This window comes from Capnocytophaga sp. G1920, from assembly GCF_051417515.1.
The window spans coordinates 55,132-170,474 of sequence record NZ_JBPRKH010000001.1 but is presented as its reverse complement, the minus strand read 5'-3'; the positions used below and the strand labels follow the sequence as shown (position 1 = coordinate 170,474).

The following is a 115,343-nucleotide window of genomic DNA, read 5'->3' as shown; positions in this document are numbered from 1 at the left end:
TATAGCACCTCTCTTTTGGAATTTAAAACGGATACAACAAAACTATATTACCGCATTAAAAGCAGAAGTATATGCAAACCAATAGATACATACATTTGTGGCTACCCATAATGGGACTACACGCTTTGCATCAAGTAGAAGAGAGTATTTCATTCTGGCAATGGTATATTGACTTTGTAGATAAGATACCCCAATGGTTGCAACTCCCTAGAATTGCTGAGAATGCTCATTTAGCCAATGAACACCCTGAATATTTTATAGGGGCTTCTATAGGACAACTCGTTTTGGTAGTGGTCATTGCTTTTTTATGTCGAAAGAACGAAAAAGCTACAAGAATTGCTCTTAGCTCATACCTCGTAGGATTGAGTTTCTTCTTGGTATGGCATATCTTAGTAAGCTATTTCACCCATTCCTATTCACCCGTAATGGTAACCTGCCTCATAGGCGTTTATCTCATTCCAAAATGGGGGTGCCAGTTGTTTAAAAGATAGAAGCCAATGACTATTTCAGAAATCATACAAACCTACAGAGCACTTGGTTTAGAATCCTCGTTGAATTATAATGAGTTCAACAAGATTCTTATTACCAGTCACTCTACCCGTATAGAAGGCTCTACTTTAACTTTAAACGAAACTCGCGTACTGATTGAAGAAGGCAACACTCCTAATGGTAAGCCTCTATTGTTTGCCAATCAAACTAAAGATCATTATGAGGCATTAAATTTTGTACTAAAAGAAGCTACACAACAACGTCTTCTATCAGTAGCTTTTATTCAGGAAATAGCTGCCAAAGTTATGAAAACTACAGGAGAAGTGCTTACTAATGCCTTAGGTACTGTAGATGCCAGCAAAGGCGAATTGCGTAAGGTGAGAGTAACCGCAGGAGGAGTATCGTTTATGAGTTTTGAAAAAGTACCAGCTGCGTTAGAGCAGTTAGTAAAAAAACTAAATGACCTACTCCCTGAGCAAACTACCGAAGAAACTCAATTAGCACTCTCATTTTATGCTCATTATGAGTTAGTGAACATTCACCCTTTTCTCGATGGCAATGGCAGAACCTCACGCCTGCTGATGAACTTTATTCAGCAGTGGTATGGTCTGCCTTTGGGTATTGTATTTGCAGAAGATAAAGCTGCTTATTACGAAGCTTTGAACTCTGTGCGAACAAACGAAAACTTTGAGACATATAATGCTTTTATGTTCAGTCAGTATACTAAACATTTACAAAATGAGATTGCTAAAGAGAAGGATTTTAGAGAAAAAGAAGACAAAACCATAAAGTGGAAATTTTAAAATAGAAATACAATGAAAAAATGGATTATAGGAGCGGTGATTGCCGTGATAGCCGTATTAGGCTTCTTTATTTATCGCGCTGTACTGGTGAGCAATACAGCTTTTCAAACCCAAGAAGAAATAGTATATATCCCTACAGGAGCCGATTTTAGCGATGTGTTGCACGTGATGAGTCCCTTGTTGAAAGACCGTACTTCTTTTATCCAAGTAGCCAAACGTATAGGCTATGCCGATAAAGTAAAAGCAGGTAAATACATCATCAAAAAAGGGGCTAACAATATAGATATCGTACGCACTCTTCGCAATCGCAATACCCCAGTAAAACTAAAATTCAATAATCAGGAGCGATTAGAAGACTTTGCAGGACGTATCGCTGCACAAATAGAGCCTGATAGCACTACTTTAATGCGTGCTTTTTTAGACACTAACTTCCTAAAAGAAAACGGTTTCACCGATGCTACTGCATTGGCAATGTATATCCCCAATACGTATGAGTTCTATTGGAATACCTCTGCCGAAGAATTTCGTGACCGTATGCTCAAAGAATATGAGCGTTTTTGGACACCTGAACGCAAAGCCCAAGCCCAAAAGCAAGGGCTTACGCCCATAGAAGTGAGTATATTGGCATCAATTGTACAGAAAGAAACGGCTAAGGTAGACGAGCGTCCGCGCATAGCAGGGGTTTACTTGAACCGCTTACATATCAATATGAAATTGCAGGCTGACCCTACTGCTATCTTTGCTATGAAAAACCATACGGGTGATTACAATATGGTAATAAAACGCGTTACCGAGGTGCATACAAGTTTGCAAAACCCCTATAATACTTATCGGAATTACGGTTTACCTGTGGGACTTATCACGATGCCCGATATATCGAGTATTGAAGCTGTGCTCAACCCCGAGCAACACGATTATCTCTTTTTTGTTGCTGATACTGAAAACTACGGTTATCACAAATTTTCGCGTACCTATATGCAGCACCTACAAGGGAAAAAGCAATATACAAGATGGGTTGATGACAAAGGAATTAAATAGAAGATGATTAATGGTTAATGGTTAGTAGTTAATGGAGAAATTGGGAGAGGATTATATAAAGCTTATAAGAAGCTTATAGGATAAACGAACAAGTGGGTCTACAGTGGGTCTACAGTGGGTCTACAGTGGGTCTACAGTGGGTCTACAGTGGCTCTACAACGAACAAAAGACGAACAAAAGACGAACAAAAGATGAACAAAAGATGAACAAAAGACGAACAAAAGACGAACAAAAGACGAACAAAAGACGAACAAAAGACGAACAAAAGATGAACAAAAGACGAACAAAAGACGAACAAAAGACGAACAAAAGACGAACAAAAGACGAACGATAAACGAAGGAACAACGAATGTAAAGTGGAAATAAAGTGAAGGAGAGATATATTAAAAAGGTTTTTTTATTCACTTATTTTCCAATTGCTGATACCTGCTAAGCGGGTATTGTAATGACAGCTATTATAGATGAATAATATATTTATTAGGCACTGATAAAAAATAAGTGTTAAAAATCTTGTGTTTTTATGGGTGAAGACGTAATTTTGTCTTGCAGAAAGAAGTTTTTTAAGGCTTAATAATGATGTGGGATTTTAAACGAACAGCAAATGTATTTACTCTAATACTACTACTTATACTCTTTTCTTCAACAGAGATTCTTAAGGCACAGCAACTAAAAACTGTAATTTCAGAGAATATAAAATTTACTACTTCTGGTTTTCAGGAAGGCACTTATATTTCCGTGAGAATTATTTTTCCTAAAGATAAAGAAAAGATAGATATACGATTCGCTTTTCCTGAAGGAATTGAATATGCGGGATATACTCTTGAAAAAAACAGTGCCATACGAAAAGTTACTCCCAAAGATATAAATTTACCTAATAATCCTGTGCTTACTGTACTAAGTAGACCAGGAAGTACAACACATCTTTTAGTGAAACGGAGAATTACTAAAAGAGGGTACAGCTATCTGAAAAAACATTTATCTCTTCAAGATGAAGTGGGGGTAATGATTGATGAGGTAACGGTTGCTACTAAAAAATCTAATGAATATTTTTTGAATACTCCTAATCTGCAAATTACGACACAAAAGGTGAAAGAGAATCCTATGGGGGATTATTCGAGAGTATTCAGTATTGAGAATAAAACCATAGAAGGGAAAAGAGTAGGTATCATAAACGATATTTATTTTTCGGTGAAACACCCATTAGGGGTTAAAACACGAAAAATGATTTACAATAAAAAAGTACTTACTCCCATAAGTAAAGTGCCACAGCATATAGGGCAAAATGGAGGAGAGGATTTGTATGTGATACGAATTTCGGAAGGATTAAAAGAGAAGGGAGGAGTCTGGATTACAGAAGAGTATACGGCGAAGGGGTGTAAAGCCAATGGAGAGGTGAGTTATGAGGCTTATTGGGGAGAAAATCCTTCGGAATTATATGAAGTGAGTAGTGCTGTTCAATCAATTACAATGCAAGTGGCAACTGATGAAAACCCTAATGTTATTTTAAATCCACAGAGTACAGCAACTTATTTTAAATGGAGTGATGGCTTCTGTGGAAATACTTTGGGAATGTTTACTGCACAATATATTAATAAAGGGAATGCAACGGCTTATGACCTTCAACTGACCCTTTATGAAGAAGAGGATGCGGTGAAATTTAAGGCTTATAAACCTACGAATTTCCGTATTATAGATAGTGAGAAAAAAGAAATCATTATCCCTGATAAAGCTATACAAATGCCTGATGGTGTGTTAGGAAAACGCATCATTAGCTTTGCTGAATTAGAAAGCTTTAAGGATTTAGCATTAGGACAACGCAATATAGGTCTTACTGATGAAGATGGTGATGGGGTAAGAGATGATTTGGCACCAGAAGAAAAGTTAGAGATACGGTTTGATTTAGTTAGAAATGATAATATTCTCTGCTTATCATCTACCGAAGGGATATTTAGTGTAAGTATTATTACTGAGCTTTCTTACCATAGCTTGTGTGGTATTTCTTTTCATAAACAAGAGTCATTAAGTGACCATACTTTTAAACGAAAAATAAAAGATGTGAAAGACACTTCAAGATTTCCTGCCTTATTAGCACTTAATCAACCTATACCGACTTCAATATCTTTTACAGCTTCTGTAACTTCACAAGACAATATTCAACAATTACAATCACATCACAAACAAATAGCAGAAAGGAAGTATCGTTATGAGCTGTTGTTACCCGAAGGAGTGGCAATGACGAATATAAAGTTTTATAAAGCCGATGCTTATGGGGGTTCGGTAGCACCTGCAATAACTCTACCTGATGTCCTTTCGGGAGGAACATTCAGTTATACCACAGCAGATGAGGTTTGGGGATATATCACTTTTGATATGATTTTAACAACCTGTAAGGCAAACAAGGTTTCTTTGCAATATTCAATTTGGCAAATGGATAAGAATAGGTATAATACTTATTGCAAAATACCCTATATCTGTACACAAAGGACGATAGTTGCCAAGTGTCCTGATGTGTGCTTTGAGAATGCCCCTAAAACACTTTCAACAACAATAGAAAGGGCTGAAAATTCGTATGGTTGGACAGATTATACAATGACCAAACGGCAAAAGCGCGCTAAACTGAGACTAGAAGACCGCAAACGAGCTCTTTACTTAGACGATATTGAAATAATATCGGAGGGAGTACAATTAGGGGGCTCTACTAAGAATCTTTATTATTATGTGCAGGTACCTAAAACAGTGGAACTATTGCCTAAACAAGTTAGTTTAAAGATAGGAGAACATCTCATAACATTAGTTGCCAAGCAGGGTGTCCTTCGTGAGACTACCGATAATGAAAATAATTATTTCTTGTGGAATTTAACAGAGGCATTACCTTCTCGAGGAGTTTTAGCAGATGAGAAATTTACTGCCGTTGCTACTTATCAAGTGGAGAGTTGTACTGCCGAAGATGTTACTTCAATCTCTCAATTAAAAGAAGAGATAGGTTCTTTTTTTTATAGAATTGATGGAACAAAAGAACAAAACATAAATGAAAAAGGTTATCATACGGAGGAATTATTACATTGTGGAGAAGAGAGTAAGAGTGTATTTTATATTGTAAATTTACCTGATGAAGATATTCATTCTTGCTATAAAATGAAAGATTGTGTGTTATTTCTTCTACGAAATAAGACAGAGGGTAGTGTTTTTCAGCAGACTACCGATAGAATATTTAAAGATGAATATCGCCCTAAGAGGCTTGTAAAGGTTATAGAGATAAAAGTGCCTAAAGGTTATGATTTGGTAAAGCCGGTGACGTATCATTATTTAGAAAACACGGCAACTAATGTAGTACATATTCCGTTAGATAGCTTTACAACGGATGAAGATAAGGATTTTAAAGTGTATACTTATACCAACCCTAAGAAAGGAACGGAGGGATATTTACCTCCAGAAATTATTTCAGGACAAAATGATGAGAATCAGTATATAGAAGTTTTTGTACAGCCTACTTGTAAAGCAAAAGTATGTACAAGCGAAGAAGAAGCCTTTAACCATAATCAATTAGTAAATATAAGGGTAACCTATGAAGGTTTCTATTATCATTATGCCAATAGTGGAGAGACAAAGATTATAAAACAGAACACATCGAATACTTTGCTTTATGGGGGACAGCGCTCTATTACTTTGCAGTCCATCACCCCTCAGAATATAAAAATACATAACACGACCTTTTTTATAGACTTTAGGTTACAAAATTTGAATAGGGAGCCCATAGATAATATTTGGCTTATGCTCCCCAATATACAAGGTATAGAAGTATTGAGATTGTTAGCAATAGACCCTATTAAACAGAAAGAGCAAATAGTTATCACGGCCCAAGATGTGCAAGACAAGAAGTATTATTCTTTAAGTGAGCTACGAGCCTATACAGATATAATTTATAGATTGGAATACCGAGTGACTAACTTCGATATGACACATTTTACCGTTGAGGTTTATGCAGGCAGGAATTGTAATGATAATTTAATGGAATGCAATATGCAACAACTTGTGTATAATGTAGAAAGTGAAAAAGGAGTAACACCTGATATTGTTGTTGTAACACAACCTGAGAGTCAAGTGTTATGCAATGGAGAAAGAGTTGTATTTACTTCTGAGGCTAAACTTATCTCAGCAAGTGCTACAGGAAAAAACATCGGCTATCAGTGGCAAGAATTAACTAATAAAAGCACCCAATGGAAGAATATAGATACAGAAAAGGGCTCTGTTAGAAGTGGAAATAAAGTAACCTTAGTTTTTGATGCTGTCAATGCTCACTTAAACGGGAATAAGTATAGGGTGAAATATAGTTATACAGACGTAAAAACTGCTACCGTTCAGTATTCTGAAGAGGCAATATTGAAGGTGAATTATTTAACTATCGAACAACAACCTACCTCAGGTGTTTATATTCAGAAAGCTTTACCATCGCCTTTATATGTAATAGTGAAGGGTACCACTACACCTGTGTATCAGTGGTATGAGAGTACTATGAATACAAATATAGGTGGTAAGGCAATAGATTCTCGCGCGAATAGTTATATACCTTCAACTGAAACAGTAGGGGAGAGGTATTATTATGTGACTATAACTGATAGATGTGGCACTGTAACGAGTTCAGTAGCCAAAATAGAGGTAAAAGCAGATACTTTTACAACAACAAGTGAATTGAAAAGAATTACTGTTTACAATGGCTTATCAGCAAACGGAGATGGAAAGAATGATTATTTCTATATCAGAGGGATAGAGCATTACCCCAATAATAGAGTTAAGGTATATAATCGGGTAGGTGAAAAAGTGTTTGATATAAAAGGATATAATAATACTTCTCGCGTATTAAAAGGAGATAAAATGCCCTTAGGAACTTACTACTATGTGTTAGAATATTACGATGCTCAACGAAAAGAAACACAAATAGGGTGGCTGTATATACAAAAATAATAAGGGTATAGATATAAAATATTGTGTAAAAAGTGGTAGAAATGTAAAAAAGTTGTACTTTTGCCGAAATAAAAGTTAGTTAGATTTACTATCTACCTGATTAACAGTAATGAAGAAAAATAGTTAAGTAATACACAGTTTAAAAATGATTAAAAAAGCGTTTATTTTAGTATTAACAATGTTTAGTGTAGGGATATATGGACAACAAGAGTCGCAATATACCCAGTATATGTACAACACTATGATGTTTAACCCAGCTTATACAGGCTCAAGAGAGGTAGGCAGTTTCTTTGGTATGTTTCGTACCCAATGGGTAGGTATCAAAGGAGCCCCCACTAATGGGAGCATTAGTTATCATCAACCAATGGAGAGCTTACGCAATGTAGGTTTGGGAGGAAGTATTTTTAGAGAGAGTATAGGACCTCAAAATCAAACCGATTTAACGATTGATTTTTCATATACTTTGAACTTTGAGAACTCCAAATTAGCTTTTGGCATCAATGGTTCGGGTAGCTTATTTCAAATAAATTATGATGAGCTAAACAAACAAGATCAAGCAGACCCTAACTTATCGGGCAGTGAGAGCGTTTTTTCACCTAATATAGGAGCGGGTATTTATTGGTATACTGATAAGTATTATTTAGGGTTTTCAGTGCCTAATATGTTGGAAACCACTCATTACAACAAGAGTTCAGTGTCTGTGTTGAAGAATACGCAGCATATGTATTTAATCGGAGGTTATGTGTTCAACTTGTCAGAGAACACAAAATTCAAACCCGCAGTGCTTTCTAAGATAGCTTTTGGAGCACCTTTACAATTGGACTTATCGGCAAACTTTATGTTTAATGAGAAGTTTGTGTTGGGGGCAGCTTACAGATGGTCGGCAGCAGTGAGTGTAATGGCAGGTTTTCAGATAAGTGAACGTTGGTTTGCGGGATATGCTTATGACTTTGAGACGACTGAATTATCAAAATATAACTCAGGTTCACACGAAATCTTTTTGCGTTATGAACTGCTCAAAACCTATAAGAAAATAGTGTCTCCTCGTTTCTTTTAGTTAGGAAGGAGAACAGAGAGTATAAGCCTTTATAAATTACTTAAAATTGAATTGTTGATGAGAAAATACACTTTTATAATAGCCTTATTTTGTGGAATATCTGTACTGTTTGCCCAGAATGAGAAAGAGTTGCAAAAGGCAAAGGAAATGTATAAAAACTTTGCTTATGTTGATGCTATAAAAATATATGAAAGCATTGCTAAGAAAGGATTTGTGAATCAAGATATATTAGAAAATCTTGGTAATTCATACTACTACAATGCCGAATACAAGAAAGCATTACCTTGGTACAAACAGCTATTTGAGAATAAGAAATATAAAATCAAACCTGAATATTACTATCGCTATGCACAAGTACTAAAATCAGTAGGGAAGTATGACGAAGCGAATAAGCTAATGTCTCAGTTTGCTGAGCTTACAGGTAATAATGATACGCGTGCTGTGCTTTATGAAGAGAATAAGGACTATCGGGAAGTGATAGAGAGTAACTCAGGACGTTTGCAATTACACCCAGTAGCTATTAACACCGAATATTCAGAATATGGGACAGCTTTTTATGGTGATAAAATAGTTTTTGCAGCAGCTAATAGCGGTAGAGCTTCTAAAGGAGGAATTTCACAATGGACAGGAGAGAGTTTTTATGACCTGTATATAGCAGACCGCAATAAGCAAGAATTAAGTAATAAGAAACCTTTTTCATCAGCTTTAAATACAAAGTTTAATGAATCTACGGCTGTATTTACAAAAGACGGAAAAACAGTGTATTTTACCCGTAATAACTATATAAATAAAAAGATAGGAACGAATGGAGAAAATACTATCTTACTAAAAATACTTAAAGCAACGAAAGATGAAAAAGGAGATTGGGGAAATGTGGTAGAAGTGCCATTTAATAGTAACCAATACAATGTAGCGCACCCAGCCTTGAGTCCTGATGAAAAATATCTTTATTTTGCTTCAGATATGAAAGGAACCTTAGGGAGTTCGGATATCTTTCGCGTAGAGATTTTAGGAAATAATAAATACGGTAGACCCGAAAATTTAGGAGATGTTATTAATACGTCGGGGCGTGAATCTTTCCCTTTTATCTCTAAGAATAATGTGTTATATTACTCATCAGATGGCTTTCCAGGGTTAGGAGGTTTGGATATCTTTGCGGTAAAGTTTTATGAAGACGGAACAGTATCAAAACCTATTAATATAGGTAAGCCAGGTAATAGTGCTGATGATGATTTTTGTTTTATAATGGATAGTGACAGCAAGATAGGATTTTTAAGTTCTAACAGAGCTGGAGGAAAGGGTAAAGATGATATTTACAGCTTTTATGAAGAGAAACCTTTATCCTTTGACTGTGAGAAAATGCTGAAAGGAGTACTGAAAGATGCTAATACAAAAAGCGTTATTGTAGATGCTCTTATAGTACTATCAGATAGAACAATGAAACAGATAGATACTCAAAGAACTAAAGAAGATGGTACTTTTGCATTCAAGAAAGTGGATTGTAAAGAATTATATTATTACCTAAGAGCTGAAAAAGATAAATATGAAACCACAGAAGTGAAAGTATTAACGGGTAAAGAAGGAGATATCTTCTACGAGTTCTTGTTAAAACCGAGAGAAATAGCTATCTCAAAGGATACTGATTTAGCTAAAGTATTTGAGATAAAAGAAATATACTTCGATTTAAACAAGTCGAACATCAGACCAGATGCAGCGGTAGAATTAGCTAAGATTGTGGAAGTGATGAAACAATATCCTAAGATGAAGATAGATATTCGTTCGCACACCGATAGCCGAGCTACAGATGCTTATAACTTAGCTTTATCTGACCGTCGGGCTAAATCAACTCTTGAATGGATAGTTAAGCAAGGTATTGACCGCAAGCGATTGAAAGCGAAAGGCTATGGAGAAACGCAATTAGTAAATGGTTGCTCAAATGGAGTGCCTTGCACTGAAGAACAACATCAAGCTAACCGTCGTAGCGAGTTTATTGTGGTAAGTATGGATTAATAGAAATATTGTAATGGAAGATTAGGAGTTATAAATTAACTCCTAATTTTCTATTTACCCGGTTGATATTACAAACCTTCTTTTTTATAATTTTTTCCTTTTATTGATTTATGAAGAAACAAATACCTTTCTATTTATTAGCCATTCTTGTAAGTACTTTCACCCAAACTATTTGTGGACAAAGTGAAAAAGAAGCTTTACAGAAAGCAGCTAACTATTACAAGAACTTGGATTATGTACAGGCTATTAATGCCTATGAAAGTATTGCACGTAAAGGAGTAGAACCCCAAGAGCTATTAGAAAATTTGGCTAATGCTTACTACTATAATGCCGATTACAAACAAGCGAATAAGTGGTATGCAAAACTCTTTGCAAATACTGATGCTAAGACAGGAAAACCTTATAATATTAATCCTGAATATTACTATCGTTATGCGCAAACTTTAAAATCAATGGAAGATTATGAAGCCTCTGACAAAATGATGGATAAGTTTGTGGCTCTTAAAGGAAATACTGATTCGCGTGCAGTACTCTTTCAAAAGAACAGAGATTATCAAGCAGAAATTAAGCGAAATTCTCATAGAATGGTATTACACCCTTTGCAGATTAATACTAATAAATCAGAGTATGGGACTGCTTTTTATGGTAATAATATAGTATATGCTACTAGCAAAGGTGGTATCTTAAAGAAGCGTGCAGATTGGACAGGTGATAATTTTTATAGTTTGTATGAGGCAACTACTGATAGCTTGCAAGTTTCTAAGAAAGGGAGGCTCAATGGTATCAATACTAAGTTTAACGAATCGACAGCTGCGTTTAGCAAAGATGGAAATACGGTTTATTTTACTCGTAATAACTTTATCCATAATGAAGTAAAGACTAATGGGGACGAAACAGTATTGTTGAAGATATTTAAAGCTACCAAAAATAAGAGCGGTAAGTGGGAAGATGTAAAAGAAATGCCTTTTAATAGTAATATTCATAGTGTAGCTCACCCTGCTTTAAGTCCTGATGGTAAATATATTTATTTTGCATCGGATATGAAAGGTACTATTGGAGCATCGGATATTTATCGTGCTAAAATACTGAAAAACGGTTATGGAAAGCCAGAGAATTTAGGAGCACTTATCAATACTCAAGGTAGAGAGTCTTTTCCATTTGTTTCAGATGATAACATATTGTATTATTCATCAGATGGTTTTCCAGGTTTAGGCGGATTAGATATTTATGCCGTAAAATTAGATGAGGGAGGTAATCCTATTTCTAAACCTGTGAATATAGGTCGCCCTGCCAATAGTGCTGAAGATGATTTCTGTTATGTAATTAACACTCATACTAAAATAGGTTATCTTACTTCAAACAGACCAGGAGGTAAAGGAAGTGATGATATTTATAGTTTTTATGAGGAAGCCCCAGTACAGTTCTCGTGTAAACAAGCCATTAATGGGGTTGTTAAAAATGCAAAAAGTTTAGAAGTAATATCAGATGCTAAAATTACTTTATTAGATAAGTCATTGAAGTTAATAGAAGAACAAATCTCGAATAAGGAGGGGACTTTTAGTTTTCTTTATACTTCCAATTGCAAAGATGAACAGCTAATAATTAAAACAATAAGGGAAGGTTTTTCTTCTGATGAGCAAAATATTACTTTAACAGGATTAAAAGACGCGTATGCAGAAGTCTTGTTATCTCCTATTGTTGAGAAGAAACCTATAAAAATAGGAGATGATTTATCAAAGGAATTAAAAATAGATAATATATACTTCGACTATGATAAAGCTAATATTCGTCCTGATGCAGCTGAACAGTTGGCTAAAATAGTAAAAGTAATGGAAGAGTACCCTACTATGAAAATAGATGTGCGCTTGCATACTGATAGTAGAGGTTCTGATAGCTATAACTTAGCTTTGTCACAAAGACGTGCAAAATCAACTATTAAGTGGCTTATAGCTCACGGTATTCACAAAGATAGGATTACGGGTAAGGGATATGGCGAAACGCAATTAGTAAATGGTTGCTCAAATGGGGTACCCTGTACTGAAGAACAGCATCAAGCAAACCGTCGTAGTGAATTTATTATTATATCAATGTAAGAAAAGAATATTTCTATAAAATAGGAGGAAGGTTATCATTTTGATACCTCCCTTTTTTATTCTTTATAATGTTGCTTCAAAGATTTCTTTAAAATGAGTTAGGATACGTTGTTTTACTTCTTGTAAATCCACCTTGTCTTTTGCTAATTCTACATTTAGGGATGTTACTGCTTTACCGCGAATACCACAAGGGATAATATTATCAAAATAGCCTAAATCAGTATTTACATTTAGGGCAAAACCGTGCATTGTTACCCAACGAGAACAACGGACTCCCATTGCGCAAATTTTACGAGCAAAAGGCGTTCCTACATCAAGCCAAACCCCTGTCTCACCTTCACTGCGTTCGCCTTTGAGACCATAATCGGAAAGAGTACGGATAATCACTTCTTCTAAAGAACGCAAATACTTGTGGATATCGGTGAAAAAGTTTTCTAAATCTAAGATAGGATAGCCCACAATCTGTCCAGGTCCGTGATAGGTGATATCTCCTCCACGATTGATTTTGTAAAAAGTAGCCCCTTTATTTTTTAGACCTTCTTCATCAATGAGCAGATTCTCTATATGACCGCTTTTGCCAAGTGTATATACGTGAGGATGTTCTACAAAAAGGAAATAATTAGTAGTAGGCAGGGTTGTGCCATTAGCTTTGTTATTTGTTTTTTGTGCGACTATTTCTTCAAACAGCGACTCTTGGTAGTCCCACGTTTCTTTGTAGTCTTTATTACCTAAATCCTTAACGATTACTTGTTTGTTCATAAATAGTTTGAATATTACCCTGACGGATATCTCCAGTATTGTACCCTTTGGTAAACCAGTATTTGCGTTGTTCAGAAGTACCGTGAGTGAAAGAATCGGGTACTACGTGTCCTTGCATACGTTTTTGTATAGCATCATCACCTACAGCGTTAGCCGCACTAAGAGCTTCGTCAATATCGTCGGCATCTAAATATTTTTGGTTGTGATGTGCCCATACTCCCGCATAGAAATCGGCTTGTAATTCTTGTGCTACCGACCATTTATTGGCAGCTGCTTTGGAGAGCCCTTGTTGTTTTTGGCGTACTTGTTGCGAAGTGCCTAAAAGCGTTTGGATATGATGCCCTACCTCGTGTGCCATTACGTAGGCAATAGCAAAATCGCCACCTTTAGCTCCGAAGCGTGTTTTGAGTTCTTCAAAGAAATCCATATCCATATAGAGTTTTTGGTCAGCAGGACAATAGAATGGACCTACTGCAGAAGAGGCAGTTCCACAGCCTGTATTTACATTAGCGGTAAAGAGTACCAAGGTAGGTTTCTTATAGGTTCCTAAGCCATTTTGAGCAAATACTTTATCCCATACATCTTCGGTATCGGCGAGTACTGTAGCGGTAAATTCACCTATTTTCTTTTGTTCGGCAGTAAGTTCTACGCGTTCTACCGCTTGTTGAGTTTGGTTACCACCTGCTACTTGACTTACTACAGAGGCTACTTGTTGTCCTGTTTCGCCTCCAAAGAGTTGTAACAATACTACGATGATACCTACGATACCACCGCCTGCTATAAGACCACCTTTAGCACTTATTCCGCGACGGTCGTCTACATTGCTACTTTGTCTTCTTCCTTCCCATTTCATAGTTTATCTTGTTATATTTTGGTGCAAAGATACATCTTTTCTCAATATGTACAATATCCGTTTACAATAAATGAATTCCGTTCTTATCGCATAACTGAACCATATCATCTGTCCATATTGATGCTTGTACTTCACCGATATGTGCTTTTTGCAAGAGTAGCATACAGATACGAGATTGACCGATACCTCCCCCAATAGTTAAGGGTAATTCACCGCGTAATAGCATTTGATGGTATTCTAACTTCTCGCGTTCTTCTGATTTTGAAGCTTTCAGTTGAGAATGTAGAGAGGCTTCGTTTACTCGAATACCCATTGAAGAAAGTTCTAAAGCGCTGTTTAGTACAGGATTCCAAATAATAAGGTCGCCATTGAGTTCCCAATCGTCATAATCGGGGGCTCTATTGTCGTGTTTTTTTCCTGAAAGAAGTGTTTTGCCTATTTGAGTAATAAAAATAGCTCCTTTTTCTTTGGTGAAATTATGTTCACGTTCAGAAGGTGATAAGTTAGGATACATATCTTCTAATTCTTGTGAACTTATGAATGTTACTTCACGAGGTAGAAAAACCTTACACTTGTTATATTCTTTTACTAATATCGCTTCTGTTTCAAGAAAGGCATTATATAGCTGTTTTACGGTTTGTTTGAGATAAGATAAAGTGCGCTGAGAGGGAGTTATCACTTTTTCCCAATCCCATTGGTCTACATAAATAGAATGGGTATTATCTAATTCTTCATCTCTACGGATAGCATTCATATCAGTATAAATGCCTTCGCCTGCTTTAATACCATAGCGTTTCAGGGCTAAACGTTTCCATTTAGCAAGAGAATGGATAATTTCTATCACTTCACCTTTGTAATCTTTCATTTCGAAGCTAACAGGGCGTTCTATTCCGTTGAGGTTATCATTAAGGCCTGTGGAACGCTTCACAAATAAAGGAGCCGAAATACGTGTGAGGTTTAAAGCGCGCGCCAAAGCCTGCTCAAAAGAGTCTTTGATTAGTTTTATAGCTCGCTCGGTATCCATTATTCCGTAGGGAGTTGAGTAGTTCTTAGGGATAATAATAGTCATAATCAGACGATAATAAGCTGTTTGTTAATTTAGTAGCTTGCTTTGAGTTAATAGCATTAGTTCTCGTACTGCTTTGGTAGTTATAGGGTGTTCATCGGCACGAACATCATAACCATTCATTTCGCCTATATTCCACAAACCTATACCATCAGGGAAGGCTTTAGAGTCTTTAATTTTGGAGGCAATCTTCTCAAACCATTTAGCTCTCTCAGCATCATTTCCTTTGTATTCTTTTCCTGTTTCCTCAATAACCAAAGGTTTACCAATGCTATGGCAAAAGGCAACTAATTGGGGAATACTATTAATAGCGTCGTCGTCGTATACGTGTATGGTGGGGATATCAATCTCGGGCAACGACCATATTTCTTTAAAACCTAAATCGGCATCGGTACCCCAGCCGTCTTTGCCTTGATGAAGAAACCCACCTGCTGAAATAGGGCGAGTTACTCCCATTTTCTTCAACTGAAGGGCTAACCGTTTATAGAAGGCAATGAGATTAGCTTTATTACCCGCTTTCTCTATTGGATTATCACTGTATTTACTAAAAGGCTCGCCTGCTATGGCTATGAAAGCAAGGTGAGGGTCGTTTTTATAAGTATATCCTTTTATGGGGGTTCTGTTTAAAACAACTTCTAAATACGGAGTCCAATCGGTAGAAGGTGAATAAGGGTTGATACCTTCTTTTATGAGTTGATTTCGTATGTAGGATAAATCTAAAACATAAGTCATACCGCTGGCGACTATTTTGGCTACTTTTTTATCCATTTCGTCAAACTTATGTTCAGGGTCACTGGTTAAATCTTGCAAATGACCTTTATCTTTTTGTATCATATCAGTCAATCGCATACAATTAATACCCATAGCTTTAGCATTAGCAATCCATTTATCGACATTAGGAGCTCCATAAGCAGTAGCAATTCTTAATCCTACTCCTGCTTTTGGTTCTTTGTTTTCAGGATTTGATTTTTCGTCTTTACAAGCGATTAGTAAGACAAAAAATAGGAGTAAATATTTTCCTTTCATATTGTGTAAGTTTTTTTAATTTTAGAATCAAAGAAACTACACTTTGCTAAACTTGCTGTTTAACAAAGTGTAGAAGCTATGAAAATTAATGAAAAAAGTATTTTATTTTTCGATAATAATAAATTCTACGCGTTTATTGGCTTGGTGTTCTTCTTCGCTACAAGGCACTCCGTTTTCGCAACCATTTACCAATTGCGTTTCGCCATAACCTTTGGCAGTTAATCGGTTAGGAGAAATGCCTTTGCTTACAAGCCATTGATAGATAGATTGTGCTTGAGTTTCGGTGAGGTTCATATTGTAACCGTCTTCTCCTCGGCTATCGGTGTGCACTTTAATTGCTATTTTTACAGTAGGATTGGCTTCCAAAAAAGCCACAATTTTAGCTAATTGCACAGAGGCGTCATATCGGATATTGGTTCTTCCGTAGTTAAAATGAATATTATCAATGGCAAAAACAGGGGCTAAATCATCGCCCTCGTTAAGGCTTATTGTGTGAGGGGATAATGATATTGTTTTTTTGAGAGTGTTATTGTTCTCAAAAACGATAGGAACATCGGCAATATCATAATCTTTTTTTACGATTTCCACAAAGCCATTTTGGAAGTTACAGTTCAGTTTTTTGGTAGTAAAAGAGCCTTTACTATCAGTTGTATTGCTGGAAAGAGCTCCCATAGCACTATCGAATATAAAAACTTGAGCACCAGAAATCTTGGCACCTGTTTCGGCATCGGTTACAGTGCCTATAATTTCACGAGAGCAATCTGGTGTAGGGTTAGTTTGAGGAGCGTCACCTTTTTTTGTGAGTACCTCAAATAGGTTAAATTGTTTTTTAGCTTCGTCTTTTTTACCTAAGGCTTGCAATACCACTGCATAGCGGTAACGGTTGATGGGTTGGGGAGAGTAGTTGCCGTCTTTCATCAGTTTTTCATACCAATGGAACGCTTTAGGATAATCTTTACTAGCATAGTAATAATCGCCCAATCGTTCTACAACTTCTTGTATTTCATATCCTCTATCTACTACTGTGTTATAAATTTCGACAGGAGATACTTTTATTTGTGAAAAACCTAAGAAGCAACCTCCTAAGAATAGGGCAAATAGAACTTTTATCTTCATATTTTTCATTTCAAATTAAGGCACAAATGTACAAAAACTTCTTAAAAGTTGTACAGTTTTCCTTTTTAATTTAACATTTTTAACAATTTCTCTCTTAGTTAGAGTTAGGTAACTTATACCTTATTTCTACCTTTACAAAATTAGTGCCAATCTTTTTGATTAGCAGATTAAGTGTAAGCTGTACGGGCAGTTGTGGTATAATGGACAGTGCGAGCTACGCAGGTGATTAAGTTAGCAAGCTGAGAGAGTTGGATTATCGAAAGATTTCGGAGAGGTTCGGAAGGAGTAAATTGGCTAAAAAGTGAAAAATGAGGGGTAAATGGGTATGCTTAGCTTATAGAGAGCTTATAGGAAGCTTATACGAATCTTGGAAGATTGGTATAGAAAGGCTATATAAGTAGTTGATAGTGAATGGTTAAAAGTGAAGGATGAAAAGAGGTTTTGGCGAAAGAAAAGTGATTAAAAACGAAAGCGACCTGCTTTCTGGGGGAGATTGTAGCAACGCAAAAGTGATTGAAAAGTACTACCTTGTTATATTGAACTGATGTAAAAATACAAAAGGTCTATACGATTCATTTTCTGTATTATTTTCTTACTTATCATTCATCATTTGTAATTCATAATTATTTCCTACCTTTGCACCCTCATAACATTACAATGGACATTCAATTCAATACAAACGAAGATTACAATAAATTAGCCCTTAGTCAGCTACGCAAACGCTTGAAAAAAGTAAAAGAAGGCGGGGGCAAAAAGAACCTCGAAAAGCTTCACAGTCAAGGTAAACTTTCGGCTCGTGAACGCATAGAGTATCTGTTAGACAACGATAAACCCCAAATAGAAATAGGCGCTTTTGCCGGTGAGGGAATGTACGAAGAACACGGCGGTTGCCCCTCGGCTGGTGTAGTGGTGGTGATAGGCTATGTAGCTGGTAAACAATGCGTAGTAGTAGCTAATGACGCTACTGTAAAGGCGGGAGCGTGGTTTCCTATTACTGCCAAAAAAAACCTACGCGCTCAAGAAATTGCGATGGAGAATCGATTACCTATCATCTATTTGGTGGATAGTGCAGGGGTGTACTTGCCTTTGCAGGACGAGATTTTCCCCGATAAGGAACACTTTGGTCGCATCTTTCGCAACAACGCCCTGATGAGTAGTATGGGCATCACTCAAATAGCCGTAGTAATGGGCAGTTGTGTGGCGGGTGGGGCTTACCTACCAATAATGAGCGATGAGGCACTGATAGTAGATAAAACGGGCAGTATTTTTTTGGCAGGTAGCTATTTAGTGAAGGCAGCGATAGGCGAAAACATCGACAATGAAACCTTAGGTGGGGCAACTACCCATTGCGAAATTAGCGGGGTAACCGACTACAAGGCAACCGATGATAAAGACGCTCTTGACCGTGTACGCCGTACAATGGCTAAACTCGCCGATGCCGAAAAAGCGGGCTTTAACCGCATTGAAGCTCATAAACCGCTGAAAGACCCTAACGAAATTTACGGTATCCTGCCTAAATTGCGTACAGAGCCTTATGATATGAAGGAAATTATCCTTCGATTAGTAGACAATTCAGAATTTGACGAATATAAAGAAGGGTACGGACAAACTATTCTCACGGGCTATGCGCGTATTGAGGGTTGGGCAGTAGGCATTGTTGCCAACCAGCGCAAAGTGGTAAAAACTAAGAAAGGGGAAATGCAGTTTGGAGGAGTAATCTACTCGGATAGTGCCGACAAGGCGACCCGCTTTATAGCCAATTGCAACCAAAAGAAAATTCCCTTGCTCTTCTTGCAAGATGTTACGGGCTTTATGGTAGGCTCCAAATCAGAGCACGGAGGGATTATCAAAGATGGGGCTAAACTTGTGAATGCTGTTGCTAATTCGGTAGTGCCTAAATTTACGATCGTGATAGGCAACTCGTATGGGGCTGGTAACTACGCAATGTGCGGTAAGGCTTACGACCCACGTCTTATCGTATCGTGGCACAGTGGAAACATTTCGGTAATGGGAGGTACGCAAGCTGCTAAAGTACTCTTGCAGATAGAAACTGCCAACCTAAGGAAAAAAGGAGAGGAACTTACCCCTGAAAAAGAAGCCGTGCTTTTTGCTCATATCAAAGAGCAATACGACGAGCAAATATCACCTTACTACGCCGCTGCTCGCCTTTGGACTGATGCTATTATCGACCCATTAGAAACCCGCCAATGGATAGCAATGGGTATAGAAGCTGCCAACAACGCCCCTATTGAAAGAGCGTTTAATTTGGGTGTGATACAAGTATAAAATAGATAAGCAATAAAAAATCCCTTAAAGTATGATGTTACTTTAAGGGATTTTTTCTATCTAATTGTTATTTGTTTAATCAAACAAAGTGCCTTGCCTTGCAGGATTCACTCTACCTAAGTGTTTATAAGCTAAATCGGTTACTTCGCGTCCGCGGGGAGTACGTACAATGAAGCCTTCTTGAATGAGGAAGGGTTCATACACCTCTTCAATAGTTTCAGCACTTTCGGATACGGCAGTTGCCAAAGTGGTAATTCCCACAGGTCCTCCTTTGAACTTATCAATAAGGGTTGAAAGAATTTTGTTGTCCATCTCGTCTAATCCGTGAGCATCTACATTTAAGGCTTTGAGTCCGAAACGGGTAATAGCAATATTTATTTCACCATTACCTTTTATCTGAGCAAAGTCACGAATACGGCGCAAAAGAGCATTGGCAATACGTGGGGTACCTCTACTTCTGCTCGCTAATTCTATAGCAGCTTCCATAGAAATCGGTACTTTAAGGATAGAAGCACTGCGCTGAACGATATCTGCCAAAAGTTCGGTAGAATAATACTGCAATCGACTTTGAATACCAAAACGTGCACGCATAGGAGCCGTAAGTAAACCTGAACGGGTAGTTGCCCCTATAAGCGTAAATGGATTGAGGTTAATTTGCACTGTGCGGGCGTTGGGGCCTGATTCTATCATTATATCAATCTTGTAGTCCTCCATAGCCGAGTAAAGATACTCTTCTACTACTGGACTCAAGCGGTGTATCTCATCGATGAAAAGTACATCACGCTCTTGCAAATTAGTGAGTAGTCCTGCTAGATCACCAGGTTTATCAAGCACGGGACCTGAAGTAATTTTGATACCTACACCCAATTCGTTAGCTAAAATATGAGCGAGGGTAGTCTTTCCAAGTCCAGGAGGTCCGTGAAAAAGGGTATGGTCGAGTGCTTCGTGACGCATATTAGCAGCTTTTACGAATACTTTTAGGTTTTCTAAAACTGCTTCTTGCCCTGCAAAATCATCAAACGACAAAGGGCGTAAGGCTCTTTCTATATCGAGTTCTTGCGCCGAATAATTTTCTTTATTTGGGTCTAAGTTTTTATTCAAGCTTTTAGGATTTAGGTAATATGAGTTAGGAGATTGAATCACTTCATATTGCGAAGGTTGATTACTTCTTGCTGAGTGAGACGACGCCAATGACCACGAGGTAAATCTTTTTTAGTAAGCCCAGCAAATACTACACGGTCGAGTTTTTCTACTTGATAGCCCAAGTGTTCAAAAATACGACGTACAATACGATTGCGACCACTGTGAATTTTGATGCCTATTTCATTCTTAGGTTTGTCGTTCACATAGCTGATTTCATCTACTTCAATAAGACCATCTTCTAACTCTAATCCGTCTTGTACCTTCATAAAGTCTTTGTAGTCGAGTTTGCGGTCGAGAATTACGTGGTATATTTTGCGCACACCGTGAGTGGGGTGAGTGAGTTTTTTGGTAAGCTCTCCATCATTGGTAAGCAATAACAAACCTGTAGTAGCTCTGTCTAAACGACCTACAGGCAAGATGCGTACATTGGTAGCATTTGCGACCAAATCCATTACAGTTTTGCGTCCTTTCTCATCGTTGGTAGTGGTGATAAAACCTTTGGGTTTGTTGAGCAAGATGTATTCTTTCTTTTCAGAAGAAAGGAGTTTTCCATCAAAACGCACTTCATCAGTAGGCTTTACGCGATAGCCAAGCGTGGTCATTACTTCACCATTCACCGTTACATTACCTGCCGAAATATACATATCGGCATTACGGCGTGAGCAGATACCAGCATCGGCAATATATTTGTTCAAACGCACTTCAGCTGGAGTGGTAGTAGGGTAGTCTATAGGAGCGTTGTTTTGAGGTTTGTAGGTATTGTTATAAGGTTTTTTGTTGAAAGGTTTTTTATAATTATCGTTTCGGTTATAACCTTCATTATGGTTGTAGTTGTTTGGTTTACTATATCCCTCGTTCTTTTTGAAGTTAGGATTGTAAGATTTTCTATTTTCGGAGTTGTAACCATTGTTACTATTGTTGTAACGATTGCCACCGTTATTTTCATAACGATTACCGCTATTATTTTCATAGCGGTTACCGCTGTTGTTATAACTGCGTCCTTCGTTCTGTCCGTAAGTTTTCTTTTTGAATGAACTATTGCCGTTGTTGTTGCGATTGTTACCGCTGTTGTAAGAAGAATTGTAAGGCTTTTTCTCTGAATTCCCATTAGAGGAATAGCTATTCTTCTTGTAGTTGTTAAATCTTTTGTTTTCCATATAAATTAAATCTCTCTATTATATATCCCGACGCATTACATTATGCTAAGGCTTCTGAACCTCCTACGATTTCTATAATCTCACCGGTAATAGTAGCCTGACGGGCTTTGTTGTAGGTGAGTATGAGTTCGTTCTTAAGGTCTTGAGCATTGTCGGTAGCTTTGTGCATAGCTGTCATACGAGCACCGTGCTCAGCAGCTACTGAGTCGCGTAAGGCTTTGAAAATTTCTGTTTTTAGCGAACGCGGAATGAGTTCTTCTACAATTTCTTGCTTAGAAGGCTCATAAATATAATTTGTGTTTAGTTCTTTGCCTTTTGCTTTAGTAGTTATAGGCTGAATAGGCAAAAATGTTTCTTCCGTAAGAATTTGAGTAGCTGCATTCTTAAAGCTGTTGTACACCAATACTATCTGGTCATATTTACCCGAAGTGTACAATTCCATTAGTTCTTCAGCCAAAGCAGCAGCTGTAGCAAAAGTGAGCTTATCGAAAATCTCGCTGTTATGAGCTATAATATTGTCGTATTTTTTCAACACATCATTGCCTTTTTTACCTATGGTGTAGAGTTGTACCTGCTTGTCTTTATAGGTAGTTTGTTCTAACTCTAACGCTTTTTTAATCACGCTGGCATTGAACGCCCCGCAGAGTCCTCTATTGGAGGTGATAAGTACCAAAAGTACTTTTTTTACTTCTCCTTTGCGCGGGTTATAAACATTCTCGTCACCCAAGGCAGCACTAAGATGTTCTAATAACTGCTTGAGTTTATAAGCATAAGGTTTCATCGCTACAATAGCATCTTGAGCCTTTTTCAGTTTGGCTGCCGATACCATTTTCATCGCTGCTGTGATTTGCATCGTTGAACTTACCGATGAAATTCTGCTTCGTATTTCTTTTAAATTCGCCATTTTATCAATTAACAGTTAGCAATTTTATCATTGCTGTTAAAAAGAATACCTCTGATAAACATCTATTCCTTCTATCTTCCTTAATGAAGGTGATTTGCTATGGAATAGCTGAGAGGTTAGAATAATAAGGTTTTCCAAATCAAAACCCTGAATAGTACGTCCTAAAAGGAAAGATATGGTATATTCTTGCCAATTCTTGCCTTGTTCTTTTGCTGTATCGGATACTTTTTGCAATATATCCCACATTTCAGTTTCAGTGATATATTGGCACCAATAACACCATTTAGCCAAAGAAGCTGCTCTACACAAATCCCACGCATAAGCCGATTTTACTGCCTCTACTTGTGCTAATTCTATTCCCAAACCTTTGGCTATTTGTTTCTGTATTTTGCTAAGCTCGGGTGAGGTTTGCGTTAGCAGATGTCGGAACTGTAACGAACGTTTCTCTGCCAATAAGTTACTTATAGTTTCTTTAGCAGATGCTGTATCTGTTATTTCCCATTGTCGACGTAATCCTTTCTGATATGTTTCTAATATTTCAGTAGGTATCAGGTTTAGTAGATTTTCACCACGGTAATACGTTAGTATCGCCCCAAAAGTAAGCAATCGTATCTGTTCCTCTGTTAAAGGGTTTTGATTGATGTGCCCTATTTGTTTTTGCAAATGTTTTTTTGTATAAACTTTGTTTACATAAATCTTTAGCGCAAATAAAAAGACGGCTCCAATAATTACCCATATAATAACACTCATAAGAATAAATGTTTAAAAAGATGTATTTACTATTTTGCGTATTTTTCACTCAAATCTTTCGCTACTTTTTCGAGAGTAGCTGTAATCTCATCGGTGAGTTTGCCAGCTTTTAGCTCGTCTAAAATATCACGGTGCGATACATTGAGGAACTCTAAATATTCTCTCTCAAACTCTTTTATCTTGTCCACAGGCACTTGTCTCAATAAGTTTTTAGAACCTGCATAGATAATCGCAATTTGGTTTTCTACGGGGTAAGGGTCGTTTTGTGGTTGTTTTAAGATTTCCACATTGCGTTTTCCTTTTTCGATAACCCCCATAGTAGCTGCATCGAGGTCAGAGCCGAATTTGGCGAAAGCTTCGAGTTCGCGGTATTGTGCTTGGTCTAACTTGAGGGTACCCGCTACTTTTTTCATCGATTTAATCTGTGCTGAACCTCCCACACGCGATACCGAAATACCAACGTTGATGGCTGGACGTACCCCTGAGTTGAACAAATCAGACTCCAAGAATATCTGTCCGTCAGTAATAGAAATCACGTTAGTAGGGATATAGGCTGATACGTCACCCGCTTGAGTTTCGATGATTGGCAAAGCAGTGAGAGAACCTCCCCCTTTTACGAGTGGTGCAATGCTTTCGGGTAGGTCGTTCATCTGGCGTGCGATAGTATCATCATTAATTACTTTGGCAGCGCGCTCTAATAAGCGAGAGTGCAAGTAGAACACATCACCAGGGTAAGCCTCACGTCCAGGTGGACGGCGTAATAGAAGTGATACTTCACGGTAAGCTACCGCTTGTTTAGAAAGGTCGTCGTAGATAATAAGAGCTGGGCGACCTGTATCACGGAAGTATTCCCCAATAGCAGCTCCTGCGAAAGGTGCATATACCTGCATAGGAGCAGGATCGGAAGCATTAGCCGCTACAATGGTAGTATAAGCCAAAGCACCTGCATCTTCTAAGGTTTTAGTGATACCTGCTACGGTAGAAGCTTTCTGACCAATAGCCACATAGATGCAATATACTGGTTTGTCCGCATCGTAGAACTCTTTTTGGTTGAGGATAGTGTCGATACACACGGTAGTTTTCCCCGTTTGTCGGTCACCAATCACTAACTCACGTTGTCCGCGACCGATAGGAATCATTGCGTCGATAGCCTTGATACCTGTTTGTAGAGGTTCGTTTACAGGCTGACGGAAGATTACCCCAGGGGCTTTGCGTTCCAACGGCATTTCGTATAGCTTGCCGGTAATAGGTCCTTTTCCATCAATAGGTTGTCCTAAGGTATTTACCACACGCCCTACAATGCCTTCACCTACATTGATAGAAGCAATAAGCCCTGTACGTTTTATGGTATCCCCTTCTTTAATATCGGTAGAGGGACCTAAGAGAGTAATCCCCACGTTGTCTTCTTCGAGGTTGAGGACAATCCCTTGTAGTCCGTTGTCAAATTTTACTAATTCACCGTATTGTGCATTCGATAGCCCGAAGATACGCGCAATACCGTCTCCCACTTGTAATACCGTTCCTACTTCTTCTAAAGAAGCATTGGCGTCGAAGTGAGCTAATTGTTCTTTTAAAATTGCTGAAATTTCAGCGGCTTTTATTTCTGCCATTTTTTCAGTTTTTATTTCTTAGTTGTTAGTTTTTAGTTGTCAGTCTTATTTATATCAATCTTTAAACAATTCTTTCTCCTTACCTTTTGTTTCTTACTTACAGAAACAGTTTCTCTTGAAACTCTTGTTGTAATCTGCTAAGTTTATGCGCTACACTGGCGTTGTATTGCACATCATCTACACGAAGAATAAAACCCCCAATAATATTTTTATCTACCTTGTTCTCAAGGGTAACATTTTTATTTTTAGTAAGCATCATTACCTTTTCGAGTATCTCTTTGCGGGTAGCTTCATTAAGCGGAGTTGCCGTAGTTACTACTGCTGTTTTGTTATGCTTATAATCGTTGTACAATACAACAAACTTCTCGGCTACTGCTCCGAGTATTGGCAAGCGTCGGTTCTGAATAAGCAAATCGAACAAACGTTGCGTTTCAGGAGTAACCATTGTAAATATTTCAGTAAGGACATTCTTCTTTACCGTTGTTTTCACAATAGGCGAAATGAGCATACGCTCCAAGTCCTTATTCATTTTTATCGTTTTATCTATCAAGGTCATATCAGCGAAAACCCCTTCTAATGCATTTTGTAGAAGAGCGTATTCCAAGAGTGCCTTGGCATATCTATTTGCTACTCTCAATCCGTACATAACCTATTTTAGTTTAACGTAACACCTTTTAGATAATCGTTGATGAGGGCAGTTTGTTTCTTCTCGTCTGAGAGTTCGCTCATCATCACTTTCTGAGCCATTTCAACAGAAAGAGCTGCCACTTGGTCTTTCAGCTGTGCCAAGGCTACTTTCTTCTCACTGTCAATCGCTTGTTGCGCTTGTTTGATAAGTTTTTCGCCTTCGCGTTGTGCTTCTTCTTTGGCTTCTGTTACGATTTTATCTTTAACATCTCTTGCCTCTTTCAAAATTACATCTCTCTCGGCACGTGCTTCAGCTAAAAGACGCTCATTATCGGCTTTGAGATTTGCCATTTGTTTTTGAGCTTCTTCAGCAGCTTCCAAAGCCTTATTGATAGAGTCTTCGCGTTGCTTTACCGCATTCATTATGGGCTTCCAAGCGTATTTTGCTAAGAGGAAAAGCAATATCAGAAATATGAGAGTATTCCAGAATAATAAACTTTCGGGGTGTGCTAAATTCATTTCTTTAGTTGTTATTTAGTCTTTAATAATATGATTATTTTATTCTCTTTTGTGTCCCTTTATGTAGGGATAAAAGGCTATTCACCATTAGTGGCATACGCCCTAATTTTATAAAACCGTTGTGCAACCAACCGTTGCACAACGGTTTTGTCGTCCTATTTTGCGATGAGTGCTACTACCACAGCAAAAAGGGCTACCCCTTCAATAAGTGCTGCTGCAATAATCATCACAGTTTGAATTTTTGAAGACACTTCGGGTTGGCGTGCTACTCCTTCAACAGCAGAAGCACCAATTTTACCAATACCGATTCCGGCTCCAATGGCTGCTAATCCAGCCCCAATTCCTGCTAAAACCATATATATAAAATTAATTAGTTACTTGTTAATTGTCAATTGTCAATTGTTAATTATCAATTGATTAGTGTTCTTCTTCCACTGCTTGTCCTATAAACAAAGCTGATAACAGTGTAAACACATAGGCTTGCAAAACAGCTACCAATAGCTCCAAGATACAGATAAACAAGGTAAAAACTATCGACACAGGCGATATATACACCGTTCCAAAGATGAAGATGAGTGAAATCAAGCTCAGTACAATGATGTGCCCTGCCGTCATATTGGCAAATAAACGTATCATCAAGGCAAAAGGCTTAGTAAAAACACTCAACATTTCAATAGGTATCATAATTGGTAATATCCAGGTAGGAACTCCTGGGGGAGCAAAAATATGCTTCCAATAGTGTTTGTTACTGCTAAATAAAGTGAGAATAAGGGTAAAGATAGCCAACATACCTGTGAAAAGAATATTGTTAGTTACCGTACCAGCAAAAGGGAAAAACGGAATTAATCCGAAGAGGTTTCCTATCCAAATCAAGAAAAACACAGTAAGCAAATAAGGCATATACCTATTGTAGTACTTTTCACCTATATTAGGAATCGCTATCTCATCGCGCACAAAGAGCACTATAGGTTCTAAAACTCCTGTTAAGCCTTTAGGAGCTTTGGGGTTCTTCTTGTAAGAACGTGCCATATAGGTGAAGATGAGCACCATCAATACCGATACTAAAAGCAATGAAAACACGTTCTTAGTAATAGAAAAGTTTAACGGACGTGTATTGGTTACTTCTCCTTTCTCGTTGAAAGAGAGAGGTGTATCAGCATTTGCGTAGTAAATATCTTCTTTGTAGCGCACAAATCGCTGTCCGTCTTTATCTACTACTACTGTACCTTTGTTGTCGTGATGGAAGGCACTCGATAGGAAAGTCACTAATCCTTTATCAGTATAAAGAATGATAGGCAAGGGTAACGAATAAGTGTGCCCTTTATAATCAAACAAGTGAAAATCGTGTGAATCGTTGATGTGTTCATCAATCAAATCGTTGATTTGAAAGGGTTCTCCTTCCTCATTTTCAGTTGCAAAACCTTGTAGAGGAATGAGTGAGGTTACAAATAAAGTGATATATAGAATGTAATTCTTTACTTTCATTACTTGTTTTGTTTTTATTCGTGCAAATGTAGGAGTTTTTATTTAAGTGGCGAAATTATTTAACACATTTTTTTACTTAATATAATATAACCTACTGAAATACAGAAGTTATATTTTAGCAGTTGAAATTTAGGTTTCGCTCTAATTATTAACTTCTAATTCTTATAAAATGCTATACACAGGGTGTCCTTTGAGTTTCTCCCTGCCGTTCAGAAAATGGAGTTCCATCAAGAAATCTAGTTGTACAATATCGCCACCGAGGCGTTCTACAAGTTTTACTACCGCTTCAGCAGTACCACCAGTAGCGAGGATATCGTCGTGAATAAGGATTTTTTCACCTTTTACAATAGCGTCTACGTGAATTTCCAATACGTCTTGCCCGTACTCCAAATCGTAGGTTTGTGAGAGGGTTTTGTAAGGTAATTTCCCTTTTTTGCGTACCGGTACAAAGCCAGCCCCCAATCGTTGAGCAAGCAACATTCCGAAGAAGAAACCTCTACTTTCCATACCCACTACTTTGTCTATTTTCTGTCCGTGCAGGTTCTCCACCAGCAAGTCGATTACATATTGCCCTGCTTTCACATCCATTAGCAATGGTGTAATATCTTTGAAGATAATTCCCTCTTTAGGAAAATCTTTAATATCTCTAATTTTACTTTTGATATATTCTTTTTTGTCCATTTTTTTACTTGTTACCTAATTACGTGGATTAAACACTTCTGCTAGCATACACCTCGCACTGCCTCCCCCACAAGTCTCAATGGTCTCTAAATTGCTGTGGAGTATCTGGGTATATTTCTCAATCGTCTGTATCTGTTGAGGGGTAAGGGCGTTATAAGCGGTATCACTCATCACCAAATAAGTACTGTTCTTACCCTGCACTTGTAGCATATTGCCTGCGTACTGGCACATCTGTTCAGGGGTGATGCTGATAATCTCCTTCTTATCTTCTTTTAGGTGATGCAAAAGGTTCTTGCGCTCACTCTTGTCGGTGATGGTATCTAAGCACACTATTGCAAAATCTTCGCCTAAAGCCATCATCACATTGGTGTGATAGATAGGCACTTGCTTACCATCTACCTTTTGGTAAGCCTTGAAAATTACAGGCGTATACTCAAAATCTTCACAGAACTCAATAAATAGTTCCTCATCAGCGCGGGGCGAAAGCGCACAATAAGCCTTGCGATGCACGCGGTCGAGCACCATAGCCCCCGTACCTTCCAAGAAGATGTTTTCTTGCTCAGCATCAGTATAGTCATACACATTTTCGATGAGAAAACCTTCTTCCTCTACCTTGTCCAAAATATCCTCACGACGCTCACGACGCCGATTTTCGGCAAACATAGGGTAAATTGCTACGTTGCCATTTTGGTGAAAGGTAATCCAATTGTTCGGAAATACCGAATCAGGAGTGTTTTGCTCGTAAATATCGTCTACGTCAATCACTTTTACTCCTACCTCACGTAGTTTATGCACAAAGGCATCAAACTCTTGTTGCGCTTGGCGATTGATTTCCTCGTTCTTCAAATCCATTTCCTCTTGGAAATAGTTGTTCACAACGGTTTCTTCGTTCATACGGAAGCGCACAGGGCGCACCATTAGTACAGTATTGGTAATTTGTTTTTTCATCAGTAAACAATGGTTAGCACTCAAAGCGACAAAGGTACAAAATAATCAGTAATTAACAATGAAGCAAGAAAAATTATTTTTTCAAAAACGCTACAATTCCGATTTTATCAAGCTCCATTTTAATTTCACCTTACCTCTATTTTATCTTCCTCTTATCTTCACCTTACCTTCGTTCATTGTTCGTCTTTTGTTCGTCTTTTGTTCGTTGTAGAGCCACTGTAGAGCCACTGTAGAGCCACTGTAGACCCACTGTAGAGCCACTGTAGACCCACTCATTGTTCGTTTATCGTTTAAGCCTTGTATAAGCAACCTCCTTAATTTACCCATCTACCCTTGCGATTTCCTCCCTTCATCATTTGTTCAAGTTTCAATTTATCTTTAATTTTTTATCTTTTACTTTTAAAAAATGCTATTACTTGGTATTGTAATATTGGTACTATACTACTGTTGAGAAACACTTTTTTATATACAAATTCCTTCTATCAGATATGGAGAAGAGACATAGTGCTATTAAAAATATTACTAAATACTTAGATGCTATAAAAGTAGCAAAAATAGTTTAACTTGTAGATAGTACTATAAAAAAAGCTGTATAGCGTTTCGCTATACAGCTTTTTTCTCTCTACACAGCATTACTATAATACAGCAATGCAAGAAATCTCTACTTCTACGGATTTAGGTAATTGTGCTACTTGTACGGTTTCGCGTGCAGGTGCTGTTGCTTCGTTGAAATAGCGCGCATATACGCCATTTACTTGTGCAAACTGCCCCATATCGGCTAAGAAAATAGTAGTTTTTACTACATTCTCAAAAGTAGCTCCTGCTTCGGTAAGGATAGCTTTGAGATTTTCCATTACTTGTTTGGTAGCGGCTTCTATGCCTTTCACTACTTCTCCTGTTGAAGGATTTACCGGTATTTGTCCTGATACGTAGAGTGTGTTGCCAGCTTTTACGGCTTGTGTGTAAGGACCAATAGGTGCTGGCGCTTTTTCTGTAAAAATGATATGTTTCATATAGCTATTAGTTATTAGTCGTTAATTGTTAGTCGTTAGTTTTGTAAAGTTAGCTTTCAGAGTTCCTACGTTGCCTACTCTGTCTTTGGCGTTTACAATGAGTTCGTATCTATTGGTTTGAGTAGTATCAATATCGCTGAAATGAAAGGTGAGGCATCGGTTTTTAGGTTCATATTCAAAGAGAATCCACTGCCCATTTAGGGTGGCAGAGCAAGATTCAAATCCGGTAAGATTATCGCTTACTAAAATTTTGAGGGTATTACCTTTCACAATGCCTCCGTTCCTAAAATTCACTGCCTTGAGAGTGGGCGGAATAGTATCCTTACGCAAATAAAACTTTCCTAAGTTACGCGATTTGGCTGTAAACACACCATCTTTATAGACCGTTGGTTCATAGCCCCCGTTCGAACGAGCTATAAATACCTTAGAAGTATCTTCATTGGCATAAGTATCACTTTTGATAGTTACAGTAAAGAACTTTTGAGCAGGAATGAATGAACTACCTACGGTTAAAGTATCCTTAGTGCTAGTAATATTCATCAAATAGTCTTTATAAAAAGTATCTTCGGGAAAGTATACACTTCCGTATTCCATTTCGTAATAATTATCACGAGTAGCAACTACCTGCTTATTGCCTTTAGGTTCTGGTCGAGCTGTTTTTAAGGGCTCTCGTTTGCCTTCTATAGGAATATTGATTTTAGTGGTATTCCCCTTAAAGTCTTCTGCAATAATAGATACGGTGTATTGTTTACCTTCTTCAATAGTAAGATAACCTTTATTAGGCTTTAAGGTAGGATATACTGATTCGAGTTTGTTGTTAGGCAATTTGTACAAAAGCTGTACAAACCCTTTGTGTTGTGCATATCGTTCGTAGTCTATAAGTGCATTAAGATAACGCGTTTCGTCATAGTTTACTTTATCAAAGACAGTTTCTAACTGGGTCTCTCCGTTGAGAAGTAAACTCACCTTGTAAATACCATTGCGATGCATTGTTTCATCTTGACGATCATAGCCCAAAATACCAAAACCTATAGTGCCAATCGCATTAACTTTCTCGGTGAGGTAAGTGCCGTCTATCTGTTTATTTTTATTGAGCTGACGTGGTAACTGAGTGTTATCTATTTGTGCGTCATCACTTAGTGAATAAGCATATACAAGCAATACATCAGGAGGAGTGGTGTCTTGTATTTCTTGAAAACCAAAAAGCAGAGGATTCCAACCGTTATTGTGAATATCGCGTACCTCAAAATGCAAGTGTGGCCCTCTACTTCCGCCCGTATTACCACTGAGAGCTATCCAATCGCCTTTTTTTACGACAAATTGTTTTTCGGGAAGAAGTATATCGATATCATAGCTTTGCTTTTCGTATTGTTTTTGCTTTACATAAGCTTCTATTTCAGGGGCGTACTTTTGTAAATGCCCATAAGTAGTTACATAACCATTGGGGTGAGTAATAAACAACATTTTGCCATAACTGTAAGGACTTACTTTGATACGAGACACATAGCCATCTTCGGCAGCAAACACCTGTAGTCCTTCACGACCTTCGGTTTTTAGGTCGATGCCACCGTGAAAGTGGTTGGGACGCAATTCAGCAAAATTACCTGCGAGCAAAGGTTTAGTGTTGAGAGGCATTGCGACCTGGAAAGACTGAGCTTCTAAGGTAAGAGGTAAGAGGTAAGAGGTAAAAAGTAAAAGATTGGATAATAAGCAGGCGATAAGTTTTTTCATTGTTTCCGTTTAAAATATTTTGCTTTTGTAAAAACGGCGCAAAAGTAAGAATAATTTGTCAATTAGCCAATTTGTAGATTAGTAAATTAGCAAATTTTTGTTAGTGATTAGATATTAGATATGAAAAAACTTTGCCAAAGCTATAGAACTTTGGCAAAGTTCGTGTGATAAGATTTCTTAAAGCGTGCTGATGTTCAAATCCTCTAAATTAAGAGTAGCACCTATTTCTAAGAGGTGTAAGCGACGGTGGTCGTCTTTGAATTTGCGTTTAGCCGCCTCTTTGTCGATTTTAATTACAGGGAAAGTGTCGTAATGCACACCTAATACATTGCCTACTTCTACAAAACCTGCAGCTGTAAGAGCATCGCGTACACCCATTGTATAGTTGTTTCCGATAGGGAAAATACCCAAGTTCACGCGATATTGATGAGGGATAATCTTCATATCGTAATGCAAGGCGGTATCTCCTGAAATGTATATAGTATCATCGTTGTAATCAATCAAGAAACCAGCAGGATTGCCTCCGTAAGAGCCATCAGGGAAGGAGGACGAGTGTTCTGCCTTAATCATCTTTATTTTTACCTTGCCATCTACAAAGCGGTGAGAACCTCCGAGATTCATTGCGTGTCCGCTAAGACCTAATTTCTCAAAATGAGCTAAAATCTCGGGATTAGTAATTAGCTGAGCTCCTGTGCGTTTGGCAATAGCTTCCACATCGGCAATATGGTCGCCGTGGGCGTGAGTGATGAGGATATAATCCGCTTTGATCGTATTGATATCGATATGCGAAGCCAAAGGGTTAGGTGTAATAAATGGGTCGACGAGGAAATGAGTGCCATCAATGTCTATATTCACGCAAGCGTGACCTAAGTAAGTTACTTTCATAGTGTTTTATTTATTTGTTGTTTAAGGCTACAAATGTATAGATAAAAAACGAATAAAGCAAATGAATTTCAGTTTTTATTTTAATGCCCATTCCACAACCAAGTAGAATTTTTAAAATTAGTAAATAATTTTTACTTTTGCATTTTAAACTGAAAAGAATGGAAAATACCTATATATTAGCTATAGAATCTTCTTGCGATGACACTTCTGCCTCAGTGCTTTGCAATGATAAAGTGCTTTCTAATGAGGTGGCAAATCAAGAGGTGCATAAACAATACGGCGGGGTAGTACCCGAATTGGCTTCACGTGCTCACTTGCAAAACATAGTGCCCGTAGTGGCTCAAGCGCTCAAAAAAGCAGGGATAACCAAAGAAGAGCTTTCGGCTATTGCCTTTACAAGAGGGCCTGGTTTAATGGGGTCGTTGCTCGTGGGGACTTCATTTGCTAAATCGATGGCAATGGGGCTAGGTATCCCACTCATTGAAGTGAACCATATGCAGGCACATATTTTGGCACATTTTATAGATGAAGGACAGCCTAAACCCGAGTTCCCTTTTCTCGCAATGACCATCAGCGGGGGGCATACCCAGATTGTGAAGGTAAACAGCTTTTTTGATATGGAAGTATTAGGTGAAACCCTTGACGATGCAGTAGGTGAGGCGTTCGACAAAACCGCTAAAATATTAGGACTTCCTTATCCTGGAGGGCCTCTCATCGATAAATATGCCCAAGAGGGTAACCCCAAAGCCTTTAGTTTTTCTAAACCTAAAATATCTGGTCTCAACTTCAGTTTTTCGGGACTTAAAACAGGTATTCTCTATTTTGTACAGAAAAACACTGAAGAAAATCCTAATTTCATAACTGAGCATTTAGCCGATATTTGTGCTTCAGTACAACACACTATTGTGGAAATACTGATGAGCAAACTCAAAAAAGCTGTAAAAGAAACAGGTATCAAGCAAGTGGCTATTGGGGGAGGGGTATCGGCTAATTCGGGTATTCGCAATGCCCTCACAGCTTTAGGACAGCAGTACGGTTGGCAAACCTTTCTACCTAAATTTCAGTATTGTACCGATAATGCAGCGATGATAGGTATCGTAGGGTATCACAAGTTTTTGGAAAGGAATTTTGTAGCACAAGAAGTAACTGCCCAAGCGCGACTTTCTTTGAGGTAATAGGTAACAAAAAAGCTCATATCTTTATAGGAATCCTCCTATAAAAATATGAGCTAAAAAAAGTAACAAATAAAAATAATTTTCTTCGCTTTAATGGTCTTTTACAATTACGAGTTGTGCTTTCGAGCCTGTTGCTAAATCCCAACGGTTGCGTATAATGGTGTTGCCTTTGTCGTCTAGCACCATAAACTCGGCAGTATTAGGTCCTGATTCTCCTTGGTTGAGCGCTAAAAACTCTACTTTGTTGAAGCCAGGTTTCAATTCTACTTTAAAACCTCTGAACTCTCCAAGGAGAAAAATATCGCGAACTTCTTCTACTCCATTCACATATAAACTCACTCGATCGCCATCAATAGCTGCGAAGTCGCGACAATATACATTTACAAACTTTCCATTATTGGTGAAGTCGCCAAAGAATTGGTCGCCTTTTGGGGCTTCGTAATCTTCCCGTTTATGCTCGTTGAGCACCTCATAATTAGGTTTGAACTCTATTTTACGCTGTACTAAATTACTCTTCCCCGTAAAATCAATGTTTTTTTCAGGCATCTTCATCCAGGGATTATTCTCTTTTTTAGGAGCTACCCGCAGATTGATGGGACTACCCTTGTACTCTATCTCAGGTGATTTTTCCAACGGAATGACTACCTTCTCATCTTTTTTACGTGTTTCAAAAGGTTGAGCTTGAGCTACTAATCCTCCTAACAAAAGTAATATGTACAAGTATAGATGTTTCATATTGTTTGAGCATTTCTTTTTTTATAGCGATAACTATGCCAAATTTGCTCTTTTGCCAATTGTTTTATACTTTTGCGCTTTATTATAAAGTATTTTTTATGAAAAACATTACATTATTTGTAGCGCTGTGTGCTTCTTTTGTGGCAACAGCACAAGACGACCTAATCAAATCGGTAGCAGGAAATCAATCAGCTAATGCTGGATTTCAGTTTACTACCGTTATTAACCTCGAACGCACCGACGTGAAAGACCAAGGTAGCAGTGGAACTTGCTGGAGCTATGCAGGAGCTTCGTTTATAGAAAGTGAGATGAAGCGTATGGGTAAAAAGCCTATTGATCTTGCCGAAATTTACACTGCTCGCAACTGTTATATCGAAAAAGCTAAACAATATGTGCGTATGCACGGCAATTTGGATTACGGACAAGGAGGTGAACTCCACGATGTAATCAATATGTACGCCAAATATGGTGCTGTACCTCAAAATGTTTATACAGGCTTGCACTATGGTACTACTCGCAATGATTTTGGTGAACTGCACGCTATCCTACAAGGCTTTTTAAAAGGAATGATAAGAAATGGTGAAAAGAAGAAAAAACTCACCCCTAACTGGCTACCTGCTTTCACAGCTACCATTGATACCTATTTAGGTGCAGTGCCTGAAAGTTTTATGTATGAAGGTAAAAAGTACACTCCTCAGAGCTTTGCTAAAGAGCGCGTAGGTATCAATCCTGCCGACTATATAGAAATGGTATCGTATGCCGACCAACCTAAATACCAAAACGTATTTATGGCAGTACCCGATAACTGGAGTTTTGATCACGCTTATAATATTGCAATGACTGACCTCACTAAAACTATAGACAACGCTCTTAAAAAAGGTTATACTGTAGCGTGGGCAGCCGATGTGAGTGAGCGTTATTTCAGTTGGAAAAACGGAGTGGCTTTTGTGCCCGAAAAAGAAGTGAGTGAGATGAGTAATGATGAAATATTGCATCTTTTTTCTAATCCACCTGCTGCCGAAAGAACTATTACCCCCGAGATGCGCCAGCGAGATTTTGATAACTATCAAACCACCGATGATCACGCAATGCACATCGTAGGGCTTGCCAAAGACCAAAACGGACGTGAGTACTACATCGTGAAAAACTCTTGGGGCTTGCGCAACGACTATGAGGGCTACTTGTATGTAACTAAAGCCTTTGTAGAGTTTAAAACTACTGCAATTATGCTTCATAAAGCAGGAGTACCGAAAGAGGTACTTTCAGGTAAGAAATAAGAAGTTAATACTAAAAAATGTTCATTATTTATTGCTAATTAATAAATTCTTTCGTATCTTTGCCGAATAGTTACCAAATCATTCTCGTATGAACTTACACGAATACCAAGGAAAGGAAATTCTTTCGAGTTTTGGGGTGCGCGTACAACGTGGCATCGTTGCTCACACTCCCACCGAAGCCGTAGAGGCAGCTAAACAGCTCACCGAAGCCACTAATACTCAGTGGTATGTGGTAAAAGCACAAGTGCACGCCGGAGGGCGCGGTAAAGGTGGCGGCATTAAGTTAGCCAAAGGTTTAGACCAAGTAGAGCCCATCGCTTCTCAAATTATAGGTATGCAACTCGTTACTCCTCAAACGCCTCCCTCAGGGAAAAAAGTACATCAAGTGCTCATCGCCGAAGACGTATATTATCCTGGAGAAAGCGAACCCAAAGAATTCTATATGTCGGTACTATTGAACCGTGCCAAAGGTAAGAATATGATTATGTATTCTACCGAAGGAGGAATGGATATTGAGGCAGTCGCCGAAAAAACACCGCACCTTATCTTTACTGAAGAAATTGACCCTGCCGTAGGGCTCTTACCTTTCCAAGCTCGCCAAATTGCCTTCAACTTAGGAGTTACTGGCGATGCTCAAAAAGAGATGGTGAAGTTCGTAACAGCTCTCTACAATGCTTATGTATCTTCTGATGCTAGTTTGTTTGAAATTAACCCTGTTCTAAAAACTTCTGACAATAAGATAATGGCAGTAGATGCCAAAGTAACTCTTGATGACAATGCGCTTTTCCGTCACCCTGAGTATGCGGCTTATCGTGACATACGTGAGGAAAACCCAGTAGAAGTAGAAGCTAAAGCCGTTGGGCTCAACTATGTTGCTCTCGATGGTAACGTGGGCTGTATGGTAAATGGTGCCGGACTCGCAATGGCTACGATGGATTTGATCAAACAAGCGGGTGGTTCACCTGCCAACTTCCTTGATGTAGGAGGTACCGCTGATGCCAAACGCGTAGAAGCTGCTTTCCGCATTATCCTCAAAGACCCTAATGTAAAGGCTATCCTTATCAATATCTTTGGTGGGATTGTGCGTTGCGACCGTGTAGCACAAGGGATAGTAGATGCCTACCAAAATATGGGCGACGCTATCAAAGTGCCTATTATCGTGCGCTTGCAGGGTACGAATGCCGAGCTTGCTAAAGAAATATTAGACAATTCAGGCTTAGCCGTTCACTCAGCAATCCTCTTCCAAGAAGCCGCCGATAAAGTAAAAGAAGTATTACAATAAACTACAGATAATCATTTTAGCTTTTCTGTTTTGAAGTTTATTTTTAGAAAAATATTCTAAATTCATATCGGTACACAATTTATATTATTAAAAATTTGTGTACCGATATTATTTTTCATATCTTTGCGCCCAATTAAAATTTCAATAAAAATATATGAAATCAAACGTATTAGGTTATCCTCGTATCGGTGAAAAACGAGAACTTAAAAAAGCCAATGAGTCTTTCTGGGCTGGTAAAATATCAGAAGAAGAACTCTTAGCTGTGGCTGAAAATATTCGTGTACATAACTGGACACTACAAAAAGAAGCAGGAGTAGATTTGATTCCTTCTAACGACTTCTCTCTTTATGACCAAATGCTTGACTTTTCGTTTACAGTAAGCGCTATTCCTGAGCGTTTTACACCAATTAAACATTTGCGTGATTTAGAACGTTATTACGCTTTGGCACGTGGCTATCAAAAAAATGGTATCGATATTACCGCTATGGAAATGACCAAATGGTTTGATACCAACTATCACTATATCGTACCCGAATTTACCAAAGACCAATCTTTCAAAATTCTTGTAAACAAACCTTTACAAGAGTACAACTTGGCTAAAAAACACGGTTTCGACACTAAACCTGTGCTTATCGGTTTGGTAACTTATTTGCTTCTCGGTAAAGAAAAAGAACAAGGATTCCACCGTTTAGACTTAGCTGAGCGTCTGTTGCCTGTGTATGTACAAATCGTACGAAGTTTAGTAGATGCAGGTGCTAAAACTATTCAAATAGATGAGCCTTACTTAGCTCTCGACCTTCCTGAAGGCGCTCCCGATGTATACAAAAAAGTATATACCGAACTAAGAAGCAAATTCCCTACTACCGAATTTATCCTCACTACCTACTTCGGAGCATTGGATAACAATACCGAATTAGCTGTTTCATTGCCTTTCAATGTATTGCACATCGATTTAGTGCGCGCAGCGGCTCAGCTTGACAAAGTGCTCAAAGCACTTCCTGCCGATAAAAAATTATCTCTTGGAGTAGTAGATGGACGTAATATTTGGAAAAACAACTTCGAACACTCATTAGCATTGATTGAGAAAGCTAAAGAAGCTATCGGGGCTGACCGCCTATTGATAGCTACTTCTTGCTCATTATTGCACTCTCCTTGCAACCTCGAACTCGAAAACAACGAGAAAGTGCTTACCCCTGAAATCAAACAATGGTTGGCTTTTGCTAAACAAAAAGTAAAAGAAGTAACTACTTTGCAAGCCCTTGCTACAGGTCACATAACACCTGAGGTAAAAGCCGTTTTTGAAGAAAACAAAAAAGCAGCTGAAACACGTAAAACTTCACCGCTTATCCACGACAACAAAGTGAAAGAGCGCGTGAACAACATCACAGCCAAAGACGATGTGCGCCACAGTCCGTTCAACGAGCGTAAAGTAGCGCAACACAAAGCGTTAAACTTACCTCTTTTCCCTACAACTACTATTGGCTCATTCCCTCAAACCGACGAGGTACGTAGCTGGCGTGCTCGTTTCAAAAAAGGAGAACTCACCCAAGCTGAATACGATAAGTTATTGGAAAAAGAAATTGAAGAGTCTATCCGTTTCCAAGAAGACACCAATATCGATGTACTCGTACACGGCGAGTTTGAGCGCAACGATATGGTGGAATACTTTGGCGAATTGCTCAAAGGTTATACCTTCACCAAATTCGGTTGGGTACAAAGTTACGGTTCACGCTGCGTAAAACCACCGATTATCTTTGGTGATATTTCACGTCCTGAACCAATGACCGTACGTTGGAGCAAATACGCACAATCACTTACCAAATTGCCAGTGAAAGGTATGCTTACAGGACCTGTAACTATCTTGCAATGGTCGTTTGTACGCGATGACCAACCGCGTTCTGAAACTTGTTTGCAGATAGCTTTAGCAATCCGTGATGAAGTAGTAGACCTCGAAAAAGCGGGCATCAAAGTCATTCAGATTGACGAGCCTGCTATCCGCGAAGGCTTACCTTTGCGCAAAAGCGAATGGAAAGCCTATTTCGATTGGGCTATCAAAGCGTTCCGCATATCAGCTTCAGGCGTGAAAGACGAAACCCAAATCCACACCCATATGTGCTATTCCGAGTTCAACGATATGATTGAAGCTATTGCCGATATGGACGCCGATGTGATTACCATAGAGTGTTCACGTTCACAAATGGAACTCCTCGATGTATTTGGTGACTTCAAATATCCTAACGAAATAGGACCTGGAGTATACGATATTCACTCACCACGCGTACCTTCACAACAAGAAATGACCAACTTGATGAAGAAAGCCATTTCGGTAGTGCCAAAAGAGCAACTTTGGGTAAACCCCGACTGCGGACTCAAAACACGTCACTGGCCAGAAACCAAAGCAGCTCTCCACGCAATGGTGGATACCGCCAAAGAACTTCGCAATCTTTACAAATAAGAGACAAGAAGTAATAAATAAAAAAAGCAATGTGCATTTTCTTGCACATTGCTTTTTTGTTGTTTCACATACTTTGCCAAAGTTTCAAGCTTTGCCAAAGTTGGTAACACAATATTTTTTGTCAAAAATATTCCTTTATTTTGTAGGAATGATATTTTTTTGTACATTTGCCTCATCAAACCAAAATAACTATTATAAGAGGTACTAACTCGTATAGTTTTTAAAATAGTATTATAAAATAACATATAGCGTTTCGCTTTACAGTTTCCTAATTTCTGAAAACGACCAATTTTTCAATAAGTACAGGAAAAGTAAATGTAGAAATGCCTGCGGTTACGTGGGCATTCCTTTTGCTTTGTACTTATGGCCTTTGGTCGGGCTTCAGAAATTGAGCAATAAGGAATGTTCCCACGTTTTTTATTGCTTTATTATAGCGAAACCTACCTAAAAGGCGGTAACCGAAAAGCCTGAACAGAGTAGGTATAAACTTAATTTTATGTAACAATAGCAATGAAAAGCAAAAACAAAAACGTAGCGTGGGCGACCTTTCGCACTGCTACACAGGTAGTAGCCATTATGGCAGTAATTTTAGTAACTCTTATCGCTTGTGGTAAAAGCGACAGTGGAGGAAGTGTAGACAACAAGAACTTAATTGGAACTTGGGTATGGGAAAGTGGTACAGTTGATGGCGTTCCTGAATCTTATGATGACCCTAAAAAAGGTTTAATAGATAAACGTTGTAATACTAAACCTTTTTTTGTTTTTACTGAAAAAGAGGTAAGTAGAACTTTTGTAGTGGAAAATATTTTCGATGATGTACTTAAATATTGTGATATTGAGACGAAAAAAGGAAGTTATTCGGTTTCAGGGAGTACCATCTCTATTATTTGGGAAGATAAAAGTGGAGGTTCTGCTACAATATCTATAGTAGGGAATAAACTTATTCTTAGTGTCTCAGGAGAAGATGATAAAGGTAAAAAGCATACTTTAGTAGAAACCTATATAAAGCAATAAACTTCCCATATCATTACTCCTAGAAACTTATTTAAGGAACAAAAAGAGCAAAGCGCGTTAAAGCGCTTTGCTCTTTCTAATTTATTGTAAAAGTTTAATATTTAACGTATTAACCCCTACATTGTAAGCATATATAGCAGAAGGAATAAAAGTAAGGTTTATTTCATCAATAGTTTTAATACCTATTATATCTTTAGTAGTGATAACAGCGACAGAAAGTTTATTAACCTTACAGAAATTGCTGAGACTTATCAAATCTTGTGGCATTTGGTAATACCTATTGCTCCATTTAATTTCTACCGCCCACTGTGGCTTAAAATGTTTGTCATCTATCTGTACTAAATCAACCTCTCCTTCTCTTCGTCCTTCTTTCCAGCGGGCATACGTAAGGTTCAATTTTTCTCGGTGCATCCACTGAGCTAAAATAGCTGTTTCTACTATATTTCCTATTTCTTCATCACCTTCTTTGATGGGTGAGAAAAGAGCAGTACGTAGGGAAGGATTGGTAAGATATACTTTAAAACTAGTAATTCTTTTAAGTTTTTTAGCATTGATATCTACTTTATTAAGTACTTTTATCAGAAAGGCTGCTTCTAAATATTCTAAATATTTTTTAAGCATTTCTTTATTAATGCCACTTTCCTTAGCCATTTTTTCATAAGAAAACTCATTTCCTGTATTATAAGCAATATAGCTAAAAAAACGATTTAATTCTTGTACATCTTTAATACCATATAAACTTGGCAAATCTCTCAAAAGTACTTTATCCACAATATCATTTTTGATATATCTCCCCATATCTTGTTGTATTTTCTCAGAGAATACTACTTCAGGATAACCTCCAAAGTTCAGATATTGTATAAATTCATTATTTAATTCGTTTATATGAGGACTTATCCAATAAGGAACTTCTTTACCATCATAAGTAATATTTTGTCTCTGCATCAAATTTTCTTTTCCCTTCAAATGTATAAACTCCTGAAAAGTAAGTGGGGGTAACATAAAATCAGTGAACCTACCCGCACCACTTTCTGTACTATGCCATTTAAGGGCAGCTGCCGCTGAACCTGATACTACAAACTTAGTGTCAGGATAACTATCTACTAACACTTTTAAGTGCCGTTCCCAATCTTTTAAATATTGTATTTCATCAAAGAATACATAAGTACCTTTTAGATCTGAATTACCAATGGCTTTCTGGCACATATCTAAAATATCTTGTAACCCCAAATTAATATAAATAGGATTATCTATTCCTATAAAGAATATTCTTTGAGTATTAACCCCTTCGTCTATGAGCTGTGCAATCGTGTGATACATCATCACAGTTTTACCTACCCTACGAGGCCCCATTAGTACTACTGCCCTGCGAATTTCTCGTTCGGCAACAAAAGGATAAAACAATTCAAAATATAGCCTGCGAGGCATACTCTCGTAAGTAGCAGGTATTTTATTATTTGTCCACCAAGGGTTCTCGTATTGTAAACGTTCTATTATCTTTTCTGTTGGAATAAGTCCTGAATGTTTCATTGTATTTATTTTTGGGCAAAAATAGTAAAAATAAACATAGTAACAACAGCTTATTTTTACATTTTTGTAGAAATAAGTGATTTTACAACATTTTAAAGGCTTATTTTTACATAGTAATTAGTCTGCTAATTCTAAGAAATCCTCAAAATATTCATCAAAAGAATTGAATAGAAGTGTAGGTTTGTTCATTTCAAAATTACCGTCTTTATTACAATGTATTTCAGCACCATATACTTTTGAATCGTTGAGGCGATCTGTTTTTGAGACTTTGTACAGAATAAGATACTCGTCAATTTCGTAATTGAGTACGATAAAATCATCGGGAAGGTTGAGTTCTTCTCTCAACTGTTTTGTGAGTTCTATTATTGGGTATGATAATGTTCCATCTTCTTTGTAAACTCCATTGATATAAGTATCCCCAAAGTTACAAGAGCCACATTCGCTCAAGAACTCTACATACACTTCAGGGAGTAATACCCCTAAAGATGTTTCTACAATTTGAATTTCTTCGGCGGTAGCGCCTTCACAGTATTCAAATTCATCACTCTGTTGTAGTTTTTTCAGGTAATTCATTATGTTCTTCTCTTTTAAATAAAAAAGTATCATAATAAGTATTGAAAAACTGTACAAACATAACCGCACCTTGTCGGTCTTTGTAGACTTCTACTAACAAATCCCCATCTTTATTAGGAGCTATACGTATTCTATCGATATCCACTCCTAAATAAATAGGAATAAACGGATAGATTCTAAACCTATTATAGCGTTGCCAAAAGTTCTTCTTCTGTTTGCCTTTAAAACCAGCTACCATTCTCACAGTAGTGGTGCTATCCTTTACTTTTTGGTAACTCACGTACAGCGAATCTGCTTTTACTTGCAGTTTAAACCTACTTAAAGGTAGCGCTGTTTCTTGGTATTCTTTGGGCAGTAGTGGAAAGAACAAGGGAGCTTGCTTTTCCATAGGATCAGAATACACATAATACGTTCCTTCATTAAGGGTCTTAATAGCAGCTTCATCCATAGAAGCTGTCATTTTAGGGCGTTGCACTGTTTTACACGAAAACAGCAATAACGATAGTAAAACAAAAGTAATGGTTCTCATATTAAATTATTATTAATCATTCACCATTAATCATCAGTTTCTCTCTTTTAGCATCGGTACAAACTGAAAAGTCCCGTGCGTAGTCTTGTGAAATTCTTTTTCCGAAATGCGCTCGTAAAGCGTCATTGTTTGAGTTTCTTCTCCTATCGGAATTACTAAACGTCCTCCTACCGCCAATTGTGCAAGCAACGCTTTCGGCACATAAGGAGCGCCTGCCGTTACCAAAATACGGTCAAAAGGCGCTTCGTTAGGAATTCCTTTATAACCGTCGCCAAAGTACATATGCACAGTACGATTCATTAGTTTGGGGAGTAGTTTTTGTGTTTGCTTAAAGAGTTTCTGTTGTCGCTCAATAGTGTAAAGCTGTACCCCTAAATATAGCAGTACACTAGCTTGATAGCCACTGCCTGTACCTATCTCCAATACTTTTTGTCGAGGTGATACTTGTAGCAATTCCGTTTGGAAAGCTACGGTATAGGGTTGAGAGATAGTTTGCCCTTCCTCTATCGGGAAAGCCTTATCTTGGTAAGCGTGGTCTTCAAAACTGCTGTCCATAAACAAATGGCGTGGTATCGTGCGAATAGCCTCCAATACACGCTTGTCCTTTATGCCTTTTTCTCTCAATAAATCAGCTAATTGATTGCGTAATCCTTTGTGTTTTAATGTGTCTTTCAGCGGTAGCATCTTCCTGTATTTTCGGGTACAAAATTCAACCTTTTTTTTCAACTAAAAAAGTATTTGTGTTATTTTTTTGCTAAAAAGTTGATTAGTTTAAAAATTATTTATACTTTTGTGGCGGAAAAAACTAAATTAGGAAAGAGATGAAGCGTTTAAAACGTAACTTGCATTTCATCTTTGTCTTCCTTTTAGCTACGGCTTGCAGAGTGAGCGATACCTCCTCTGAAGCCACTCAAGTAGTGAAAGTTGAAGATAGATATGAAATGACACTACCTAACTCTCTTACCAGCCAAAATAATCTTTATGAAGAAGCCTCTCTGCAATATGGCAACGGTAAGTCTGAGCTTTTTGTTGCAGTAATCGATGAAGACCGCAAGGAGCTTAATGAGGTACTTTACCAAGTGTTAAAGGACTCTTTGCATATTAAAAACAAAAAAGCCTTTGTTAAATCCTTCGGATTGAAGGACTATTTTAGCATCTGCAAAAAAGGTTGGGCAGAAGCCAAGATGATGCGCCCTACTGATAAACAAATTACCGAAACTACCATTAATAAATATCCTGCTGTAGTAGTTGAAACTACCGAAACCGTCAATGGTATCGGAGTCTTTTACGTGGTGGCTATTGTCGAAACTAAAAAGACCTACTACCAAGTTTTTACCTGGACGTTAGCTAGCAAAAAAGAAAAGAATTACCAGCAGATGAAGGACATTATCAATTCCCTAAAAGAATTATAAATACTTATCTAATGACTATTAATGTAGCCCTTGCCAGCTTTGGTATGAGCGGACGAGTATTTCACGCCCCTTTCATAGCACAACACCCACAGTATCACCTCTATGCGATAGTAGAACGCCATCGTTCCGATTCGCACGCTCTATATCCTGGTGCTAAACTTTATCGCTCAGTAAACGAAATGCTACAAGACCCTGCGGTAGATTTGGTAGTGGTCAATACCCCTGTGCAAACCCATTATGAGTACGCCAAAGAAGCGTTATTAGCAAATAAGAATGTATTGGTTGAAAAGCCTTTTACGGTTACTGTCGAGCAGGCTGAAGAACTCAATACATTAGCTACAAAACAAGGCAAGCTGCTTTCCGTTTACCAAAATAGGCGTTATGATGGCGATTATTTAAAGGTAAAAGAAATAGTAAACAGTGGTGTACTGGGCGAACTTAAAGAAGTAGAAATGCGCTTCGACCGTTTCCGAAGTGAAATTAGTGCCAAGGTTCATAAGGAAACTCACGAACGTGGGGGAGGGGCTCTCTACGATTTAGGAGCACATCTCATAGACCAAGCACTCCAGCTATTCGGTACTCCTAAAAACGTATATGCCGATTTGGGTTACCTTCGCAAAGATACTCAAACCGACGACTATTTTGAACTGATTCTCTTTTACGAAAACGAACTACGCGTCCGCCTTAAATCTACTACCTATGCTTTGGAACGCCAATGGGAGTACACCTTGCACGGCACTAAGGGTTCCTTCCTTCAACAGCGGTTCGACGGACAAGAAAATGCCTTAGTAGCGGGCACTATCCCTTCAGCCTCTCAGTGGTTGCCTTCTGTTACCGAACCTAATGGCATTCTCCACACACTTGAAAAGCGTTTGTTTACCACTGCCCAACACGGTAACTATTGGCTTTTTTATAACGACCTTTACCAAGCTTTAACAGGCAAAGGTGCCAATCCCGTCCCTGCCACTCAAGCCGTTGAAATTATCAAAATTATTAGTCAATTTAGCCAATAACACAATCTGCTAATTCTCTAATTTTTTAATTTGCAAATTATAACCTTCCTTGCAAGAATTTCTTTACTTTCTTCACGTCATACCCCTTCCTCGATTCTAAATCTTCACTTTTTTGAGTGAAAAGCACATCTCCTTTTTCATTGAGAATCAAAAAAGAGGGATAACCATATTTTGCGCCAGGGTTTCCGTACTTTTTAAAAGCCTTTTCATTCTTGTTTTCAGGTGAGAAGTTTAGGTGATAGAAAATATATTTCTTATCCAAAATACTTTTCAGTTCAGGCGTAGTAGTCACCAAATGGTTAAAGCGCAAGCACCACACACACCAATTCCCACCTATTTGCACCAACACTTTTTTGTGTTCTTTTTTAGCTTGTTTTAGCAGTTGTGTAATACGTGCATCACCGTCTTCCTCAGGGTGATAAGGTTGTTCATAACCAGCGCGTTCTTTACTTATTTCCTCGCTGTTTTGAGACCAAAGAGCAGTACCTCCCCAGCAGAGGAGTGCTATAAAAAAGTATTTCTTCATAAAAACCAAATCTTTTAGAAATATACAATTACAAAAAAAGTGCCAAGATACTTCAAGAGCTACATCGGGGCTGTTCCAAAAGTCTTAAATTGCATTTGCGTCGCTACACTTTGCCAAAGTTGCCTGTGCGACTTGCACCTTTGCCAAAGTTGATTACATTGATAATCAATTTCTTTTAGTTACATTGTAGAGGCGATAGGCAAATTGCCTTCACAAAACAAAACTTTTTGGATAAGCTCCATATCCCTACATTTTCAGAATAAACATTACTAAATTTCCTCTTTTCAATAGGTTTTATCTATCATAAATGGCTCTTATAAGCATCTAATATATAGGTTATTAATAGCGTTCCTTCGTCTTTTGTTCGTCTTTTGTTCGTCTTAGCTTCGCTTTAGCTTCGGTCTACCTTCGGTCAAACTCCCTCCAAAATGGCTCTTTTTTCCTCATTTCTCATAGATAATATCTATATAAAGAAAACTATCCCTCTAATGAGTTGATATTTTTTAAATATCATAACTATTTTATAGTTTCATTTTTTATTGATTTTTAAGATTTCCATAAGGTTAGATATTCCTTTTTAATTCTGAATTCTCATTTGCTAATTTTCTAATTGGCTAATTCCCAAATTACTAATACATTATCTTAAAAATATTTCATAAAAAGTATGGTTATTCCAAAACAAAACATTACCTTTGCCTATCATTAATGAAAAATAAAGGAAACAATTGCTTTTTATGGATAAGTATTCTTTTTTGAATGCCGCAAGTACGGCTTATTTTGGCGATTTATACGATAAATATCTCGAAAACCCCGATGCGGTAGAACCCAGTTGGCGCGCTTTCTTTCAAGGTTTCGATTTTGCTCAAGAGCAATACAGCACTCCGGTAGAAGAAGCAGTACCCGTAATGGTACAACAAGTGGTGGGTAACGAAAACCCTGCGCTTTCTGAAACTGTCAAGAAAGAGTTTGCCGTGCTTAACCTCATCAATGGTTATCGCACTTACGGTCACTTATTCGCACAAATTAATCCGCTACGTCCTCGTGAGCCATATACACCTACTTTGGCTATCGAAAACTACGGGCTTACGACGGCTGACCTCAATACTACCTTCGATGCTGCTCGTGAAATAGGCTTAGCTCCCTCGCCTTTAAGTGCAATTATTGAGGCGTTGAATACTACTTATTGTAAGTCGATAGGGGTAGAATATCAGTATATTCACAATCCCCAAGAACGCGATTGGTTCACCAAACGATTACAGCAAAATCACAATAAACCTCAGTTTTCTAAGGAAGAAAAACTGCAAATCCTTAACAAACTTAATGAAGCCACTTCTTTTGAGAACTTCCTTCATACTAAGTATGTAGGTCAAAAACGCTTTTCGCTTGAAGGCAACGATGCGCTCATCGCAGGTCTCGACTTTATGGTGGAAGCTGCTGCCGAGCAAGGCGTAAAACACGTAGTACTCGGTATGGCGCACCGTGGGCGATTAAATGTATTAGCCAATGTGTTCGGAAAGAATCCAAAGGATATCTTTTCCGAGTTCGACGGTAAGGATTACGAAATGGACGATTGGTTCGACGGTGATGTGAAATACCACTTGGGTATCACCACCCAACGCACTACTCGTGCCGGAGAAACCGTAGATATGAATTTGGTACCTAATCCTTCGCATCTCGAAGCTGTAGATGCCGTTGTAGGAGGTATTACTCGTGCGAAACAAGACCGTTATTGTCAAGAAAATTTCCGGCAAGCCTTGCCTATCATCATTCACGGTGATGCTGCTGTGTCAGGGCAGGGTATCGTCTACGAAACGGTGCAGATGTGTGGCTTGAGAGGCTTCACCAATGCGGGTACCGTGCATATAGTGATTAACAACCAAGTAGGATTCACTGCTAATTTTGCCGACTCGCGTTCGTCGTTGTACTGTACCGATATTGCAAAGATGAACGATTCGCCTGTGCTTCACGTAAATGCCGACGATGCCGAAGCCGTAGTGCGCACTTTTCTCTTGGCAATCGATTACCGCCAAGCCTTTGGCAAAGACGTGTATATCAATCTCTTTGGCTATCGTAAATACGGTCATAATGAAGGCGATGAACCGCGTTTTACACAACCTCTTTTGTACAAAATTATAAGTAAGCACGACAATCCCCGCAATATTTACGCACAGAAGCTAATCGAAGAAGGTCTCATACAGCAAAGTTATGTTGCCGAGATAGAGAATGCTTATAAAGCTACTCTTGATGCTGACCTCGAAGCATCTCGTCGTGAACCACTTACGATATTAAAGCCTTTTATGCAAACCGAATGGCAAGGCTTTGAAATAGCATCGCCAAAACAAATGTTACAAAAGGTCGATACGACTATTAGCAAAGGGAAACTCGACACAATAGCCAAGGCACTTACTGAATTGCCTGCCGATAAACCTTTTATCAGTAAGGTGAAAAAGATTGTAACCGACCGTAAAGAGGCGTATGCACACAACCATATCGATTGGGGAATGGCAGAGCTCTTGGCGTATGGTTCACTCCTTACTGAGGGCTACGATGTACGTATCACTGGGGAAGATGTGCAACGCGGTACATTCTCGCATCGTCACGCCGTGCTCAAAACGGAAGATACCGAAGAAGAAATATGCTTCTTGCAAGACCTCAAAGCCAAACAATTGGCAACAGGTACTTTCCATATCTACAATTCGCTGTTATCCGAATATGGAGTCTTGGGCTATGAGTACGGCTATGCAATGGCAAGTCCGCGCACGCTCACCATATGGGAAGCACAGTTCGGCGACTTCTCCAATGGCGCGCAAATAATGATTGACCAGTATATCTGTTGTGGTGAAGACAAATGGAAAGTGCAAGACGGATTGGTAATGTTACTCCCTCACGGTTATGAAGGACAAGGAGCTGAGCACTCTTCGGCACGTATAGAACGCTATTTGCAACTCTGTGCTGAGAACAATATGTATGTAGCCAATTGTACTACCCCCGCTAACTTTTTCCACCTACTACGCCGCCAAATGAAGACTACCTTCCGTAAGCCGTTGGTAATATTCACTCCTAAAAGCTTATTGCGTCACCCCCAAGTGATTTCAACTGTGGAAGACTTAGCTGGCGGACAGTTCCAAGAGGTGTTAGACGACCCTATCGCTAAAGCTCAAAAAGTAAAACGCGTAGTATTTTGCTCTGGTCGCTATTACTACGACCTCTATGCCGAACGCGAAAAGCTTGGCAGAGACGATATAGCCTTAGTGCGCATCGAACAGTTGTTCCCGCTACCGCTAACACAACTCAAAACCATTATAGCGAAGTACAAACACGCCACCGACTTTATTTGGGCGCAAGAAGAACCTAAAAATATGGGAGCTTATGGTTATATGTTAATGAATTTCGATTTGGTAAAATGGCGTTATGTAGGTACTCCCGCCTATGCAGCCCCTGCCTCTGGTAGCCATACCCGTGACCGCAAACGCCACAACGAAGCTATCGCAGCTGTATTTGAATAATAAAAAACTAAAAATACCAATTGATATGAAACGAATTATTACATTACTATTGTTGATAACCACTTATGCACTATCAGCCCAAAAAACAGTTATCAGGTGTGCATCACAAGAGCAATATTCACCCTTGCTCGTGGTGAATGGCGTTCTGATAGACGATAACAAGATATGTAGTATCTTTTTAAACGCAATTGATCCTAATGATATTGAGAATATCAACGTACTTAAAAGCGCACTTAAAGATCCTTCTGCTACTGTTTTATGTAGCAGTAAAGCCGAAAAAGGAGTGGTTATCATTACTTTGAAGAAAAGCAAAGACACTTCTAAGAAAGATAACCTATCAGGAATAGAAAATCCTAACAAAGATTTTCCTCTGGTTGTTGTCAATGATGTAGAGTTTTCAGATGCTGAAGTAGGAAAGCTTTTTATGAACAATATCAACCCTAAAAGAGTAGAGAGTATCGTAGTGCTAAAAGACAAAAAAGCTACTGAAAAATACGGTGAGAAAGCTAAAAACGGAGTGATTTTAGTTACTCTAAAAGGAAATCCTGAAAAGTTAGATATACCACCTTATGAACCTAAGTCGTAGTACGACGAGCAATTCGTCGCAAACTTTGGTAAAGTTCAACCCCTATGGGGAACGGAGCTTTCTAACACATAACACCTAAAAAAATGAGTCGAACTTTTTACATTAAAAACACACAAGCACCTGAAGAAATGACTCCTCAGCAATTACTCGACCTCCAGCGTGAGGGATTTGTACAATACTCTATTGATGATAACGACGAGCATTACTCTCAAGTGATGAATGCACCGCTCAGTGATTGGGGCTATATGCTGATGGGACAAGAAGGCATCAGTGGTCGCGGTTTTGAGGTCTCTTACGACACCGAAACCCAAGACTACGGTGTGCGCGTCTTTACTCCCAGTACCGAAGCCGATTGGTTAGGTGCGTACGAGTTTATTGGCAAAGTAGCCACCGCATTGGGTAGCAAAGTGGTTGATGAAGAAGGAGAAGTTTATGAGCCCAATGCCATTACGTACGATTATAGAAACGATATTAAATTTGGCATCAAATGTTATGAAGGTGAAAAAGGAGGATCTTATCTGTTCGGTGTCTACCGTCCTATATGTTTGTCAGACGAAATGATAAACGAGTTATTAGCTGCGGAAGATAAGGTAAAAGCCTTTAGTCAGCTCATAGAAAAACAACTATATGAGCACCCTGATGCGTATATCGCACGTCAGCAGTTTTTTAGAAATGACAGAGGAGAGGTGATGGGAGCTTATGCTCTTACAGAGGGCGTCCCTACTATCTTGCCATATGAATATCCGCCTTTTGTAGATTTCACCCAAGTAAACCTCAGTCAAGACGATGTAAAGTTGTGGCGCATTAGTTTGGTAGTCATCAACGACGATGAAAACGACCCTGATGCTTATGAGGTACTCGACGGACTCGATTACCAGACCTTTTTAGAGCGATTGCCTCAAGAGAAAATACAAAAACTCGATGGTCACTATATGCTTATAACACTCAACCGACAAGAACTCGAAACTCTCTTGCAAAATGATAAACAAGAACGCAAAGGATTCTTAGCAAAATTGAAAAACTTTTTAACGACGAAATAACTAATACCTAACACCTAAAACTAAACGATATGTTGGAAATGAAAGTCCCTTCACCTGGGGAATCTATCACCGAAGTAGAAATAGCCCGTTGGCTTGTAAAAACGGGTGATTATGTAACCAAAGACCAAGCTGTAGCCGAAGTGGATTCCGATAAGGCTACTCTCGAACTTCCCGCTGAAGCCAGTGGAGTCATTACACTGAAAGCCGAAGAAGGCGAAGCTGTAAAAGTAGGGCAAGTGGTATGCTTGATTGATACTAAAGCAAAAGCACCAGCAGGAGCTTCATCAGCAGGTACTTCACCATCACAACCAGTTAAACAGGAAGCTCCTGAGACACCCAAACCTACAGCTCCTGCACCTTCCACAGTTCCTATAACACCTGCATCTTCTGCAAAGCAAGTTCCAAGTCCTGCCGCTCGTAAAATATTAGCAGAACGTGAGATTCCTATATCAGCAGTAGTGGGTACAGGTAAAGGCGGTCGTATTACCAAAGATGATGCACTTAAAGCCTCTAAACCTTCGATGGGGACTCCTACGGGTGGTGTGCGCAAAGAAGTGCGTACTAAGATGAGTATGTTGCGCCGAAAAGTAGCCGAACGCTTGGTGAGTGCTAAGAATGAAACTGCTATGCTCACTACCTTCAATGAGGTGGATATGACGGCTATTTACGAGTTGCGTACACAGTATAAAGATACCTTCAAAGAGCGCCATAATGTGAGTCTCGGCTTTATGTCGTTCTTTACTTTAGCCGTCGTGCGTGCCCTTAAACTCTTCCCCGATGTCAATTCGATGATTGACGGACAAGACAAGGTAACTTACGATTTCTGCGACATCTCTATAGCCGTTTCAGGTCCTAAAGGCTTGATGGTTCCCGTGATTCGCAATGCCGAGAACCTTTCGTTTAGAGGTGTGGAAGCCGAAGTAAAACGCTTAGCTACCCGCGCTCGTGATGGACAAATTACGGTAGATGAAATGACTGGTGGTACTTTTACGATTACTAATGGGGGCGTGTTTGGCTCTATGCTTTCTACTCCTATCATCAATCCGCCACAATCAGGGATTTTGGGTATGCACAACATCGTCGACCGCCCTATCGTGCGCAACGGACAGATAGTGATTGCTCCTGTAATGTATGTCGCTCTTTCATACGACCACCGTATCATCGATGGGCGTGAATCAGTAGGATTTTTAGTAGCTGTAAAAGAAGCTCTCGAAAATCCTGTAGAAATTCTAATGAATGGCAATCCTAAACAAGCTCTTGAGCTCTAAGGAATTAGAGAAAAAGATATAGAAAACTCCCTGTAAAACTATTAGCTTTACAGGGAGTTTTAATAATTAGTAAATTATGAATCAGTTACTTCACAAAAGCAACGGCTTTCATTTCTTCAATAAAACGCAGAGCGAGTTCATCGGCTTCTGCTTGACTTTTAGCTTCAGTGTAAATGCGAATAATAGGTTCAGTATTAGATTTTCGCAAGTGTACCCAGCTTTGAGGAAAATCAATCTTTAAGCCATCGATAGTATTGATTTGCTCGTGTGCGTACTTCTTTTGCATTTCACGTAGGATATTATCGGGGTTAATGTCTTTGGTAAGTTGTATTTTGTTCTTGCTCATATAATAAGTAGGATAACTATTGCGCAAGGTCTTTACACTGCATTTTCTTTCAGCAAGTAAGGAAAGGAATAACGCTACACCTACCAAAGCGTCACGACCATAGTGTAGTTCAGGATAGATAATACCTCCATTGCCCTCACCACCTATGATTGCGTGCACTTCCTTCATTTTAGCGACTACGTTTACCTCACCTACAGCTCCTGCTGCATACTGTACTCCGTGCTTTTCGGCTATATCTCTCAATGCACGAGAAGAAGAGAGGTTAGAGACTACATTTCCTTTGGTTTTTCCTAAAATATAATCGGCGCAAGCAACCAAAGTATATTCTTCGCCGAACATTTCACCTTCTTCCGTAATAAAAGCTAATCTATCTACATCGGGGTCTACTACGATACCAAAATCGGCTTTTTCTTCAAGTACTTTTTTACAGATGTCTCCCAAATGTTCTTTTAAAGGTTCGGGGTTATGAGGAAAATGTCCGTTTGGTTCACAATACAAACGAACTACTTCTACGCCAAAACGTTCTAATAACTTTGGAATTGCAATACCTCCTGTGGAGTTCACCGCATCAACAACCACTTTGAATTTACAATTGCGTATGGCTTCGATAGTGGAAGATGTTAGCAACCCTAACACTGCCTCAATATGTTTTTGAATATAGGTATTATCGTGAGAAATACTTCCTAAATCTTCTACGTCAGCAAAAACCACTTTGTTCTCTTGAGCGATGGTCAGAATTCTTTCACCTTCTTTAGCACTGAGGAACTCTCCCTTATTATTGAGGAGTTTTAGGGCGTTCCACTGTTTAGGATTATGACTTGCAGTAAGAATAATGCCCCCATCGGCTTTTTCCATTGTAACAGCCACTTCGACGGTAGGAGTTGTACTTAGCCCGATATCCACTACATTAATGCCTAATCCTACAAGGGTGTATTGTACTAAGTTCTGTATCATTTCACCCGAAATACGTGCGTCTCTTCCTACAACTACCTTTATATTTGCTTTGTTGAGGTTTTCTTTGAGCCACGTACCGTAAGCGGCAGCGAATTTTACGGCATCGATAGGGGTTAGATTTTCATCGGGTACACCTCCAATAGTACCACGAATACCTGAGATTGATTTGATTAATGACATAATTTTAGTGATTATACTCTCTTCAAAAGATAATGATAACATAGAAGAGAGAGTGTTTTTTCGCGACAAAAATAGGATAAAAAAATGATATATAAAAATTTGAAATCATAAAGATTAATGGTTAGTGGTTAATGATTAATGGTTAATGATTAATGATTAATGATTAATGATTAATGGTGAAATTAGGAGTAACTTATATAGAGCTTATAGGATAAACGAATAATGAGTGGCTCTACAGTGGCTCTACAGTGGGTCTACAGTGGGTCTACAGTGGCTCTACAGTGGCTCTACAACGAACAAAAGACGAACAAAAGATGAACAAAAGACGAACAAAAGACGAACAATGAACGAAGGAAAAGTGAAGGTAAGTTAAAGCTAAGATAGAGATAAAAAGGAGGTTATTAGTGGATCTTAACTTTGCCAAAGTTTCAAACTTTGGCAAAGTTTATACAAATAACGGTGCGAGTCGCACGGGTGGGTAAAGAATAAAGGAACAAAAAGCGAATTTAAAGTAAATGAAATTGCGATTTTGTATAGCTTTATAGAAAAGAAATTTGCTTATACTGATTTGCGATAGGAGCGCCACCAACGTTCGGGGATAGTGCCACTAATGGCTTCTTCGTAGTCTTGAGGTAGACAAGGAATAAGTCCAGAGGGTATGTGGTTTTGAGGTCCGGAGTATTTATCGCCTCCAGGTTTCATCCACCAGCGTTCGGTTTGTGTACTTTTGAAGAACTCTATTTGGATATCTTCAATGGGTACGATGTATTTAGTGTAATTCTCGTCGTTTATCACAGGTAGTTCTTTGATACGGAAGTTAAATCCTTCGTAGAAATACCAAAGCATTTCGGCGAGTAGCTGACTTGCCAAATCGGTATTGGGGATATCGAAAATACCTGCCACTTGCACATTACTACTGATACCTGCATAACGCGTGATAGCACATATTTCCCTACTATTGAAGCCGTTTACATTACCTTCAGTTAACATATCTTTTGCCTGCACACAGGTCATATCGACGCTCACGATATCGGCATCACGCATTGCGGGCTCGATAATCTTCAAATCATTCACTATATTGCCCAAGCGGTGTACCTCAAAACACATTTTTTCGAGCAAATCGAGCTCTTCTTGAGCTACATAATAAGACTGATAGCCGAGATTGGTAAAATCGAGTAAATTCACGGGAGGTTCTGAAATGAGTTTACTCATATAGGAGCTCTCTACAAAGAGTTCTTCGGTATCGCCGAAATCGAACTTAGCATCTACACACACTACATTGACCATTTGTTCGAGACTATCAAAAGCGCGGTAGAGGGAATAAGTAAAGTCTTGCGAACCGCCGAGCACCACAGGGATAACGTCTTGCTTAATGAGTTCGGCTACAATTTCTTTGATAGCAAAATGAGTATCGTCGTCGGTTTCGCCTAAGGGCAAGTTACCCAAATCGGCAATGGCAAAATTCCAATTTCCCATAAAGAGAGAATACAGATGCTGACGGAAGCGATAGAATGACTGTCCTTCTGTTTCGATACAGAAAAAGGCAATTTTCACATCGGTAAGATCAGGTAAACCAAGGGAGGGGAGGTGTTTATGGAGTTGGAAACCCACTTGTTGTGGCTTGTAATCGTCTAAGGTGAAAGCTTCATCAACGGGTTGTAAATAGGATAGTGACATAATTTTTCTTATTAATAGACGGCAAAGGTAGGGGATAATTAGCAAATTAGCAAATTTGGGGATTAGCAAATTATTTGTGGTTCTTCATTCGTAGTTCGTAATTATTTATTATTTTTGCAAAAAATTACTATGTTCTTACGTCGTTACATACTCCTCCTTCTCACCTTGCTGAGTTTCACTCTGCAAGCTCAGCAGTACCCTGTGGACGTGCAAGTGTTTGTTACTCCGCCCTATCCACAGAGTCTGAGAGGGTATGCTGACACCTTTGAACAGAAGATACAAGCACACTTTCTGCTTAAAGACCTCTCTACTGGAGGACGCCCCTTTGTGCTTCGCTTCTCGTTAGAGGACTTCCAAGGACAAGTCATTGCCCAAACACCCGATTATATTACTCCCTATTTGGTAAACCTCTCCCCAGGTGTACGACGCACACTTACCAATATAGATTTCAAAACCCTACTGCGCTACGAGAATCTCTACGGTATTAATGAGGCGACTTACAACGGACTGCTTCCTGAGGGTACTTATTTTATTGGCTTGTCGCTTTACGACGTAGCTACTGGACGCCCTGTGTCCAACAAAGGACGCGCGATGATACAAGTGCGTCGCTACTCACCCCCTGTGCTTACAATGCCCCAAAAAGGAGAAGTGCTTACCAAAAAGAACGCTTTTCAGCATATTATTTTCCAATGGATGCCTCGCGATGTAGCCCCCTTTATGCAGTATGAGTTCACCCTCAAAGAAGTATGGGACTTGGCATTGGTGCCAGAAGAGGCGTTTATGACGGGACGATTGGTGTACCAAACTAAAACCTTTTCACCAGCTTTGGCATACACTAATATGATGCCAATCCTATTGGAAAACAAGCGCTACGTATGGCAGGTACGAGCTTTTACAAATAATCCCAATAACCCTAACGAACAGTCGTACTTTAAAAACAACGGCAACTCCGAGACTTTTTACTTTGATTTAGTCTCTCATTGTGAAGCGCCGAAATTTCTTACTGCGATAACTGAAAGCACCTCGGCACAACTGCGCTGGAGTGCTCAGGCGATGATGCCTAATCAGGAATACCCGTACAAGGTGATGTACCGCGAGAAAGGCAAGACGTGGAAATCGCAAAAGGTGAGTATGCCCTATGCCAGAGTTACAGGACTCAAACGGGGACGCACCTACATTTACAAAGTGGGCGTAGCCTGTGGCTTAGAAACAGCTTATAGTAGCTCGGTTTTTGGTGAAGAAAGCTATATGTATAGCACCGAACAGGAGTTTACTACCACCGAGGAGATAGACGAAAAGAGTCAAGTGCAATGTGGGGTAAAACCTGAGATACGCATCAAGAATACTAACCCACTACAGGACAACCTGTATCCTAACACCACCTTTACAGCAGGTGATTTCCCGGTAACGGTGCTCAATGCTACGGGTAGCAATGGCATATACTCAGGTGAAGGCTATGTGAAAGTACCTTATCTGCAAGATACCAAGATAAAGGTAGTGTTCAATGGCATCAAGCTCAACACCGAACGGCAACTCATAGAGGGGAAGTTAGTAACGACTTATGATGAGACGGAGAGAAATGTGGTGGAAATCAAAAGTCTGAGTGGTGTAATTAATGATGTTAAGAATATCTTTAAAAAGAAAAAGCTTACAGAAGAAGATGTAAAATCTCTTCAAGAATTAAAGAAACAATGGGATTTCTATTTAAGCAATGCTGATGAAATAGGTATTTCAGAAGAAGACAAAACGGCTTTTAAAGAAATAGGAGCTAAGATGTTTTCTACCTCTACTGGAAAATTGTCTAAAGAACAAAAAGAAACTCTTATAACAAATACAGAAAAGGCTGAAAAACTGTATGATAAGTACAAAAATAAATTTGAGGAATATACAACTAAAAAAGAAGAGGAAGCTAATAATGAATCTTCTATATTTCTTGATGTTTCTTTAGAGAAAGTTGATGTGACTGAAACTAATTTTACTTCAGATTCTCCACCACCTCCTATTGGGAATGGTGAATATATAGGACAAATAAAGTTAGGCTCTGGAGAAGACAAGGATAATTATGTATGGAATGGAGAAATATGGTCAAAAGTAATTGATAATAAAGATGGCAGTTACTCGGCTTTTATATATGGAAAGAATAATAGTAGATACTTTTTAGTTGCTACTTGGAAAAAGTCTGATAATTTTTCAACGATTGAGACTAAAGTTTTAAGAGCAAAAAACGGAGCGAATTTAGCGGGGGTATATATGGATAATTGGGATATAATGACTTTCCCATTAGAAGCTCCAGTAGCTATTTATCAATTTAATTACAATAACTTAGCAACAACTGCAAGGTATAAAAATATTCGTAGGTCTAATAATATTAATAAAAATATGCTTGCTACTGAAAGCAAACTTATCTATGCTGAAAATTATATAAAGGGGAATAAGTTTGTTGAAGGGGTAAGGAAAATTGACTTAATGGGAGGAAAAGTAAGTCAATTAGGTGATGATTTTGTGAATGTTGATATTATTGCTGAAAAAGGAATAAGAGGTTCTGCTACAGATTTAAGTAAATTTATAAGACCTAACTCTATAGATGAAATCGTATGCTCTAATCCATACAATCCGACTATAAAAGATCCTTTTAAACTCTATTTAAATAATGCTTATAAAGTGCTAAAAAAGGATGGTGTTTTGACAATAAACGGACAAATGAAAAATCCTTTATTTAAAAAAATAACAAAGGAGCAATGTCAAAAATTAGGTTTTGATGTAATTAAATTTAGGGAGCCTCTCCCTGAAAAGTATAGAAATATGTCTTTTGGGACAACAGGAATGAAGGAGAGTATTGATAAAAATAGTTTACAAACAATTATTTTAAAAAAGAAGTAGTATGATATTTGAAAATATAGATAAAGAAATGTCTGATTTCTATACCTTTGAAACTAGCTGGATAGGAACTGAAGTTTGTGATTTTCAAAATCATAAACTAAGAATACCAGTATTGAATTTGTATGTAGAAAATAAAGATGTTTTGAAATATCTAAATATAGAAGATAAAGAGGGGGTTTATATAAAAGAATCTTACTTTCTTTTTGAAGAGGTAAGTAAGTTAGAAAAAAAAATACATCTTCAAAAAAATCAAAGATTTGTAGCCTCTCTCTCCCAAACATTGAAATTAGAGAATATTTTTCAACATAATCTTCCTTTTGAATTTGGAGGTATGGGAATTTATAATAGATTAAAGTATGACGGATTACTTTTTATATATGCTTTTAAATGTAGTTATGTGATTAATAAAAATTCTCCTATCTCATTAGAGCATATAAGTATGAATGACTACAATCCTTTTTTAGAAGAATGGTTAAATACTGATAACTTTATATTTTAATGCAAGAAATTAAAGGATATTATAATGAAATAGGTTTATTTGAAACCTATGTAGGAGAGATATTTGTTTCTGGAAACAGACTAATGTTATCTATATATAATGCTATTTTAGGCATAAGCCTGATGAATTACGTAATTTTCTATTTACAGTAACAGAATATAATTATATCATTCCTATTATATCATTCCTATAGAAAGTGGTTATATTTTAATTACAGGGAAGAATTTTGAAGGAGAAGAAAGAAGTCGTCTTGTAGCGGGTACATCACTTGTAATTGAAGCTAGGCTAACGTTTACAGTAGTAGGTAAGGGCTTTTATAAGGCAGGGAAAGGAGTTTTAAAAGCGGGGAAAAATACAGCTTCTGCCATAGTGAAAAGCAAAAAGGTTTTAAAAGGATCGGCAAAAGAATTAGAAGTAGCTACTGAAGTTGTTGTTAAGAACGCTGGAGAAATTGAAAATCTTATAAATAAAGCACTTATACAAGAGCTAAAAGAAAAAGGAGTAAAATTCACAGAAGAAAATTTAAAATTTATTACAAAAAACGTAGATGGTATAATCATATTTTTAGAGGAAGGTAGTACAAAATCAGGATTAGAACATATTATAAAAGGGAAATGGAATGGAAAAATAGACTTTCAAGATTTATTTAATGGGAAAATAGAGGAGATGGTAGAAAATATGTATAAAGCCATAAAGAATGAAAAATATATCAAGAAAATCATAGATAGTAGTGGCAGAATTTCTTATATATATAAAATTCAAACTACAAAAGGATTAAGAGAATTTAAGATAGCTGTAGGATCAAATGGATATATAGTTACATTTTTTCCTAATTGGTAAATTATGACTATGATAGAAATATTTATAAAATCTGTTTCAGTCTTCGCAGAATATGAAGATAAAGTATATTCATATAAAGTTGTAGGAATTTTAAATAATGGATTAGAAATAACTTTTATAGATGAGATTCCTATAGATTTGACAAAATATATCTATAAGAAAATAAACATAACTTTATATTCTTATTTTATAAGTAAAAAAGGACCTTATGGACAATGTTTTATTGGAACCATAAAACGAAAGGGAGATATTTGTTGTTTTGAAAATAGCTTTATAAGAATAAATTTACCAACTGATGTTATAGAGGAGAAAAATATTCAGTTGAATAAAATAAACCAATATTTTTTTGATGAACTACTTCTAAAAGAAATAAAACCAAGGTAAAAGTAGAAGTGCAAAAAGCAGGATTAAAGAAAAGTGATTTTATAATTATAAAATATTAAGAGAATGGAAATAAAACTCAACAAAGATTTGCAGAAAAAGATGGATAATTTCTTGGAAACAAAAGATGCTAAAATGCAGGATTTTCATGAAATATTAAATCTAAAAGAATTTACTTTTTCTGAAGAAGAAATAAATCAAGTAGAAGAAGTCTATAAGAAAAACCAAGATCTATATGATTATGCATATGTATACATAGGAGAAGCTGTAATAAAAATCTTAGGAGGATTTTGGTCTATAGGGAAGTTTAAAAAAGACGAGGCTTATGGTTATCCTATTATTCTTGCTTGGGGAGGAAATGATTATAACCCTCGAATTTGTCCTGATATTTGGTTAAAAAGGATAGGCACTGATAGATTAAGAACTTCTCTAGGAAAAATGATATACTCTTAAGTTAATGGAAATAAAACTAAACAAAGAATTGCAGAAAAAACTAGATGATTTCTTGGAAAGAAAGGATACAAAATCACATAAGTTTCTTGAAATATTAAATGTAAAAGAATTAGATAATGTTGTAAGAGCGAAAAGCTACGTATTGCAAGGAGGTAAAAGAGTTTTACAAGTGAAGAGAGCTAGATTAGATATTGTTGTGCAAGAAGGTGTTGATATTTCAAAATTAGAAAGTTATTTAAATAGCAAGATTACTCAAGATCGATTAAATGTCATAGTAAATATAATTATTAAATAATTTCAAATGAATTACAAAGGTTTTTATTATGATGGTTTTTACCAAGAATTTAGTTTTAATAATGAAAGTGTTAATATTATACTTTTAGAATTGTTAAAACATAATATTACTTATCCTATAAATTGGGAGTTCGAAGAGCTTAAGATTTACGAAAATAATCATTTATCAAATGAATGGTATGATTATACCACAAGAATAGATTTTAATAATGAATCTTTTATTCTAAGAGATGATAATTACCAATCTTTTTCTATGAGTAGATATTTACGAAAATTTGACCTACTTAATTTTGAATTTTCAAAATTAGAAGCTTTCCCAAATTCAAGTATAATCATTAATAGTTCTCTAAAATCATCTTTTTTAAATCTTTCTAAATATAATTTTATGCAATCTACAGATAATCCACAGACTTATAATTTATATAAAATTAAATATGATAAATCAAAACTTTATTTTAATGAAAGTATTCAAATGGAATTATTAGATATTTCGGGAAATATAGGGAGGAAGAGAGACTTAGGAGTCTTTGATTTTTATCCTGCTTATAAGATTTGGTTTGGTGAAGAAGCACAAGAGCTTTTTGGTAAAGAAAAGATATTGCAATTTAAAGAAGCTATTTATATAAAAGAGCTTCCCTGTGGAGTTATAGAAATGCAATTAATGGATGATATAAACAAATGTCATCTTCCTTATAATCAAGAAAAACAAAAAGCAATAGTTGAATATTTAGAAATAGATAAATTGGAAATTCCTAAATATGAGTAATAAACTCATTATATTTATATTACGTTCTTTGACATATTAGATATAAAAAATAAATCAGCTTTGAACTGCGCATACATCCCGCCGACACTACCCAATACGATTTCTTCTTCCATACAGAAAATGGTGTAAAAGTAGATGCTGAAAGCAAAGGTGAAGGACTATACAAAATCACTCGTAAGGGAGCTTTCGACTTTGCGCAGGAAGAAGTATGGGTTGTTGCCAAAGAAAAGAAAGACAAAAAAGGCAAAAAAGAAGAACTCATTGGCAAATGTATTTTAGTACACCTCTCACCTAAAGAAGTAAATGTAGCTTTAGTGCCTACCCGAAGCGGACAAAACCTTCAAGAGGCAATCGCTCAAGTACAGCAGATTTATGAAAAAGTAGGGGTAACACTACATATCACCACTGAACCCCCTTTTGATATTAGCGACCAACTCAAAAACGGTACTTTGCCCACAGAAAACGAGTTTGGCGACCTTTCTACCTATAGCCCTGAACAAAATGCAGTCATCGCTAAATTTGCAACCAACAGAAAGCCAAAAGACAACACTTATTACATCTTTTTGGTAAACGACGGCACAGGCGATCACGGCTATATGCGATTAGGTGGGCAATACGGCTTTGTTTTCCTCTCCCCAACCCTCTCCCAAGGAGAGGGAGTAGCCCGCACCATAGCCCACGAACTCGGGCACGGCATCTTCAAACTCGAACACCCTTTCAAAGGTAAAAATGCCGACAAAGGTAAAACCTCTGCCCTAATGGATTACAATGAGGGGCAAGACTTCTTCTACCGCGACTGGAAGCAAATCAACGACCCTAAAGTGAAGTTATACGCTTTCCAAGGACAAGGGGAAGGAGAGTATAATGCAAATGCACATTTAGGATTGACTCCTGATGGTGTTATTTTTGATACATTCTTTTTAAATGGCAAAAAAATAAACACTACTATTGAAGTTGCACCAGATAAATATACTATACAAAAGATTAGTTATCAGGGGTATCAATATTATTGGGATAGACAATCTAAAGCTTTTGTGGGCATAGGAGGCATAGAAGGAGCAATAAAAGTAAAGAGAGAAGCTAAAAATATCAATAATAAAGTAAATATTTATCGCAGTCGTAAAGATGGGTGTACTTATGATTATTTGACGATTCCTTGGGAAACGAAAGATGAGCAATCAACAAATATTGTTCAAACCATAGAGAAATACATAGCTCAATACAATGAAAGCTATTGGAGAATCGCACCGTATACAGTTCGAGATGCTTTTTGTGGAAAGGAATTTTTCACTCATTTACGAGAGAGAGATTTGCAAGAATGTAGTACTACTGAAATAAATGAAGGAAGAAAAATATTGCAAGGACTTTTAGTGGAAGCTAATCCTGAAAGGGTAACCTCAATAGTAAACAGTTATTGTATGGCTGCTATATCAGGGTTAACCTATGATGAAATAGAAAAATTATTTGATATTATAGCCAGTCAGGAAAGAATTACAGAACATTCGGAAGTAGCGTTACTCCGTTTGATGTCTGGAATTAAGACGACAGATTACAAGCGTTTTTATGCCCATTTAGAAGCCAAAGGCAATAAACTATTGAAACATCTTATAGAGGAAATAGATGATGCATCTGTTAATTTCTTGACCGATAAGAAGAATTATACTAACTTTATAGGAGCTTTGGTGTGGATGTTTAACCATAATCCAGCTTCTATTGAAGATAGGTGGGGTAAAAATGAAGAAGATTTTGCCAAAAGAACACTTAACTTAAATCCTATTAGTTATAGTGAATATTCCTCTTTTATGTATTCCTCCTCTACATCAAAGAAAAATGAAGGAGAGTACGTTAGTGCTACAGGGAATATAAAACTTTACGATGTTTATACGATTAAATCTCCTAAAACAGTTCTTGTAAAAGGAGATGTTCCAATAGATGTAGTCGAACAAAGAGAACCTATTACTGAAGTTTCTCCATTAACGCCACTTATTATCGTTCCTGATAAGGATAAATTACCTTTGATGAAAACAGCATTAGAAGGGAATGATTTAGGGAATGAAGTATATATAGTGCCTGCTATTTTCTTAAAGTATGGCAATTGATAAAATAAGGAATGACTATATAGAAAAAGGTGTTATTACGACCTTAGATGTAGCAACAATAGCGCTTAGTGGAGGAACCGCTTTGGCAACCAAAGTGCATTGGGTACGTCGTGCTTGGGCATTGGTGGAAGTAGTAGGAACTGTGGGAAATATTGCTGTAAACACACAAGATATAGACCCTAATAGTCTTCTAGGGCAGGTTGTAAACAGTTACAACTTGGCAATGGGAGTTATAGGGATAAAGAATCTTGGACAAGTAGGCTATAAGTTTGTAAAGAACCTACCACAAGCTACAAAAGAGCTTTTGCAGAAGAATGGAAGCTTAAGAGCTAAACTTATTAGTTATTATCAAAAATGGCAAACAGAAGTAGCTCAATTAGACAATCCTTCTCAGGCTGAAAAGCAATTAGTGGAGAAGCAAGCGGAGGTTTCTTTGGGATAATATAATTGACGGTATTCCTTCTAATTTCTTTAGGAATACAAATGATTGAACAAGGCGCTCAGTTAGACCAATAAGAAAAAATAAATAAATAAATTAATTAATTAATAATGAAGATATTACATATAGACAGAAACCACCCCTTGATGCTTTCACAACTCGCAGCACAGGGTTTTGAAAATTACGAAGACTATACAAGCTCTAAAGAGTCTATTGAAGCTAAAATAGCTGATTACGACGGAATTATTATCCGCAGTCGTTTTACTATAGACAGGACATTTTTAGACAAGGCTACTCGATTGAAATTCATAGGCAGAGTAGGTGCAGGGCTTGAAAATATAGACGTAGCTTATGCCGAAAGTAAAGGTATAACGCTCATCGCAGCCCCTGAAGGCAATAGAAATGCAGTAGGCGAACACGCACTCGGTATGCTTCTGGCATTGCTGAACAAGTTTAAAAAAGCCAATAACGAAATTAAAAACGGCAAATGGTTGCGCGAGGAGAACAGAGGTTGGGAGCTCGACGGCAAGACAGTAGGTATCATAGGCTACGGCAATATGGGAAAGAGTTTTGCTAAGAAGTTGCGCGGTTTTGACTGTAGTGTGATTTGCTACGATATACTCCCCAACAAAGGTGACGAGAATGCCAAACAAGTAACCTTAGTAGACTTTTTTCGTCAGGCAGATGTAGTGAGCTTGCACACACCTCAAACTCCACAAACTATAGGTATGGTGAATGAAGTGTTTATCAATAGTTTTGCTAAGAGTTTTTGGTTTTTAAATACTGCACGTGGGAAGAGCGTAGTTACCGATGATTTGGTACGCGCCTTGCAAAGCGGGAAAGTATTAGGGGCAGGCTTAGACGTGTTAGAATATGAAAAGGCATCGTTTGAAGACTTCTTTAGCGACGAACAAATGCCCCAATCGTTTAAATACCTATTGGAAGCGGATAATGTGATTCTCACTCCTCATATTGCAGGCTGGACTTTAGAAAGTAAAGAAAAGCTTGCGCAGATAATAGTAGACAAGATAATCGACCAGTTTGCTTGGAAAATTGATTTATTAGCAGATTAGGACGACTTGTATAGACAATAAGATTATTAATAAATTAAATAGAAATGAAAAAGAATTATTTACTCATTGGAGTAGCAGCTTTATTGCTCGGCAGTTGCTGTCCTACTAAAAACATTACCACAACGCAAACTACTACGCAAGAAAGTGCCCTCATTGCTAACGGCAAATTGTGGTCGTCTTACTTTCAGCAAAACGCTGCTGAATACGAAGCTTTGTGTTTGCAAGCCTTCAACGTGGCACAATTGCGATTGGACGAAGCCCTTGCTAAAAAAGGCGATAAACCACTGGCAATTGTTACCGATATAGATGAAACCTTTTTGGACAATTCGCCCTTTGAAGCCTATTGTGCGAAACAGGGTATTAGTTATTCACAAAAAGCGTGGGAAGAATGGACAGTTTTAGGCGATGCCAAACCGCTAACAGGCGCGTTAGAGTTCTTTAAATATGCCGATAGCAAGGGTGTAGCTATTTTTTATGTGACTAATCGTCGTGACAACGAACGTGAAGGTACGACTAAGAACTTGCGCAAGTACAATTTTCCTTTGCCTTCGGACAATCGACTTATCTTACGTTCTGCTGAGAAGAGCAAAGAAAACCGTCGGTTACAAATTGCTAAAGATTACGACATCGTACTCTTGATGGGCGACAACCTTTCCGACTTTTCTAAAGATTTCGATGGTGGTACTCCAAAAGAACGTTCAGAGGCAGTACATAAGAACAAAACAGAGTTTGGTAAGCGTTTTATTGTGCTCCCTAACTATTCTTATGGCGATTGGGAAGGAGCTGCTTATGGTCATAAATACTCTATTCCAGAAGCCGAGAAGGAAGCGATTATTAAGAATAATACAAAGGCATTTAAATAGGTAAGAGGTAAAGCTAGGGTTGTGGAATTGGCGTGTATGTGAATAAGAGACAAAAATATTGTCAATTGAAAATTAATTTCTATCTTTGCAAAAAATTAAGCACTATATGCCTAAGAACACTGTTACGCCCTATCAAGATTCAGCACAGGGTAAAAAAGAACAAGTTACCCAAATGTTTAACACTATCTCAGATACTTATGATGGTTTGAACCGTTTGATTTCGTGGGGCTCAGATGTAAAATGGCGTAAATTTGTAGTACAAAAAGTGGCAGAGATACACCCTACTACGGTGCTTGATGTAGCTACAGGCACAGCCGATTTAGCAATTGCTCTTACTACTATTCCAAATGTGAGGATTACAGGATTAGATATCTCAGAAGGAATGTTGGAAGTAGGACGCGAAAAGATAGCTAAAAAAAAACTTACCGACTGCATTAATTTAGTACACGGAGAGAGTGAGCAACTACCTTTTGCTGATGCTACTTTCGACGCTGTAACGGTAGGCTTTGGAGTACGTAACTTTGAAGATTTAGAAAAGGGACTAAGTGAAATTCTCAGAGTGCTGAAACCAAAGGGGCGCTTGGTGGTATTAGAGACTTCTGTACCTAAAAAGTTCCCTTTCAAACAAGGGTATCATCTATATACAAATTATATGATGCCTCTCATTGGCAAACTCTTTTCCAAAGACAGGTCGGCTTATAGGTACTTATCTGATTCGGCTATCCATTTTCCTTACGGGAAGAAGTTTCAAGAGATATTAGATAAGGTAGGTTATCAGAAAACTGAATATTATCCTAAAACCTTAGGTGGAGTAGTTACCATTTACATAGCTAATAAATAGAACTTTAACAATAAAAAATGAATAAGAAAACATTTAAAAAGAGTCTTATAGGGTTGTTCTTATTTTTAGGAGCATTGAATTTGTATGGGCAAATCAAAGAGCCTATTATGAACTTAGAACATTTTGATGACAAACGCTTTCAATGGGGATACTATTTTGGTACCAATGTGTTTGACTTCAAAATAGATTACCGTGACTTAAATTATCGCACAGCTAATCTGCGAGAAATACAAACTGACCGTAAATTAGGTTTTAACGTAGGTCTTACAGGCTCTGTGCGCTTAGTGAAACATCTCGATTTGAGAATTGAGCCAGGTTTGGTGTACAATAAGCGTATTCTTATCTTCCCTGGATTCTCTGATTCGAGAGATTCGATGCGCGATGTTCCTTCTACTTATATTTATATTCCGTTATTGCTAAAATATAGTGCTAAGCGCTGGTATAACGTAAAACCTTACGTAACGGCAGGAGCTTCGATGGTGTTTAACTTGAGTAGTAATGCGAATCTAAATGTCGATAACTCCGAAAAGACTTTCCGTGCTACAAGAAATGTTTTCTTCTATGAATTAGGTTTAGGTATTGACTTCTACACTCCTTACTTTAGAGTCTCTCCTTCTCTGAGAGCCTTATTTTCAGTTAATAATGAGTTGATACCCGATAATAATCCCAATAGCCCTTGGACAAGTAACCTTAATGGTTTAAAGAGTCGTGGGTTCTTATTAAATCTAAACTTCGAATAATATGAAGAAACTAATCCTTATAGTAGTTTTTTTGATAAGTCTTGCGTCTTATGCGCAGAACTTTAGCTACCCTATGGCAAGTCCACGTCAGGTAATCACACAACAGTTTTCTGTGAGTCAAATTACAGTAGATTACGGTCGCCCAAGTGTGCGCGGGCGTAAAATATTTGGCGAATTAGTTCCCTATGGGAAGATTTGGCGTTTAGGAGCTAATCAAGCTACGAGTATTAGTTTTCTTCAGCCTGTAAAATTTGGAGGTAAATCGGTAAAGAAGGGCGATTATGCTATTTTTGTAACTCCTGAAGCTCACCAGTGGACGGTAGTTCTCAATTACGATGCCGATGCGTGGGGAGCTTATAGCTATGACCCTAATGAGAATGCTATTGAATTTACAGTGCCTGTTACTCAAACCAAAGATTTACAAGAAGCTTTAGAGTTCTCATTCGAGAATATTTCTAATGAAAAAGTAAATTTAGTAATTCGTTGGGAGTACACTAAAGTGGAAATTCCTATTGAAATAGACAAAAAAGAAACTATTGATAAGATTATAGAGCAACTCAAAGAAGTAAAACAATTTGAGAGAGACTTGGAAGGTAAAGACGATAAGAAATAATGGAAAGGAAACAAGTATGGAAATATAGTGTTTTTGCTATTTACATAGTTATTTGGCTTGTTTTTCGTACTTTTCCTACCGTTACAGAACATATTTATAGTAAAGGTATCTACCCGTATATAGCTAAAGTGTTGCACTTTTTATTCGGGTGGATACCTTTTTCTATGGGCGATATTCTATACACGTTGCTCATTATAGGTATATTTTTAGCCGTAGTAAAACACTTCAAAGAGTTATGGCAAGCCCCCTTAAAAATCTTAGATAAGATATTTTCAAAAATAATACGTATTACTTTTGCCTTTTTCTTCCTCTGGGGGTTCAACTATTTCAGGGTACCTTTATCGGAATCTTTGCACATTTCTAAAGAATATACCCAAGCCCAACTGCTGAAAGCTACACAAACGTGTATTGACAGAGCCAACACAATCCATTCCCGATTAGCAACCAATGATACTACTAAAGTAGACTTTTGGCTTTCACAAAAAGAAATATATCGCATTGCTTATAACGGCTATCCTTTCGAGAAACAAGGTGTTACAGACTTTAAAGCAATGAAAAGCGTCAAACCTTCTCTTTACAGTAAATTGCTTACCTATATGGGATATAGTGGGTATTTGAATCCGTTTACTAATGAAGCCCAAGTAAACAGAAAGATGATAGGTTATAGTGTGCCTATTACTGTTTGCCACGAGATAGCACATCAAATGGGGTATGCTGCCGAAGAAGAAGCAAATTATTTAGGGTATTTGGCAGCTCTAAAAACTGATAATCCTTATTTTAAATACAGTGCAGAACTCTTTGCCTTGCGCTATTTTCTCAATGAAGTAGCTCAGGTAGCCCCTACTGAATATGAAAGCCTTCACTCTCAAATTCACAAAGGTATCTTTGAAAACTATAAAGAAGTGCGTTTGTTTTGGCAACAATATGAGAACAAAGCTGAGCCTGTTTTTAAAGCAAGCTACGATGCATTCTTGAAAGCAAACAAACAATCACAAGGTATCAATAGTTACGATTTAGTGGTAGGATTACTAATTCCTCATTATGTTAGAAATTAGGAATTAGAACTAACCATTAATTATTGACCTTTAATCATTAATTACAGAAATTTGTTAAGTTCCATTAGTAAAACTTCACTGTCTTGAAAGCCTTCTCCGCGCCAAATAAGATTCATATTATTAAAGATGATAACAGTAGGCAAGGCACTTATCTTCAATGCCTTACTTAATTCTTTATTCTTGTTAATGTCTACTTTCACAACCTTTACTCTATCCTTCAAAATAGTAACTACTTCGCGTAATACAGCATTCATATGTAGTGAAACTTCAATACCTTCAGAATAAAAACAAATGAGCACAGGTGTATTTACATTGATGATATCACCAAATTTCTCCATAATTTTATGTTTAAAATAATGGCACAAAAATACAAAGTTTTTTTTAATTACAAATAGAAATAAGCAAAATATATTATTTTTTATTTTTAAAAAGCTATTAACGCTATCTTATTTTCCTCTTTCCTTTAGCATTTCTTTGTTCATTGTTCGTCTTTTGTTCGTTGTAGAGCCACTGTAGAGCCACTGTAGAGCCACTGTAGAGCCACTGTAGCCCCACTCATTGTTCGTTCTTCCTATAAGATTCGTATAAGCTAAGTATAAGATTGCTTCAAACAAAAACTGTCTTTCTTTGTTGTTTATAAATTTGTTTTTCTATCGTCGGTAAAGTTTCTATTTTTTGGAATTTGTGGGAGATTAAAAAAACAGCGAGACTACCTATTTGTAATTGCTTGTCGTACTAAGAATTTCTGTAGTGTAAGTCATACTATCTCTTATGTCGAACTCATATTAAAATTAAAAAATATCTAAAAAAATTTGGTAGTAACAAATATTCTTTCTACTTTTGCCATTATTACTCCGCAAAGGGGTAAGTTTTGTCATTTAAAATATATAAAAATATGAAGTTTATAGTATCAAGTTCTTACTTATTAAAGAAGTTACAAGTATTTGGCGGTGTAATCAATAACAACAATACAATGCCTATACTCGATAACTTTTTGTTTGAACTGTCTACCAATTCTTTAACTATCTCTGCTTCCGATTTGGAAACTACTGTAAGAGGTACTTTGGAAGTAGAATCAGATTCAGAAGGGAGCATAGCAGTATCGGCTAAATTATTGACAGATATTCTTAAAACCTTTTCAGAACAACCCCTTACCTTTTTGGTAAAAGAGAATAATGTAATAGAAATTAGCTCTACTACCGGTAATTATACCTTAGCTTATTTAGATGGAGAGGAGTTTCCTCGTCCTGTAGCTTTGCCTGAAGCAAGCAAAGTAACGATGATAGGCGATGTATTAGCAACTGCCGTGCAAAAGACTATCTTCGCAGCAGGAAATGACGATTTACGTCCTACAATGAGCGGTATTTTATTCCAATTCAGTGAAAACGGACTTACCTTTGTAGGTACTGATGCTCATAAATTAGTGAAATACGAACGCTTAGACATCAAAGCTAATGAAGCTGCTGATTTCATTATGCCTAAAAAACCGTTGAACATTCTCAAAGGTATTTTAGCAGGAAGTGAAACTGAAGTAACTGTGGAATACAACGAGAGCAATGCAAAATTCTCTTTTGACGATATGGAATTTATCTGCCGCCTTATAGATGGTAAATATCCTAACTACGATGCGGTAATTCCTAAAGAAAATCCTAACAAACTTATCTTAAATCGTTCGCAATTCTATAGTTCTATTAACCGTTTGTCGTTGTTTTCAAATAAAACCACTCACCAAGTGCGCTTGAAAATAGCTGGTTCTAACTTGGTAATTTCAGCTGAGGACGTAGATTATAGCAATAAAGGTGAGGAACGTTTTACTTGTAACTATCAGGGAGACGATTTAGAAATAGGCTTCAACTCTAAGTTCTTGAAAGAGATGATTAATAACTTAGACTCTGATGAAATCTTGATAGAAATGTCGTTGCCAAATCGCGCCGGACTTATCACGCCTGTTGATGGACTTGATGAGGGTGAGAAAGTGCTAATGTTGGCAATGCCAATTATGCTTAACACAAATCAATAAATAAAGAATTTTTCATTTTTAAAATGAAACGCCTTATGAGTCTTTTTAAGGCGTTTCTTTTTTTAAGAGAGAAATCACAATGTTTATCATTTAAAAATAACTATCTATGAAGTCTATTTTAGAAAGAATAAAGCCTTTTACTTATATAGCTGCCTTATACCTTATCGTATCGTTTGTGATGCGCATCGTTTTTATGGTGCACCCTATCACTGCTACCACATTTTCGGTGTGGAGTGTGTTTAAGATGCTTTTCATAGGCATACTATCCGACGCTTTTGTGATAGTATTGGCAAGTAGTATTTTAATGCTTTATTTCCTCTTTATCGCCAATGTAAAGTACAAAAAACCTTACGGAGGCATTATTTTAGGAGTGTTTATTCTCATACTACTCTATATACAGTTTTATCCTAACAATATATTTGCACAATATGGGGGCGTAATTCCCGAAATCGCATTAGCTTTCTTCGGCTTTAAAACGTTGTGTTTTGCCTTATTACTCTTTTTACCTAAGTACAGAGCCCAACTGCGCAATGCATTGTATTTTATTACGTTGGCTATCTATGTATTTGCCATAGTGATGAATGCAGTAAGCGAATATTTCTTTTGGAATGAGTTCGGGATTCGTTATAACTTTATTGCGGTAGATTACCTTATCTATACCAATGAGGTAATAGGCAATATAATGGAAAGCTACCCCGTTGTGCCTTTGTTTTCAGGAGTGTTTGTAGTAGTATTGGCAATTACGATATATTTATTTCACAAGACTAAGAGTGTGCTAAAAACAATACCCACCCTCTTTGAAAAAACGATTATAGTAGTGCCCTATTTACTGTTAGTACTTATAGGAATGTGGAGATTACCCCAGCTTGATGCTATGACTGCCGAAAATACTTTTGCTCAAGAAATACAAAGTAATGGTGTTTACAAGTTTTATTATGCTTTTACCCATAGTGAGTTAGACTTTTTTCAGTTTTATCCTACCTTGCCAGAAAAAGAAGCTGAAAGCATTGTGCTCAAACAACTCAATGCGCCTGCCCTCGAACGAAAAATTGTAAGCGATACTACCGAAGTACACCGCAATGTGCTCCTCATTTCAGTAGAGAGTCTTTCGGCAGAATACCTCACAATGTATGGCAATGCCGATAACCGTACACCTTTCTTAGATAGCTTAGCTAATAACAGCTTGTTTTTTACTAATTTGTATGCTACAGGTAACCGTACTGTGAGAGGATTGGAAGCCCTAACCCTTTGCATACCACCTACTCCAGGGGAAAGCGTGGTGAAGCGCAAAGACAATAAAAATAAGTTTACCACAGGTAGTGTGTTCAAAAGCAAAGGGTATGATGTGAAATATCTCTATGGAGGTGATAGTTATTTTGATAATATGAAAGACTTCTTTGTGGGTAATGGCTACGATATTGTAGATAGCAAGAGCTTTACTCCAGAAGAAGTAACTTTTTCCAATATATGGGGTGTTTGCGATGAAGATATGGCAAACAAAGCTATAAAAGTGATGAACGAACAAGCTAAAGCTGGCAAACCGTTCTTCAATCACTGGATGACCGTGAGCAATCACCGTCCGTTTACTTATCCTGAAGGTAAAATTGATATTCCTCCTACCGAAAAACGACGTGCAGGTGGAGTAAAATATACCGATTATGCGCTCAAGCGATTCTTTGAGATGGCAAAACAACAAGAGTGGTATAAAAATACTCTTTTTGTGATTGTGGCCGATCACTGTGCATCGAGTGCAGGTAGTACCGAATTGCCCTTAGATGGTTATCGCATTCCTTGTTTTATTGTTGCCGATTTTATCACTCCTAAGAAAATAGATATAATGGTATCACAAATAGATGTGATGCCTACCGTTTTTGGTTTGCTAAATTTCAATTATATCTCTAAGTTCATAGGGCAAGATGTACTAAAAGAAGGTTATCAGCCACGCGCTTATATTGCTACTTATCAGGATTTAGGTTACTTAACCCCTGATAAACTCACTATTATATCACCTTTGAGAAAAACCACTCAATACAGTTTGCACAAAGAAACAGAACAACCCTCACAAGAGTATCCCTTGTTTTATGAGCAAATAAAAGAAAATAATGTGAATAAGGAACAAGCCGATGCTTGTATTGGTACTTATCAAGCTACTGCCGAGTGGTTAAAAAACAAACAGTTCAATGCGGTCAAGAAATAAGCTAAAAATTATCAACGACCCTATTTATGGGTTTATCCATATCCCCAGCACTTTGGTGTTCGACATTATTGAGCACCCCTATTTTCAGCGGCTCAGGCGTATCAATCAAATGGGACTTTCGTATTTGGTATTTCCAGGGGCTAAACACACTCGTTTTGAGCACGTATTGGGGTGTGTGTTCTTAATGCAGAAAACAGTAGAGATGCTCCGTTTCAAGGGAGTACAAATCTCTGAAAAAGAGGCTGAAGGGCTCTATATTGCCATATTGTTGCACGACATAGGTCACGGGCCTTTTTCTCACGCAATGGAACACAGCATTGTCGAAGGTATTTCTCACGAGGAAATCTCGCTGCGCTTTATGCAAGAGCTTAACAAGGTATTTAATGGCAAATTAGATACCGCTATAGCAATATTTCAAGGTACTTACCCACGTAAGTTTATGCATCAACTTATCTCGGGGCAGTTGGATATGGACAGAGCCGATTACCTCAAACGCGATAGTTTTTATACAGGAGTCGCTGAGGGGAATATAAATTCTGAACGCCTTATTTCAATGCTTAACGTACGCAACGACGAATTAGTAGTCGAAGAAAAAGGCTTATACTCGGTAGAGAAATTCCTAATAGCCCGCCGATTGATGTATTGGCAAGTGTACTTGCACAAAACTAGCGTAGTAGCCGAGCAGATACTCATCAGGTTGCTTAAACGCGCTAAAGAGTTGGTGCAACAAGGGCAAGAGCTGACTATGTCTACCGCCTTAGCTTTTTTTGTAAAAAACAAGATATCCAAAGATAATTTCTCACAAGAAGTGCTTGAGATGTTTGCTCGTTTAGACGATACAGATATTATTTCAGCAATGAAAGAATGGCAGTTCCACCCTGATGTAGTCCTTTCTAAACTCAGCAAAATGTTGCTCAACCGCGATTTGCTAAAAATAAAAGTCAGATTGAACGATTTTGAAGAACAGAAGATAAAGAGACTGCAGAAACTATCAATTGCCAAAGGAGTAGGCGAAAAAGATATGAAGTACTTTGTCTTTACAGGAGTGATGACTAACAGAGCGTATAATCCAGGAAAGGAAATAATTAAGATTCTTACCAAAAATGGAAGAGTAGTAGATCTTACTAAAACCTCTGAAGCCATCAATTTAGAACCTCTTTCACAAGTAACCGAACGATACTATATTTGCTATCCAAAGTAAGGTAGAAAAGGAGGGAGTAAAATTACCCGATAGAGAAAAAAAATAGTAAAAAGAGTGCTATATGAAATAATTTTTATATTTTTGTTGCGAAAAACAACCTTTTTTTAAGACAAAAACATATAAATATTGCTTTATATCGTTTTGATTATAAACTAATTAAATGAAATTTACAGCATTACAAATAGCCAATGTACTCGGCGGTGAAGTAGAAGGAAATCCCCAAATTGAAGTCTATAAACTTTCAAAAATTGAAGAGGGAAGTGAAGGGAGTATATCTTTTTTGGCAAACCCTAAATACAAACATTTTATCTATACTACTCAAGCATCTATAGTGATTGTAAATAAGGACTTTGAGGCTGAAGATAAAATATCAGCAACTTTAGTGAGAGTAGACGATGCTTATGCAGCTTTTACTAAACTCTTAGAGTTCTACAATCAAGTGAAGATGAATAAAGTAGGCATAGAACAACCTTCGTTTGTCGCTTCGTCTGCTAAAATAGGACAAAATGTATATATAGGAGCTTTTGTGTATATTGGCGAAAATGTAGTGATAAGCGATAATGTGAAAATCTATCCTAACACTTACATAGGTGATAACTCATCAGTAGGTGAGGGGACTACTATTTTTGCAGGCTGTAAAATATATTCCGAAACTGTCATAGGCAAAGATTGTATGCTCCACAGTGGAGTAGTATTAGGTGCTGACGGATTTGGCTTCCAGCCCAATGAAAAAGGAGAGTTCAGCAGAGTGCCACAGATAGGTAATGTCGTTATTGAAGATTCTGTAGATATAGGTGCAGAAACAGCTATAGATCGTGCAACTTTAGGTTCTACTATCATTCGTAAGGGAGTAAAGTTAGACAATCAAATACATATTGCCCACAATGTAGAAATAGGTAAAAATACAGTGATTGCTGCCCAAACAGGTATCGCTGGCTCAACTAAAGTAGGCGAAAATTGTATGATAGGTGGTCAAGTGGGAATCGTAGGTCACTTAGTAATAGGCAATCGCGTGAAAATACAAGCCCAAACAGGGGTAGGTCGCAACCTTAAAGACGACGAAGCGATACAAGGCTCTCCCGCTTTGGGGCACGCCGAATACAACAAAGCTTATGTCATTTTTAGAAAATTACCTAACTTGCTTAAACGCTTAGAAGAATTAGAAAAAAAATTAAAATAAATACACTATGGTAAAGCAAAATACTTTATCCAAAGAAATTACCTTAGAAGGTATTGGGTTACATACTGGTAAACAAGTAAAAATGGTGCTCAAACCTGCACCAGTAGGCAATGGTTTTACCTTTGTACGTACCGATTTAGAAGGAAACCCCGTTGTCGAAGCTGATGCTACCTATGTAGCAAGTACAGAACGTGGCACTGTTTTAGAGAAAAAGGGGGTGAAAATCCAAACCTGTGAGCACATCTTAGCAGCGCTCGTCGGTATGGATTTGGATAATGTGATTATTGAGCTCAACTCCTCCGAACCTCCCATTATGGATGGTTCTTCTAAATATTTTGTAGAAGCTATAGAAAAAGCGGGTATCACTCCTCAAGATGCAGAGCGTGATGAGTATATAGTAAAACAAGTAATTACTTACGTAAATGAAGAAACAGGCAGTGAGATTACTCTCATTCCTGCCGAGGAATACCAAGTGACTACAATGGTAGATTTTGGTACTAAGATTTTGGGCACTCAAAATGCTTATCTCAATAAACTTTCCGAATTTAAAACCGAAATAGCTGATGCTCGTACTTTTAGTTTCTTGCACGAGCTCGAAGCTTTACTCGATCACGGTTTGATTAAAGGAGGAGATTTGAATAATGCTATCGTATATGTAGATAAAGAAATTTCTGATAGTACGATGCAGAAACTTAAAAAGATTTTCAACAAAGATAATATTTCAGTGAAACCTAATGGAGTGCTTGATAATCTTACTTTGCATTACCCTAACGAAGCTGCTCGTCATAAACTATTGGATGTAATAGGCGATTTGGCATTGGTAGGTACACGCATTCGTGGTAAAGTAATTGCTACCAAACCTGGGCATTTCACCAATACTCAATTTGCTAAAAAACTTTCTAAGATTATAAAAAATGAACGTCGTAACAACGTTCCTTCTATAGATATCAATCAACCGCCGTTACTCAATACTGTTGATATAATGAAGTTGTTACCTCACCGTCCGCCATTCTTGTTGGTAGATAAAATCTTTGAACTTTCCGATAAACACGTTGTAGGTTTGAAGAATGTAACAATGGATGAACCTTTCTTCGTAGGACACTTCCCTGGAGCTCCTGTAATGCCTGGAGTGCTCCAAATAGAGGCAATGGCACAAACAGGAGGTGTATTGATACTTAGTACCGTACCTGACCCCGAAAATTATCTCACTTACTTTATGAAAATAGACAATGTGAAGTTCAAGGTACAAGTAGTGCCAGGAGATACCCTTATATTCAAGTTAGAATTGCTAACGCCTATTCGCCGTGGCATTTGCCACATGCAAGCCTACGCTTATGTGAATGGCAAGTTAGCTACCGAAGCTGAGCTAATGGCTCAAATTGTTAAAGTAAAATAAAAGTATATGATTCAACCTTTGGCTTATGTCCACCCCGATGCCAAAATCGCTAAAAATGTAGTGATAGAGCCTTTTACTACTATCAGTAAAAATGTAGAAATAGGTGAGGGCACTTGGATAGGACCTAACGTAACCATTATGGAGGGAGCGCGTATTGGGAAAAACTGCAAAATTTTTCCTGGAGCTGTAATTTCAGCCATTCCACAAGACCTCAAGTATAAAGGTGAAGAAACCACTACTCACATAGGTGATAATACTACTATCAGAGAGTGTGTAACCATCAATAAAGGTACCGTCGACCGTATGAGAACTGTAGTAGGCAACAATTGCTTGATAATGGCTTACTCTCATATCGCTCACGATTGTATTGTGGGGGACAACTGTATTTTCTCTAATGGTACTACTCTTGCAGGACACGTAACTGTAGGTGATTGTGCTGTGATGGCAGGAATGACTGCGGTCTATCAGTTTTGTTCTATAGGGAGTTATGCTTTTGTAACAGGAGGTTCGCTCGTAGGTAAAGATGTTCCTCCTTATGTAAAGGCCGCACGCAATCCACTTTCTTATGTAGGAGTGAATTCTATAGGGTTACATCGTCGTGGATTTACTACTGAGAAAATACGTGAGATACAAGATATTTATCGTGTACTTTTCCAAAAGAAGCTTAGTACTTCTCACGCTTTGGACTATATAGAAGCTGAAATGGAAGCCACTGTAGAACGCGATGAGATATTGCAATTCGTGCGTCGCTCACAGCACGGTATTATGAAAGGTTATCACGGTGAATTAATAAAAGAGTAAGAATTTAAAACAAAAAACAAATAACTTAAAATAGAATAAATGGCAACAACCGCAGACATTAAAAAAGGATTGTGCATTCGCTTCAATCACGATATCTACAAAATCATTGAATTCCTACACGTAAAACCAGGTAAAGGTCCTGCTTTTGTGCGTACCAAACTCAAAAGTGTTACCACAGGTAAAATTCTTGACAACACTTTCTCTGCTGGTCACAAAATTGAAGATGTACGTGTCGAAACTCGTTCTTTCCAATATTTGTATGCCGAAGGTGATGAGTTTGTATTTATGAACAACGACGACTTCAACCAAGTGCATATTCGCAAAGATATGCTCGATTACCCCGATTTACTTAAAGAAGGTGAAACCGTGATGGTAATCTTCAATGCCGAAGACGAAACACCGCTTTCAGTTGAAATGCCTGCTAACGTTATTCTTACTGTTACGCACGTAGAACCAGGAGTAAAAGGTAATACAGCTACTAATGCTACCAAACCTGCTACTGTTGAAACAGGAGCTATTGTGAATGTACCTCTTTTCATCAACGAAGGTGACCGCATTAAGGTAGAAACTGAAAAAGGTACTTACGTCGAAAGAATGAAAGACTAATTATGCGTTTCTCACAGCCTTATACCCTTAAGCAAATAGCTACTATCATCAATGCGAAATACGTAGGTGCAGAAGATTTTCCCGTACTTGGAATGAACGAAATTCACGTGGTACAAGCAGGTGATATAGTCTTTGTAGACCATCCTAAGTATTACGAGAAGGCTTTGCATTCTAAGGCTACTATTGTACTTATCAACAAAGAAGTAGAATGCCCTGAAGGGAAAGCCCTTTTAATATCCGGTGACCCTTTTCGCGATTTTAATAAACTCACCGACTTTTTTAAACCTTTTCAAAAAGCAACTGCACTTATAGCCCCTTCAGCTCGTATAGGTGAAAACACAGTAGTGCAACCAGGTACTTTTTTGGGTAACAATGTAGTAATAGGCAACAACTGTCGTATTCATTCTAATGTGAGTATCTACGACGATTGTGTGATAGGTGATAATGTAACTATTCACGCCGGTACAGTGCTCGGAGCAGATGCTTTTTATTACAAAAAACGCCCCGAAGGTTTTGATAAACTCAAGTCTGGAGGTCGTGTAGTAATTGAAGATAATGTTGATTTAGGTGCTCTTTGTACCATTGATAGAGGAGTAACAGGTGATACCACTATCAAAAAAGGAACAAAGATAGATAATCAAGTGCATATAGGTCACGATACGGTAGTAGGAGAGAAGTGTCTCATTGCTTCACAAACAGGAATTGCTGGTTGTGTAGTGATAGAAAACGAAGTTACTATTTGGGGACAAGTAGGAATGACCAGCGGTATCACCATAGGTGAAAAAGCGGTGATTTTAGCTCAAAGCGGTATTTCTAAATCGTTGGAGGGCGGACAAACTTACTTTGGTTATCCTGCTGGAGAAGCCCGTGAGAAATATAAAGAAATGAGTGCACTCAAACAGCTTATCAATTGTAAATAAGTAATTTTATAGTTATACAATTAAGGAACTGCCTTTTTAGGTAGTTCCTTTCGTTTTTTATCACTTTACCTTCGCTCAAAACTCTTTTTTCTCTTAATTCTTAACTATTAATTCTCAACTCTTTATATAGCTATTGTATACCAATCGTCCAAGATTCGTTCAAGCTTCCTATAAGCTTTGTATAAGCTAACTATATTCCTCCAGAAGCTATTTTTTAATTTTGGACTAAAAAACATCTTCCGAAATTTTTTGTTTTCTTCCGGATTCTCAGCTCTCTTCATTAGTTAATTCAAGAATTTGCTAATTTGTTAATTACTCACTACCTTTGCCCCCAATTATGAAATTACGCAGATTCATCTCTTTCCTCTATTCCACCAAGCTGATGGCAATTCTCTTCATTGCTTTTGCTATAGCTATGGCAGTAGGAACTTTTGTAGAAAACGACTACGATACCGATACCGCCCGCATTTGGGTGTATAACACTTGGTGGTTTGAGGCGATAATGGGGCTTTTTGTCCTGAATTTTATAGGGAATATCTCCCGCTATCGATTGCTAAAAAAAGAAAACTGGGCAGTGCTGGTGTTGCACCTCTCGTGGGTGTTTATCATCGTAGGGTCTGGGGTTACGCGCTACTTTGGTGATGAAGGTATGATTTCTCTACGCGAAGGAGAAACTACAAATACTTACCTCTCCGATCGCACTTATATCACTGCAATGGTAGACGGCAATTATCAAGGAGCTCCCTTGCGCAAAAAGAAACAAAAGGAGGTGCTTTTCTCCCCTTATACCTCTAATCATTACAAGTGGTCGTCTGACTTTAAAGGCAAACCTTTTAGCATTACCTATAAATCGTTTAAACGCATAGGCAAGGAGATGAATGCCTTGGTATTGGAAGTTGTTTCAGGTAATCAGCGCAAAGAAGTAACAGTAATGGGCAAACGCGGTGTGCAACACCCTCCTACCACAATCACTTTGAACGGCTTGCAGTTTCATCTAAGCTATGGAGCACGTGAAGAGAAGTTGCCTTTTAGTCTTACCCTCAACGATTTTATAGCCGAAAAATACCCTGGTACCGAGAATAGTTATGCTTCCTTTAAAAGCAAAGTAACCGTGAATGGGGGAGGGGAGAGCTTTCCTTATGATATTGAGATGAATCACATTCTCAATTATCAAGGTTATCGCTTGTTTCAATCTTCTTTTCACCCCGATGAACAAGGTACTATACTCTCGGTAAACCACGACTTTTGGGGTACCCTCATCACTTACGTAGGTTATATACTGCTCTTCGGCAGTCTGCTAGCATTTATGTTTGTAGGCAAATCCCGATTTAGGAAACTCAATCAGCAACTCAAAGACCTACAAGCTAAAAGAATTGCAATCGTTTTGGCATTATGTTTTGGCTCTTTGGCTACTGCCCAAACTCCTATGGTAGTACCCAACAAAGCGCACGCTGAAAAGTTTGGTGCAATGCTCATTCAAGATGATGGGCGCTTTAAGCCCGTGAATACCTTCTCTTCAGAACTCTTACGAAAACTTAGCAAACACGATACTTATAAAGGTTTAACTTCCGATCAAGTTTTGCTTTCTATGCTCCTCAGTCCGCAAGCGTGGTATGAGTCGGATATTATCTATGTGAAAAAAGCTAATGACAGTTTACATCGTTTTTTGGGAGTCCCCGAAGGAACCAAATGGGTAAAACCCAAAGTTTTTTTTGATGCAAATGGACAGTATAAGCTCGCCCCTTTATTGAAAGATATTTACAACACAAATACTCCTAACCAATTTCAAAAAGATTTTAAGGAAGTAGACCAACGTATTGGCTTGCTCAACAGAGCGCTACAAGGTGATATTTTTAAGGTCTTCCCTGTGCCTAATGACCCTAATCATAAGTGGATTTCGCACTTAGATTACGTAAACGACACCCTCCAAATCACCGACCCACTGTATAAACAATTTGTAAAAAACGCACTGCCTGCTTACCTTATTTTGCTACAACAAGCCACTGAAACAGACGATTATAGCAAAGCCAATAAGGTGCTCAACAATATCAAGCTACAACAAGAGTTTTACTCGGATGAGGTATTGCCCTCACCTGCCAAAGTACAAACTGAATTGTGGTACAATCGCATCAATATTTTTGAACAACTCTTTCAAGCATATTTGTATCTTGGTACAGTGCTATTTATAGTGCTATTATGGCATATTTTTATACCAAAACAAATTTTTAGAAAACTTACCCAAATAGGTATAGCCTTGCTGTGGCTCTGTTTTATCCTGCATACTGTAGGACTTGTTGTACGTTGGTATCTTTCAGGTCACGCACCTTTTAGCGATGCTTATGAGAGTATGATATATGTAGGATGGTCGGCTATTGGGGTAGGACTTTTCTTTTCTCGACGTTCCCCCCTCACGGTTGCTGCTACCGCTTTTGTAACCGCTATGATACTGATGATCGCCCACTGGAATTGGATGGATCCTGCTATTGGTACCCTCCAACCCGTACTCAATAGCTATTGGCTGATGTTACACGTTGCCGTGATTGTAGGTAGTTATGGACCTTTTGCCTTAGGAATGCTCTTAGGAGTTATCAACCTCCTATTGATGATAGTTACTACTCCAAAGAATACTCATAAAATCAATCTTATACAACAAGAACTCACTATCGTAAACGAATTAGCTCTTACAGTGGGGCTCGTAATGCTCACCATAGGCAACTTTTTGGGTGGTATGTGGGCAAACGAAAGCTGGGGACGTTATTGGGGATGGGATCCAAAAGAAACTTGGGCATTGATTAGCATTATGGTTTACGCCTTGGTGATACACCTGCGCTTGATACCCCATTGGCGCGGACGATGGGCGTTCAACTTTATGAGCATTGTTGCCTTTGGCAGTATCCTAATGACTTATTTTGGTGTGAATTTCTACCTTACAGGTATGCACAGCTATGCCACAGGCGATAAAATTATTACCCCTGCTTTTGTGTATTATGCTGTGGGTATAGTGCTGTTGTTAGGACTGGTATCGTATTTGAGAGTGAGAAAAGCATCACAAGTTTTGCCGAACTCTAATACTAATTCCTAATCCCTAATTTCTAACTCCTAAATTGTTAATTATTAATTGTTAATTGAATGAAGTCTTATATCAATGGAATAGCCTGTATCTCGGCTCAACCTACTTTCTTAACTCCTCATTTCCTCGATGAAGCCATAAAGGTTACTTCAGAGGAAGTGTGTTACGCTCAAGAACCTTCTTATAAAGAATATATTGCCCCTAATGCCAGTCGTCGTATGGCTAAAGGAGTAAAAATGGGTATAGTCACTGCTACCGAAGCCTTAAAAGAAGCGCATATCACTACCCCTGATGCTATTTTGGTGGGTACGGGTATGGGATGCCTGCAAGATTCTGAAAAATTCCTCACAGCGCTTATTAATGATAACGAGGAGCACCTCACTCCCACGGCTTTTATACAATCTACTCATAATACTGTTGCAGGGCAGATAGCTCTTTTGTTGCAGTGCAAAGGAGAAAACTTTACCTATGTAAATGGGGCAATATCATTTGAATCAGCTTTGTTAGATGCTAAAATGCAAATGGAACAAGATACTATCAATACGGCTTTGGTAGGAGGTGTAGATGAACACAGTCCGCACACTTTGTATTTATATGATTTGGTAGGGCTTGACCAAAAGGGAGAAGGAGCAAGTTTCTTTGCATTATCAGCAGAGGCTACTCCCAATACCTATGGAGAACTTGTGGATGTGGCTTTGTACAATGAACTCACTCCTGAGCAACAACAAACAGCTCTTAACAACTTTCTTTCTCGCCACCATCTTACTCTCTCTAATATAGATTTGATACTTACTGGTGAAGCAGAAAACCGTTCTTGGCAATGCCCTACCTTGCACTACAAAACCCTGAGCAGTGAGTATTACACAGCCTCAGCTTTCGGACTTTGGTTTGCTTGCCAAGTACTACAAAAGCAAACCCTTCCCGCCATTTGTGAACTTACTCTCTCCTCTCCCATACAATATATTTTATTAGTAAATTCGTATAGAGGCAAAGATTTTAGTTTTGTACTGCTGAAGAAATAAAAAAAAAGCGACTTTTAGGGTCGCTATATTTTGCTAAAGTTGAAAAATGCTATTAGTGCTACAACCTTGGGTAAAGTAGATTTCCTTAATAAAAACAGTATTCTTACGTTTCAAGAAAAAAGTAATTCAAATTATTTGTAAGAAAGTAAAATGTATGTTATTTTTGCCACGCTAAAAGTAATTCAAAGCAAATGAAATATACTTTTATTTTACAATTGTATTCGTATTACAGTCTGTGTAAATCCAGCAACGAAGTTGTTAATCTGTGCACATTATATTTATCAATCAATAATTAAAAAGAAAAAAACTGTGAAATCTGTGCGAGATTTTCCTTGACAAAGTATCAACATTTTATTATTTAAACATTGAACAAACATCTTTTTATAATTGCAATATTTGTAGCTACTCTTGTAACAGCGTTTATACAAAATGCCCCTTGGTGGGTATATGTGTTATTAATAGTTTTGTTTTTAGGCATTACCTCTTGGGGCGTATTCGATATTCGCCTCTCTTATTTTGTTAAAACACAATACTTCTTAAAGGGGCGTCCAGCAAAAACAGTAGCACTAACTTTTGATGATGGTCCCTCAGAACTTACACCACAATTTTTAGACCTTTTACAGAAATACAACGCCAAAGCAGTCTTTTTTTGTGTAGGCGAACAAATACAAAAGTATCCAGAGGTCATTAAGCGTATGCAAGCTGAAGGTCATTTAGTGGCAAACCATACTTTTACACATCAGCCTAAAAATATTCTGCACGCAAAAGCCCTTGCCAACGAAATTCGTCATACCGATGAAGCATTGGCCCACTTGGATATCTTTACCCCATATTTCCGACCTCCATACGGAATCACCTCACCACCCGTTGCTAGAGCGATTCGGGCAACAGCTAAGAAAGCCATAGGTTGGGATGTACGTTCATTAGACACCGTAATACATAATGAGGACAAACTTTTTCAACGTATTGTTCGCAAACTTTCGAATGGCAATATCATTTTAATGCATGACCGCCTGCCTCATACTCTCACCGTTTTGGAACGCTTATTGCAGTACCTAAAAGAAAATAACTATACAATTACAAACAATTTAGAATGAAAAAACTCTTAATATTTCTTATTTGTGTTGCACCTTTAACAATTAGTGCCCAAGCCCTTACCGAAGTGCAAATACGCAACTTCAAAACGCAAACTATTGCTAAAAACAAGGCAATTCAAACAATGCAAGCCGATTTTACTCAGAAAAAACACTTGGATTTTATGAGTAAAGATATTGAGACTTTTGGAAAAATGGCATTCGCTAAACCCGATAAACTGAATTGGCAATACACGAAGCCTTATCAGTATCGCATTATTTTTCAGAGAGATAAAATCACGGTGAATGATGCAGGTAATGTCTCACAGATGAAAGCTGATAATAAAGTCTTCAAAAAAATAAATAACCTCATTGTGAATTCTATCAGTGGTGATATGTTCAACGAGAAAGAATTTGCTATGACCTTTGCCAAATCGGGCAAAAGTACATTGGTAAAACTATTGGCCAAGGATAAGACTCTCTTAAAATATGTGAGTGAAATTCATCTGTATTTTGATGTCGATAGTGTCGTGGAACGTGTAAAACTCATTGAGCCTTCTAAAGACTACACCGAAATCTTATTCAGCAATAAAAAACTAAATACAAAAATTGATGAAGCAAATTTTAAAATGTAGTTTGTTTGCTATATTGCTTAGCCTTAGCAGTTGCTCACCTTCTTATAAGCTCCCTACTGAATACCAATCAGTGGCTACAACGCCAACAACGATGGTCAATTCTCACATAAGGGTAGGGGAGGAGTACCTCTATCGTGCTACCATTACCGCTTATGGACATACTTTTAGCGGACTCTTAGCAACTAAAATTACTGCAGATAATATGTGGCGAGTAGCCCTTACTACCGATTTTGGCAATACGCTTTTCGATTTTGAAAACCAAAGCGGAAAGATAAAGACTAACTATATAACCCCCGACCTCAATAAGAAAATAATCATCCGCACCCTCACCACCGACTTTAAGCACCTTCTTAAAACCCATTGGCAGGTTACTCAAAAATACACCAATGGCACTATCGAAGTGCAACAGAGCAAAGATGGAAATGATACTGTTTATTTGTTTATCTCAGGAACCGACCTCTTCAAACAGCTCAATATGCAAGGTAAGAAGTTATACACTACTTTTACCTATAATACCAACAACATAACCATAGAACATCACACTTTTACTATTAAAATAGTTTTAGACCCCTTAATTATAAATCATTAATTGCTTATTTTCAAAGATGTTAAAAGAATTTTATACCCTCAATAGCTTAGAAAAGCAAGACGCAGAAAACTATCTTTGCACCCTTACCCTCAACCCTCAACACGCTATCTTCAAAGGGCACTTTCCTGGTAATCCTATTACACCAGGGGTGTGTATGATGCAAATAATCAAGAACCTTACTGAGCAAATTACAGGGTACAAACTCTTTTTAGCCAAAACTACCAATGTGAAGTTTATGGCGCTTATTAACCCTGTTACTCACCCTATTTTGCAACTTACACTCGCCATTCAGCATAAAGATGCCGATATACAAGTGAAAAATACCACTTCCTTTGATGAAACGGTAGCACTAAAACTTACGAATTTGTATAAAATAGTATCTTAAAAAGTTCGTTTCTTTATTCATTATCTGAAATGAAAAAAAATAGCTCAAAAATTACGCTATGTAAAATAAAATAGTTACTTTTGCAAACATTTTGAAAAAATCATTAAAAGCAAATAGAACTAAAACATCAATATTTTATAGTGGAAAAGGAACTAAAAAACTTTACAGAGAAGAGTTACGAGAAGTTGAAAAATGCAATTCAAGAAATTGCAAATGAAGAGGATAAAAAAGAAGTCTACGTACTGTCTTTTTGTTGTACGTGTGACGATGATGACTTGCGATTTCCTAAAATTACACTGGGCTATAATACCCTTTCAAATGTAAAAGAAGAGAGTTACAACGCCACTTCGAAAGAAGATGCCAAGTGGAATTTTGATTATTGGTTACAAACAGAAGTGGAAACCGTAGGAGGTAAAAAAGACAAATTGTTGAAACAGTGGTTTGCTAAAACTCCTTATTTCTATTCTGATGAGGAAAACGATCGCGCCATAGAAGAAGACGAAGACCTTTACGATAAGCTCCTCAAAAAAGGTGATAAGTTTGGTAAAGACTTTATCAAAGAGGTGATAGCCCTCGCCAAACGATTGTTGGACGACGGAGAGGTAGAAAAGGTATTTGGGCGTAATATTCCTATCATTATTCACCAGCGAGATTTTGAAGATACACCTATTTCTTGGACAAAGAAAGCCAATCCTGCCAAGCTCATAAAGGAGTTTTTGGAATACTGGGATGGAGAAGAGGAAGATTAAGATTAGCTTATATATTATTATAATAAAAATATAAGGGCTGTTCAATGTACATTGAACAGCCCTTTGTTGTTTATGAATTACAAAAAACTTTAAGAAGTATATTGGTGTCTGTTGGCTATCAGTTGTAAGCTGATGCGGTTAAACCTATACAAGAGGCAGACAGCAGCGACGGTGAGACCGGTGAGCAAGCCAATCCAAATACCCATAGTACCTAAATTGGTATGAACGCCTAACACATAAAGAATAGGGAAAGCAATCAGCCAATAGGCTACAAAAGTGATGTACATAGGCACTTTAGCATCTTGTACTCCACGCAAGGCACCAAGAGCTGTTACTTGCATTCCATCGGATATTTGGAAAATAGCTGCAATGAGCAAGAGATTGGCAGCTTCGCCTATTACTAGAGTATTATTAGCTAATTTTTCTATGTTATCCATCTCTAAGTACAATGACGGTAACCAAGTGCGAAATACCGCTAAAAGAAGGGCAAAAAATACTTGTGTGCAGAGTACTAACAGAAATACCGAAATAGCTACTCTGCGCAAATTAGCATAGTTTCTCGCTCCTAATTGATTCCCTACACGTATCATAGCGGTAATTCCTAAGCCATTAGCAACCATAAAAGTCATACTCGATAAGTTGAGCGCAATTTGGTTTGCTGATAAATGATTTTCTCCCAACATACCGCTTATCCAAATAGCTGCGGTAAATATACCTGTTTCAAAAATCATTTGCATAGCGGTAGGGAGTCCGAGAGCGGTTATTTTTTTGTACATTGCTTGTTGCATATTCTTAAAACTGATACTCATAACGTATTCACGCGACTTCTCTAAGTTTTTCAGCATAAAGAAAAGCATTATAGGCATTACAATTCGTGATACTAAGGTGCCAATACCAGCACCTAACACTCCTAATTTCGGGCAACCCCAATTACCATAAATAAAAAGATAGTTTAGAAAGACGTTTAGCAAGTTTGCTAAGATAGTAACATACATAGCATATTTGGTCATTGATAAGCCATCAGCAAACTGCTTGAAGGTAGTGAAAACACCCAACGGAATAAGCGAAAAAGCTACCAAATGGGTGTAGGGTACTGCCAACTCTATTACTTTCTCGCTTTGTCCTGTATAGCGCATCACAGGTTCTACAAAAAACAATAAAAGGAAGAGTACTACTCCTAATATTACATTGAGTACCATTCCGTGATTGAGAATAGACTGAGCAGTTGGTTTATCACCTGCTTCATCAGCCATTGCTACTAAGGAAGTACTAGCAATAGAAAAACCAATGGCAAACGACATTGCAATGAATATAGCGGTATTACCCAGAGCAGCTGCTCCGAGTTCGGTAATACCTACTTTACCTACCATTACATTATCTACGAACCCAACAAGGGTGTGCCCGAGCATTCCTAATATGACGGGGTAAGCAATTTTAAAGTTGTATTTGAATTCTTTTGTATAACTTGATAGGCTCATTCTATTTTAGAAGTTAGGAATTAGCTTATATGCTAACTCCTAACTCTTTTATCTACTGTACTGTTTCTATTTCATTTATAATGTTCTTGGCTCCGGCATAAATATCGATTACCCAGAGGACGTAGCGGATATCTACGTTGATAGTGCGTTGTAGTTGTTTGTCGAAGATTACATCGCCTGCCATTGCTTCGATATTGCCGTCGAAAGCAAGCCCTATGAGTTCTCCTTTACCATTCATTACAGGCGAACCTGAGTTACCGCCTGTGATATCGTTATTAGTAAGGAAGTTTACGTGCATAGAACCGTCTTTGTCTATATACCTTCCAAACTCTTTCTTCTTATAAAGGTCGAGCATACGCTGTGGCATATCAAATTCGGCATCGCCTTTTTTGTACTTTGCCATTAGGGTATTGAAGGTAGTATAGTAGTTCTTTTTTACATCGGGGTTGCGTTTATCGGCAGCCAATGGAATGACCGTACCATAGGTAAGGCGTAGAGTAGAATTGGCATCGGGATACAAGATAGTACTGATTTTAGAATCGCGCATACCTTTTACGAACTTGCGGAAGGCTTTGGCATAGCTGTCTTCTAAGCTAAGTTGTTCTTCTGAAGGGTTGCGATAGTTAGCAAAAAGTGCTATAGAAAGTGCTAAAATAGGGTCGCTTGCTAAAGCCATATTTATCTGCTCTTCATTTTGAAAGACTTTGTTTTTAGGAAAAACACCTTCTTTAGCAGTTTCTTTGCTACGGTAGATACTCTTAGCCAAAAGCTCTTCTACGTATTTGTTAAAATCACCTTTGTACTGTGTTTTAATAGTTTTGAGTTCAGAGGGGACATCAGTACCTTTGTTAGTGTATAATTTCAGCATATCGGCAAGGATAGCCTTTTCTACGTCTAAGTTTACTTTATCGTACTCAGTGAGTAGGTCGTCCACTCTTTTCTCCAATTCGTCGGTAGGCATACCGCCTTTTTTAGCATTACTTACCAAGCTAATGTAACGTGTAGGAATCTTTACGAAGAAAGAAGCACGCCATAGCATACCCAAATAATTCTCATCGGCTGATTTAGCATTGGTTTTTTCAAAGAAATTAGATAAAGTGTTCAGTACGTCGCCATATTCAGCCTTATTTTCAGCTTTATTAGCCCATTTGGCGAAAATAGCTTCGGTTTTGCGCTTAGTAGCTGCTGTTTTATGAGCCGTAAGTGCATCAATCATACCTTGGCGGTTTTTCCAATAATTGGCAATGCTTGAATATTGTGAAGCGTATTGCAAGCGTACGGCATCGTCTTTATCCATAAAGCGCTTCATTGCGTCCATAGCTGTTTTAGAGGCTTCTACCCACGCAGGATAGGCATATTTTACGTTTTGGTCTACCCAATAAGAGCTTTCCCAGCGGTTGGTACGTCCTGGGTATCCCATAATCATTGCAAAATCTTTATCTTGCACGCCTTTAAGGCTCACTTTAAGATAGCGTTTTGCTTTAAGAGGTACGTTATTAGGTGAATAGTCGGCGGCATTACCGTCTTTATCAGTATAAACGCGGAAAAGCGAGAAGTCGCCTGTTTGGCGAGGCCATTCCCAATTATCGGTATCGCCACCGAATTTTCCAATGCTTTCAGGAGGCGTACCTACAAGTCGTACATCTTTAAAATCTTGGTATACGAAGTAATAATATTCATTACCTTGGAAGAACGGACGTACTGAAACTACATATTTACCCCCTTCACTGTTCTCTTTTTGTATTTTAGCCATTTCTTGGTTGAGAGCAGCTTCGCGTTCTTTTTCGTTCATTGAAGGTTTTACCACTGATAGCATACGGTCGGTTACATTGTCCATACGCACAAAGAAACGCACGAATGATTGCTTAGGTGAAAGTTCTTCGGCGTGAGAGCGTGCCCAGAATCCGTTTTTTAGATGGTTGTTTTCAGGTGTGGAGAGCTGAGCGATATTGCCATAGCCACAATGGTGGTTAGTGAGCACTAAGCCATCTTTGGAGATGATACTCGCAGTACAACCTCCATTAAATTGTACGATAGCATCTTTGAGACTGTTATTATTGATGCTATAAATTTCTTGAGCAGTGAGTTGTAAGCCTAACTTCTGCATATCTCTTTGGTTGAGACGTTCGATGAACATCAAAAACCACATTCCTTCGTCGGCTTTTGCTATGGGAGTGAGCAATAAAAAAGCCAACAGTATAAGACTGATTTTCTTCATAAAAAATGATATAATGATTTATTAGGGTGCAAAGATACGAGATAATTGGCAAATTAGCAAATGTGTGAGGTGTGAGCCACACAGGCAGGTGCGAGCCACACAAGCAGATAGAGAAAAGACGAACAAAATATCCTCTCCCCATCCCTCTCACAAGGAGAGGGAGTGTAGTAACGGAAAAGTGAGACGAACAAAGAACAAAGAAAAGACGAACAATGGACGAAGAAAAGACGAACAAAAGACGAACAAACAACGAACAAATAACGAACAAAAGACGAATAAAGAACGAACAATGGACGAAGAAAAGACGAACAAACAACGAACAAATAACGACGATAAGGCGGAACTAAAGAAGGGATAAGATGAAGGTAAAGCAAATGTAGGGCAAATTTGCAATATGATTTTTTTTTGTACTTTTGCACCCAAAATGAATTTATTATGACCGAACACGAGCTACTAAAAGCCCGTTGGGAAGAGGTGGTACAACGTCTTTCCGATACTTTTACCGAAGGAGAAACATTGGGGATAGATGGAATTATCTACCTCATCGGGGTACAAGAATTGGGACAATTGGGACGCACTTATGTCAAAGATGAGAAAGTAGACTTGATGCACATTGGCATTTGTAAGCTCTTAGAACCCTTTGGCTATTACCAATACGAATTTACAGACCCTGACGGCTGGCCTCATTACCGTTTGGTACAAAACCTCCCTGACTTAAAGCCTGGGGAACAAACCATACTGATGAAAAAAGCAATTGTACAGTATTTTTTAGAGAGAGAATTTTTTAACAATTAACAATTGACAATTGATAATTGACAATTAATAATGAAGAAAGTAGCATTTTATACTTTGGGTTGCAAACTCAACTTCTCGGAGACTTCAACTATTGCGCGAAGCTTTGAAGAAGAAGGCTACCAGCGCGTAGATTTTGACGAACCCGCTGATATATATGTAATCAATACTTGTTCGGTAACTGAAAATGCTGACAAGCAATTCAAACAAATCGTACGTAAAGCACTGAAAACAAACCCTAAGGCATTCTTGGCGGCAGTGGGTTGTTATGCCCAGCTGAAACCCGAAGAACTCGCCTCGGTAGATGGGGTAGATTTGGTGTTGGGAGCAAAAGAAAAGTTCAACATTACCCAATATATCGACGACCTTACCAAAAACAATGAGGGTGTGGTACACTCCTGTGAGATTTCGGAAACTGATTTCTATGTGGGGAGCTACTCTATTGGAGACCGTACGAGGGCTTTCCTAAAAGTGCAGGACGGTTGCGACTACAAGTGCACTTACTGTACCATACCGATGGCACGTGGTATTTCGCGCAGTGATACTATTGAAAATATCATTGCTAATGCTAAGAAAATCTCGGATAAAGGTATCAAAGAAATTGTGCTTACGGGCGTGAACATAGGCGATTACGGCAAGGGAGAATTTGGCAACAAAAAGCACGAGCATACCTTTTTGGAACTTGTGCAAGCCCTTGATAAGGTTGAAGGCATAGAACGCCTGCGCATCTCATCGATTGAGCCGAATCTCATTAAGGACGAAACAATCGACTTTATAGCGCAATCTAAGAGCTTTGTGCCTCACTTTCACATTCCGTTACAAAGTGGAAGTAATGAAATTCTCAAAAAGATGAAACGCCGCTACCTGCGTGAACTTTATGTGAGTAGAGTAGCCAAAATACGCGAAGTGATGCCCGATGCTTGCATAGGGGTAGATGTGATTGTAGGCTTTCCGGGGGAGACTGATGAGCACTTCTTGGAAACGTATTACTTCCTGAATGATTTGGACATCTCGTATCTGCACGTATTTACTTATTCCGAGCGCGACAATACTGAGGCGGTGCTAATGGACGGGGTAGTGCCCGATGCCGTACGCGCTAAACGCAGTAAGATGTTACGTGGACTCTCGGCAAAGAAACGCAATGCCTTTTATACGAGTCAGCTGGGAAAAGAGAAGACTGTGCTTTTTGAGAGCGACAACAAACAGGGTTACATTCACGGATTTACTGAGAATTATGTAAAGGTAAAAGCTCCTTGGGATCCTGCTTTAGTGAATACCCTCCACAAAGTAAAACTTACCAAAATAGATGTAGACGGAATGGTGCGCTTTGAGTTTGTATAAGTAGAACAAAGAAATTTAAAAATAATAAAACAACAATGGTACACTATAAAACAGAATTGATGTTAGAATTCCCTGGGTTTGTACTCTTTGACCCTGTAGTACTACAAGAATTTGTGCTTGAAAAAGGAATAGAAGATGATGATTTATTGAAGTATTTCATCAAAAACCCTGCAATAGGTGAGGAAAGTATCCAACGAGGAATATTACTACCTATCTATAATATAGAACCTTTTGATTATGAAATACTCATAAATACAACTACTAAAAGTGAAATCCCTACCGATTGGGTAGTTTTTAAAAATGAAGTCTCATTACCTCTACAAGTAAAAAGCGGAAGATTAGCTGTGGAAGATATCTTTATGATAATGAATTGGGATTATGAAAGTAATTATTCCGATTTTGCTACAGAAAAAAGTCTAAATCCTCAACCTAATGTAGAAGGAGGAGAACTAAATGGAGATACAGGAGATAGATTTGATATTCCAGCAGGTAATTACGGGGTAAAAGTATTAGGCTTTTTAGATGTAAATGAGCCTGATATTTTTGAGAGTAAGAGTGGCTATGAATTGTTTTTTGAAAAGATGGATACTTTGCCTATAATTCCTGAAAACATAAATGTAGATAAGTTGGATTATAAAGTAAAAGTAATATCTGAAAGATGAAAATCCTTTTAACAATTACCCTATCTCTACTGCTTTTTTCCTGCGATAACTCCGTTATAGGCTTCAAAAAATCTTGCAATGCCGATACTGCAAAGCAAACAGTTGCCGAATTAGCAGAAGTAAAAGCTAAAATAAAGCAATTAGAAACCCTTGCAGGGAATAATCCCACTTATTGGGTGCAAGATAGCTTGCAACAAGATAGTAAAACGTATTACCGTTATCAGTTGCTGAGCCAATTGCCTTATACCGATATACATTTGTACACCTTTTGTGTAGCTAAAGATGATTGCAAACAGGTATTCTTACAGCAAAAGGACGGTAGCTTATTACCTTATGCCGAAATGGAAAAGCAAACTAAACAGCTGCTAGACCAGCAGAAGCAGTTCCCCGCTTTCTTCAAGCAATTCACTACTGATATGGCGTTTAGGCAACAGCATTTGGCAGAACCTTTAATGCGCTTGTTGGTACAGAAAGACGGCAGTGTACTTCTTACCGAAGAAGAGTTACTCACCGATGATATCAACGCTCTGCAAACCTATACTTTTAGTTATTATCCCGATGGTGTATGTTGTAAAAATACGGAAAAAGCTATTGCGTTTGTGTTTGTACCAGTAGGGGACACTTGGCGACTTTTGGAGATTTGGCATTAATGCTAAGAGAAGTGTGGCAAGTCACAGAAATTAAAATAAAACTTAGAATGGAAGATTTTATCAATGTACTATCGCAGATAGACCAGATTTATCTCTGGGACTTAATAGGAACGGCTGTATTTGGTATTTCGGGCGTGTTAGTGGGGTTAGAACGACGTATGGACATATTTGGAATGCTTATTTTAGCCTTTGTAACAGGAGTAGGAGGGGGGACGCTCCGCGATATTATGATAGGCAGTGTACCGGTATTCTGGATGAACAATCTTACGTATATATTGATGATAGTCATTAGTGTAGTGATTACCGTTGTTTTCAAAAAGCAATTCTCTGAGCATTGGAGCAAATCGCTGATGGTGTTTGATACTATTGGGCTGGGGGTGTTCACTATCATCGGGATAGAAAAAGCATTGCGTTTTGGCTTGTCGCCTACTATTGCTATTATCTTAGGTACGATGACAGGTAGCTTCGGAGGAGTTATTCGGGATATATTAGCCAACAAACTACCTGCTGTCTTCCACAAAGAGATTTACGCAACGGCTTGCATAGCAGGAGGTACTGTTTATTTCCTTATTGATAACTTTGTAAATCACAACTTAGTAGTATTCATTACCATAATGGTAGTTATAGCTGTGCGATTGCTATCGGTAAAATACCATTGGGAGTTACCGAAGTTTTAATAGTTGAGTTTCTATTGTTATTTGCTCATTATTTATTACTTTTGCACTCTGATTGAGAATTTAAGCCAATGGCACATCTGAGACATATACGTAAATATTTTTATAAATATAAATACCACTTACTACTTGGGATACTTATTACCATAGTGTCGCGAGTGTTTTCACTCTTTATGCCGCGATATGTAAAAAACTCTATCGCAGCCATTGAGGACTTTGCTAAATCGGCTAACAAAGATGCCTCACAAATGACTTCCTTACTTATAGAATACGCGCTTATTATCATCGGTACAACTATCATATCGGCAGTGCTGATGTTCTTTATGCGTCAGCTTATCATCAATGTATCTCGTTACATCGAATACGATATGAAAAACGAGATATTTAAAAAATACGAACAGTTATCGCTTAGCTTCTACAAACGCAACCGAGTAGGTGACCTGATGAACCGTATCAGCGAGGACGTATCGAAAGTACGTATGTACGCAGGTCCTGCTATTATGTACAGTGTGCAAACTATTACACTTTTTGCTTGCGTAATTCCGCTAATGTTTATCATCTCTCCCAAACTTACTATCTACACCCTTATCCCATTGCCTATTCTCTCTTTGCTTATCTACAAAATGAGCAAAAAGATTAATATCGAAACGATGAAGGTACAAGCCTACCTATCTGATCTTTCTACTTTCTCGCAAGAAACTTTCTCGGGTATCGGGGTGATAAAATCGTATAATAACGAGGTGGCTACCGATGCACAATTAGCAGTACTTGCCGAAGATGGTCGTCAGAAAAATATCAAGCTCGCTAAGATACAGGCTTTTTTTATCCCTACAATGATACTGATGATAGGATTGAGCCTTATCTTTGTAATCTTTATTGGGGGAAAGCTCTATTATACCGGTGAAATACAATCTATTGGAGTAATTGTAGAGTTCAGTATTTACGTGATGATGCTCACTTGGCCTGTGGCTACCGTAGGTTGGGTAAGTTCTATTGTACAACAAGCAGAAGCCTCACAAAAGCGCATCAACGAGTTTCTTTCCGAAGTACCTCAGATACGCAATCAGGTAGGGGAGCTTACGCCTATTAAAGGAGATATTACATTTGATAAAGTATCTTTCCGTTATGAAGATACGGGAATAGAAGCTCTTAAAGACGTATCTTTCCACATAGAAGCAGGACAAACAGTAGCCGTTATAGGCAAAACCGGTAGTGGTAAGACTACATTGTTAGACCTCATTGCACGTATGTACGATGCAAATCAGGGTGAAGTACTGATAGGAGGCAAACCCATAAGAGAATTGAATCTACACAGCTTGCGCAGAGCTATTTCGGTAGTGCCACAAGAGAACTTTTTGTTTTCGGACACTATTCGCAACAATCTGCGCTTTGGCAATAAAAATGCTACCGAAGAACAGATAATAGAAGCCTGCCAAAAAGCAGTGGTACACAACAATATTACAGAGTTCACCCATCAATACGACTCGGTGCTTGGAGAGCGCGGGGTATCACTCAGTGGCGGGCAACGCCAACGAGTAGCTATCGCAAGAGCCTTGCTCAAAGAAGCCGAAATTTATTTGTTAGACGATTGTTTATCAGCCGTAGATACCGATACCGAAGAGAAAATTTTAACTAATTTGCGCGATACCTTAAAAGGCAAAACCGTAATTATAGTGAGTCATCGTGTGTCTATCACTAAATACGCCGATAAAATACTGATGCTCGACAAAGGAAAATTAGTAGAGCAAGGTACCAAAGATGAGCTATTGGTACAAAATGGTGCTTTTAAAGCTTTTTATGATTCGCAAACGATATAAGCCGTAGTACGGCAAGCATTTTACTTATATGAAGATTAAAACCGAAGATTATATTTCATTTGAAGAACTTTTAAAACAAGCACAGCACAAATATGCTGAATACTTACCTTTTGTGTGCTACAAACCCCCTCATCACACTTCAGTAATATTGTTGGAACAAGAAGATGATACACTTCATTTTTTTAACACTGGTAAAGAAGAACAAGAGGGATTTGTTTTCGCTCCTTTCGATGCTAACGAACCTGCTGTTATCATCACTCCTAACAAAGTTACCGTAAGCCATTTGCCTACACAATCGATTGTAGAAAATACTAATATTGATATTTTAGAAGATACCGAAGCCGAAAAACAAAAGCACATAGGTTTAGTAACCAAAGCTATTGATGAGATACACAGAGGTCATTTTGAGAAAGTGGTTCTTTCGCGCAAGATAACTATCAAAGAAGTGGTAAATCCGTTTAAGAGCTTTGCCAATATGGTAACACGATACCCTTCGGCATTTTGCTATTTGTTTTATCACCCTAAAGTAGGAACTTGGCTGGCTGCTACGCCCGAAACGCTCTTCCGCAGTAATGGCGAAGATTTTTGCACAATGGCATTGGCAGGTACACAACCTTTTAAAGAAGGTGAGATACATTGGCATACTAAGGAAAAAGAAGAACAGCAAATAGTTACTGATACCATCGTGCAGCAGTTACAAGAGTATGTTAATGAACTTGAAGTTTCAGCAGTTAAAACTGTGCGAGCAGGTAGTCTGATGCATTTATGTACTAAAATAAAAGGGAAGATAGCTCCTGATAAAGTATATGAGTTAATAAAACGTCTGCACCCTACACCAGCCGTCTGTGGTTATCCTACTGAGGAAGCACGTACTTTTATTATAGAAAACGAACTTTATAAAAGGCAATATTATACAGGCTATTGTGGCTGGGTGTCCAACAATAACCAAGCATTCTATGTGAATTTGCGTTGTATGCAAATCACTGATAACGAAGCCTATTTGTATGTAGGTGGAGGTATTACCAAAGACTCCATTCCTGAAAAAGAATACGAAGAAACACAAAATAAAGCAATGACAATGATGACAATCATATAAACTTTGGCAAAATTGTCTCTCTTTTTAATAACTAAAAACTAAACAATAATGAAAAGAATAGTAATGGTAGTCTCAGCACTATTAATGATAGTAGCTTGCAAGAAGGACGACAAAAACACAATGATTGTGGAAGGAAATATCGACGGATTGAAAGTAGGTACTATCTACCTACAACAATTCGTAAACGATAAGCTCACCAATATCGATTCGGTAGTGGCAAATGGCAATGGTAAGTTTACCTTCAAACGACATTTAGAGAGTCCTGAAGTGTTTTTTATTTACCTCGATTTAAAAAAACAAGCAGGTACTGACCTCGGTGACCGCCTAATGTTCTTTGGTGAACCTAAGCAGATTACTATCAACAGTTCTTATGATATGTTTGAAGTGAAAGCCAATATCAGTGGTTCACAATCGCAAAAGGATTATGGAGAGTATGCCCACACTATGCGACAGTTCGGAATGCGCAATGCTGAACTCCTCGAACAGCAAGTGAACGCTTTTAAGGCAGGTAATACAACCTTAGCTGACTCGCTGAATGCAGCATCGGAGAAGAATAACTTCCGTCGTCACCTCTTTGTGCTGAACTATGCCCTCACGCACCCCGATTCGTATATCACCCCTTATGTGGTATTGGTTGATGCCCCCAATACTCGCGTAAAATACTTAGATTCTATTTATGGAAAACTCAATAAAGAGGTTGCCAATTCTAAATACGGCAAAGAGTTCAAAAACTATATAGAAGAAGCTCGTAAGGCAGAAAAAGAAATGGAGAAGTAAAAAATTAAGAGTTTTTCACCTATTTAAAATCTACCGTATAGTATTCTTCTTAGCCATTTTACGCGCTGTACCAATCGTTGTATTATATCGCAAGCGATGATGGCTAAAACGGTAAATATAGCTACGTTCAAATAGAAATTATCGCTTATATATTCTTTGATATAAACTACTAAGAAGCGCATATAATAGTGGGTGACGTATATTTCTAAAGAAATGCTTCCTAAATACTTCAAACATTGTGTTGCCTTATTTTCTGAACGGCAGAACCATTCCCATAAAACATAAGAAGCAGCGATACCCGTAAGTGCCAAAGCGTACAAACGGAGAGAATGGAGTATGTAATGAGCTTTATCGACAGGGAAGAGCAATAGGAGTGGAAAAACAATAAGGCTCACCCAACCCATAGGGCGCAGAATTTTCAGCGCTTGAGGTTTGTACTTGTGTGTGGCATAACCCAATGAAAAATAGATGAAATACCAACACAATTCGGGCAATCCATAAAAGATAGGTTGTGCTCCTGTAACTCGGTGCAAGAAGATGAGAATGCTCCAGAGACCTATCATCACCCATATTTCACGATGTTTATTAATCTTCAAAGCTAGGTAGAGCAAGGCACACTCCCAAAACAGCAACCACAAGAACCACATTCCTTGTGTGGGTTTATAAATGAGCACGCAAAGATGTTCCCATACTTTTTCTATATCGAGGATATAACCGTGATAGGTGGCGGAAACTAAAAACCAAACGAAGAAAGGAATCACCAATACCTGAAAGCGTTTGCTGAGATTCAGTTCGCCACGAATATTGAAGTTTACATAGCCTGAAAGAAACATAAAAAGGGGCATATGGAAAGCGTAAATGGTTACATACAGCGGGTTGGTGCGGTCATCACCCGAAAACCATTGCGAAGCGTGCCCTATCACTACCAAGATGATAGCAAAACCTTTCAGCACATCGATAAGAGGGTTGCGTTCTTTCATAGTTACTTCTTTATGAGGCAAAAATACATTCTTTTTTTGATACTACAAAATAATTGATTCATACCAGAAATGCCAATAATGCCAATAAAGCTAGAAATACCTGAGGCAATAAAAAACTTTAACAAAGTGTGTACTGCAAAAGTGGCATATTAGGGCTTTTCGGAAGGAAACGAAGGGTATCGTAGCAGGTGTGAAAATGCTTTTAAGATGGGATTAGCTTATAGAAAGCTTATAGGAAGCTTATAGGAATCTTGGAAGATTGGTATAGAAAGGGTATTTAAGTAGTTGGGAATGAATGATTAAGAGTGTGTGGTAGAAAATGTTAAAACGAAAGAAAAAGGAAGGAATGACGAATGATGGGAGACGAATGACAAAGGTAATGTAGCGATGGGAACTTGTATAGAGCAAGAAAAGTATTAGATTTTGAAAAACTAAAAGGTTTATTCTATCAGAAGCTAATAAAAAAAATTGCACTTGATGGTGGAATTGGCGGGACAATAAAAAAAAGAAAATAATTTGCTAATTGCTAAATGTTTTATATCTTTGCACCCGATTTCAGTACCTCTGATTAAAAAATACTTTCAATAATATCCCATCTTAATTATATAAAAAGAGGAATTTCACTTATCTTGACTACTGAAAAAAATCACTTACTTTAATAATAACTATTTAAAATGCTTAACATTGTAGAGTTAAAATCTAAAAAGCTAACTGAGTTACAGGAAATAGCAAAACATTTGGATATACCTAAATTTCGGTATGTAAATAAGCCTGAACTCATAGACCTAATTCTAAAAAATCAAAAAAAAGAACTCCCCAACAAAAAAGAAGAAGTTCAAAAAGACAATTCTCCTATTATTACAACTGAGAACACAACTGAACCCAAAAAAAACAGTCGTAAAAAGAAAATAGAAATACCTCAAAAAGTAGGCAGTTCTAAACAAGAAAAGACTTCAAAAACACCTGCTGTTAAAAAGGCTTCTTCGGCAGATGAATCTAAAACGTATCAGAAGAAAAACACTACTTCTGTCGTTTCTAACAATCATCAGAATAATGCTACCCCAACAAAAAACTACAGTTCCCCTGTACAAAATGGCAATGGTAATAATGGTAATTACAATCAAAATGTGAACAATGGTAATACTATTGTTAATAATGAGAATTTTGATAAAGAAAAGAAAAACCGTTATCGCGCCCCCGATTTTGAATTTGACAGCGTGGTAGACTGCGAAGGGGTTTTAGAAATCACTTCTGACGGTTATGGTTTCTTGCGTTCTTCGGACTATAACTATTTGGCTTCACCTGATGATATTTACGTATCTTCTTCACAAATCCGACTTTTTGGCTTGCAAACAGGAGATACTGTATATGGAGAAGTGCGTCCGCCTAAAGATGGCGAAAAGTATTATCCGCTACTAAAAGTTATAAAGATAAACGGACTTGACCCCCAAGTGGTGCGCGACCGAGTACTATTTGAACACCTTACACCTCTTTTCCCTGATGTAAAATTTGAGTTGGCAGGCAAAGGCTCTACTGTTTCTACTCGCTTGATAGACCTTTTTGCTCCTATTGGGAAAGGACAACGCGGTATGATAGTGGCACAACCTAAGACGGGTAAAACAATGCTTTTAAAAGATATTGCGAATGCCATTAGCAAAAATCACCCCGAAGTGTACCTAATGGTACTCTTGATTGATGAGCGACCTGAGGAGGTAACTGATATGCAACGCAGTGTGCGAGGAGAGATTATCTCTTCGACTTTTGATAAGGAAGCTTCCGAACACGTGAAAATAGCTAATATCGTACTTGAAAAAGCAAAACGATTGGTAGAATGTGGTCACGATGTGGTTATATTGTTGGATTCTATCACCCGTTTGGCTCGCGCTTATAACACAGTGCAACCAGCTTCGGGGAAAGTGCTTACTGGTGGGGTAGATGCTAACGCTTTACATAAGCCTAAACGCTTTTTCGGAGCAGCTCGTAATATTGAAAATGGAGGCTCTCTTTCTATCATCGCTACGGCTCTTACCGAGACAGGTTCAAAGATGGACGAGGTAATTTTTGAGGAATTTAAAGGAACGGGTAATATGGAGTTACAATTGGATAGACGTATTTCAAACCGTCGTATTTTCCCAGCTATTGACCTAATAGCTTCGTCTACTCGTAGAGATGACTTGTTGCTTGATGAAAACACGCTTAATCGCACTTGGGTATTGCGCAAGTATTTGGCAGAAATGAACCCGATAGAGGCGATGGAATTTATGGAAAAGCAAATTAAGCTAACGCGCAATAACGAAGAGTTTTTGGCAACGATGAACAATTAGTTTTTTACAAAGGCAATATAGTTCATATCTGTAAAACAATAAATTATAGAAAGGATAGAAAAAATATCTAATTTTTTGCCTTTAAAATTTGCAGATAATAAAAATAGTTGTACCTTTGCACCCGCATAATTGAGAAAACAATTGTGATTGTGCACTTGGAGAGATGGCAGAGCGGTTGAATGCGGCGGTCTTGAAAACCGTTGAGGGTAACACCTCCGGGGGTTCGAATCCCTCTCTCTCCGCCAAAGTCAGAATGTTGATAAAATTATTTTTAAGGCTAAAATAGAACGTTTGTTTCTGTTTTAGCCTTTTCTCATATAAGAAAAAAATAGGCTTTTACCTTAGTAAAACTTGGGTTAGATATAAGAAATAGCTTTTTGTGCTTCACTTATAATCAGTACTTCCGATAGGGGATAGATATTTTTTCGGTCTAAAAACTTTTGTAATCATCAATTTTGTAGTATCTTTGTAAAAAATTATATAGAACATTAAAAAATAATGAATGCAGAAACACTTGCTGTAGATGAAATAGAAACCACTACCACTACTACCTTAAAGAGCAATAAACCAGAGTGGATACGGGTAAAATTGCCCACTGGTAAAAAGTATACTGAACTGAGGAGTGTGGTGGACAGATATAACCTTCACACAATTTGTACTTCGGGCAGTTGCCCCAATATGGGAGAATGTTGGGGAGAAGGCACTGCTACTTTTATGATATTGGGGAATATCTGTACGCGTTCGTGTGGCTTTTGTGGCGTAAAAACAGGACGACCTGAAAGTTTGGATTGGGAAGAACCTGAAAAAGTGGCTCGTTCTATTAAGCTGATGAACATTAGGCACGCAGTACTAACCTCGGTAGACCGAGATGATTTAAAGGATATGGGAAGCATTATATGGGCTGAGACGGTGAGAGCCGTGCGCCGAATGAACCCTAATACCACAATGGAGACCTTGATTCCTGATTTTCAGGGAGTGGAACGCAACTTAAACCGTATACTGAAAGCTGCACCTGAAATCATTTCGCACAATATGGAGACGGTACGCCGATTGACTCGTGAAGTGCGTATACAAGCTAAATACGACCGAAGTTTGGGTGTGTTGCGTTACTTAAAGGAAAACGGTGCGAACCGTACTAAATCGGGGATTATGTTAGGACTTGGAGAAACTGAGGAAGAGGTGATAGAAACCTTGCACGACCTTAAAGAGGCAAAAGTAGATATTGTAACTATCGGTCAGTATTTGCAACCTTCGAAACAGCACCTTCCTGTAAAGAATTTTGTCACTCCTGAGCAGTTTGCCAAGTACAAAGAAATAGGCTTATCATTAGGTTTTCGTCACGTGGAAAGTGGAGCGTTAGTACGTTCATCTTACCGCGCTCATAAGCATTTGTTATAAACCGTGTGGATTGTAATTCGTGAAAATATAAAAATAGCTCTTGACAGTATCAGAGGGCAACTATTGCGCACAATTCTCACCGTGCTCATCATCGCTATTGGCATTACGGCATTGGTAGGAATCCTGAGCGTAATTACTGCTTTGCGCAATACGCTTGAAGGTAATTTCTCGAGTATGGGAGCTAATACTTTTTCGATTACAAGGTATCAATACAGTCAGCGAGCTGAGGGGAGTGGTACCACCCAAAAGCCACACCCTTTAATTACTTATCAAGAAGCAGTAGCGTTTAAACAACAGTTAGATAATCCGTTTGCAAAAACGAGTATTTCTATGAATGTTGCCACCTCAGCTGAGGTGAAGTACGAGAACAAAAAAACTGACCCATTAGCCGTAGTGATAGGCGTAGATGAGTACTACGTTGGCAATTCGGGGTTAGAAGTGGAAGAGGGGCACAATTTTAGCGATTTCGATATACAGAACAATAGCTATGTGTGCGTGATAGGTCCGGATTTTAAGAAAACACTACTCAAAGATGTAAATCCACTAGGAAAGAGTATTTCGGTACGTGGTTATAAGTTCAAAGTCATAGGTATACTTAAAGAACAAAGTTCCTCCTTTGGCAATTACGAAAACTTTCAAGTGTTGATTCCCTTAGGTATTGCACGCAGTATTTTCCCCATAGATAATCCTAATTTTCAACTCAAAATAAGCGCTCAAAGCAAAGACCAGTTGGACGGACTTATAGATGATGCTACCGTAGTGATGCGTAACCTTAGAGGCTTAGCACCTTTACAAGAAAATAATTTTGGGATAGAACGCAGTGACGACCTATTACAACGCATAGGCAGTATTACGGGTACCCTTTCTGTTGCTGGTTTTGTGATTGGGCTTATTACCATCTTGGGGTCTTCAATCGCCCTATTGAACATTATGCTCGTTTCGGTAACCGAGCGCACTAAGGAGATAGGCATTCGCAAAGCGTTGGGAGCTAAACGCAAATCGATTACCTTACAGTTCTTTACCGAGACCCTAATAATAGCTCAATTGGGAGCACTTACGGGTATTGTATTAGGTATCAGTTTAGGATATTTGATATCTAAAGCCGTTAAGTTTGATTTTACCATTCCGTGGGGTGTTATTATTATTGCTATATGTATAGCTCTTGTAGTAGCGGTAATATCAGGATTGTATCCAGCAGTAAAAGCCTCGAAGTTAGATCCTGTAGAAGCGTTGAGATATGAATAACTATGCAACCTTTATTATTCAATAACTTACATATAGAAAACGAACCCGTAAATATCCCGTTGCCTGATGGGATTACTCTTACAATAAAGCGAGAGGACAAAAATCACCCTTTTGTATCAGGGAATAAGCTCAGAAAGCTCAAGTACAACATAGCCCAAGCCCAACAGGAAGGCAAGGATACGATTCTCACTTTTGGAGGGGCTTATTCCAATCATATTGCTGCGACAGCAGCTGCGGGACAAATAGTAGGTTTGAAAACCATAGGCGTGATTCGTGGCGATGAGTTAGGTTCTAAAATAGATGTTAATCCTACGTTAAAGTTTGCTAAATCTTGTGGTATGGATTTTTATTTTGTTACAAGAGAGGCTTACCGACAAAAACACACGCCAGAGTTCTTGGAAAATCTTAGGAAACGCTATGGACAAAACATCTATATAGCCCCTGAAGGAGGTACTAATGAGCTGGCAGTGAAGGGTTGTGAAGAAATCCTTACTCCTGAGGACAACGCTTTTGATGTGATATGCAGTGCCGTAGGAACAGGAGGAACGATTTCAGGACTCATCAATACAAGTGCTAATCATCAGAAAGTCATTGGTTTTCCAGCTTTGAGAGGAGCGTTTTTAAGTGAGGTAATCAAACAATATACAACCAAAAACAATTGGGAATTAGTGCACGATTATCACTTTGGTGGTTATGCTAAAGTAACCGATGAATTAGTAGATTTTTTAAATGATTTTAACAGTCAGACGAAAATTTTATTAGACCCGATATATGTAGGTAAGATGATTTTTGCTATCTTTGCCCTCACAAAGCAAGGATATTTTGCACCCAATACCCGTATATTAGCCATTCATACTGGTGGTTTGCAAGGGATTAAAGGTTTTAACAACGAACGAATTAAAAAACATAAAAGTATATTGAATTATGATGAAAAGATTTAGTTTGCTATTGCTAATTCTCTTTATAATATCATCGTGCTCTGATCAGCCTTACAGGAAAGGGAGAAATTCTCATTCGGTAATCTATCGAGGACAAAAGCCGACACCGAGAGTGGAGATGAAAAAGCCTACACATTCGGAGATAGACCAAAGAAGTAAGGCTTTAGCTGATTCAAAACACAATCGTAGAGATATCTCAGAAGACAGCTTTCACGAGATAACTCCTGCGGTACAAGTTACGACAGCCGTTACTCAAAAGTATATTCAGGATTATAAGGATATTGCAATGGTAGAGATGCAACGTTACAATATTCCTGCGAGTATTACTTTGGCACAAGGCATTTTAGAAAGTGGCTCGGGGCAAGGACGCTTGGCACGTTATGGCAATAACCACTTTGGAATTAAATGTCACGCTACTTGGGACGGCAAGACTATTACCCACGACGACGATGAGAAGAGCGAATGTTTTCGCAAATATAGATATGCATACGAATCGTTTGAAGACCATTCACAATTTCTTGTAAATCGCAATCGTTATAAAGTACTGTTTGACCTTAGTCCTACAGATTATGAAGGTTGGGCACACGGGCTCAGAAAAGCAGGCTATGCTACTGACCCTACTTATGCAAAGAAATTGATAGCTCTTATCAAAAAGTTTGAATTACATCAGTATGACAATCAAGTAATAGCAGCTAAAGGAGGAGATATAACTTCTTCTAATACCCAAGTAGCAACTGTTTCAACCCCTAAAAAAGAAGTATCTAAACCAGCTACAGCTATTAAATCGGTGTCTAAACCCACTGTAACAAAAACAATCGTTAAACCTACTAATACTATTGATACCACGACCATTGAAAAAGAGGCTATTGCTGAAGTCTATTATCAAGTACAAACAGGTGATACTCTTTATAAAATAGCACGGGAGCAACAAGTACCTGTACAACAATTGATGAAGCTTAATAATTTTGATGATGTGACTAGTAGTAATCTAAAAGTAGGACAACAAATTCGTGTGAACTAATGACTTTTAGTGAGCTAAGAGAGTATATACATCATAAATTAGAAATACTTTATCCTAAGAGTGAAATAAAAGCGTTTTACTTTATTCTTTTGGAGCATTATGGGAAGTACAGTAAAGCTACAATATTAGCAAATTCTGATACTTTACTTACTGAAGATATAGCACAACCTATTTTGCAAGCGATTAGAGAATTACAGACAGCTAAACCCATACAGTATATTTTGGGTGAAACTGAGTTCTTCTCTAATCGTTTTTTCGTAAATGAAAATGTATTGATACCTCGACCAGAAACAGAAGAGCTAGTGGATTGGGTACTTCAAGAATATCCTGACAAAAGCGAGAAAATCAAAATATTAGATGTAGGGACAGGCAGTGGCTGTATTGCTATTTCACTTGCTAAAGCTCTTCCTAATGCCGTAGTAACAGCTATAGATGTCTCGGAAGGAGCTTTGAAAGTAGCTAAGCGTAATGCTGAATTAAATAGTGTAGTTACTTATTTTTTACAACAAGATATCTTGCGAATAGAAACTCTTCCTGATAAATATGATATTATTATCTCTAATCCGCCCTACGTACGTGAGTTAGAAAAGAAAGAGATACGCCATAATGTTTTAGAATATGAGCCTCATTTAGCACTCTTCGTCCCTGATAATAAACCGTTATTATTTTATGATAAAATAGCTACTCTTGCCCAGCAGAGTTTAAACACTAATGGGAGTCTTTTCTTTGAAATTAATCAGTATTTAGGGCAAGAAATGCAGACATTATTAGAACAAAAGCATTTTACTGAGATAACTTTACGTCAAGATCTTTTTGGAAAAGACCGTATGATAAAAGCTAAGCAACTGTAAAAGTATTTTTTATTTTATAAAGCTGATATATAAAAGAAATGTTGTAATAAGCTATAGTTTCTCTTTAACTAAAATATTAGATTTGAATAACTTTCGGGAGTTGTTTATGAAGATATTCATACTATCCTTAACGCTCTCAGTAAGGTCTTTGTAGTGAGTAGTTTCGTATTCTTTGCAAGGTAGTATTTCAAAAAGATATTTCTTATTAGTTTTTGGAGTCCGATTTACCCAAACTAAATAATATCCTTTATCAAGGATACGAGTGCCATAAGCATCCTTGAAGAGGGTCAGCTCTACCATCGCACCTCCATCTGTTGAGCTTTTGCGTTGGTTAGATACAAAATTACCCAGTGAATAAACTACCATCTGTTCCTTATGAAGTCCCGTTTGCGGATAGTAATACATAGGTTGTAAGACGTGTGGGTGACCTCCTATAATAATGTCTACTCCGTTGTCAAAAAGAAATTGTGCTACTTCTTCCTGTTTTTTGTTTTGCTTTTGCTGGTATTCTATCCCCCAGTGTATCACTACTATCAGTTTATCAAGATTTACTTTTTTAGCTTTCTCAATATCCTGCTTCATTAGGTTGAGATTTATTTTATTTACGATGGTAGGTTCAGGAACGGGTAAACCATTAGTACCATAAGTATAGTTGAGTATTCCCACTGAAATCCCATTTTTGGAAAGCACCAATAAATTATGTTTCTCAAAGTCTGCTTTGTTGCGAAAGGTTCCTGTATGAGCTATTTTCAGAGAGTCGAGTACGTCTAAAGTACGAATAATTCCCTTTTTGCCTCTATCGCAAGTGTGATTATTGGCAGTTACCAATACATCTATTCCGCTATCTCTACAAGCAACTGCTAAAGCATCGGGCGACGAAAACTGAGGGTAACCTGTATAAGGTTCTCCTGCCAAAGTTACTTCCAAATTAGCAATAGCAAAATCTACTTGCGCAAACTTATGCTTGATTTTGTCAAATACAGGCATATAATTGTATTGCTTCGTTTCAATATCGTAAGCTCCTTCTATTTGTGGCACGTGCCCCATTATATCCCCCATAAAAAGCAATGACATTCGGTTACCTGTTTCTTGGGCAAAAGTTATCGAGAAGAAGAGAAAAGTCAGAAATACACGTATCATTTATTTGAAACCTATTTTAGTTTGCTTGTCTTGTTCTTTGAGTTCCTTTATGTCTATATTGGTCAGTTCTGCTAATGAGTAAGGCTTATCTACTCTAAAATCTCTATCGGTAGATTGCAAATACTTATTGCACTTCTCAACAGTTAGCTCTTTAAACTTATACTCGGCTATCAATCTGCCTTTGCGCAATAATGCCGAGTCTATCTTAGAAATATCGGAGTTAAACGTGCATATCAGCTGGCATTCTAATACATCAGAAAGCATACCGTCAGCTATATTGAGAATAGACGATACTACATCGGTATTACTGTTGAAGGCAGTGCGTTCAGCTATGTAGTTCTCACAATCTTCGAGTACCAATACAGAGTTCTTATTGCCTATGAGCAGACTAATAAAAGCAGGATCGGTGAGCGACCCTATCATTGTAGTAGGTACAAAAATAAATTTTTTATTTGGGATTTGACTCGTAAGCCATTTGATGTAGTTTGTCTTCCCCGAACCAGCAATCCCGTGAAATAGTACCACGCCCTTGTTGTCATTCGTTAGCGCATTTTTCACTCGAGTATGTACTTCGAAGAAATCATTGTTGTACATCGTTTCAAAATCTATGCGGTAAGGCTTGATGCTATGGGTTTTGATTTCTAATCCTATTTGCGTTTTTAGTAGTATAGAAACCTTAGATTCTTTAGAGATATACTTTTCTATATATTCTGAAAACAAGGTGTTGAGGTGTTCCTTAGCCTTTGGATTGTCGTTTTGGTAGTATACTGAGTTTACTTTGTATAATCCGTCTTCAAAAATCTGGTTATCGTACTCATTCGAGAGATTTTTGTCTATTACCAAAAAGATTTCGAGCTCTGGGTGAAAATAGCATTCTTCCGATTCGTATAGCTCATTTTGTTTGGAGGCGTATTCTATGGTGTAATAGTCAGTACATTTCACAAAGTGTTTCAGTTTGTCTCGTTGGATAACCAAATCCTCTCCTCCTATATAAATTCTTGCCATCAAGTCGTCTAACAAACAACGGTACGGGTTGCTGAAAGTCAGAAGTTTGTATTTATCATACACCTCTACGTGGTCATCGGAGTCTATCTGCAAGAGGTTTACAGGGTGATAATATTTAGATTCTTTTATTTTCATCGATACCATTTATAAGCTAATAACGTATTTTTCAAGAGCATTGCTATGGTCATAGGACCTACACCTCCTGGTACAGGTGTAATGTAACTCGCTTTTTCTTTTACTTCATCGAAAGCTACATCGCCTACAATGCGATAACCTTTATGGGTACTATCGTCTTTTAGGCGTGTAATTCCTACGTCTATCACGGTTACGCCTTCTTTTACCATATTGCCTTTTAGAAATTCTGGAATACCTAATGCCATTACCACAATATCTGCCTGACGTGTAAGCTCAGCGAGGTTAGGGGTATGACTGTGAGTAAGTGTAACGGTAGCGTTGCCTTGTGCTCCCTTTTGGCTGAGCAATATGCTGATGGGGCGACCTACGATGTGTGAACGTCCTACTACTACCACGTGTTTGCCTTTGGTAGGCACTTCATAGCGTTTCAGCAACTCCATAATACCGAAAGGTGTAGCAGGAATAAAAGCCTCCATATCCAGTGCCATTCTACCGAAGTTAGCAGGGTGAAAGCCGTCTACATCTTTTGTAGGGTCTATGGCTAAAAGTATTTTCTGCTCGTCGATGTGTTTAGGTAGTGGTAATTGTACTATATAGCCGTCAATTTCAGGATTAGCGTTTAACTTTTCAATTTCTCGCAGTAACGCCTCTTCACTGATGTTAGCAGGGAGTTTTACTAAAGTAGACTCAAAGCCTACTTGTTCGCAAGCTTTCACCTTACTCCCCACGTAGGTAAGACTTGCCCCATCGTCGCCTACCAATACGGCAGCCAAATGTGGTACTTTCTTTCCCTCAGCTTTTAGTTGCTTTACTTCCTTAGCAATTTCTTGTTTGAGGGCTTCTGATGTCTTTTTTCCGTCTAAGATAGTCATTACTGATTGTGTTTTTAGTGGTTAAAGGGCTTCTTCATCGGTGATGTCAAGCTCTATTTGGTTCAAAAGTTGTTTTACTTGGGCTAATGATTCAAACGAGTCACTAAAAGTAACCGCAGTTTTCGTTCTGTCAATTTCTTTTATCAATGCTTTTATCAAATCAACAGGTACGAGTTCTTCTCCTCCTGATAGGTCAGCGTTGAACCCAATACCCACTGCCATTGTTTCTACTTGCATTCCAAAGCAAATCTCAATAAACTCTTCTAAGGTAGCCGATTTTACAATTCCTTTAGCCCATTCATCGGCTTTACAAGCTACTGCTTTATCTTCGTCTTCCCAAAAGAGGGCTACAGGAATAGCTTCTTTGGTTTCCTCAATGTAGAAGGCTTGCGAACCACACATAGCAAACGATTCGTCTACTTCTAGGTAAAACACTTCTTTGTTCTTTACTACAGTTTCAATGAATTCTTGTAACATATTTGTATTTTTTACCTTTTACCTTTTATCTAACCTCTCATTCCCTGCATCATCTGCATCATCTTTCTGCCACCGCCACCTTGCATCATTTTCATCATCTTGCTCATTTGCTCGAACTGTTTCATTAGTTGGTTTACCTCTTGAATATCGCGACCGCTACCTTTGGCAATTCGTTTTTTGCGGTTTAAATCTATGATAGCAGGCGTATTGCGCTCTTTTGGAGTCATCGAATGGATAATTGCTTCGATGTGCTTGAAAGCGTCGTCTTTGATATCGAGGTCTTTCACTGCTTTGCCTACACCGGGGAGCATACCAAGGAGGTCTTTCATACTACCCATACGCTTAATTTGCTGTATTTGTTCAAGAAAGTCGTCAAACCCAAATTGGTTTTTTGCAATTTTCTTTTGCAGTTTACGCGCTTGCTCTTCGTCAAACTGCTCTTGAGCGCGTTCTACTAATGATACCACGTCGCCCATACCGAGGATACGGTCAGCCATACGGTCAGGATAGAACACATCAATAGCGTCCATTTTCTCGCCGGTACCTACGAATTTGATAGGTTTATTCACTACCGATTTAATAGTGATAGCCGCCCCACCACGGGTGTCTCCATCGAGTTTGGTAAGGATAACCCCATCGAAGTTGAGCACATCGTTAAAGGCTTTAGCCGTGTTTACAGCATCTTGCCCCGTCATCGCATCTACTACAAAAAGGGTTTCTTGTGGGTTCAGTGCTTTGTGGATATTCGATATTTCGGTCATCATTTGCTCGTCTACTGCCAACCGACCTGCGGTATCCACAATCACCACGTTCAAGTGGTTTTCTTTGGCGTATTGCACCCCTTTTTTGGCAATATCCACAGGGTTATTGTTCCCTTTATCCGAAAAAACAGGTACCCCCACCTGCTCTCCTACAATATGTAATTGGTCTATCGCAGCAGGACGATACACGTCGCACGCTACGAGCAATGGTTTTTTATTTCTTTTATTTTTGAGGTAGTTAGCCAATTTCCCTGAGAAAGTAGTCTTACCAGAACCTTGTAACCCCGACATCAATATAACAGTAGGATTCCCCGATAGGTTCACTCCAGCAGCATCACCTCCCATCAGCTGGGTGAGCTCATCTTTTACAATCTTCACCATTAACTGCCCTGGTTGTAGGGTAGTGAGCACTTGTTGTCCTAAGGCTTTTTCTTTTACGTTATTGGTAAAATCTTTGGCTATCTTATAATTCACGTCGGCATCAAGCAAAGCACGACGCACTTCTTTCAGTGTTTCAGCTACGTTTATTTCGGTAATTTTACCGTGCCCCTTTAAGTTATGTAGGGCTTTCTCTAATTTATCACTTAAATTATCAAACATTTTTGTCTATTTTAAAAAGTCGTGCAAAGGTACTGAAAAAAAGTGGAAACTAAAAACTAAACAGCTAAAAAAGTGTATTGATACGGTTAATAAGCTGTTTTTCTATAATATAACTCCTTATTTTATAGAAGTTTAAAAGGCTGTTCTATAATAATCGTACAAGATTCCGTATAAGGTTCCTATAAGCTAAGCATATTTTGCCTCCGAGTTTTTTAGAGTCTCTCCATATTTCTTCAATATCTCACCTTACCTTTTCTTTCGCCTCGTAACCTCGTTTTTAGCATTTTTTGTGTTGTTGTATTATATTATTAATCAATTATTTATATACCCTTTCTATACCAATCGTCCAAGATTCGTATAAGCTTCCTATAAGCTTCCTATAAGCTAAGCATACCCTCCCAAGAGTCTTTTCTCTTCAAAATTACTCTCAGTGTACTTCTGATATTTTTCGTTTCCTTCCGAAAGCTCCGTCCCCCATCCGACTAATCAAATAACTATTTTCTCCCCATCATTTGCTAATTTCCAAATTTGCTAATTCCCTAATTATCCTTATCTTTGCACCCAAAATATGTTTTTAATATGATTCATATTGATTTAAAGATAAAAATTGCAGTTTTAATAGCTATTTTTATCACCTTACAAAGCTGTAGAAAAACTACTCCCACTACTTCTCACCCCAATTCTTCATTAAATGAGGCTGGTAAAGAGGTTTATACTGAGGCTCTTACTATTGCAGTAGATACCTCTGTAACTTCATTTGAAAATCTTACAGTTCTTGATGCTACTTATAGAAAAGGAATACAGTCCGAAACCCATAGTTATTATACAGAAAATGGAGGAAAAACTCGTTGGCTCTTCGAAGATATCCCTTCTCGCATCTTTTCGCAATATATAGAAGCTTTAAAATGTATTGAAGAAGATGGTCTAAACCCCGAAACTTATAGGCGTTCTGCTTTGAAAAAAGTGGTAGATAGTGCCTATAAATATAAACTTCCTAATGATTATAAGGTTTATTTAGATAAACAAATTACCGCCTCTTTTTTGCTTTTTGCCAAGCACCTTACTTCTGGTCGCTTTTCTAAAAGAGCCTATGGAAAACACACGTGGATAAAGCCAAAGTATAAGTATCGGAATATTGATATGCTCTTACATTTGGGAGATAACGATGATTTAGAAGCAAAATTAGCAAGTCTTTATCCCAAAGGAGAACAGTATAGACGAATGAAATATAAGTATATACAACTCAAAAATCAGCCTCTTGACACTATCCGTGTCATTAAATTTTCAGACCCTAAAAACTTTGTTTACGGGTATACCGATCCTGAGGTTGAGAGCTTGCGCAATGCCTTAGCTAAAAAAGGCTTTGGGTCAGTTCCCAAAATCGACCCTCAGGAAGTAGATAGTACCCTTATATGGGCATTGAAAAGATTTCAGCGCAGTAATGGGCTTACTCCCGATGGTTCCTTAGGTATCCAAACACTCAATCGTCTGAATATGAATAAAGCACGCCAGCGCGATTTACTTAGGCTCAATATGGAGCGTATGCGTGTTTTTAATAATGATTTAGGTGATGATTATATAATTGTGAATATTCCTGATTATAAACTTTTTTTATATCATAAGGACTCATTAATATATCAAACCAAAGTAGTGGTAGGGCGAGCTCAAAGCTCAACTCCCATTTTCACCGATTCTATTCGTTCAGTAGAATTTCGCCCTACGTGGTCGGTGCCTCAGAGTATTATCAGAAAGGAAATGATTCCTCAAATGCTATTGCAAGAAGACCCCGAAAGATACAAAAATAGAGGTTATACTATGTATGAAAATGGCAAGGTGATAGACCCCTTAGAGGTAGATTGGACGAATCCATTAGTGCATAAACGTGCTTTTTATTTTGTAGAAGCTCCCTCCGAGCGCAACTCATTGGGCTTAGTGAAGTTCCTGCTCAATAATAATATGAGTATATATTTGCACGATACACCATCGAAGTATTTGTTCGAACGTGAGCAACGTGCACTTAGTCACGGCTGTGTACGCGTGCAAAATCCTTCGCAATTAGCCTATTATCTACTGAAGAATGAAGGTGATGGAAAGTCTTGGACAGAAGAGAAAGTCAAAGACTTTATGAACAATAATAAGCGCAATCAGTATCGTGTAAAACTCAATACAAAATATATGATTAATATTCTGTACTACACCATATCGGTAGATAAGAAAGGCGAAGCAACTATAAAGAATGATATCTACGATCTTGATAACGAACAGTTGAAAGATATAAAGCGGTTTGAAAGTTAGCTTTCAAACCGCTTTTTTTATTTGTCA

General features: G+C 37.9%; 106 protein-coding genes and 1 tRNA gene (1 of these 107 running past the window's edge). 69 read left to right on the top strand and 38 right to left on the bottom strand.

Annotation, left to right across the window (positions count from 1 at the left end):
- The 9 genes from ACSQ7D_RS00875 to ACSQ7D_RS00835 all read left to right on the top strand — a co-directional run.
- Positions 1 to 85: the 3' portion of a hypothetical protein gene (locus ACSQ7D_RS00875; RefSeq protein ID WP_437135035.1), read on the top strand. Its footprint begins 329 nt before the window's first position; only the last 85 of its 414 coding nucleotides appear in the window; the start codon falls outside the window, past its left edge; it ends in the stop codon at positions 83 to 85.
- Positions 72 to 491, top strand: a complete 420-nt coding sequence (locus ACSQ7D_RS00870; protein ID WP_437135034.1) for an HXXEE domain-containing protein — start codon at positions 72 to 74, stop codon at positions 489 to 491. The genes ACSQ7D_RS00875 and ACSQ7D_RS00870 overlap by 14 nt, the downstream gene beginning before the upstream one ends.
- 6 nt (positions 492 to 497) lie before the next feature.
- Positions 498 to 1,292 carry a Fic family protein gene (locus ACSQ7D_RS00865; RefSeq protein WP_437135033.1) on the top strand — a complete coding sequence of 265 codons (795 nt, stop codon included), beginning with the start codon at positions 498 to 500 and terminating at the stop codon, positions 1,290 to 1,292.
- 12 nt (positions 1,293 to 1,304) lie between these two features.
- Entirely contained in the window at positions 1,305 to 2,330 is a 1,026-nt protein-coding gene (gene mltG, locus ACSQ7D_RS00860; RefSeq protein ID WP_437135032.1) for an endolytic transglycosylase MltG, read from the top strand.
- A 103-nt stretch (positions 2,331 to 2,433) separates the two neighbouring features.
- Positions 2,434 to 2,664 (top strand): hypothetical protein, encoded by a 231-nt coding sequence (locus ACSQ7D_RS00855; RefSeq protein WP_437135031.1) that lies wholly within the window; start codon positions 2,434 to 2,436, stop codon positions 2,662 to 2,664.
- A gap of 239 nt (positions 2,665 to 2,903) precedes the next feature.
- On the top strand, positions 2,904 to 7,292 hold the full coding sequence (locus ACSQ7D_RS00850) for a gliding motility-associated C-terminal domain-containing protein (protein WP_437135030.1): 4,389 nt from the start codon (positions 2,904 to 2,906) through the stop codon (positions 7,290 to 7,292).
- Between the two features lie 145 nt (positions 7,293 to 7,437).
- On the top strand, positions 7,438 to 8,349 hold the full coding sequence (locus ACSQ7D_RS00845) for a PorP/SprF family type IX secretion system membrane protein (protein ID WP_437135029.1): 912 nt from the start codon (positions 7,438 to 7,440) through the stop codon (positions 8,347 to 8,349).
- Positions 8,350 to 8,406: 57 nt separating this feature from the next.
- Complete coding sequence (locus ACSQ7D_RS00840; RefSeq protein WP_437135028.1) at positions 8,407 to 10,359, top strand: OmpA family protein; 1,953 nt, start codon at positions 8,407 to 8,409, stop codon at positions 10,357 to 10,359.
- A 110-nt stretch (positions 10,360 to 10,469) separates the two neighbouring features.
- A complete protein-coding gene (locus ACSQ7D_RS00835; protein WP_437135027.1) occupies positions 10,470 to 12,452 on the top strand; it encodes an OmpA family protein in 1,983 nt (660 codons plus the stop codon).
- 63 nt (positions 12,453 to 12,515) lie between these two features.
- Here ACSQ7D_RS00835 and lipB read toward each other — a convergent pair whose 3' ends face one another.
- The 5 genes from lipB to ACSQ7D_RS00810 all read right to left on the bottom strand — a co-directional run bounded on the left by lipB (position 12,516) and on the right by ACSQ7D_RS00810 (position 17,281).
- Positions 12,516 to 13,211 (bottom strand): lipoyl(octanoyl) transferase LipB, encoded by a 696-nt coding sequence (gene lipB, locus ACSQ7D_RS00830; RefSeq protein ID WP_009418278.1) that lies wholly within the window; start codon positions 13,209 to 13,211, stop codon positions 12,516 to 12,518.
- On the bottom strand, positions 13,189 to 14,064 hold the full coding sequence (gene ypfJ, locus ACSQ7D_RS00825) for a KPN_02809 family neutral zinc metallopeptidase (RefSeq protein WP_278588837.1): 876 nt from the start codon (positions 14,062 to 14,064) through the stop codon (positions 13,189 to 13,191). Before ypfJ ends, lipB begins: the two co-directional genes overlap by 23 nt.
- A gap of 61 nt (positions 14,065 to 14,125) precedes the next feature.
- Entirely contained in the window at positions 14,126 to 15,133 is a 1,008-nt protein-coding gene (gene asnA, locus ACSQ7D_RS00820) for an aspartate--ammonia ligase (protein ID WP_437135026.1), read from the bottom strand.
- Between the two features lie 24 nt (positions 15,134 to 15,157).
- The gene (locus ACSQ7D_RS00815; protein ID WP_437135025.1) at positions 15,158 to 16,156 is read right to left on the bottom strand and encodes a glycosyl hydrolase family 5; all 999 of its coding nucleotides are present in this window, start codon (positions 16,154 to 16,156) and stop codon (positions 15,158 to 15,160) included.
- Between the two features lie 102 nt (positions 16,157 to 16,258).
- Entirely contained in the window at positions 16,259 to 17,281 is a 1,023-nt protein-coding gene (locus tag ACSQ7D_RS00810) for an OmpA family protein (protein WP_319951747.1), read from the bottom strand.
- Between the two features lie 648 nt (positions 17,282 to 17,929).
- On the opposite strand from ACSQ7D_RS00810, the gene ACSQ7D_RS00805 reads away from it, so the two are divergent.
- Positions 17,930 to 19,558 carry an acyl-CoA carboxylase subunit beta gene (locus tag ACSQ7D_RS00805; RefSeq protein WP_264852452.1) on the top strand — a complete coding sequence of 543 codons (1,629 nt, stop codon included), beginning with the start codon at positions 17,930 to 17,932 and terminating at the stop codon, positions 19,556 to 19,558.
- A 75-nt stretch (positions 19,559 to 19,633) separates the two neighbouring features.
- On the opposite strand, the gene ruvB is transcribed toward ACSQ7D_RS00805, so the two are convergent.
- The 15 genes from ruvB to ACSQ7D_RS00730 all read right to left on the bottom strand — a co-directional run bounded on the left by ruvB (position 19,634) and on the right by ACSQ7D_RS00730 (position 33,011).
- Complete coding sequence (gene ruvB, locus ACSQ7D_RS00800; protein WP_009418380.1) at positions 19,634 to 20,659, bottom strand: Holliday junction branch migration DNA helicase RuvB; 1,026 nt, start codon at positions 20,657 to 20,659, stop codon at positions 19,634 to 19,636.
- Between the two features lie 38 nt (positions 20,660 to 20,697).
- Complete coding sequence (locus tag ACSQ7D_RS00795) at positions 20,698 to 21,858, bottom strand: pseudouridine synthase (RefSeq protein WP_437135024.1); 1,161 nt, start codon at positions 21,856 to 21,858, stop codon at positions 20,698 to 20,700.
- A gap of 40 nt (positions 21,859 to 21,898) precedes the next feature.
- Positions 21,899 to 22,762 carry an ATP synthase F1 subunit gamma gene (atpG, locus tag ACSQ7D_RS00790; protein WP_437135023.1) on the bottom strand — a complete coding sequence of 288 codons (864 nt, stop codon included), beginning with the start codon at positions 22,760 to 22,762 and terminating at the stop codon, positions 21,899 to 21,901.
- Positions 22,763 to 22,798: 36 nt separating this feature from the next.
- Positions 22,799 to 23,512, bottom strand: a complete 714-nt coding sequence (locus tag ACSQ7D_RS00785) for a DUF1266 domain-containing protein (protein WP_308765788.1) — start codon at positions 23,510 to 23,512, stop codon at positions 22,799 to 22,801.
- A gap of 29 nt (positions 23,513 to 23,541) precedes the next feature.
- Positions 23,542 to 25,122 (bottom strand): F0F1 ATP synthase subunit alpha, encoded by a 1,581-nt coding sequence (gene atpA / locus ACSQ7D_RS00780; protein ID WP_437135022.1) that lies wholly within the window; start codon positions 25,120 to 25,122, stop codon positions 23,542 to 23,544.
- A 97-nt stretch (positions 25,123 to 25,219) separates the two neighbouring features.
- Positions 25,220 to 25,768 (bottom strand): ATP synthase F1 subunit delta, encoded by a 549-nt coding sequence (gene atpH, locus ACSQ7D_RS00775; protein WP_002671462.1) that lies wholly within the window; start codon positions 25,766 to 25,768, stop codon positions 25,220 to 25,222.
- An 8-nt stretch (positions 25,769 to 25,776) separates the two neighbouring features.
- Positions 25,777 to 26,268, bottom strand: a complete 492-nt coding sequence (locus tag ACSQ7D_RS00770; RefSeq protein ID WP_002671464.1) for a F0F1 ATP synthase subunit B — start codon at positions 26,266 to 26,268, stop codon at positions 25,777 to 25,779.
- 155 nt (positions 26,269 to 26,423) lie between these two features.
- Complete coding sequence (gene atpE / locus ACSQ7D_RS00765) at positions 26,424 to 26,624, bottom strand: ATP synthase F0 subunit C (protein WP_002671466.1); 201 nt, start codon at positions 26,622 to 26,624, stop codon at positions 26,424 to 26,426.
- 61 nt (positions 26,625 to 26,685) lie between these two features.
- Positions 26,686 to 27,753 (bottom strand): F0F1 ATP synthase subunit A, encoded by a 1,068-nt coding sequence (atpB, locus tag ACSQ7D_RS00760; RefSeq protein WP_437135021.1) that lies wholly within the window; start codon positions 27,751 to 27,753, stop codon positions 26,686 to 26,688.
- 162 nt (positions 27,754 to 27,915) lie between these two features.
- Positions 27,916 to 28,434, bottom strand: a complete 519-nt coding sequence (locus ACSQ7D_RS00755) for an adenine phosphoribosyltransferase (RefSeq protein ID WP_437135020.1) — start codon at positions 28,432 to 28,434, stop codon at positions 27,916 to 27,918.
- A 15-nt stretch (positions 28,435 to 28,449) separates the two neighbouring features.
- On the bottom strand, positions 28,450 to 29,382 hold the full coding sequence (gene ctlX / locus ACSQ7D_RS00750; protein WP_437135019.1) for a citrulline utilization hydrolase CtlX: 933 nt from the start codon (positions 29,380 to 29,382) through the stop codon (positions 28,450 to 28,452).
- Between the two features lie 141 nt (positions 29,383 to 29,523).
- Positions 29,524 to 29,709, bottom strand: coding sequence for a hypothetical protein (locus ACSQ7D_RS00745; RefSeq protein ID WP_437135018.1), 186 nt, complete (start codon positions 29,707 to 29,709; stop codon positions 29,524 to 29,526).
- Between the two features lie 308 nt (positions 29,710 to 30,017).
- Entirely contained in the window at positions 30,018 to 30,395 is a 378-nt protein-coding gene (locus ACSQ7D_RS00740) for a RidA family protein (protein ID WP_264854656.1), read from the bottom strand.
- A gap of 21 nt (positions 30,396 to 30,416) precedes the next feature.
- Complete coding sequence (locus ACSQ7D_RS00735) at positions 30,417 to 32,126, bottom strand: M23 family metallopeptidase (RefSeq protein ID WP_009411915.1); 1,710 nt, start codon at positions 32,124 to 32,126, stop codon at positions 30,417 to 30,419.
- 177 nt (positions 32,127 to 32,303) lie between these two features.
- The gene (locus ACSQ7D_RS00730; protein WP_437135017.1) at positions 32,304 to 33,011 is read right to left on the bottom strand and encodes a metal-dependent hydrolase; all 708 of its coding nucleotides are present in this window, start codon (positions 33,009 to 33,011) and stop codon (positions 32,304 to 32,306) included.
- Between the two features lie 158 nt (positions 33,012 to 33,169).
- On the opposite strand from ACSQ7D_RS00730, the gene tsaD reads away from it, so the two are divergent.
- Entirely contained in the window at positions 33,170 to 34,186 is a 1,017-nt protein-coding gene (gene tsaD, locus ACSQ7D_RS00725) for a tRNA (adenosine(37)-N6)-threonylcarbamoyltransferase complex transferase subunit TsaD (RefSeq protein ID WP_437135016.1), read from the top strand.
- 90 nt (positions 34,187 to 34,276) lie between these two features.
- Here tsaD and ACSQ7D_RS00720 read toward each other — a convergent pair whose 3' ends face one another.
- Positions 34,277 to 34,921 (bottom strand): hypothetical protein, encoded by a 645-nt coding sequence (locus ACSQ7D_RS00720; RefSeq protein ID WP_437135015.1) that lies wholly within the window; start codon positions 34,919 to 34,921, stop codon positions 34,277 to 34,279.
- 98 nt (positions 34,922 to 35,019) lie between these two features.
- Between ACSQ7D_RS00720 and ACSQ7D_RS00715 the strand changes: the two genes are divergently transcribed.
- The 4 genes from ACSQ7D_RS00715 to ACSQ7D_RS00700 all read left to right on the top strand — a co-directional run bounded on the left by ACSQ7D_RS00715 (position 35,020) and on the right by ACSQ7D_RS00700 (position 40,949).
- The gene (locus ACSQ7D_RS00715; protein ID WP_437135014.1) at positions 35,020 to 36,198 is read left to right on the top strand and encodes an aminopeptidase C; all 1,179 of its coding nucleotides are present in this window, start codon (positions 35,020 to 35,022) and stop codon (positions 36,196 to 36,198) included.
- A gap of 88 nt (positions 36,199 to 36,286) precedes the next feature.
- Positions 36,287 to 37,480: an ADP-forming succinate--CoA ligase subunit beta gene (sucC, locus tag ACSQ7D_RS00710; RefSeq protein ID WP_437135013.1), complete on the top strand. Its 1,194-nt coding sequence runs from the start codon at positions 36,287 to 36,289 to the stop codon at positions 37,478 to 37,480.
- A gap of 154 nt (positions 37,481 to 37,634) precedes the next feature.
- A complete protein-coding gene (gene metE, locus ACSQ7D_RS00705; protein WP_437135012.1) occupies positions 37,635 to 39,935 on the top strand; it encodes a 5-methyltetrahydropteroyltriglutamate--homocysteine S-methyltransferase in 2,301 nt (766 codons plus the stop codon).
- Positions 39,936 to 40,445: 510 nt separating this feature from the next.
- Positions 40,446 to 40,949 carry a lipocalin family protein gene (locus tag ACSQ7D_RS00700; protein ID WP_437135011.1) on the top strand — a complete coding sequence of 168 codons (504 nt, stop codon included), beginning with the start codon at positions 40,446 to 40,448 and terminating at the stop codon, positions 40,947 to 40,949.
- Positions 40,950 to 41,030: 81 nt separating this feature from the next.
- Here ACSQ7D_RS00700 and ACSQ7D_RS00695 read toward each other — a convergent pair whose 3' ends face one another.
- The 4 genes from ACSQ7D_RS00695 to ACSQ7D_RS00680 form a co-directional block, all read right to left on the bottom strand.
- The gene (locus ACSQ7D_RS00695) at positions 41,031 to 42,479 is read right to left on the bottom strand and encodes an ATP-binding protein (RefSeq protein WP_128091925.1); all 1,449 of its coding nucleotides are present in this window, start codon (positions 42,477 to 42,479) and stop codon (positions 41,031 to 41,033) included.
- Positions 42,480 to 42,596: 117 nt separating this feature from the next.
- Positions 42,597 to 43,052, bottom strand: coding sequence for an SMI1/KNR4 family protein (locus ACSQ7D_RS00690; RefSeq protein ID WP_437135010.1), 456 nt, complete (start codon positions 43,050 to 43,052; stop codon positions 42,597 to 42,599).
- Positions 43,021 to 43,581: a hypothetical protein gene (locus ACSQ7D_RS00685; RefSeq protein WP_437135009.1), complete on the bottom strand. Its 561-nt coding sequence runs from the start codon at positions 43,579 to 43,581 to the stop codon at positions 43,021 to 43,023. The genes ACSQ7D_RS00690 and ACSQ7D_RS00685 overlap by 32 nt, the downstream gene beginning before the upstream one ends.
- A gap of 33 nt (positions 43,582 to 43,614) precedes the next feature.
- Positions 43,615 to 44,265 (bottom strand): protein-L-isoaspartate(D-aspartate) O-methyltransferase, encoded by a 651-nt coding sequence (locus ACSQ7D_RS00680; RefSeq protein WP_002671501.1) that lies wholly within the window; start codon positions 44,263 to 44,265, stop codon positions 43,615 to 43,617.
- A gap of 137 nt (positions 44,266 to 44,402) precedes the next feature.
- On the opposite strand from ACSQ7D_RS00680, the gene ACSQ7D_RS00675 reads away from it, so the two are divergent.
- Together ACSQ7D_RS00675 and ACSQ7D_RS00670 are read left to right on the top strand one after the other, a co-directional pair.
- Positions 44,403 to 44,993 (top strand): hypothetical protein, encoded by a 591-nt coding sequence (locus ACSQ7D_RS00675; protein WP_002671504.1) that lies wholly within the window; start codon positions 44,403 to 44,405, stop codon positions 44,991 to 44,993.
- Between the two features lie 11 nt (positions 44,994 to 45,004).
- Complete coding sequence (locus ACSQ7D_RS00670; protein ID WP_437135008.1) at positions 45,005 to 46,006, top strand: Gfo/Idh/MocA family protein; 1,002 nt, start codon at positions 45,005 to 45,007, stop codon at positions 46,004 to 46,006.
- A 37-nt stretch (positions 46,007 to 46,043) separates the two neighbouring features.
- On the opposite strand, the gene ACSQ7D_RS00665 is transcribed toward ACSQ7D_RS00670, so the two are convergent.
- Positions 46,044 to 46,532 carry a thioredoxin family protein gene (locus tag ACSQ7D_RS00665; protein ID WP_437135007.1) on the bottom strand — a complete coding sequence of 163 codons (489 nt, stop codon included), beginning with the start codon at positions 46,530 to 46,532 and terminating at the stop codon, positions 46,044 to 46,046.
- 734 nt (positions 46,533 to 47,266) lie between these two features.
- Between ACSQ7D_RS00665 and ACSQ7D_RS00660 the strand changes: the two genes are divergently transcribed.
- The 4 genes from ACSQ7D_RS00660 to odhB all read left to right on the top strand — a co-directional run bounded on the left by ACSQ7D_RS00660 (position 47,267) and on the right by odhB (position 52,932).
- Complete coding sequence (locus ACSQ7D_RS00660; protein WP_437135006.1) at positions 47,267 to 50,038, top strand: 2-oxoglutarate dehydrogenase E1 component; 2,772 nt, start codon at positions 47,267 to 47,269, stop codon at positions 50,036 to 50,038.
- A 25-nt stretch (positions 50,039 to 50,063) separates the two neighbouring features.
- Positions 50,064 to 50,624, top strand: a complete 561-nt coding sequence (locus ACSQ7D_RS00655; protein ID WP_437135005.1) for a TonB-dependent receptor plug domain-containing protein — start codon at positions 50,064 to 50,066, stop codon at positions 50,622 to 50,624.
- A gap of 83 nt (positions 50,625 to 50,707) precedes the next feature.
- Positions 50,708 to 51,664, top strand: coding sequence for a DUF4299 domain-containing protein (locus tag ACSQ7D_RS00650; protein ID WP_437135004.1), 957 nt, complete (start codon positions 50,708 to 50,710; stop codon positions 51,662 to 51,664).
- Between the two features lie 29 nt (positions 51,665 to 51,693).
- Positions 51,694 to 52,932 (top strand): 2-oxoglutarate dehydrogenase complex dihydrolipoyllysine-residue succinyltransferase, encoded by a 1,239-nt coding sequence (gene odhB / locus ACSQ7D_RS00645; protein WP_437135003.1) that lies wholly within the window; start codon positions 51,694 to 51,696, stop codon positions 52,930 to 52,932.
- Positions 52,933 to 53,017: 85 nt separating this feature from the next.
- Here the strand turns inward: odhB and glmM are convergent, their stop codons facing one another.
- Positions 53,018 to 54,412 (bottom strand): phosphoglucosamine mutase, encoded by a 1,395-nt coding sequence (glmM, locus tag ACSQ7D_RS00640; RefSeq protein WP_437135002.1) that lies wholly within the window; start codon positions 54,410 to 54,412, stop codon positions 53,018 to 53,020.
- A 226-nt stretch (positions 54,413 to 54,638) separates the two neighbouring features.
- Between glmM and ACSQ7D_RS00635 the strand changes: the two genes are divergently transcribed.
- Complete coding sequence (locus tag ACSQ7D_RS00635; protein WP_437135001.1) at positions 54,639 to 54,785, top strand: hypothetical protein; 147 nt, start codon at positions 54,639 to 54,641, stop codon at positions 54,783 to 54,785.
- A gap of 185 nt (positions 54,786 to 54,970) precedes the next feature.
- Here ACSQ7D_RS00635 and ACSQ7D_RS00630 read toward each other — a convergent pair whose 3' ends face one another.
- Entirely contained in the window at positions 54,971 to 56,089 is a 1,119-nt protein-coding gene (locus tag ACSQ7D_RS00630) for a formimidoylglutamase (protein ID WP_009411354.1), read from the bottom strand.
- Between the two features lie 129 nt (positions 56,090 to 56,218).
- On the opposite strand from ACSQ7D_RS00630, the gene ACSQ7D_RS00625 reads away from it, so the two are divergent.
- The 15 genes from ACSQ7D_RS00625 (at position 56,219) to ACSQ7D_RS00555 (ending at position 69,925) form a co-directional block, all read left to right on the top strand.
- Positions 56,219 to 58,969, top strand: a complete 2,751-nt coding sequence (locus tag ACSQ7D_RS00625; protein WP_437135000.1) for a hypothetical protein — start codon at positions 56,219 to 56,221, stop codon at positions 58,967 to 58,969.
- A gap of 1 nt (position 58,970) precedes the next feature.
- A complete protein-coding gene (locus tag ACSQ7D_RS00620) occupies positions 58,971 to 59,468 on the top strand; it encodes a hypothetical protein (RefSeq protein ID WP_437134999.1) in 498 nt (165 codons plus the stop codon).
- Between the two features lie 369 nt (positions 59,469 to 59,837).
- Entirely contained in the window at positions 59,838 to 60,308 is a 471-nt protein-coding gene (locus ACSQ7D_RS00615) for a hypothetical protein (RefSeq protein ID WP_437134998.1), read from the top strand.
- Positions 60,309 to 60,311: 3 nt separating this feature from the next.
- The gene (locus ACSQ7D_RS00610; protein ID WP_437134997.1) at positions 60,312 to 60,692 is read left to right on the top strand and encodes a hypothetical protein; all 381 of its coding nucleotides are present in this window, start codon (positions 60,312 to 60,314) and stop codon (positions 60,690 to 60,692) included.
- Between the two features lie 63 nt (positions 60,693 to 60,755).
- Positions 60,756 to 61,142, top strand: coding sequence for a hypothetical protein (locus tag ACSQ7D_RS00605; protein WP_437134996.1), 387 nt, complete (start codon positions 60,756 to 60,758; stop codon positions 61,140 to 61,142).
- A gap of 4 nt (positions 61,143 to 61,146) precedes the next feature.
- Positions 61,147 to 61,437: a hypothetical protein gene (locus ACSQ7D_RS00600; RefSeq protein ID WP_437134995.1), complete on the top strand. Its 291-nt coding sequence runs from the start codon at positions 61,147 to 61,149 to the stop codon at positions 61,435 to 61,437.
- 6 nt (positions 61,438 to 61,443) lie between these two features.
- Complete coding sequence (locus tag ACSQ7D_RS00595; protein WP_437134994.1) at positions 61,444 to 62,202, top strand: hypothetical protein; 759 nt, start codon at positions 61,444 to 61,446, stop codon at positions 62,200 to 62,202.
- A gap of 314 nt (positions 62,203 to 62,516) precedes the next feature.
- Positions 62,517 to 64,301, top strand: a complete 1,785-nt coding sequence (locus tag ACSQ7D_RS00590) for a hypothetical protein (RefSeq protein ID WP_437134993.1) — start codon at positions 62,517 to 62,519, stop codon at positions 64,299 to 64,301.
- Positions 64,291 to 64,743, top strand: coding sequence for a hypothetical protein (locus tag ACSQ7D_RS00585; protein WP_437134992.1), 453 nt, complete (start codon positions 64,291 to 64,293; stop codon positions 64,741 to 64,743). The genes ACSQ7D_RS00590 and ACSQ7D_RS00585 overlap by 11 nt, the downstream gene beginning before the upstream one ends.
- A gap of 107 nt (positions 64,744 to 64,850) precedes the next feature.
- Complete coding sequence (locus ACSQ7D_RS00580; RefSeq protein WP_437134991.1) at positions 64,851 to 65,813, top strand: 2-hydroxyacid dehydrogenase; 963 nt, start codon at positions 64,851 to 64,853, stop codon at positions 65,811 to 65,813.
- A gap of 44 nt (positions 65,814 to 65,857) precedes the next feature.
- Positions 65,858 to 66,676 carry a 5'-nucleotidase, lipoprotein e(P4) family gene (locus tag ACSQ7D_RS00575; RefSeq protein WP_178977850.1) on the top strand — a complete coding sequence of 273 codons (819 nt, stop codon included), beginning with the start codon at positions 65,858 to 65,860 and terminating at the stop codon, positions 66,674 to 66,676.
- Positions 66,677 to 66,782: 106 nt separating this feature from the next.
- Positions 66,783 to 67,517 (top strand): bifunctional demethylmenaquinone methyltransferase/2-methoxy-6-polyprenyl-1,4-benzoquinol methylase UbiE, encoded by a 735-nt coding sequence (gene ubiE / locus ACSQ7D_RS00570; RefSeq protein ID WP_437134990.1) that lies wholly within the window; start codon positions 66,783 to 66,785, stop codon positions 67,515 to 67,517.
- A 17-nt stretch (positions 67,518 to 67,534) separates the two neighbouring features.
- Positions 67,535 to 68,257 (top strand): porin family protein, encoded by a 723-nt coding sequence (locus tag ACSQ7D_RS00565; RefSeq protein WP_009411358.1) that lies wholly within the window; start codon positions 67,535 to 67,537, stop codon positions 68,255 to 68,257.
- Position 68,258: 1 nt separating this feature from the next.
- Positions 68,259 to 68,870 (top strand): DUF2911 domain-containing protein, encoded by a 612-nt coding sequence (locus tag ACSQ7D_RS00560; protein ID WP_002671558.1) that lies wholly within the window; start codon positions 68,259 to 68,261, stop codon positions 68,868 to 68,870.
- On the top strand, positions 68,870 to 69,925 hold the full coding sequence (locus tag ACSQ7D_RS00555) for a DUF3810 domain-containing protein (RefSeq protein WP_437134989.1): 1,056 nt from the start codon (positions 68,870 to 68,872) through the stop codon (positions 69,923 to 69,925). Before ACSQ7D_RS00560 ends, ACSQ7D_RS00555 begins: the two co-directional genes overlap by 1 nt.
- A gap of 41 nt (positions 69,926 to 69,966) precedes the next feature.
- Here ACSQ7D_RS00555 and ACSQ7D_RS00550 read toward each other — a convergent pair whose 3' ends face one another.
- Both ACSQ7D_RS00550 and ACSQ7D_RS00545 read right to left on the bottom strand, forming a co-directional pair.
- A complete protein-coding gene (locus ACSQ7D_RS00550) occupies positions 69,967 to 70,263 on the bottom strand; it encodes a thioredoxin family protein (RefSeq protein ID WP_009418423.1) in 297 nt (98 codons plus the stop codon).
- Positions 70,264 to 70,371: 108 nt separating this feature from the next.
- Complete coding sequence (locus tag ACSQ7D_RS00545; RefSeq protein ID WP_437134988.1) at positions 70,372 to 70,539, bottom strand: hypothetical protein; 168 nt, start codon at positions 70,537 to 70,539, stop codon at positions 70,372 to 70,374.
- Between the two features lie 281 nt (positions 70,540 to 70,820).
- Here ACSQ7D_RS00545 and dnaN point away from each other — a divergent pair, with 281 nt between their 5' ends.
- From dnaN to ACSQ7D_RS00470, 15 genes are all read left to right on the top strand, one after another.
- Positions 70,821 to 71,945: a DNA polymerase III subunit beta gene (gene dnaN, locus ACSQ7D_RS00540; protein WP_437134987.1), complete on the top strand. Its 1,125-nt coding sequence runs from the start codon at positions 70,821 to 70,823 to the stop codon at positions 71,943 to 71,945.
- 106 nt (positions 71,946 to 72,051) lie between these two features.
- Positions 72,052 to 74,142 (top strand): LTA synthase family protein, encoded by a 2,091-nt coding sequence (locus tag ACSQ7D_RS00535; protein WP_437134986.1) that lies wholly within the window; start codon positions 72,052 to 72,054, stop codon positions 74,140 to 74,142.
- Positions 74,126 to 75,343: an HD domain-containing protein gene (locus tag ACSQ7D_RS00530; RefSeq protein WP_437134985.1), complete on the top strand. Its 1,218-nt coding sequence runs from the start codon at positions 74,126 to 74,128 to the stop codon at positions 75,341 to 75,343. The genes ACSQ7D_RS00535 and ACSQ7D_RS00530 overlap by 17 nt, the downstream gene beginning before the upstream one ends.
- Before the next feature lie 160 nt (positions 75,344 to 75,503).
- Positions 75,504 to 76,523, top strand: coding sequence for a UDP-3-O-(3-hydroxymyristoyl)glucosamine N-acyltransferase (lpxD, locus tag ACSQ7D_RS00525; RefSeq protein WP_009418353.1), 1,020 nt, complete (start codon positions 75,504 to 75,506; stop codon positions 76,521 to 76,523).
- 7 nt (positions 76,524 to 76,530) lie between these two features.
- Positions 76,531 to 77,919 (top strand): bifunctional UDP-3-O-[3-hydroxymyristoyl] N-acetylglucosamine deacetylase/3-hydroxyacyl-ACP dehydratase, encoded by a 1,389-nt coding sequence (locus tag ACSQ7D_RS00520; protein WP_009411366.1) that lies wholly within the window; start codon positions 76,531 to 76,533, stop codon positions 77,917 to 77,919.
- A 6-nt stretch (positions 77,920 to 77,925) separates the two neighbouring features.
- Positions 77,926 to 78,720 carry an acyl-ACP--UDP-N-acetylglucosamine O-acyltransferase gene (lpxA, locus tag ACSQ7D_RS00515; RefSeq protein WP_308765758.1) on the top strand — a complete coding sequence of 265 codons (795 nt, stop codon included), beginning with the start codon at positions 77,926 to 77,928 and terminating at the stop codon, positions 78,718 to 78,720.
- 39 nt (positions 78,721 to 78,759) lie between these two features.
- Entirely contained in the window at positions 78,760 to 79,326 is a 567-nt protein-coding gene (gene efp / locus ACSQ7D_RS00510; RefSeq protein WP_002671577.1) for an elongation factor P, read from the top strand.
- A 2-nt stretch (positions 79,327 to 79,328) separates the two neighbouring features.
- Positions 79,329 to 80,246, top strand: a complete 918-nt coding sequence (locus ACSQ7D_RS00505) for a UDP-3-O-(3-hydroxymyristoyl)glucosamine N-acyltransferase (RefSeq protein ID WP_009421124.1) — start codon at positions 79,329 to 79,331, stop codon at positions 80,244 to 80,246.
- A 337-nt stretch (positions 80,247 to 80,583) separates the two neighbouring features.
- The gene (gene ccsA / locus ACSQ7D_RS00500; protein ID WP_437134984.1) at positions 80,584 to 83,328 is read left to right on the top strand and encodes a cytochrome c biogenesis protein CcsA; all 2,745 of its coding nucleotides are present in this window, start codon (positions 80,584 to 80,586) and stop codon (positions 83,326 to 83,328) included.
- Between the two features lie 47 nt (positions 83,329 to 83,375).
- Positions 83,376 to 84,338, top strand: coding sequence for a beta-ketoacyl synthase N-terminal-like domain-containing protein (locus ACSQ7D_RS00495; protein ID WP_437134983.1), 963 nt, complete (start codon positions 83,376 to 83,378; stop codon positions 84,336 to 84,338).
- 365 nt (positions 84,339 to 84,703) lie between these two features.
- The gene (locus ACSQ7D_RS00490; RefSeq protein WP_437134982.1) at positions 84,704 to 85,435 is read left to right on the top strand and encodes a polysaccharide deacetylase family protein; all 732 of its coding nucleotides are present in this window, start codon (positions 84,704 to 84,706) and stop codon (positions 85,433 to 85,435) included.
- Positions 85,432 to 86,046, top strand: coding sequence for a LolA family protein (locus ACSQ7D_RS00485; RefSeq protein ID WP_437134981.1), 615 nt, complete (start codon positions 85,432 to 85,434; stop codon positions 86,044 to 86,046). Before ACSQ7D_RS00490 ends, ACSQ7D_RS00485 begins: the two co-directional genes overlap by 4 nt.
- Positions 86,024 to 86,635, top strand: a complete 612-nt coding sequence (locus ACSQ7D_RS00480) for a hypothetical protein (RefSeq protein ID WP_437134980.1) — start codon at positions 86,024 to 86,026, stop codon at positions 86,633 to 86,635. The genes ACSQ7D_RS00485 and ACSQ7D_RS00480 overlap by 23 nt, the downstream gene beginning before the upstream one ends.
- Positions 86,636 to 86,651: 16 nt before the next feature.
- Positions 86,652 to 87,020, top strand: coding sequence for a 3-hydroxyacyl-ACP dehydratase (locus tag ACSQ7D_RS00475; RefSeq protein ID WP_437134979.1), 369 nt, complete (start codon positions 86,652 to 86,654; stop codon positions 87,018 to 87,020).
- A gap of 140 nt (positions 87,021 to 87,160) precedes the next feature.
- Complete coding sequence (locus ACSQ7D_RS00470) at positions 87,161 to 87,769, top strand: hypothetical protein (RefSeq protein WP_437134978.1); 609 nt, start codon at positions 87,161 to 87,163, stop codon at positions 87,767 to 87,769.
- Between the two features lie 89 nt (positions 87,770 to 87,858).
- On the opposite strand, the gene ACSQ7D_RS00465 is transcribed toward ACSQ7D_RS00470, so the two are convergent.
- On the bottom strand, positions 87,859 to 89,247 hold the full coding sequence (locus tag ACSQ7D_RS00465; RefSeq protein ID WP_009419343.1) for an MATE family efflux transporter: 1,389 nt from the start codon (positions 89,245 to 89,247) through the stop codon (positions 87,859 to 87,861).
- A gap of 52 nt (positions 89,248 to 89,299) precedes the next feature.
- Positions 89,300 to 91,465, bottom strand: coding sequence for a S46 family peptidase (locus ACSQ7D_RS00460; protein ID WP_437134977.1), 2,166 nt, complete (start codon positions 91,463 to 91,465; stop codon positions 89,300 to 89,302).
- A 178-nt stretch (positions 91,466 to 91,643) separates the two neighbouring features.
- Here ACSQ7D_RS00460 and ACSQ7D_RS00455 point away from each other — a divergent pair, with 178 nt between their 5' ends.
- The 9 genes from ACSQ7D_RS00455 to ACSQ7D_RS00415 all read left to right on the top strand — a co-directional run bounded on the left by ACSQ7D_RS00455 (position 91,644) and on the right by ACSQ7D_RS00415 (position 99,274).
- The gene (locus ACSQ7D_RS00455) at positions 91,644 to 91,823 is read left to right on the top strand and encodes a hypothetical protein (protein ID WP_437134976.1); all 180 of its coding nucleotides are present in this window, start codon (positions 91,644 to 91,646) and stop codon (positions 91,821 to 91,823) included.
- 77 nt (positions 91,824 to 91,900) lie between these two features.
- On the top strand, positions 91,901 to 92,260 hold the full coding sequence (locus ACSQ7D_RS00450; protein WP_437134975.1) for a hypothetical protein: 360 nt from the start codon (positions 91,901 to 91,903) through the stop codon (positions 92,258 to 92,260).
- Positions 92,261 to 92,290: 30 nt separating this feature from the next.
- Entirely contained in the window at positions 92,291 to 93,598 is a 1,308-nt protein-coding gene (mtaB, locus tag ACSQ7D_RS00445) for a tRNA (N(6)-L-threonylcarbamoyladenosine(37)-C(2))-methylthiotransferase MtaB (protein WP_437134974.1), read from the top strand.
- A 35-nt stretch (positions 93,599 to 93,633) separates the two neighbouring features.
- A complete protein-coding gene (locus ACSQ7D_RS00440) occupies positions 93,634 to 94,260 on the top strand; it encodes a hypothetical protein (RefSeq protein WP_264852490.1) in 627 nt (208 codons plus the stop codon).
- Positions 94,257 to 94,910, top strand: coding sequence for a hypothetical protein (locus ACSQ7D_RS00435; protein ID WP_264852491.1), 654 nt, complete (start codon positions 94,257 to 94,259; stop codon positions 94,908 to 94,910). The genes ACSQ7D_RS00440 and ACSQ7D_RS00435 overlap by 4 nt, the downstream gene beginning before the upstream one ends.
- A 47-nt stretch (positions 94,911 to 94,957) precedes the next feature.
- Positions 94,958 to 95,587 carry a trimeric intracellular cation channel family protein gene (locus tag ACSQ7D_RS00430; RefSeq protein WP_002675733.1) on the top strand — a complete coding sequence of 210 codons (630 nt, stop codon included), beginning with the start codon at positions 94,958 to 94,960 and terminating at the stop codon, positions 95,585 to 95,587.
- Between the two features lie 68 nt (positions 95,588 to 95,655).
- A complete protein-coding gene (locus ACSQ7D_RS00425; RefSeq protein ID WP_437134973.1) occupies positions 95,656 to 97,401 on the top strand; it encodes an ABC transporter ATP-binding protein in 1,746 nt (581 codons plus the stop codon).
- A gap of 28 nt (positions 97,402 to 97,429) precedes the next feature.
- Positions 97,430 to 98,497, top strand: a complete 1,068-nt coding sequence (locus tag ACSQ7D_RS00420; protein WP_437134972.1) for an isochorismate synthase — start codon at positions 97,430 to 97,432, stop codon at positions 98,495 to 98,497.
- Between the two features lie 48 nt (positions 98,498 to 98,545).
- Positions 98,546 to 99,274, top strand: coding sequence for a DUF4369 domain-containing protein (locus ACSQ7D_RS00415; RefSeq protein ID WP_009418454.1), 729 nt, complete (start codon positions 98,546 to 98,548; stop codon positions 99,272 to 99,274).
- A 23-nt stretch (positions 99,275 to 99,297) separates the two neighbouring features.
- Here the strand turns inward: ACSQ7D_RS00415 and ACSQ7D_RS00410 are convergent, their stop codons facing one another.
- On the bottom strand, positions 99,298 to 100,254 hold the full coding sequence (locus ACSQ7D_RS00410; RefSeq protein ID WP_437135172.1) for an acyltransferase family protein: 957 nt from the start codon (positions 100,252 to 100,254) through the stop codon (positions 99,298 to 99,300).
- A gap of 674 nt (positions 100,255 to 100,928) precedes the next feature.
- Between ACSQ7D_RS00410 and rho the strand changes: the two genes are divergently transcribed.
- The 7 genes from rho to prmC all read left to right on the top strand — a co-directional run bounded on the left by rho (position 100,929) and on the right by prmC (position 108,031).
- Complete coding sequence (gene rho, locus ACSQ7D_RS00405; protein ID WP_437134971.1) at positions 100,929 to 102,578, top strand: transcription termination factor Rho; 1,650 nt, start codon at positions 100,929 to 100,931, stop codon at positions 102,576 to 102,578.
- A 157-nt stretch (positions 102,579 to 102,735) separates the two neighbouring features.
- Positions 102,736 to 102,823, top strand: a tRNA-Ser gene (locus ACSQ7D_RS00400).
- A 253-nt stretch (positions 102,824 to 103,076) separates the two neighbouring features.
- Positions 103,077 to 103,976 carry a lipoyl synthase gene (lipA, locus tag ACSQ7D_RS00395; protein ID WP_002671622.1) on the top strand — a complete coding sequence of 300 codons (900 nt, stop codon included), beginning with the start codon at positions 103,077 to 103,079 and terminating at the stop codon, positions 103,974 to 103,976.
- Between the two features lie 3 nt (positions 103,977 to 103,979).
- The gene (locus ACSQ7D_RS00390) at positions 103,980 to 105,221 is read left to right on the top strand and encodes an ABC transporter permease (RefSeq protein WP_437134970.1); all 1,242 of its coding nucleotides are present in this window, start codon (positions 103,980 to 103,982) and stop codon (positions 105,219 to 105,221) included.
- A 2-nt stretch (positions 105,222 to 105,223) separates the two neighbouring features.
- On the top strand, positions 105,224 to 106,162 hold the full coding sequence (locus ACSQ7D_RS00385) for a 1-aminocyclopropane-1-carboxylate deaminase/D-cysteine desulfhydrase (protein ID WP_437134969.1): 939 nt from the start codon (positions 105,224 to 105,226) through the stop codon (positions 106,160 to 106,162).
- Positions 106,146 to 107,180: a glucosaminidase domain-containing protein gene (locus ACSQ7D_RS00380; RefSeq protein ID WP_437134968.1), complete on the top strand. Its 1,035-nt coding sequence runs from the start codon at positions 106,146 to 106,148 to the stop codon at positions 107,178 to 107,180. Before ACSQ7D_RS00385 ends, ACSQ7D_RS00380 begins: the two co-directional genes overlap by 17 nt.
- On the top strand, positions 107,180 to 108,031 hold the full coding sequence (gene prmC / locus ACSQ7D_RS00375) for a peptide chain release factor N(5)-glutamine methyltransferase (RefSeq protein ID WP_437134967.1): 852 nt from the start codon (positions 107,180 to 107,182) through the stop codon (positions 108,029 to 108,031). The genes ACSQ7D_RS00380 and prmC overlap by 1 nt, the downstream gene beginning before the upstream one ends.
- 51 nt (positions 108,032 to 108,082) lie before the next feature.
- On the opposite strand, the gene ACSQ7D_RS00370 is transcribed toward prmC, so the two are convergent.
- Genes ACSQ7D_RS00370 through ffh form a run of 5 tightly spaced genes read right to left on the bottom strand, consistent with a single transcriptional unit; the run spans position 108,083 to position 113,021 of the window.
- Complete coding sequence (locus tag ACSQ7D_RS00370; RefSeq protein ID WP_053580522.1) at positions 108,083 to 109,171, bottom strand: CapA family protein; 1,089 nt, start codon at positions 109,169 to 109,171, stop codon at positions 108,083 to 108,085.
- Positions 109,172 to 110,311, bottom strand: coding sequence for an AAA family ATPase (locus ACSQ7D_RS00365; RefSeq protein WP_009418397.1), 1,140 nt, complete (start codon positions 110,309 to 110,311; stop codon positions 109,172 to 109,174).
- Positions 110,308 to 111,183, bottom strand: a complete 876-nt coding sequence (gene folD, locus ACSQ7D_RS00360; RefSeq protein WP_437134966.1) for a bifunctional methylenetetrahydrofolate dehydrogenase/methenyltetrahydrofolate cyclohydrolase FolD — start codon at positions 111,181 to 111,183, stop codon at positions 110,308 to 110,310. The genes ACSQ7D_RS00365 and folD overlap by 4 nt, the downstream gene beginning before the upstream one ends.
- Positions 111,184 to 111,204: 21 nt before the next feature.
- A complete protein-coding gene (locus ACSQ7D_RS00355) occupies positions 111,205 to 111,660 on the bottom strand; it encodes a DUF2750 domain-containing protein (RefSeq protein ID WP_437134965.1) in 456 nt (151 codons plus the stop codon).
- Positions 111,661 to 111,689: 29 nt separating this feature from the next.
- On the bottom strand, positions 111,690 to 113,021 hold the full coding sequence (ffh, locus tag ACSQ7D_RS00350; protein WP_009411396.1) for a signal recognition particle protein: 1,332 nt from the start codon (positions 113,019 to 113,021) through the stop codon (positions 111,690 to 111,692).
- Between the two features lie 579 nt (positions 113,022 to 113,600).
- Here ffh and ACSQ7D_RS00345 point away from each other — a divergent pair.
- Complete coding sequence (locus ACSQ7D_RS00345) at positions 113,601 to 115,316, top strand: L,D-transpeptidase family protein (protein WP_437134964.1); 1,716 nt, start codon at positions 113,601 to 113,603, stop codon at positions 115,314 to 115,316.
- Positions 115,317 to 115,343: the final 27 nt, after the last annotated feature.

What these genes read in the sequence shown, in the direction of transcription:
- odhB (WP_437135003.1), top strand. Translation starts at nt 51,694, where the DNA reads ATGTTGGAAATGAAAGTCCCTTCACCTGGGGAATCTATCACCGAAGTA.
- ACSQ7D_RS00530 (WP_437134985.1), top strand. Translation starts at nt 74,126, where the DNA reads ATGCGGTCAAGAAATAAGCTAAAAATTATCAACGACCCTATTTATGGG.
- ACSQ7D_RS00720 (WP_437135015.1), bottom strand. Translation starts at nt 34,921, where the DNA reads ATGAAACATCTATACTTGTACATATTACTTTTGTTAGGAGGATTAGTA.
- ACSQ7D_RS00365 (WP_009418397.1), bottom strand. Translation starts at nt 110,311, where the DNA reads ATGAAAATAAAAGAATCTAAATATTATCACCCTGTAAACCTCTTGCAG.
- ACSQ7D_RS00870 (WP_437135034.1), top strand. Translation starts at nt 72, where the DNA reads ATGCAAACCAATAGATACATACATTTGTGGCTACCCATAATGGGACTA.
- prmC (WP_437134967.1), top strand. Translation starts at nt 107,180, where the DNA reads ATGACTTTTAGTGAGCTAAGAGAGTATATACATCATAAATTAGAAATA.
- efp (WP_002671577.1), top strand. Translation starts at nt 78,760, where the DNA reads ATGGCAACAACCGCAGACATTAAAAAAGGATTGTGCATTCGCTTCAAT.
- ACSQ7D_RS00435 (WP_264852491.1), top strand. Translation starts at nt 94,257, where the DNA reads ATGAAAATCCTTTTAACAATTACCCTATCTCTACTGCTTTTTTCCTGC.
- atpB (WP_437135021.1), bottom strand. Translation starts at nt 27,753, where the DNA reads ATGAAAGTAAAGAATTACATTCTATATATCACTTTATTTGTAACCTCA.
- dnaN (WP_437134987.1), top strand. Translation starts at nt 70,821, where the DNA reads ATGAAGTTTATAGTATCAAGTTCTTACTTATTAAAGAAGTTACAAGTA.
- ACSQ7D_RS00670 (WP_437135008.1), top strand. Translation starts at nt 45,005, where the DNA reads ATGACTATTAATGTAGCCCTTGCCAGCTTTGGTATGAGCGGACGAGTA.
- lpxA (WP_308765758.1), top strand. Translation starts at nt 77,926, where the DNA reads ATGATTCAACCTTTGGCTTATGTCCACCCCGATGCCAAAATCGCTAAA.
- ACSQ7D_RS00865 (WP_437135033.1), top strand. Translation starts at nt 498, where the DNA reads ATGACTATTTCAGAAATCATACAAACCTACAGAGCACTTGGTTTAGAA.
- ACSQ7D_RS00440 (WP_264852490.1), top strand. Translation starts at nt 93,634, where the DNA reads ATGGTACACTATAAAACAGAATTGATGTTAGAATTCCCTGGGTTTGTA.
- ACSQ7D_RS00785 (WP_308765788.1), bottom strand. Translation starts at nt 23,512, where the DNA reads ATGAGTGTTATTATATGGGTAATTATTGGAGCCGTCTTTTTATTTGCG.
- ACSQ7D_RS00415 (WP_009418454.1), top strand. Translation starts at nt 98,546, where the DNA reads ATGAAAAGAATAGTAATGGTAGTCTCAGCACTATTAATGATAGTAGCT.
- rho (WP_437134971.1), top strand. Translation starts at nt 100,929, where the DNA reads ATGCTTAACATTGTAGAGTTAAAATCTAAAAAGCTAACTGAGTTACAG.
- ACSQ7D_RS00835 (WP_437135027.1), top strand. Translation starts at nt 10,470, where the DNA reads ATGAAGAAACAAATACCTTTCTATTTATTAGCCATTCTTGTAAGTACT.
- ACSQ7D_RS00575 (WP_178977850.1), top strand. Translation starts at nt 65,858, where the DNA reads ATGAAAAAGAATTATTTACTCATTGGAGTAGCAGCTTTATTGCTCGGC.
- ACSQ7D_RS00425 (WP_437134973.1), top strand. Translation starts at nt 95,656, where the DNA reads ATGGCACATCTGAGACATATACGTAAATATTTTTATAAATATAAATAC.
- ACSQ7D_RS00815 (WP_437135025.1), bottom strand. Translation starts at nt 16,156, where the DNA reads ATGAAAGGAAAATATTTACTCCTATTTTTTGTCTTACTAATCGCTTGT.
- ACSQ7D_RS00345 (WP_437134964.1), top strand. Translation starts at nt 113,601, where the DNA reads ATGATTCATATTGATTTAAAGATAAAAATTGCAGTTTTAATAGCTATT.
- ACSQ7D_RS00655 (WP_437135005.1), top strand. Translation starts at nt 50,064, where the DNA reads ATGAAACGAATTATTACATTACTATTGTTGATAACCACTTATGCACTA.
- atpG (WP_437135023.1), bottom strand. Translation starts at nt 22,762, where the DNA reads ATGGCGAATTTAAAAGAAATACGAAGCAGAATTTCATCGGTAAGTTCA.
- ACSQ7D_RS00475 (WP_437134979.1), top strand. Translation starts at nt 86,652, where the DNA reads ATGTTAAAAGAATTTTATACCCTCAATAGCTTAGAAAAGCAAGACGCA.
- mltG (WP_437135032.1), top strand. Translation starts at nt 1,305, where the DNA reads ATGAAAAAATGGATTATAGGAGCGGTGATTGCCGTGATAGCCGTATTA.
- ACSQ7D_RS00370 (WP_053580522.1), bottom strand. Translation starts at nt 109,171, where the DNA reads ATGATACGTGTATTTCTGACTTTTCTCTTCTTCTCGATAACTTTTGCC.
- lpxD (WP_009418353.1), top strand. Translation starts at nt 75,504, where the DNA reads ATGAAATTTACAGCATTACAAATAGCCAATGTACTCGGCGGTGAAGTA.
- ACSQ7D_RS00805 (WP_264852452.1), top strand. Translation starts at nt 17,930, where the DNA reads ATGGACATTCAATTCAATACAAACGAAGATTACAATAAATTAGCCCTT.
- ACSQ7D_RS00385 (WP_437134969.1), top strand. Translation starts at nt 105,224, where the DNA reads ATGCAACCTTTATTATTCAATAACTTACATATAGAAAACGAACCCGTA.
- ACSQ7D_RS00620 (WP_437134999.1), top strand. Translation starts at nt 58,971, where the DNA reads ATGATATTTGAAAATATAGATAAAGAAATGTCTGATTTCTATACCTTT.
- ACSQ7D_RS00650 (WP_437135004.1), top strand. Translation starts at nt 50,708, where the DNA reads ATGAGTCGAACTTTTTACATTAAAAACACACAAGCACCTGAAGAAATG.
- ACSQ7D_RS00690 (WP_437135010.1), bottom strand. Translation starts at nt 43,052, where the DNA reads ATGAATTACCTGAAAAAACTACAACAGAGTGATGAATTTGAATACTGT.
- ACSQ7D_RS00495 (WP_437134983.1), top strand. Translation starts at nt 83,376, where the DNA reads ATGAAGTCTTATATCAATGGAATAGCCTGTATCTCGGCTCAACCTACT.
- atpA (WP_437135022.1), bottom strand. Translation starts at nt 25,122, where the DNA reads ATGGCAGAAATAAAAGCCGCTGAAATTTCAGCAATTTTAAAAGAACAA.
- ACSQ7D_RS00550 (WP_009418423.1), bottom strand. Translation starts at nt 70,263, where the DNA reads ATGGAGAAATTTGGTGATATCATCAATGTAAATACACCTGTGCTCATT.
- atpE (WP_002671466.1), bottom strand. Translation starts at nt 26,624, where the DNA reads ATGGTTTTAGCAGGAATTGGGGCTGGATTAGCAGCCATTGGAGCCGGA.
- tsaD (WP_437135016.1), top strand. Translation starts at nt 33,170, where the DNA reads ATGGAAAATACCTATATATTAGCTATAGAATCTTCTTGCGATGACACT.
- ACSQ7D_RS00850 (WP_437135030.1), top strand. Translation starts at nt 2,904, where the DNA reads ATGATGTGGGATTTTAAACGAACAGCAAATGTATTTACTCTAATACTA.
- ACSQ7D_RS00380 (WP_437134968.1), top strand. Translation starts at nt 106,146, where the DNA reads ATGATGAAAAGATTTAGTTTGCTATTGCTAATTCTCTTTATAATATCA.
- ACSQ7D_RS00430 (WP_002675733.1), top strand. Translation starts at nt 94,958, where the DNA reads ATGGAAGATTTTATCAATGTACTATCGCAGATAGACCAGATTTATCTC.
- asnA (WP_437135026.1), bottom strand. Translation starts at nt 15,133, where the DNA reads ATGACTATTATTATCCCTAAGAACTACTCAACTCCCTACGGAATAATG.
- mtaB (WP_437134974.1), top strand. Translation starts at nt 92,291, where the DNA reads ATGAAGAAAGTAGCATTTTATACTTTGGGTTGCAAACTCAACTTCTCG.
- ACSQ7D_RS00485 (WP_437134981.1), top strand. Translation starts at nt 85,432, where the DNA reads ATGAAAAAACTCTTAATATTTCTTATTTGTGTTGCACCTTTAACAATT.
- ACSQ7D_RS00535 (WP_437134986.1), top strand. Translation starts at nt 72,052, where the DNA reads ATGAAGTCTATTTTAGAAAGAATAAAGCCTTTTACTTATATAGCTGCC.
- lipB (WP_009418278.1), bottom strand. Translation starts at nt 13,211, where the DNA reads ATGAACAAACAAGTAATCGTTAAGGATTTAGGTAATAAAGACTACAAA.
- metE (WP_437135012.1), top strand. Translation starts at nt 37,635, where the DNA reads ATGAAATCAAACGTATTAGGTTATCCTCGTATCGGTGAAAAACGAGAA.
- ACSQ7D_RS00755 (WP_437135020.1), bottom strand. Translation starts at nt 28,434, where the DNA reads ATGGACAAAAAAGAATATATCAAAAGTAAAATTAGAGATATTAAAGAT.
- ACSQ7D_RS00695 (WP_128091925.1), bottom strand. Translation starts at nt 42,479, where the DNA reads ATGAAACATTCAGGACTTATTCCAACAGAAAAGATAATAGAACGTTTA.
- ACSQ7D_RS00740 (WP_264854656.1), bottom strand. Translation starts at nt 30,395, where the DNA reads ATGAAACATATCATTTTTACAGAAAAAGCGCCAGCACCTATTGGTCCT.
- ACSQ7D_RS00460 (WP_437134977.1), bottom strand. Translation starts at nt 91,465, where the DNA reads ATGAAGAAAATCAGTCTTATACTGTTGGCTTTTTTATTGCTCACTCCC.
- ACSQ7D_RS00665 (WP_437135007.1), bottom strand. Translation starts at nt 46,532, where the DNA reads ATGAAGAAATACTTTTTTATAGCACTCCTCTGCTGGGGAGGTACTGCT.
- ACSQ7D_RS00505 (WP_009421124.1), top strand. Translation starts at nt 79,329, where the DNA reads ATGCGTTTCTCACAGCCTTATACCCTTAAGCAAATAGCTACTATCATC.
- ACSQ7D_RS00715 (WP_437135014.1), top strand. Translation starts at nt 35,020, where the DNA reads ATGAAAAACATTACATTATTTGTAGCGCTGTGTGCTTCTTTTGTGGCA.
- ACSQ7D_RS00480 (WP_437134980.1), top strand. Translation starts at nt 86,024, where the DNA reads ATGAAGCAAATTTTAAAATGTAGTTTGTTTGCTATATTGCTTAGCCTT.
- ubiE (WP_437134990.1), top strand. Translation starts at nt 66,783, where the DNA reads ATGCCTAAGAACACTGTTACGCCCTATCAAGATTCAGCACAGGGTAAA.
- ACSQ7D_RS00465 (WP_009419343.1), bottom strand. Translation starts at nt 89,247, where the DNA reads ATGAGCCTATCAAGTTATACAAAAGAATTCAAATACAACTTTAAAATT.
- glmM (WP_437135002.1), bottom strand. Translation starts at nt 54,412, where the DNA reads ATGTCATTAATCAAATCAATCTCAGGTATTCGTGGTACTATTGGAGGT.
- ACSQ7D_RS00595 (WP_437134994.1), top strand. Translation starts at nt 61,444, where the DNA reads ATGAATTACAAAGGTTTTTATTATGATGGTTTTTACCAAGAATTTAGT.
- ACSQ7D_RS00565 (WP_009411358.1), top strand. Translation starts at nt 67,535, where the DNA reads ATGAATAAGAAAACATTTAAAAAGAGTCTTATAGGGTTGTTCTTATTT.
- ccsA (WP_437134984.1), top strand. Translation starts at nt 80,584, where the DNA reads ATGAAATTACGCAGATTCATCTCTTTCCTCTATTCCACCAAGCTGATG.
- ACSQ7D_RS00685 (WP_437135009.1), bottom strand. Translation starts at nt 43,581, where the DNA reads ATGAGAACCATTACTTTTGTTTTACTATCGTTATTGCTGTTTTCGTGT.
- ACSQ7D_RS00600 (WP_437134995.1), top strand. Translation starts at nt 61,147, where the DNA reads ATGGAAATAAAACTAAACAAAGAATTGCAGAAAAAACTAGATGATTTC.
- ACSQ7D_RS00580 (WP_437134991.1), top strand. Translation starts at nt 64,851, where the DNA reads ATGAAGATATTACATATAGACAGAAACCACCCCTTGATGCTTTCACAA.
- sucC (WP_437135013.1), top strand. Translation starts at nt 36,287, where the DNA reads ATGAACTTACACGAATACCAAGGAAAGGAAATTCTTTCGAGTTTTGGG.
- ffh (WP_009411396.1), bottom strand. Translation starts at nt 113,021, where the DNA reads ATGTTTGATAATTTAAGTGATAAATTAGAGAAAGCCCTACATAACTTA.
- ACSQ7D_RS00795 (WP_437135024.1), bottom strand. Translation starts at nt 21,858, where the DNA reads ATGGAAAACAAAAGATTTAACAACTACAAGAAGAATAGCTATTCCTCT.
- ctlX (WP_437135019.1), bottom strand. Translation starts at nt 29,382, where the DNA reads ATGAAAAAACAAATTACCAATACTGTACTAATGGTGCGCCCTGTGCGC.
- ACSQ7D_RS00630 (WP_009411354.1), bottom strand. Translation starts at nt 56,089, where the DNA reads ATGTCACTATCCTATTTACAACCCGTTGATGAAGCTTTCACCTTAGAC.
- ACSQ7D_RS00355 (WP_437134965.1), bottom strand. Translation starts at nt 111,660, where the DNA reads ATGTTACAAGAATTCATTGAAACTGTAGTAAAGAACAAAGAAGTGTTT.
- ACSQ7D_RS00700 (WP_437135011.1), top strand. Translation starts at nt 40,446, where the DNA reads ATGAAAAGCAAAAACAAAAACGTAGCGTGGGCGACCTTTCGCACTGCT.
- atpH (WP_002671462.1), bottom strand. Translation starts at nt 25,768, where the DNA reads ATGTACGGATTGAGAGTAGCAAATAGATATGCCAAGGCACTCTTGGAA.
- ACSQ7D_RS00770 (WP_002671464.1), bottom strand. Translation starts at nt 26,268, where the DNA reads ATGAATTTAGCACACCCCGAAAGTTTATTATTCTGGAATACTCTCATA.
- ACSQ7D_RS00410 (WP_437135172.1), bottom strand. Translation starts at nt 100,254, where the DNA reads ATGAAAGAACGCAACCCTCTTATCGATGTGCTGAAAGGTTTTGCTATC.
- ACSQ7D_RS00845 (WP_437135029.1), top strand. Translation starts at nt 7,438, where the DNA reads ATGATTAAAAAAGCGTTTATTTTAGTATTAACAATGTTTAGTGTAGGG.
- ACSQ7D_RS00730 (WP_437135017.1), bottom strand. Translation starts at nt 33,011, where the DNA reads ATGAAAGTAACTTACTTAGGTCACGCTTGCGTGAATATAGACATTGAT.
- ACSQ7D_RS00660 (WP_437135006.1), top strand. Translation starts at nt 47,267, where the DNA reads ATGGATAAGTATTCTTTTTTGAATGCCGCAAGTACGGCTTATTTTGGC.
- lipA (WP_002671622.1), top strand. Translation starts at nt 103,077, where the DNA reads ATGAATGCAGAAACACTTGCTGTAGATGAAATAGAAACCACTACCACT.
- ACSQ7D_RS00745 (WP_437135018.1), bottom strand. Translation starts at nt 29,709, where the DNA reads ATGGGTAAATTAAGGAGGTTGCTTATACAAGGCTTAAACGATAAACGA.
- ACSQ7D_RS00840 (WP_437135028.1), top strand. Translation starts at nt 8,407, where the DNA reads ATGAGAAAATACACTTTTATAATAGCCTTATTTTGTGGAATATCTGTA.
- ACSQ7D_RS00625 (WP_437135000.1), top strand. Translation starts at nt 56,219, where the DNA reads ATGTTCTTACGTCGTTACATACTCCTCCTTCTCACCTTGCTGAGTTTC.
- ACSQ7D_RS00450 (WP_437134975.1), top strand. Translation starts at nt 91,901, where the DNA reads ATGACCGAACACGAGCTACTAAAAGCCCGTTGGGAAGAGGTGGTACAA.
- ACSQ7D_RS00420 (WP_437134972.1), top strand. Translation starts at nt 97,430, where the DNA reads ATGAAGATTAAAACCGAAGATTATATTTCATTTGAAGAACTTTTAAAA.
- folD (WP_437134966.1), bottom strand. Translation starts at nt 111,183, where the DNA reads ATGACTATCTTAGACGGAAAAAAGACATCAGAAGCCCTCAAACAAGAA.
- ACSQ7D_RS00585 (WP_437134992.1), top strand. Translation starts at nt 64,291, where the DNA reads ATGGCAATTGATAAAATAAGGAATGACTATATAGAAAAAGGTGTTATT.
- ACSQ7D_RS00610 (WP_437134997.1), top strand. Translation starts at nt 60,312, where the DNA reads ATGACTATGATAGAAATATTTATAAAATCTGTTTCAGTCTTCGCAGAA.
- ypfJ (WP_278588837.1), bottom strand. Translation starts at nt 14,064, where the DNA reads ATGAAATGGGAAGGAAGAAGACAAAGTAGCAATGTAGACGACCGTCGC.
- ACSQ7D_RS00555 (WP_437134989.1), top strand. Translation starts at nt 68,870, where the DNA reads ATGGAAAGGAAACAAGTATGGAAATATAGTGTTTTTGCTATTTACATA.
- ACSQ7D_RS00560 (WP_002671558.1), top strand. Translation starts at nt 68,259, where the DNA reads ATGAAGAAACTAATCCTTATAGTAGTTTTTTTGATAAGTCTTGCGTCT.
- ACSQ7D_RS00735 (WP_009411915.1), bottom strand. Translation starts at nt 32,126, where the DNA reads ATGAAAAAACTTATCGCCTGCTTATTATCCAATCTTTTACTTTTTACC.
- ACSQ7D_RS00680 (WP_002671501.1), bottom strand. Translation starts at nt 44,265, where the DNA reads ATGCTACCGCTGAAAGACACATTAAAACACAAAGGATTACGCAATCAA.
- ACSQ7D_RS00675 (WP_002671504.1), top strand. Translation starts at nt 44,403, where the DNA reads ATGAAGCGTTTAAAACGTAACTTGCATTTCATCTTTGTCTTCCTTTTA.
- ACSQ7D_RS00520 (WP_009411366.1), top strand. Translation starts at nt 76,531, where the DNA reads ATGGTAAAGCAAAATACTTTATCCAAAGAAATTACCTTAGAAGGTATT.
- ACSQ7D_RS00605 (WP_437134996.1), top strand. Translation starts at nt 60,756, where the DNA reads ATGGAAATAAAACTCAACAAAGATTTGCAGAAAAAGATGGATAATTTC.
- ACSQ7D_RS00810 (WP_319951747.1), bottom strand. Translation starts at nt 17,281, where the DNA reads ATGAAAAATATGAAGATAAAAGTTCTATTTGCCCTATTCTTAGGAGGT.